General features: G+C 65.0%; 104 protein-coding genes, 1 tRNA gene, 1 other RNA gene, 1 pseudogene and 1 other annotated feature (1 of these 108 running past the window's edge). Of the genes and pseudogenes, 33 read left to right on the top strand and 74 right to left on the bottom strand.

Going from position 1 to position 89,741, the window contains the following annotated elements; translation table 11 throughout:
• A partial coding sequence (locus IE00_RS13845; protein WP_139291451.1) for an integrase core domain-containing protein occupies positions 1-289 on the top strand: 289 nt, incomplete at its 5' end.
• Positions 290-476: 187 nt separating this feature from the next.
• Here the strand turns inward: IE00_RS13845 and IE00_RS13840 are convergent.
• Both IE00_RS13840 and IE00_RS13835 read right to left on the bottom strand, forming a co-directional pair.
• Positions 477-808 (bottom strand): annotated as a pseudogene (locus tag IE00_RS13840) (transposase); the annotation flags it as partial.
• 62 nt (positions 809-870) lie between these two features.
• On the bottom strand, positions 871-1,167 hold the full coding sequence (locus tag IE00_RS13835) for a hypothetical protein (RefSeq protein WP_139291450.1): 297 nt from the start codon (positions 1,165-1,167) through the stop codon (positions 871-873).
• A gap of 144 nt (positions 1,168-1,311) precedes the next feature.
• On the opposite strand from IE00_RS13835, the gene IE00_RS19805 reads away from it, so the two are divergent.
• A complete protein-coding gene (locus tag IE00_RS19805) occupies positions 1,312-1,908 on the top strand; it encodes a hypothetical protein (RefSeq protein WP_139291449.1) in 597 nt (198 codons plus the stop codon).
• A 29-nt stretch (positions 1,909-1,937) separates the two neighbouring features.
• Here IE00_RS19805 and IE00_RS13825 read toward each other — a convergent pair whose 3' ends face one another.
• The 4 genes from IE00_RS13825 to IE00_RS13815 all read right to left on the bottom strand — a co-directional run bounded on the left by IE00_RS13825 (position 1,938) and on the right by IE00_RS13815 (position 4,583).
• Positions 1,938-2,234, bottom strand: coding sequence for a hypothetical protein (locus IE00_RS13825; protein ID WP_072297779.1), 297 nt, complete (start codon positions 2,232-2,234; stop codon positions 1,938-1,940).
• 29 nt (positions 2,235-2,263) lie between these two features.
• Positions 2,264-3,052: a DUF6212 domain-containing protein gene (locus IE00_RS13820; RefSeq protein ID WP_256374823.1), complete on the bottom strand. Its 789-nt coding sequence runs from the start codon at positions 3,050-3,052 to the stop codon at positions 2,264-2,266.
• Positions 3,053-3,074: 22 nt separating this feature from the next.
• Complete coding sequence (locus IE00_RS19800) at positions 3,075-3,503, bottom strand: hypothetical protein (RefSeq protein ID WP_139291448.1); 429 nt, start codon at positions 3,501-3,503, stop codon at positions 3,075-3,077.
• A 180-nt stretch (positions 3,504-3,683) separates the two neighbouring features.
• The gene (locus tag IE00_RS13815) at positions 3,684-4,583 is read right to left on the bottom strand and encodes a helix-turn-helix domain-containing protein (protein WP_072297777.1); all 900 of its coding nucleotides are present in this window, start codon (positions 4,581-4,583) and stop codon (positions 3,684-3,686) included.
• Between the two features lie 277 nt (positions 4,584-4,860).
• On the opposite strand from IE00_RS13815, the gene eat reads away from it, so the two are divergent.
• The 3 genes from eat to eutC are packed head-to-tail and all read left to right on the top strand — an operon-like array spanning position 4,861 to position 8,463.
• Positions 4,861-6,240: an ethanolamine permease gene (eat, locus tag IE00_RS13810; RefSeq protein WP_072297776.1), complete on the top strand. Its 1,380-nt coding sequence runs from the start codon at positions 4,861-4,863 to the stop codon at positions 6,238-6,240.
• A gap of 58 nt (positions 6,241-6,298) precedes the next feature.
• Complete coding sequence (locus IE00_RS13805; protein WP_072297775.1) at positions 6,299-7,684, top strand: ethanolamine ammonia-lyase subunit EutB; 1,386 nt, start codon at positions 6,299-6,301, stop codon at positions 7,682-7,684.
• Positions 7,681-8,463 (top strand): ethanolamine ammonia-lyase subunit EutC, encoded by a 783-nt coding sequence (eutC, locus tag IE00_RS13800; protein WP_072297774.1) that lies wholly within the window; start codon positions 7,681-7,683, stop codon positions 8,461-8,463. Before IE00_RS13805 ends, eutC begins: the two co-directional genes overlap by 4 nt.
• Before the next feature lie 733 nt (positions 8,464-9,196).
• On the opposite strand, the gene IE00_RS19795 is transcribed toward eutC, so the two are convergent.
• From IE00_RS19795 to IE00_RS13790, 3 genes are all read right to left on the bottom strand, one after another.
• The gene (locus tag IE00_RS19795) at positions 9,197-9,943 is read right to left on the bottom strand and encodes a hypothetical protein (RefSeq protein ID WP_139291447.1); all 747 of its coding nucleotides are present in this window, start codon (positions 9,941-9,943) and stop codon (positions 9,197-9,199) included.
• On the bottom strand, positions 9,927-11,024 hold the full coding sequence (locus IE00_RS13795; RefSeq protein ID WP_072297773.1) for a GSCFA domain-containing protein: 1,098 nt from the start codon (positions 11,022-11,024) through the stop codon (positions 9,927-9,929). Before IE00_RS13795 ends, IE00_RS19795 begins: the two co-directional genes overlap by 17 nt.
• A 635-nt stretch (positions 11,025-11,659) precedes the next feature.
• Complete coding sequence (locus IE00_RS13790; RefSeq protein ID WP_205949680.1) at positions 11,660-12,184, bottom strand: thermonuclease family protein; 525 nt, start codon at positions 12,182-12,184, stop codon at positions 11,660-11,662.
• 208 nt (positions 12,185-12,392) lie between these two features.
• Here IE00_RS13790 and IE00_RS13785 point away from each other — a divergent pair, with 208 nt between their 5' ends.
• On the top strand, positions 12,393-12,821 hold the full coding sequence (locus IE00_RS13785; protein WP_072297772.1) for a hypothetical protein: 429 nt from the start codon (positions 12,393-12,395) through the stop codon (positions 12,819-12,821).
• A 64-nt stretch (positions 12,822-12,885) separates the two neighbouring features.
• Here the strand turns inward: IE00_RS13785 and IE00_RS13780 are convergent.
• Together IE00_RS13780 and IE00_RS13770 are read right to left on the bottom strand one after the other, a co-directional pair.
• Positions 12,886-14,114, bottom strand: a protein-coding gene (locus IE00_RS13780) for an IS3 family transposase (protein WP_139291446.1) whose coding sequence is annotated in 2 segments (ribosomal slippage) — positions 12,886-13,826 and positions 13,826-14,114 — 1,230 coding nt in all. Because the reading frame shifts where the segments join, the coding sequence is not laid out codon by codon here.
• Positions 13,717-13,833, bottom strand: a sequence feature (AL1L pseudoknot). Its footprint overlaps the gene before it by 117 nt.
• A gap of 15 nt (positions 14,115-14,129) precedes the next feature.
• Positions 14,130-14,465, bottom strand: a complete 336-nt coding sequence (locus IE00_RS13770) for a hypothetical protein (RefSeq protein ID WP_072297770.1) — start codon at positions 14,463-14,465, stop codon at positions 14,130-14,132.
• 648 nt (positions 14,466-15,113) lie between these two features.
• On the opposite strand from IE00_RS13770, the gene IE00_RS13765 reads away from it, so the two are divergent.
• The gene (locus tag IE00_RS13765) at positions 15,114-15,344 is read left to right on the top strand and encodes a twin-arginine translocase TatA/TatE family subunit (protein WP_072297799.1); all 231 of its coding nucleotides are present in this window, start codon (positions 15,114-15,116) and stop codon (positions 15,342-15,344) included.
• A 356-nt stretch (positions 15,345-15,700) separates the two neighbouring features.
• On the opposite strand, the gene IE00_RS13760 is transcribed toward IE00_RS13765, so the two are convergent.
• The 3 genes from IE00_RS13760 to IE00_RS20180 form a co-directional block, all read right to left on the bottom strand.
• Positions 15,701-16,213 (bottom strand): hypothetical protein, encoded by a 513-nt coding sequence (locus IE00_RS13760; protein ID WP_072297769.1) that lies wholly within the window; start codon positions 16,211-16,213, stop codon positions 15,701-15,703.
• 4 nt (positions 16,214-16,217) lie between these two features.
• Positions 16,218-16,841, bottom strand: coding sequence for an N-acetylmuramoyl-L-alanine amidase (locus IE00_RS13755; protein ID WP_072297768.1), 624 nt, complete (start codon positions 16,839-16,841; stop codon positions 16,218-16,220).
• A 504-nt stretch (positions 16,842-17,345) separates the two neighbouring features.
• A complete protein-coding gene (locus IE00_RS20180; RefSeq protein ID WP_170864158.1) occupies positions 17,346-17,594 on the bottom strand; it encodes a hypothetical protein in 249 nt (82 codons plus the stop codon).
• A gap of 460 nt (positions 17,595-18,054) precedes the next feature.
• Between IE00_RS20180 and IE00_RS20175 the strand changes: the two genes are divergently transcribed.
• Complete coding sequence (locus tag IE00_RS20175) at positions 18,055-18,216, top strand: hypothetical protein (protein ID WP_170864157.1); 162 nt, start codon at positions 18,055-18,057, stop codon at positions 18,214-18,216.
• Positions 18,217-18,280: 64 nt separating this feature from the next.
• On the opposite strand, the gene IE00_RS13745 is transcribed toward IE00_RS20175, so the two are convergent.
• The 9 genes from IE00_RS13745 to IE00_RS13705 form a co-directional block, all read right to left on the bottom strand.
• Positions 18,281-18,856, bottom strand: coding sequence for a hypothetical protein (locus tag IE00_RS13745; protein ID WP_072297766.1), 576 nt, complete (start codon positions 18,854-18,856; stop codon positions 18,281-18,283).
• Complete coding sequence (locus IE00_RS13740) at positions 18,856-19,545, bottom strand: hypothetical protein (protein ID WP_072297765.1); 690 nt, start codon at positions 19,543-19,545, stop codon at positions 18,856-18,858. Before IE00_RS13740 ends, IE00_RS13745 begins: the two co-directional genes overlap by 1 nt.
• A gap of 11 nt (positions 19,546-19,556) precedes the next feature.
• Complete coding sequence (locus IE00_RS20170; protein WP_072297764.1) at positions 19,557-22,403, bottom strand: hypothetical protein; 2,847 nt, start codon at positions 22,401-22,403, stop codon at positions 19,557-19,559.
• Between the two features lie 10 nt (positions 22,404-22,413).
• The gene (locus tag IE00_RS13730) at positions 22,414-24,486 is read right to left on the bottom strand and encodes a hypothetical protein (protein ID WP_139291445.1); all 2,073 of its coding nucleotides are present in this window, start codon (positions 24,484-24,486) and stop codon (positions 22,414-22,416) included.
• The gene (locus tag IE00_RS13725; protein WP_072297762.1) at positions 24,462-24,860 is read right to left on the bottom strand and encodes a hypothetical protein; all 399 of its coding nucleotides are present in this window, start codon (positions 24,858-24,860) and stop codon (positions 24,462-24,464) included. The genes IE00_RS13730 and IE00_RS13725 overlap by 25 nt, the downstream gene beginning before the upstream one ends.
• A gap of 211 nt (positions 24,861-25,071) precedes the next feature.
• The gene (locus IE00_RS13720; RefSeq protein ID WP_240493902.1) at positions 25,072-26,157 is read right to left on the bottom strand and encodes a TerC family protein; all 1,086 of its coding nucleotides are present in this window, start codon (positions 26,155-26,157) and stop codon (positions 25,072-25,074) included.
• Positions 26,158-26,339: 182 nt separating this feature from the next.
• Positions 26,340-26,912 (bottom strand): hypothetical protein, encoded by a 573-nt coding sequence (locus IE00_RS13715; RefSeq protein WP_072297761.1) that lies wholly within the window; start codon positions 26,910-26,912, stop codon positions 26,340-26,342.
• Positions 26,909-27,583: a hypothetical protein gene (locus tag IE00_RS13710; protein WP_072297760.1), complete on the bottom strand. Its 675-nt coding sequence runs from the start codon at positions 27,581-27,583 to the stop codon at positions 26,909-26,911. Before IE00_RS13710 ends, IE00_RS13715 begins: the two co-directional genes overlap by 4 nt.
• Positions 27,583-30,099 (bottom strand): phage tail tape measure protein, encoded by a 2,517-nt coding sequence (locus tag IE00_RS13705; protein ID WP_072297759.1) that lies wholly within the window; start codon positions 30,097-30,099, stop codon positions 27,583-27,585. The genes IE00_RS13710 and IE00_RS13705 overlap by 1 nt, the downstream gene beginning before the upstream one ends.
• Positions 30,100-30,164: 65 nt before the next feature.
• On the opposite strand from IE00_RS13705, the gene IE00_RS19515 reads away from it, so the two are divergent.
• On the top strand, positions 30,165-30,698 hold the full coding sequence (locus IE00_RS19515; RefSeq protein WP_083554377.1) for an HIRAN domain-containing protein: 534 nt from the start codon (positions 30,165-30,167) through the stop codon (positions 30,696-30,698).
• A 64-nt stretch (positions 30,699-30,762) separates the two neighbouring features.
• Here IE00_RS19515 and IE00_RS20380 read toward each other — a convergent pair whose 3' ends face one another.
• From IE00_RS20380 to IE00_RS19785, 15 genes are all read right to left on the bottom strand, one after another.
• Positions 30,763-30,948 (bottom strand): hypothetical protein, encoded by a 186-nt coding sequence (locus IE00_RS20380; protein WP_205949679.1) that lies wholly within the window; start codon positions 30,946-30,948, stop codon positions 30,763-30,765.
• Between the two features lie 89 nt (positions 30,949-31,037).
• Positions 31,038-31,427 carry a hypothetical protein gene (locus IE00_RS13695; protein ID WP_072297757.1) on the bottom strand — a complete coding sequence of 130 codons (390 nt, stop codon included), beginning with the start codon at positions 31,425-31,427 and terminating at the stop codon, positions 31,038-31,040.
• Positions 31,427-31,900 (bottom strand): phage tail tube protein, encoded by a 474-nt coding sequence (locus IE00_RS13690; RefSeq protein ID WP_072297756.1) that lies wholly within the window; start codon positions 31,898-31,900, stop codon positions 31,427-31,429. Before IE00_RS13690 ends, IE00_RS13695 begins: the two co-directional genes overlap by 1 nt.
• On the bottom strand, positions 31,890-32,291 hold the full coding sequence (locus IE00_RS13685; protein WP_072297755.1) for a hypothetical protein: 402 nt from the start codon (positions 32,289-32,291) through the stop codon (positions 31,890-31,892). The genes IE00_RS13690 and IE00_RS13685 overlap by 11 nt, the downstream gene beginning before the upstream one ends.
• Before the next feature lie 3 nt (positions 32,292-32,294).
• A complete protein-coding gene (locus IE00_RS13680) occupies positions 32,295-32,891 on the bottom strand; it encodes an HK97-gp10 family putative phage morphogenesis protein (protein WP_170864156.1) in 597 nt (198 codons plus the stop codon).
• Positions 32,888-33,217 (bottom strand): head-tail adaptor protein, encoded by a 330-nt coding sequence (locus tag IE00_RS13675; protein ID WP_072297753.1) that lies wholly within the window; start codon positions 33,215-33,217, stop codon positions 32,888-32,890. The genes IE00_RS13680 and IE00_RS13675 overlap by 4 nt, the downstream gene beginning before the upstream one ends.
• Positions 33,214-33,729, bottom strand: coding sequence for a head-tail connector protein (locus IE00_RS13670; protein WP_072297752.1), 516 nt, complete (start codon positions 33,727-33,729; stop codon positions 33,214-33,216). Before IE00_RS13670 ends, IE00_RS13675 begins: the two co-directional genes overlap by 4 nt.
• Before the next feature lie 4 nt (positions 33,730-33,733).
• Positions 33,734-33,931 carry a hypothetical protein gene (locus IE00_RS13665; protein WP_072297751.1) on the bottom strand — a complete coding sequence of 66 codons (198 nt, stop codon included), beginning with the start codon at positions 33,929-33,931 and terminating at the stop codon, positions 33,734-33,736.
• Positions 33,932-33,990: 59 nt separating this feature from the next.
• Positions 33,991-35,202 carry a phage major capsid protein gene (locus IE00_RS13660; protein ID WP_072297750.1) on the bottom strand — a complete coding sequence of 404 codons (1,212 nt, stop codon included), beginning with the start codon at positions 35,200-35,202 and terminating at the stop codon, positions 33,991-33,993.
• A gap of 36 nt (positions 35,203-35,238) precedes the next feature.
• Positions 35,239-35,910 carry an HK97 family phage prohead protease gene (locus tag IE00_RS13655; RefSeq protein ID WP_072297749.1) on the bottom strand — a complete coding sequence of 224 codons (672 nt, stop codon included), beginning with the start codon at positions 35,908-35,910 and terminating at the stop codon, positions 35,239-35,241.
• Positions 35,911-35,912: 2 nt separating this feature from the next.
• A complete protein-coding gene (locus tag IE00_RS13650; RefSeq protein ID WP_072297748.1) occupies positions 35,913-37,151 on the bottom strand; it encodes a phage portal protein in 1,239 nt (412 codons plus the stop codon).
• Positions 37,148-38,899, bottom strand: coding sequence for a terminase large subunit (locus IE00_RS13645; protein ID WP_240493900.1), 1,752 nt, complete (start codon positions 38,897-38,899; stop codon positions 37,148-37,150). Before IE00_RS13645 ends, IE00_RS13650 begins: the two co-directional genes overlap by 4 nt.
• A 52-nt stretch (positions 38,900-38,951) precedes the next feature.
• Positions 38,952-39,422: a P27 family phage terminase small subunit gene (locus IE00_RS13640; protein ID WP_072297747.1), complete on the bottom strand. Its 471-nt coding sequence runs from the start codon at positions 39,420-39,422 to the stop codon at positions 38,952-38,954.
• Positions 39,423-39,549: 127 nt separating this feature from the next.
• Positions 39,550-39,897: an HNH endonuclease signature motif containing protein gene (locus IE00_RS20590; protein ID WP_072297746.1), complete on the bottom strand. Its 348-nt coding sequence runs from the start codon at positions 39,895-39,897 to the stop codon at positions 39,550-39,552.
• 745 nt (positions 39,898-40,642) lie between these two features.
• A complete protein-coding gene (locus IE00_RS19785) occupies positions 40,643-40,831 on the bottom strand; it encodes a hypothetical protein (protein WP_139291442.1) in 189 nt (62 codons plus the stop codon).
• Between the two features lie 137 nt (positions 40,832-40,968).
• Here IE00_RS19785 and IE00_RS13625 point away from each other — a divergent pair, with 137 nt between their 5' ends.
• A complete protein-coding gene (locus IE00_RS13625) occupies positions 40,969-41,178 on the top strand; it encodes a hypothetical protein (RefSeq protein WP_072297744.1) in 210 nt (69 codons plus the stop codon).
• A 529-nt stretch (positions 41,179-41,707) separates the two neighbouring features.
• On the opposite strand, the gene IE00_RS13615 is transcribed toward IE00_RS13625, so the two are convergent.
• The 6 genes from IE00_RS13615 to IE00_RS13590 all read right to left on the bottom strand — a co-directional run bounded on the left by IE00_RS13615 (position 41,708) and on the right by IE00_RS13590 (position 45,258).
• Positions 41,708-42,403, bottom strand: a complete 696-nt coding sequence (locus IE00_RS13615) for a hypothetical protein (protein WP_072297742.1) — start codon at positions 42,401-42,403, stop codon at positions 41,708-41,710.
• Positions 42,400-42,966 carry a hypothetical protein gene (locus IE00_RS13610; RefSeq protein ID WP_139291441.1) on the bottom strand — a complete coding sequence of 189 codons (567 nt, stop codon included), beginning with the start codon at positions 42,964-42,966 and terminating at the stop codon, positions 42,400-42,402. Before IE00_RS13610 ends, IE00_RS13615 begins: the two co-directional genes overlap by 4 nt.
• Before the next feature lie 188 nt (positions 42,967-43,154).
• A complete protein-coding gene (locus IE00_RS13605; protein ID WP_139291440.1) occupies positions 43,155-43,778 on the bottom strand; it encodes a hypothetical protein in 624 nt (207 codons plus the stop codon).
• Positions 43,775-44,305, bottom strand: a complete 531-nt coding sequence (locus IE00_RS13600) for a hypothetical protein (protein WP_072297740.1) — start codon at positions 44,303-44,305, stop codon at positions 43,775-43,777. Before IE00_RS13600 ends, IE00_RS13605 begins: the two co-directional genes overlap by 4 nt.
• A 388-nt stretch (positions 44,306-44,693) precedes the next feature.
• Entirely contained in the window at positions 44,694-44,972 is a 279-nt protein-coding gene (locus tag IE00_RS13595) for a hypothetical protein (protein WP_072297739.1), read from the bottom strand.
• 16 nt (positions 44,973-44,988) lie between these two features.
• Positions 44,989-45,258, bottom strand: coding sequence for a helix-turn-helix transcriptional regulator (locus IE00_RS13590; protein ID WP_072297738.1), 270 nt, complete (start codon positions 45,256-45,258; stop codon positions 44,989-44,991).
• A 95-nt stretch (positions 45,259-45,353) separates the two neighbouring features.
• Here IE00_RS13590 and IE00_RS13585 point away from each other — a divergent pair, with 95 nt between their 5' ends.
• From IE00_RS13585 to IE00_RS13545, 10 genes are all read left to right on the top strand, one after another.
• Positions 45,354-45,683, top strand: coding sequence for a helix-turn-helix domain-containing protein (locus tag IE00_RS13585; RefSeq protein ID WP_072297737.1), 330 nt, complete (start codon positions 45,354-45,356; stop codon positions 45,681-45,683).
• A gap of 216 nt (positions 45,684-45,899) precedes the next feature.
• Positions 45,900-46,109, top strand: a complete 210-nt coding sequence (locus IE00_RS13580; protein WP_072297736.1) for a hypothetical protein — start codon at positions 45,900-45,902, stop codon at positions 46,107-46,109.
• Positions 46,109-46,300 (top strand): hypothetical protein, encoded by a 192-nt coding sequence (locus IE00_RS13575; protein ID WP_072297735.1) that lies wholly within the window; start codon positions 46,109-46,111, stop codon positions 46,298-46,300. The genes IE00_RS13580 and IE00_RS13575 overlap by 1 nt, the downstream gene beginning before the upstream one ends.
• Positions 46,297-46,569, top strand: coding sequence for a hypothetical protein (locus tag IE00_RS13570; RefSeq protein ID WP_139291438.1), 273 nt, complete (start codon positions 46,297-46,299; stop codon positions 46,567-46,569). Before IE00_RS13575 ends, IE00_RS13570 begins: the two co-directional genes overlap by 4 nt.
• A complete protein-coding gene (locus IE00_RS20165) occupies positions 46,566-46,736 on the top strand; it encodes a hypothetical protein (RefSeq protein WP_170864155.1) in 171 nt (56 codons plus the stop codon). Before IE00_RS13570 ends, IE00_RS20165 begins: the two co-directional genes overlap by 4 nt.
• On the top strand, positions 46,733-46,939 hold the full coding sequence (locus IE00_RS13565) for a hypothetical protein (RefSeq protein ID WP_072297733.1): 207 nt from the start codon (positions 46,733-46,735) through the stop codon (positions 46,937-46,939). Before IE00_RS20165 ends, IE00_RS13565 begins: the two co-directional genes overlap by 4 nt.
• On the top strand, positions 46,936-47,196 hold the full coding sequence (locus tag IE00_RS13560) for a hypothetical protein (RefSeq protein WP_072297732.1): 261 nt from the start codon (positions 46,936-46,938) through the stop codon (positions 47,194-47,196). Before IE00_RS13565 ends, IE00_RS13560 begins: the two co-directional genes overlap by 4 nt.
• Positions 47,193-47,837 (top strand): HNH endonuclease, encoded by a 645-nt coding sequence (locus tag IE00_RS13555; protein WP_072297731.1) that lies wholly within the window; start codon positions 47,193-47,195, stop codon positions 47,835-47,837. Before IE00_RS13560 ends, IE00_RS13555 begins: the two co-directional genes overlap by 4 nt.
• Entirely contained in the window at positions 47,837-48,079 is a 243-nt protein-coding gene (locus IE00_RS13550) for a DNA-binding protein (protein ID WP_240493898.1), read from the top strand. Before IE00_RS13555 ends, IE00_RS13550 begins: the two co-directional genes overlap by 1 nt.
• Entirely contained in the window at positions 48,076-49,128 is a 1,053-nt protein-coding gene (locus IE00_RS13545) for a tyrosine-type recombinase/integrase (RefSeq protein ID WP_240493904.1), read from the top strand. Before IE00_RS13550 ends, IE00_RS13545 begins: the two co-directional genes overlap by 4 nt.
• 59 nt (positions 49,129-49,187) lie before the next feature.
• Here the strand turns inward: IE00_RS13545 and IE00_RS13540 are convergent, their stop codons facing one another.
• The 3 genes from IE00_RS13540 to IE00_RS13530 all read right to left on the bottom strand — a co-directional run bounded on the left by IE00_RS13540 (position 49,188) and on the right by IE00_RS13530 (position 50,723).
• Positions 49,188-49,712, bottom strand: coding sequence for a hypothetical protein (locus tag IE00_RS13540; protein ID WP_240493897.1), 525 nt, complete (start codon positions 49,710-49,712; stop codon positions 49,188-49,190).
• 178 nt (positions 49,713-49,890) lie between these two features.
• Positions 49,891-50,406, bottom strand: a complete 516-nt coding sequence (locus IE00_RS13535; RefSeq protein ID WP_072297728.1) for a DUF488 family protein — start codon at positions 50,404-50,406, stop codon at positions 49,891-49,893.
• 242 nt (positions 50,407-50,648) lie between these two features.
• Positions 50,649-50,723: transfer RNA gene (locus tag IE00_RS13530), tRNA-Glu, on the bottom strand.
• Between the two features lie 302 nt (positions 50,724-51,025).
• Between IE00_RS13530 and gatC the strand changes: the two genes are divergently transcribed.
• The 5 genes from gatC to rnpB all read left to right on the top strand — a co-directional run bounded on the left by gatC (position 51,026) and on the right by rnpB (position 54,249).
• Positions 51,026-51,313: an Asp-tRNA(Asn)/Glu-tRNA(Gln) amidotransferase subunit GatC gene (gene gatC / locus IE00_RS13525; protein ID WP_072297727.1), complete on the top strand. Its 288-nt coding sequence runs from the start codon at positions 51,026-51,028 to the stop codon at positions 51,311-51,313.
• Complete coding sequence (gene gatA, locus IE00_RS13520; RefSeq protein WP_072297726.1) at positions 51,310-52,794, top strand: Asp-tRNA(Asn)/Glu-tRNA(Gln) amidotransferase subunit GatA; 1,485 nt, start codon at positions 51,310-51,312, stop codon at positions 52,792-52,794. Before gatC ends, gatA begins: the two co-directional genes overlap by 4 nt.
• Before the next feature lie 31 nt (positions 52,795-52,825).
• Positions 52,826-53,155, top strand: coding sequence for a hypothetical protein (locus tag IE00_RS13515; RefSeq protein ID WP_139291437.1), 330 nt, complete (start codon positions 52,826-52,828; stop codon positions 53,153-53,155).
• 17 nt (positions 53,156-53,172) lie between these two features.
• A complete protein-coding gene (locus tag IE00_RS13510) occupies positions 53,173-53,808 on the top strand; it encodes an N-acetylmuramoyl-L-alanine amidase (protein WP_072297724.1) in 636 nt (211 codons plus the stop codon).
• 66 nt (positions 53,809-53,874) lie between these two features.
• Positions 53,875-54,249, top strand: an RNA gene (rnpB, locus tag IE00_RS13505) — RNase P RNA component class A.
• Between the two features lie 2 nt (positions 54,250-54,251).
• Here rnpB and IE00_RS13500 read toward each other — a convergent pair.
• The 5 genes from IE00_RS13500 to nth form a co-directional block, all read right to left on the bottom strand.
• Complete coding sequence (locus IE00_RS13500) at positions 54,252-54,692, bottom strand: hypothetical protein (protein ID WP_072297723.1); 441 nt, start codon at positions 54,690-54,692, stop codon at positions 54,252-54,254.
• Between the two features lie 91 nt (positions 54,693-54,783).
• Positions 54,784-55,965, bottom strand: a complete 1,182-nt coding sequence (mltG, locus tag IE00_RS13495) for an endolytic transglycosylase MltG (RefSeq protein ID WP_170864160.1) — start codon at positions 55,963-55,965, stop codon at positions 54,784-54,786.
• A complete protein-coding gene (fabF, locus tag IE00_RS13490) occupies positions 55,965-57,227 on the bottom strand; it encodes a beta-ketoacyl-ACP synthase II (RefSeq protein WP_072297721.1) in 1,263 nt (420 codons plus the stop codon). Before fabF ends, mltG begins: the two co-directional genes overlap by 1 nt.
• A gap of 168 nt (positions 57,228-57,395) precedes the next feature.
• Positions 57,396-58,403: an adenosine kinase gene (locus tag IE00_RS13485; protein WP_072297720.1), complete on the bottom strand. Its 1,008-nt coding sequence runs from the start codon at positions 58,401-58,403 to the stop codon at positions 57,396-57,398.
• Entirely contained in the window at positions 58,400-59,062 is a 663-nt protein-coding gene (gene nth, locus IE00_RS13480; protein WP_072297719.1) for an endonuclease III, read from the bottom strand. The genes IE00_RS13485 and nth overlap by 4 nt, the downstream gene beginning before the upstream one ends.
• A gap of 236 nt (positions 59,063-59,298) precedes the next feature.
• Between nth and IE00_RS13475 the strand changes: the two genes are divergently transcribed.
• Complete coding sequence (locus tag IE00_RS13475; protein WP_072297718.1) at positions 59,299-59,967, top strand: OmpA family protein; 669 nt, start codon at positions 59,299-59,301, stop codon at positions 59,965-59,967.
• 133 nt (positions 59,968-60,100) lie between these two features.
• Here IE00_RS13475 and IE00_RS13470 read toward each other — a convergent pair whose 3' ends face one another.
• The 5 genes from IE00_RS13470 to IE00_RS13450 form a co-directional block, all read right to left on the bottom strand.
• On the bottom strand, positions 60,101-60,664 hold the full coding sequence (locus IE00_RS13470; protein ID WP_072297717.1) for a F0F1 ATP synthase subunit B: 564 nt from the start codon (positions 60,662-60,664) through the stop codon (positions 60,101-60,103).
• Positions 60,661-61,293: a F0F1 ATP synthase subunit B' gene (locus tag IE00_RS13465; protein ID WP_083554373.1), complete on the bottom strand. Its 633-nt coding sequence runs from the start codon at positions 61,291-61,293 to the stop codon at positions 60,661-60,663. Before IE00_RS13465 ends, IE00_RS13470 begins: the two co-directional genes overlap by 4 nt.
• A gap of 73 nt (positions 61,294-61,366) precedes the next feature.
• Positions 61,367-61,603: a F0F1 ATP synthase subunit C gene (locus IE00_RS13460; protein ID WP_042244507.1), complete on the bottom strand. Its 237-nt coding sequence runs from the start codon at positions 61,601-61,603 to the stop codon at positions 61,367-61,369.
• A gap of 88 nt (positions 61,604-61,691) precedes the next feature.
• Positions 61,692-62,399 (bottom strand): F0F1 ATP synthase subunit A, encoded by a 708-nt coding sequence (locus IE00_RS13455; protein WP_170864154.1) that lies wholly within the window; start codon positions 62,397-62,399, stop codon positions 61,692-61,694.
• A gap of 44 nt (positions 62,400-62,443) precedes the next feature.
• Positions 62,444-62,791 carry an AtpZ/AtpI family protein gene (locus IE00_RS13450; protein ID WP_072297715.1) on the bottom strand — a complete coding sequence of 116 codons (348 nt, stop codon included), beginning with the start codon at positions 62,789-62,791 and terminating at the stop codon, positions 62,444-62,446.
• A gap of 230 nt (positions 62,792-63,021) precedes the next feature.
• Between IE00_RS13450 and IE00_RS13445 the strand changes: the two genes are divergently transcribed.
• Genes IE00_RS13445 through IE00_RS13435 form a run of 3 tightly spaced genes read left to right on the top strand, consistent with a single transcriptional unit; the run spans position 63,022 to position 65,166 of the window.
• A complete protein-coding gene (locus IE00_RS13445; protein WP_072297714.1) occupies positions 63,022-63,381 on the top strand; it encodes a helix-turn-helix transcriptional regulator in 360 nt (119 codons plus the stop codon).
• Positions 63,362-64,246 carry a PfkB family carbohydrate kinase gene (locus IE00_RS13440; RefSeq protein WP_139291436.1) on the top strand — a complete coding sequence of 295 codons (885 nt, stop codon included), beginning with the start codon at positions 63,362-63,364 and terminating at the stop codon, positions 64,244-64,246. Before IE00_RS13445 ends, IE00_RS13440 begins: the two co-directional genes overlap by 20 nt.
• Positions 64,247-64,251: 5 nt before the next feature.
• A complete protein-coding gene (locus IE00_RS13435) occupies positions 64,252-65,166 on the top strand; it encodes a pseudouridine-5'-phosphate glycosidase (protein ID WP_072297793.1) in 915 nt (304 codons plus the stop codon).
• On the opposite strand, the gene IE00_RS13430 is transcribed toward IE00_RS13435, so the two are convergent.
• The 6 genes from IE00_RS13430 to IE00_RS13405 form a co-directional block, all read right to left on the bottom strand.
• A complete protein-coding gene (locus tag IE00_RS13430) occupies positions 65,163-66,227 on the bottom strand; it encodes a patatin-like phospholipase family protein (RefSeq protein WP_072297712.1) in 1,065 nt (354 codons plus the stop codon). The genes IE00_RS13435 and IE00_RS13430 overlap by 4 nt on opposite strands.
• A gap of 15 nt (positions 66,228-66,242) precedes the next feature.
• Entirely contained in the window at positions 66,243-67,229 is a 987-nt protein-coding gene (locus tag IE00_RS13425; protein ID WP_072297792.1) for an aldo/keto reductase, read from the bottom strand.
• A gap of 48 nt (positions 67,230-67,277) precedes the next feature.
• Positions 67,278-68,405, bottom strand: a complete 1,128-nt coding sequence (gene prfB / locus IE00_RS13420; protein WP_072297711.1) for a peptide chain release factor 2 — start codon at positions 68,403-68,405, stop codon at positions 67,278-67,280.
• Between the two features lie 82 nt (positions 68,406-68,487).
• On the bottom strand, positions 68,488-71,031 hold the full coding sequence (locus tag IE00_RS13415; protein ID WP_072297710.1) for a penicillin-binding protein 1A: 2,544 nt from the start codon (positions 71,029-71,031) through the stop codon (positions 68,488-68,490).
• A 77-nt stretch (positions 71,032-71,108) separates the two neighbouring features.
• On the bottom strand, positions 71,109-72,329 hold the full coding sequence (locus IE00_RS13410; protein ID WP_072297709.1) for an N-acetylmuramoyl-L-alanine amidase: 1,221 nt from the start codon (positions 72,327-72,329) through the stop codon (positions 71,109-71,111).
• Positions 72,326-73,462, bottom strand: coding sequence for a pyridoxal phosphate-dependent aminotransferase (locus IE00_RS13405; protein WP_072297708.1), 1,137 nt, complete (start codon positions 73,460-73,462; stop codon positions 72,326-72,328). The genes IE00_RS13410 and IE00_RS13405 overlap by 4 nt, the downstream gene beginning before the upstream one ends.
• 169 nt (positions 73,463-73,631) lie before the next feature.
• Here IE00_RS13405 and IE00_RS13400 point away from each other — a divergent pair, with 169 nt between their 5' ends.
• Positions 73,632-74,384: a DsbA family protein gene (locus tag IE00_RS13400; RefSeq protein WP_072297707.1), complete on the top strand. Its 753-nt coding sequence runs from the start codon at positions 73,632-73,634 to the stop codon at positions 74,382-74,384.
• 35 nt (positions 74,385-74,419) lie between these two features.
• On the opposite strand, the gene IE00_RS13395 is transcribed toward IE00_RS13400, so the two are convergent.
• The 6 genes from IE00_RS13395 to IE00_RS13370 form a co-directional block, all read right to left on the bottom strand.
• On the bottom strand, positions 74,420-75,853 hold the full coding sequence (locus IE00_RS13395; RefSeq protein ID WP_072297706.1) for a mannose-1-phosphate guanylyltransferase/mannose-6-phosphate isomerase: 1,434 nt from the start codon (positions 75,851-75,853) through the stop codon (positions 74,420-74,422).
• A gap of 179 nt (positions 75,854-76,032) precedes the next feature.
• Entirely contained in the window at positions 76,033-79,521 is a 3,489-nt protein-coding gene (locus IE00_RS13390; RefSeq protein WP_072297705.1) for a ribonucleotide-diphosphate reductase subunit alpha, read from the bottom strand.
• 445 nt (positions 79,522-79,966) lie between these two features.
• Positions 79,967-80,479 carry a 5-formyltetrahydrofolate cyclo-ligase gene (locus IE00_RS13385; protein ID WP_072297791.1) on the bottom strand — a complete coding sequence of 171 codons (513 nt, stop codon included), beginning with the start codon at positions 80,477-80,479 and terminating at the stop codon, positions 79,967-79,969.
• Between the two features lie 23 nt (positions 80,480-80,502).
• Entirely contained in the window at positions 80,503-81,906 is a 1,404-nt protein-coding gene (gene mgtE / locus IE00_RS13380; protein WP_072297704.1) for a magnesium transporter, read from the bottom strand.
• 42 nt (positions 81,907-81,948) lie between these two features.
• Entirely contained in the window at positions 81,949-82,734 is a 786-nt protein-coding gene (locus IE00_RS13375) for an inositol monophosphatase family protein (protein WP_072297703.1), read from the bottom strand.
• Between the two features lie 116 nt (positions 82,735-82,850).
• A complete protein-coding gene (locus IE00_RS13370; RefSeq protein ID WP_072297702.1) occupies positions 82,851-83,210 on the bottom strand; it encodes a helix-turn-helix domain-containing protein in 360 nt (119 codons plus the stop codon).
• Between the two features lie 187 nt (positions 83,211-83,397).
• Between IE00_RS13370 and IE00_RS13365 the strand changes: the two genes are divergently transcribed.
• Entirely contained in the window at positions 83,398-84,357 is a 960-nt protein-coding gene (locus tag IE00_RS13365; RefSeq protein ID WP_072297701.1) for an NADPH:quinone oxidoreductase family protein, read from the top strand.
• 104 nt (positions 84,358-84,461) lie between these two features.
• Positions 84,462-85,211, top strand: coding sequence for a Bax inhibitor-1/YccA family protein (locus tag IE00_RS13360; protein WP_072297700.1), 750 nt, complete (start codon positions 84,462-84,464; stop codon positions 85,209-85,211).
• A 155-nt stretch (positions 85,212-85,366) separates the two neighbouring features.
• On the opposite strand, the gene IE00_RS13355 is transcribed toward IE00_RS13360, so the two are convergent.
• The 5 genes from IE00_RS13355 to rplU form a co-directional block, all read right to left on the bottom strand.
• Positions 85,367-85,600 carry a hypothetical protein gene (locus IE00_RS13355; RefSeq protein ID WP_139291435.1) on the bottom strand — a complete coding sequence of 78 codons (234 nt, stop codon included), beginning with the start codon at positions 85,598-85,600 and terminating at the stop codon, positions 85,367-85,369.
• Positions 85,601-86,144: 544 nt separating this feature from the next.
• Positions 86,145-87,155: an LLM class flavin-dependent oxidoreductase gene (locus IE00_RS13350; RefSeq protein ID WP_371328446.1), complete on the bottom strand. Its 1,011-nt coding sequence runs from the start codon at positions 87,153-87,155 to the stop codon at positions 86,145-86,147.
• Positions 87,156-87,270: 115 nt separating this feature from the next.
• On the bottom strand, positions 87,271-87,855 hold the full coding sequence (locus tag IE00_RS13345; RefSeq protein ID WP_371328445.1) for a GNAT family N-acetyltransferase: 585 nt from the start codon (positions 87,853-87,855) through the stop codon (positions 87,271-87,273).
• A gap of 110 nt (positions 87,856-87,965) precedes the next feature.
• Positions 87,966-88,238, bottom strand: coding sequence for a 50S ribosomal protein L27 (rpmA, locus tag IE00_RS13340; RefSeq protein WP_072297698.1), 273 nt, complete (start codon positions 88,236-88,238; stop codon positions 87,966-87,968).
• Between the two features lie 12 nt (positions 88,239-88,250).
• A complete protein-coding gene (gene rplU / locus IE00_RS13335) occupies positions 88,251-88,625 on the bottom strand; it encodes a 50S ribosomal protein L21 (RefSeq protein WP_072297697.1) in 375 nt (124 codons plus the stop codon).
• A gap of 267 nt (positions 88,626-88,892) precedes the next feature.
• Here rplU and IE00_RS13330 point away from each other — a divergent pair, with 267 nt between their 5' ends.
• On the top strand, positions 88,893-89,741 hold the 5' portion of the coding sequence (locus IE00_RS13330; RefSeq protein ID WP_072297696.1) for a putative zinc-binding metallopeptidase. It continues 123 nt past the right edge of the window; the window shows 849 of its 972 coding nt (coding positions 1-849); it begins with the start codon at positions 88,893-88,895; the stop codon falls past the right edge of the window.

Below are 89,741 nucleotides of genomic sequence, written 5' to 3'. Positions count from 1 at the left end.
CGGCGCACAGACCGCCTACATCGAGCCGGGGTCCCCCTGGGAGAACGGTTACTGTGAGAGCTTCAACTCCAAGCTCCGCGACGAACTGCTGAACGGGGAGATATTCTACAGCCTCCCTGAGGCGAAGATTATCATCGAGAGCTGGCGCCGCCACTACAACACCAAGCGCCCGCACTCATCACTGGGGTATCGCCCGCCAGCTCCCGAGGCCATCCAGTGGCCGGCTTCGCCATCCGGAGCCGCTTCGCCGGCCACCCCAGCTGTAGCGACAAGACACGTAATGCACTAAGATTGAAACCGGACCACCCGATAGGGGCAGGCCACTTGATACACTGAATTTCAGAGCCATAGCAGCACGGTTGCAGCCAAGGCGATAGCGGAGAGGTATGTCCCCGGGCACCTGTAGTAACGCGTGGCCAACCGCCTTCAGACTCTCAGACAACCGAACAATAACTCGATGCGATGGTGCGCTGCTCCCCAATCTCGGACCGCCGGGTGCAAGCCGTGCAAGGCGCTTTCAGATAAGTCGCGTCGAACATGATCGTCTTGGGGTTCATTCCTTCGGCGGCCAAGCCCACCATGATCCGGGCGAAGACCCCGATGTCGCTCCAACGTTTCCAGCGATTCTAAAGAGTCTTGGCCGGTCCGTATCCAACGGTGCATCGCACCATCTCAGGCCACTGCGATCGATGAGAATAAAGCCGCTCAGGAGACGTAGAACATCGACACTTTCTCGACCACGGCTCTTGGGGAAGAAAGGGCGAAGGCGCGACATCTGTGCCTCGCCCAGCCATAATAAGTTGCTCATTCATCAGGTCGCCTTGCAAAGCCTGATTCATGCCAACCCACTGAAATCAATGGATCCGAAACCTAGATATAGGCGTCGCTTCTTATGGCCAAGTCTATGATTTTATACCCGGCACCCTGGGCGGCATAGTTGAGAACTGGAATAGCATTTTCGTCGTATTGGTTCAAATGATCTGCATCCATCCGTGGCTTTATCGACCAGAAGCAGGATTGGCATTCCATCACCGTGATGTACTTGGTTTCCACTTTTTTCAGAATGCTCTGGGTATCGTCCCCCCTGACCGCTATTTCCTTGGAACGCTTGGAGGGAACGGCAAGCATCCTTTTCGTGGCGTTCGGCAGTTGGGTGGCTTCAGCCAACGACAGTTAATACCAGGTGCTTGCCAGTCCCAGTTCAGATCAAGCGCACCGCGCTTGGGCGATGCGCGGAACTGCGCACACAGCGCAACGAAATCATGCGCCGCTGCCTGACAGGGTATCTGCCCTTCGGGGAGGAACTGATGGTTGAGCCTGTATCCGATGGACAGCGTCGGCGTCGCGCAGGGGCGCGCGGCCACCCCGCCCCCCCCAGGTGATCGAACTGTCGCGCATGATCTCGGTCATGATCTTGGGCCTGATCATCAGCATTGCCGCATTCAGTTCGCGAAGACCGTGAACGTCCTCCTCGATCCCGGACAGACGCTCGACTTCCTGGGGTTGCTGCTCCAGCGCGACGAAGGGCTTGTGCGCCAGCCTGCGTTCCATCGTCCAGAGCAGTCCATGCAGCAGCTTGGCCGCCTGCAGCTGGGCCAGAACGGCGGAATGCGTGACCATCAGGACGGGTGGACAGTGATGCTGCGAGTTGTTCGTCTGGGTGCGCCACCACATCGCCTCAAACTTGGCCAGCGGGATGCGTCGCCGATCACCCAGATCGGGATCGGTGATCAGCAGAACCTCGTCGCGGTCGGCAAGGCAGATCGCATAGCGGGGCGCCTAGCCTGTTCCAGCGCGGCCAGCCCGCGCGGGCTGAAGATCGCCTTGTGCTTCTTGCGCATCTCGCTGCGGATGGCTTCGGCATCACGTTCGGAATCGGCCTGCATTGTCTCGGCGCGCTTGCGATAGAGAAACCCGAAATTCTCGATGTTCTTGCCTCAAAAGCCCGCTTCGGCCGCGGTCAGGAAGAAATCCCAGTCCTCGAAGCCGGATTTGAACGTGGTGTCGAAGAAGACCCCCGCCTCGAAGACCTTGCGGCGGATCAGGCTGCCCGCCTCGCAGCCGTTCATGGCGGTGTGCATCAGCAGCGAATAGCCCCCGCCGTAATCGCCCGCCCATTGCAGGCCGAACATGTCGATATTGGGATAGATCCAATCCGCGGCAGGATCGTCGCGCAGGGCCTGCAGGGCATTGCCAAGCGCATCGGGGCGCGGCCGGTTGTCGGCATCCAGCATGTAGAGGGCCTCGACCGAGGGCCAGGTCTTCAGGGCATGTCCAGCGAATTGGGCAGCACAAGATCCACCTGACCATCCTCCAAGGGTGCCATGCGCCCCCATTCGGACACCAGATGGGGTTCGAAACTCGGCAGATCGCCCGGCTGACGGGGCCGATCCGAAGGCGGCGCCAGGGCGATGCGGTATTCGATGTGGTTAGCACTGCCGTGGAAGGTCCGGATATCGGCATAGATGTGCCGCGCTCCGGGTAGGGCGTCCCCGGAGAGGATGCCGCCCGCCGCCAAGGGGGCGCTGGCACCCGCGATCCAGCGCCAGATCTGCAGGGCCGGCACGTTCGGGCCGCGCCGGTCATCCAGCAGCGGCTGGAACCGTTCTCCGGGATGCTGGAACGAGCTGGCGATGCGGACCGAACCGGTCCCCTGATAGGCGACGCGCAGCAGCACCGTCACCGCATCCGACCGCAACCACCCCTGCGACAGCTTTCTGGCCGGAACTTCCCAGATGGCCAGCGTCTGGCCGCTGTCCGGGCTTGACAGGCTGACATGCAGAACCCCGTCGACAGATGCCGTTTCATTGGCGACACAAATCGGGACGTCGCTGAGACCGATGCTGGTCGCGGGCAGCCGCTGGACCAGCTGCATGCCGCCGTTCAGCACGATCGGAGGCTGAGCGGCCACGGGCGACAGCGTGACATCCAAAAGCCGCTTCTGCGACACGTTGCGATAAAGGAAGGCCTCGAGGTCGCGGAAACCCGCCTGGGTTTCTTCGTGCTGACGACAAAGGATACCCAGTTCGCGCATGAAACGTGCCGAACACACGGCAAGGGGCCGCGTTCGGCGGTCATCCCGGTAACCAGCCGCTCAAGGATCGAAACCCGCAGCGTGGCGCCATCCGCTGATACGGGCGCCGGCAATTCGGGGGCCGGGGCGCCAGGCGACCGATGGCCCGGATGACCACGGTTTCAAAGCTGAGCATCCCTCCCTGTTCGACCTGAAACACGACCTCTTCGGCCAAGAACCTGCTTGAGATCAACGCGACCGGCAGGTTCGGTGCCCGCACCTCGGCCAACTCGGACGACGAAACCACAAGACTTGCGGCTGCGGCGGCATCCCCTGCCAGCCTGAGTGACCTGGACACGGGGCTTTCGGATGGCACGAGTTGGTCGGTGATAGTTGTACCATCAATTGTGCAATGCTCGGCGCGCAGACGCGATACTTGTGCAAGGGAGGCAATGCCTTTACCCATGATGCGACCGATATCTGCCGACACGCGCAAACTTAGCCATCTCTGCAGATTTCGTGTACATCACTTTTGCACGATGGGCATGAACTTTGCAGCCTGTGGCAACCAACCATGCCGAATGGCGCGCACCGATATGCCGATGATCCTCGCAGCAACAAGGCCGGTCCCGCCCGCGATGCTTATTCCGCATGGCGCCCGGGAAACGGGCTAGCGCGCGTTCTGCAAGGTGGCCGAGGGCAATTCCCCGAAAAGCGCGCGGTAATCCTGCGAAAAGCGACCGAAATGCCAAAAACCAGCCTTGGTGGCCGCCTGCGTGACCGTCGCGCCCTCCAGGATGCTGGTGCGGGCGGTGTTCAGGCGCAAGGCACGGATATAGTCGGCGGGGCTCATGCCGATCTGCCTGCGCAGAGTGTATTGCAGGGTGCGGCGGCTGACGCCCAGCAATTCACAGGCTTCGTAGATGGTGGGGGGCTGGTCGCGGGTGGGATCGGCGGCGATGCGGCGCAGGTCGTCGATCAGTTCGGTCCCCCGCGGCGCCTGCGTCGACGGGGCGGCATGGAACAGCGCCTCGGCCAAAAGGGGCGTGATGTCGTCCAGCTCGGCCAGACCCGACATCAGGTCGCGCATCACCCGGCCCAGACGGTGAAACAGCGGCGGCGGCAGTTCCAGCAAATGGGCGCGCTTCAGGCGGTCGGCCAGAAGGTTGCCTTCGGCGGCGTCCAGATGGGCCGGCAGCTGAGTCCGCGGGATCACGATGCCCATGATGTCCAGATCCGAGGGCGTGTGGAACTGAAACCCCTCGCGGCCCGAAAAGACGTGCAGCTGGTGGCCGCCGCAGGGCGATCCGCAGAACCGCGCCGGACCCCTGATAGCCACGGGAATGCCCACCGCCAGGACGTCATGGCCCACCATGCCCGATTGCAGCAGACTGCGGCTGGTCACTTCGCGGAACAGATAGGCGCCAGGCAGATGCGCCTCGGACAGCATGCCCGAAAAGCCGCCGCGCGACAGCTGGGCATAGCGCTGGTTCCAGCCGGCCAGCAGAGTGGATTGTTCCTCGACCGTGGTCGCATGGCGCAGACGCGCAGAGGGATGGTCCAGATGCATCGCGTGATCCTGCCATAACCGTTGCGGACAGCTGCGCCCTGCCCCCCGCGCACCGCAAGGACGGGGCGGGCCCGGTCGCAACAGCCACCGACCAGCTGCCCGCAAAACGGGCAGACCGCCCGATCCTGCCCGCCCCGATTGCGGCTGCAAACCCATCCGAACGTCGCTGTTGCCGAAATCGGATAGCGGCGGGGGGGCGATTCGCGTCAGCCCTTGGGGACGACATCGCAGAACATGACGCCAAAGGCGCAGTTCCTGACAGGAAGGGAAAACGGCAATGACGCAGATACAGGGGTCAGGCCAGCCGCAGCTGGCCAAGACGCTTTCGACCGTGCAGCTTTGGGGGATCGCCGTCGGGCTGGTGATCTCGGGGGAATATTTCGGGTGGAGCTATGGCTGGGGGTCGGCCGGCACGCTTGGCTTCATCATCACCGCGCTGTTCGTGGCGATGATGTACACCACCTTCATCTTCAGCTTCACCGAACTGACCAGCGCCATCCCCCATGCGGGTGGGCCCTTCGCCTATGCCCGCGCGGGCCTGGGCGAGACCGGCGCCTATTTTGCCGGCATGGCGACGCTGATCGAATTCGTCTTTGCGCCCCCCGCCATCGCGCTGGCGATCGGCGCCTATCTGAACATCCAGTTTCCAGGGCTTGACCCCAAGGTCGCCGCCGTGGGCGCCTATGTCGTCTTCATGGCGCTGAACATCGTCGGCGTCGCCTTTGCGGCCACGTTCGAGCTGGTCGTCACCCTGATCGCCATCTTTGAACTGCTGGTCTTCATGGGCGTCGTGGCGCCGGGATTCCGGATGGCGAACCTGACGGCGGGCGGCTGGTCCGGTCAGGACGCCTTCACCTGGGGCGCGATCCCCGGCATGTTCGCGGCCATCCCCTTCGCCATCTGGTTCTTTCTTGCCATCGAAGGCGTCGCCATGGCCGCAGAAGAGGCCAAGGACCCCAGACGGTCCATCCCGCGCGCCTATATCGCGGGTATCCTGACGCTGGTCGCACTGGTCATGGGCGTGATGGTCTTTGCGGGCGGCGCGGGCGACTGGACGCAGCTGGCCAACATCAACGACCCGCTGCCGCAGGCCATGCGCTATATCGTGGGCGACAGCAGCGGCTGGCTGCACATGCTGGTCTGGCTGGGGCTGTTCGGGCTGGTGGCGTCGTTCCACGGCATCATCCTGGGCTATTCGCGCCAGATCTTCGCCCTTGCGCGGGCCGGATACCTGCCACCCGCGCTGGCCGCCATCCATCCGCGCTTCAAGACGCCCCACCGGGCGATCCTGGCGGGCGGCGTCGTGGGCATCATCGCCATCTTCAGCGACAGCTTCGTCACCATCGGCGGTCAGCCCCTGACGGCGAACATCGTCACCATGGCGGTCTTCGGGGCGATCGTGATGTATATCCTCAGCATGGCCAGCCTGTTCCGGCTGCGCCGCACCCGGCCCGACATGCCACGCAGCTATGTCACGCCCTTCTATCCGGTCTTTCCGGCCTTCGCGATGGGCGCGGCCATCATCTGCCTGATCGCCATGACCTATTACAACTTCACGGTTGCGGTCATCTTCGTGGCGATCATGCTGCTGGGATACCTGTATTTCCGCATGACGCGCGGCCAGCGCGACGCCGCCGCCATGCCGCAGGTCAGCTGACTTGACGGGTCGGGGCGGTCATCGCCCCGAACCATCCGCAGGACCAAAGGGGGACAGGATGCCAACCTATGCACATTCCATCGGCGGCCAGACCTGGCGCTTTGACACATTGGCCCAGCTGATGGCCAAGGCCACGCCCGAGCGGTCGGGCGATCATCTGGCGGGCATCGCCGCCATCGACGCCGAGGAACGCGCCGCAGCCCAGTTGGCGCTGGCCGACCTGCCCCTGGCGGCGTTTCTGCACGACGCCGTCATCCCCTATGAGCAGGACGAGGTCACCCGCCTGATCATCGATACCCATGATGCGCGCGCCTTTGCGCCCGTGGCCCACCTGACCGTCGGCGGGTTTCGCGACTGGCTGTTGTCGGATGCCACCGACGGCGCGGCGCTGGCGGCATTGGCCCCCGGCCTGACACCGGAAATGGTCGCCGCCACCAGCAAGATCTGCCGCAACCAGGACCTGATCCTGATTGCACGCAAGGTCCGCGTGACGACGCGCTTCCGCAACACGCTTGGGCTGCCGGGGCGGCTGTCGACGCGGTTGCAACCCAACCATCCGACGGATGATCCGGCGGGGATCGCGGCGTCGATCCTGGACGGGCTGATGTTCGGCAATGGCGATGCGGTCATCGGCATCAACCCGGCCTCCGATTCCCTGCCCGCCGCCACCCGCCTGCTGCACATGCTGGACGAGGTGATCGCAAGGTACGACATCCCCACGCAATCCTGCGTCCTGACCCATGTGACGAACGCGATCGAGATGATCCGCCGCGACGTCCCCGTCGACATCGTCTTCCAGTCGGTCGCAGGCACGCAGGCCGCCAACAGCAGTTTCGGCATCGACCTGGCCCTGCTGGCCGAGGGTCGATCAGCCGCGCTGTCCCAAGGGCGCGGCACCCTGGGCGACAACGTGATGTATCTGGAGACCGGCCAGGGATCGGCCCTGTCGGCCAATGCCCATCACGGCGTCGATCAGCAGACGCTGGAGGCCCGCGCCTATGCCGTGGCCCGCACCTGCAAGCCCTTGCTGGTCAACAGCGTCGTGGGCTTCATCGGGCCGGAATACCTCTATGACGGGCGCCAGATCATCCGCGCGGGGCTGGAGGACCATTTCTGCGGCAAGCTGCTGGGCCTGCCGATGGGCTGCGACATCTGCTATACCAACCACGCCGAGGCAGATCAGGACGACATGGACAATCTGCTGACGCTGCTGGGGGTCGCGGGGATCACCTTCATCATGGGCATTCCGGGGTCCGACGACGTGATGTTGAATTATCAGACGACCTCGTTTCACGACGCGCTTTACGCCCGCAAGGTGCTGGACCTGCGCCCCGCCCCCGAATTCGAGGCGTGGCTGCAGCAGCATGGCATCTTCGACGCGCGGGGCCGCATGGCCGACCAACTGCCGCCCATGTTCCGCCAAGCGATCACGGGTGCCGCATGACCCGGTCGGACGTGACACCGACGCCCTGGACGGCACTGCGCGGGCTGACGCCCGCCCGGATCGCGCTTGGCCGCGCCGGCAGCAGCCTGCCCACCGCGCCGCATCTGGAATTTCAACTGGCCCATGCGCGCGCCCGCAAGGCGGTGCATCTGGGGCTGGACCTGCCCGCGCTGCAGGGCGAACTGGCGGATCTGGACCTGCCTGTGCAGGTTGTGGCCAGCGCCGCGACGGACCGCGCCATGTATCTGCAACGCCCCGATCTGGGGCGGCAGCTGGACCCGACCTCGCGCGCGGCGATCGCGGGCGCCGACGGGGGGTGCGATCTGGCCATCGTCGTGGCCGACGGCCTGTCGGCGCTGGCGATCCAGTCGAATGCCGCGCCCTTCCTGTCGCTGGTCGTGCCGATGCTGCGTCGGATGGAACTGTCGCTTGGTCCGCTGGTCATCGCCACGCAGGCGCGGGTCGCCATCGGGGATGAAATCGGCGCGGCGCTTGGGGCGCGGATGGTGCTGGTGCTGATCGGGGAACGGCCGGGGCTCAGTTCGCCCGACAGCATGGGGTTGTACCTGACCCACGACCCGAAACCGGGCCGCACCGACGAGGCGCGCAACTGCGTCTCGAATGTCAGGGCGGCGGGGCTGTCCTATCCCGAAGCGGCGCAGAAGCTGATCTTCCTGATCACCCGCGCCCGCCAGCTGGGCCTGACCGGCATCCAGTTGAAGGACGAAGCCGAACCGCTGGCCACCACCGCGCCCCGCCGCAATTTCCTGATCGAATGACGGGACCGGGGCAACGGCGCAGCCGCACCGCAAGTCGCGACCGGGATACAACGACACCGCTTACAACACGAACCGGTCGCGACATCGCGAGTCTGACATGAAGATATGACAGTTTTCTCGATGCGCGCCCGTGGATGACGAAAAATCCCGCCCGGAGACGCCTGCCGCCGGACTAGATCCATTGCTCTGAACACGAAAAACCGCGCAAGCCGATCGGCTGCCCGCTATGGTCGTCCTGTTTCTTCAAGCAGGGATAAAGTGGCAGCCCGTAGGGGTCTGTTCTATCCGTATGCTTTCAATGCACTAGAGTGAAAACCGCCCTGCCCTGCCCCCTAGCGATTTCAATGGGTTGTAGTGCTTCGTGTAAACCAACTGCACCCTAATCAGAGCGCCTAAAGGACGATGCGTGACCTAGTTTTGAAAGCAAATCAGGCAGTACGCCTTATTTCAATGGTGATGGTGAACTGCATGGATTGGTGCTGCGCCCGGAAGATCACTTGCAGCGTCGATGTGCGTCCGCCGGCTAGGACGCCATGTACTCAGTCATCGTCTGTCTAGGCCGCAGGCCGGAAACCTGCCATTTACGTAAACTTGCCGATCCGCTTAAGGTTGCTCACAGCAGCAGCTCGACTTCCACCGAGCGGGCTGTTCCCACACAGCAAGCGAAAGAGGAAATCTGAGCCCAAGTCCAGAGAACACTTTTGACTGTTATGTGGTCTTTATGGGAGCACAATTAATAAGCCATACTCTTTTGAGGTGAATCAGAAGAAGCGAGCTGGCAGTGCTCTGCAATTTTTCGAACCGTCATTAGCCCCCAATGATCGTTACCATGAACACCATCATCCGGCTGCCCATAGAATTCTTCTCGCAATAGAAGGTCTTCATTTCCAAAATCGCCTCGCAGATCTAAAATATCAATGTTCCGTTCGCGCAACATTCTAGCAGCCGTATCGTCATATGAAATCCAAATGGCCCTACTGATATGTTCAAAACGTGTGGGACCGAACACTGCTGTAACTCTTGGAGAACTTGCCTTCATCGTCTCATATTGAGATACAAACTGTTGAAAATACTCTTCCGCTGCAAGTCTCATAATTTTTTTGGAAAGCAACGAAGGATCTTCGCCGTTGGCTTTAGCTGCGGTTACGATACCCAAGACAAAGTTGCGTGCCGTCATTCCAATGTTTGAGTATATCGGAAGACCCGTCTCAAAGGCTGCACTAAGCTTCTGCCTTATCGAATTTGCCTTTTGCAAACGATGTGATATTGTCTCTGGCTTTACTCGATCCGGATCTAGTCTTGATGCGGCAATCTCAAATACGACCCCCCCATTTTCACTTTTCCTCATTGTTGCGCCACCAAAGGTGGCGCTAGCGGCCGTTACAGGATATTTGAATTTAATTCCATGAGCTGCTGCTGCTGATTGCATGATCATCCCGTGGGAATCGCCAACAAAAATGGCATCAATCTCTGTTGTCATTGAAGCGCTCCAGTTCGATTTCTTCACAGACGATCTCATCTGCTTTCTGTGTTTCTTCGACGCTGGTCGCGATCGCGTCAACTCCGTCCGATCCTCTGGACGTTGGCGATCTATGAACTAACCCCAAACCAGCCAGAAAATGTTCCATTACGAAATCTACGCCATCTGGACGAACACTTCGGCGATCATCTTCGAACATTTGCCTATCCAGCCCAGGATGAGTCACAATTTCGAATGATGGAAAATAATCTACATCCTGATAGTTGCTGCTGAAATCGCCGGCGGCGCTTCTGAGCGTAGATTTGGAATGTGTCGTTGCGGTGAGAACATGTTTGCCCTCCTCTGCCGTCGCCACCAATGGAACCGGAGAAACGGTCAGTAGAAGTTTAATCTCGGGATTGATCGCACGAAGGCTCTTTCGGATTTCCTCCAAATCTTCCAACACTTCAGGGTATTTAGAATTCCGAAAGCGATGCAAAGCTGGATCGAACTCTCCTGCGACTGTGCCGGGACACGAAGCATAAACCAATCCTGTTTCAATATTCTCCCAGTACTCAGTGAGCCCCAAAGTGAAAATAAAGACTGATGCCTCTTCAATCGCGCGATGAAAAGCAGCAATTGTGGATTTTCGAGCGGCGGCCATGTCTTCTGCATCTTCGAAGCCGCCTGGTTCGATTTGCGGTCGTACCGGATCGAACACTGCATCTTGGCTCTCCCAAAACTCTGTATCCTGAGTTTCGGGGTCTCGGACCCAAGACAGCCACTGGCGGAGCATTTTTGTTGTGTAGATGTTCCCCGTCCGAACCGAGAAGATGCTGTAGCCAAAGTCGCGGGCAGCCTGTTCGCTCAGTCCAAAGGTCGGTCTTTCCGCCTGCACCCATTTGAAGCCAGCTTGCACCAATGCACTACTGATATGCTGTGCAAAGCAGGAGCCGACCGTCGCGACCGGATGATCCTTGGTCAGCTGAAAGCTTGGCTGCCAAAGGTCGTCCACCATGCCTTTCATTTTCGCTGATTTGGCAACAGAAGTGCTCCAAAATGCTCGACGCGGAAGCTTTCTGTAAGGATTGGTCGCTTTCATTGGATTATCCTGCACCTATTGCCGTTGATCGATCACCCTCTTATTAAGTCTGACATCAAGGCAGTGCACAACGCAAGCGTGAGTACAGTCGGAGATCTCCCCCCAGAGTTGATGCTCTTGAAGTTGTCCGGCACCTGCATGATCTAAGGCTTTGAACAGAATTTCGATCCCCCGTGAACCGCAAGGATCGACCTTCATTGGGGCCATCAGTCTTTTCGGGAGGACTTTGCTCCGTGTTTTAGCTCGCGCATAAATTCGTCTGCATCTCGCTTCCCAACGCACGCTGGACAAATCCAATGATCGTTTTGAGCGTCACCGACGAACCGGCTCAGGTCCAGTTCGCGATCAGACAGAAGCGCGTTACAAACATCGCACCGGGCGTCGGACATGAGCAAAACCTTCATCCTTTTCAGTGAAGCATCTTCGCGTTCTAGTGGAACTGCAAGTGAAGGATGACCCTTCCATATGGATCGATTGTCTGGGCTCGTGAGCATTCACTCTTCGCATTAACGAGCGGTCTCGATCCAATCCTTCAATGACATCGACGTTGGGGCATTCGGACGTAGCGGATAGCTTTGATGGTGTTGTCCTTGGCATCCAGTGCAAATCGTGTCGGCATCAGGTCTCTATCTTAGTTAGCTTCCGCTGGCACGCTTGCGCCAGTCCCACGGCATGTCGAACCTGCTGCTCCAGACACCCCGCCTTGCGTCTTTCGCGGCCTGCTCCTCGGCGTCGTAGATGGCCCCGCCATACTGCCGGTAGGCCACGGCCCAGCCCTCCGCTACCATCCAGGCATTCAGGTTCCGGTTTCCATTCCAGCACTCTGCAACCACCCGGCCATAGCGGTCGGTGTCGCGTTGCTCGCAGCGAACCTCCCGCCGATCGACCACTTTCACCAGCGCATCGGTCGATGCCTCCCCGCAAGCCCAGTCCGACCGATCTCGTCGACAGGTTTGCCGCCCCTCGGGGGCATCGATACCGAACATCCGGATCCGCGTGCCATTGATGTCCAACGTATCGCCGTCGATGACATGGGCCACACCCCCTACCCGGTCGCGAGCTTGCTGAGTCTGAAGGATTTCCCGAAGCTGATCCTCCAAGGCGTCGCGGATCTGGGGACTTCTATCCCCGATCACCAGGATCGCGGCTATAATGGCCAAAGCTTTCAGGAGCTTTAGCAAGCCACTCCGGCGACGTGTCTTATGTCTTGAACTCATGGCCGGCGGTGTGCCGCTAAACGTAAGCACCCGCAAGGCGTTACCGGCCCTGAGCGGACCTTCGTGCAAAGCTCTGCGGATGGCCGGTGTCAGAACACACTGACCAATGCTATAGTTTGGCCACGACGGGCCTACTCTTGAGGGAAAGAAATTGAATGAAGACGCCAGATGGGCATTCATCAACGCACTTGATAACGAACTTCTGAAGGATAGCGCTACCATGTCGGAATGGTGTGCCTTCATCGTCCGCGATTGCGATTACGCCTTCGTCGGTGGTGCAAACCTCGCAACCGTAGTAACCGCTACCGCCGCAATCGAAACGTATCTTCGCGCCGAGTATGCTACAGGGAATCGTATTCGCCTTGTTGATCTGATTGATCTCGCGCCTATCCAACAAGAACTTCGAGACGACATCCATAAGTTGCGAAAATATCGCAATACGTGGGTCCATGTGGCCACGCCAGAAGACGATGAAGAAATTCTAATGAATCTAAAGGCCTATGAAGAGCAACTAGAGGAGTGGGCCAAGTTGGCGCAACGCACACTTCGCCGGACCATCTATGAAAATCAGTGGGTCTAAAGCGGCTGTCTGCGCAAGCCTCTGATGAACCGCGCCGGGTTTTCCGGAGGCTGATTTTCGTTAGTTACGCGGCCAAGGTCTCACTTTCCAGAGCCTCGTAGAAGTTGGCCTCGGCTTCTGCGGGCGGGATGTTCCCGATGGGCTCGAGCAAGCGGCGGTTGTTGAACCAGTCCACCCATTCGAGGGTCGCGTATTCCACGGCCTCAAAGCTGCGCCATGGTCCGCGGCGGTGGATGACCTCGGCCTTGAACAGCCCGTTGATCGTCTCGGCCAGCGCGTTGTCGTAGCTGTCTCCGACGCTGCCCACCGAGGGTTCGATGCCGGCCTCGGCCAGCCGCTCGCTGTAGCGGATGGACAGGTATTGCGAACCCCTGTCGCTGTGGTGGACCAGCCCCGTGCCCTTTCCGGGACGGCGATCATGCACCGCCTGCTCCAGGGCATCGAGCACGAAGCCCGCATGCGCTGAGGTGCTGACGCGCCAGCCGACGATCTTGCGGGCATAGGCGTCGATGACAAAGGCGACATAGACGAACCCCTTCCAGGTGGCGACATAGGTGAAATCTGACACCCACAGCATGTTTGGCGCGGGCATGCGGAATTGCCTGTTCACCTTGTCCAAGGGGCATGGCGCCTTCTTGTCCGGGATCGTCGTTCTGTGCGGCTTGCCGCGGATAATGCCCTGAATACCCATACTCTTCATCAGCCGCGCGACCGTGCAGCGGGCCACATCGAAACCCTCACGGCGAAGCTGCCGCCAGACCTTCCGGACGCCGTAGACCCGCCAGTTCTGCTCGAACACACGCCTTATCTCGGGGCGTAGCGCCTCATCCCTCCGCGCACGGTCCGACCGCCGGGCGGGATCAGCCCGCCTGGCCAGGTGATCGTAATAGGTGGAGGGGGCAATCGGCAGAACGCTGCAGATCGGCTCGACCCCGTGCGCATTCCGATGCGCATCAATAAAGCCCACCATCACTTCGACCGGCGGTCGAGCTCCGCCATCGCAAAATACGCTGACGCCTTGCGAAGGATCTCGTTCGCCTGGCGCAGCTCGCGATTCTCGCGTTCCAGTGCCTTCACGCGGTCGGCCATCTCGGTCGGAATACCCGCCCGCTTGCCGCTATCAACCTCGGCCTTCTTGACCCAATCGTTCAGGGTCTGCGGCGCGCAGCCGATCTTCGCCGAAATCGACATGACCGCCTGCCACCGCGATCCATGCTGCCCCTCATTGTCGAGGACCAGCCGCACAGCGCGCTTGCGCACTTCGGGGGAAAACTTGTTCGTGGTCTTGCTCATGATGCTCCATCCTACTCAGGAGTTGGAGCCTCCGGAAAACCCGGCGCGGTTCACAGTATAGGTGGACGAAAGCGTTCCATCCGCCAGTTCCAAGCTGGGAAAGGCGGACAAAAGAGCAGCGCCGAACTTCGGATGTTTCAGGTAGATCGCGATGCGATAGATGATGCCGTTCTGCCCTGGTGCGCGTCCGGCGCTGTGGATGGCATACTGGTCTCGCCCCACTTCCTGGTTCAGCCAACGATAGATGGCATCGATATCTCTGCCCACGCCACTCCCCGGAGAAACGATGAACAGCCGCACCGGAAAGGCAGCATCATTGATTTTGGATTGGGGAACATTGCGTCTGGTCATGGAGAGAACATATGAAGAACACGCCATGCCCAGTCAAGCGTTGGGTGATTGTCAGATTTGCCCCGCTTCCTCGGCGCTGTTCGGGTTGATCTGATGCCGCGCTATCTTACATCCTCGAGCGCAGCTCAGCATGACGCTATTCAAAGCAGTGCGTCTCGCTGTATCTTTCCCGAATGAGTCGCGCTTCAGCCATCTCAAGCATCATTTTTGCGCAGCTTCGCGTACTGATGGTGCTTGTCTCGGTCATGCTGATCTCAGGTTCGGCGGGGGCATCGAGTGTCCAGCACGACACCCGCAGCGTCCTTTCGAGCCATACCGATCAGGCGGTTCTTTCCACGACAGAGTGGCGCCTCGTTCGGCTACCCGATCTGCGCCTGGCGCCGGAAGGTGCAGGTGGTGGTTGTCTTATCCCTCAGGCTTCATGGCCTGAACCGCCCTGCGACGCCAAGCGCGTAGGCTTCGGCCCGACGGGCAGCGATATCCCGGTGTCGGCGCCGGATCGGCACTGGTCCGCCCGCGCTCCTCCCACGATTGCCTGACGTCATCGGATCTCGCCCTTCCTAAGACGACACCTGTCCTGATGCGGACGAGGTCCATGTATGGCGTGCCCAACCGGCGCGCCTTCTTTAGGCAATCATGGAAATCATCATGCTGAACAATATCGGCCTCCCGGGGCTGCTCCTCATCGTCGTCGTCGCGCTCGTCCTCTTTGGCAAGGGCAAGATAAGCTCCGTCATGGGCGAGGTCGGCTCTGGATTGACCGCCTTCAAGAAAGGTTTGCGCGAGGCGGACCTGCCAGAATCCACCCACGGTTCTGTGGCACCCAACCTCGACGCGCCGTCCCGCACTGACAAGCATTCGGTGGAGACGCGGACATGACAGAGCAGGACAAAACTAGCGCAGGGATCGTGCAAGATGATCGAACCGCAGACATCTTGACCAGCACAACATCAGATCACCCCTCGCAGGTGCGTCAGGTCCTGACCCACTGGATCCTCTTCATCGGTGGTCTCGCAGCTGTTCTTGGGCTCGCGGCTTATCTGACAAACTAACTGCGAAAGAAGGCAGCGGGTAATTTCCACCCCCCGTTGTCGACGGTGTGAAAGCGTCGGCTGCACGGATCGGACCGCAAGGTCCGGTCCCCTGCCGCGACGCGGAGGGGCAATCAAAGGGCCGGCACGGCGGGCGATCCGCTTCGCCATCCCGGTCTGGTTCTTCTGGGTCTGTGGGCTGCCTTAGCGCGCGGCGTTGGCCGTTGCCTGCGCCAGCGCTTCGCTCAGTTTGTCAGGCGCCACGCTACCTAGCTGCTTGATCAGTTCGGCGCGGGCCATGTCCTGCAGGTGCTGGCGGGCGTCCTGCGACCGATCGAGCCCGAAGCGCTTCAGCGCATCGCCGGCGCCTTCATCGACATAGGGCAGCATTGCGCGGGCGGCGGCACTCAGCCGCTGGCCGATCGGCAGGTCGGCCGCCTGGTCAAGCAGCCATTCCAGCCCGAGCCGCGCGGCGCGCTCCATGGCGGTCTGGATGGTGTCGCGGGCCTTGGCGTCCAGCGCCGCGCCGGTCACCCTGGTCACCGCGGCGGCGATGACCCCGGCTACGGCCGAGGCGAAGAGCGTAGCCAGCCAGGCGATGCCTTGGTCGACCAGCTGCGGGATGCTCTCGGTCGCCAAAGCTGCGACGGGGGCGGTCATCAGGGCGGCGGCCAGCGCCGCCAGCGTGGGGGTGATGCGTGTCATCAGGATCTCCATGGGGTCAGAAGGTTTGCAATTCACGGGACACCAGGTCGCGCAGGCGATCGCCCACCGCAGTGGGATCGGCGGGGCCCGGCATGCCCGGCAGCCAGGTGATGTCCCATTTCTGGCGCTGCGCGATGCCGAGGGCGGGCTGGATCTCGGCATGCGACAAGGTCGACCAGCGCGAGACGGGGATGTCGTAATCCCGGCAGAGCCGCGCAGTGATGCGGGCCAGCTGGCAGACCTGCCAGGGCGTGATCGGGGCGCGGCCGGGATCGAAGGGGCGCTCCCGCGCGCCGGCCATGGCGCAGAGCGAGATCCCGATGGCACCGCCATTGGCGTGCAGCGTGTGCGACCGGCCGGCGGTCGGTTCAACCGGCCAGCGTGCGGCGCCCTCGCCGGGGATCAGGCAGTGATAGGCGCGAAGGTCGGTGGCGTTCGGCTGATGATTGCCAGCCGTCCAGTGCCAGTGAATGCGGGTGATGCCGGTCGGATGGGCGAAGGGCCGGCCCCTGGCGGCCTGCGCGGCGCAGGCGGCGGCATGGGCGCCTCGGGTGCGCGGGCCGTCGATGCCATCGATGGGACCGGGCCAGAAGCCCAAGGCGGCGCAGCGCGCCTGGCGCGCGCGGATCTGGTAACTCATGAGGATCTCCGGACATGAAAAAGCCCCGCACGAGGGCGGGGCGAAAAATTGTGGGGTAGTTAACCGGCTGTTAGGTTGGACCTGAGACAAAGCGCATGGTTTTGACCCAATAAACTCATCAACTTACTTAAGCTGAACCTGCTCCCGATCCTCTCATGTCTCCTTCTCATCGCACTTTCAGCATATCGCTGGAGGGCGATGACAGGGCGCCGGCACGACGGCCCTAAAGCCAAACCGGAAGCCCAAGCTTTGCGGTGAGGTTCGCCTGTTCTTTTACGTAAAAGTGCCCCGCATGACGGAGGGTCAAGGGTTGAAGAAGGGGAGCAAGACAGCTTGGGGTGCGCCTTACGCTGGCAGGCGCCACATGATGGGCATGCCAGCGAGGCGACCCTGTGCGGTGAGGGTGTCAGGGTCGCCGCTCACTCCGGGCTGTTCAGCAGCATCTACGCGACGAAGTGTAGCGGCACACGTCCGAAAGGATGAATTGGTTTGGTCGAACTGACGTCAAAAAGAGTCTATGGCTCTGCTATCAGTTGCGTTTTCAGAAAAATTGGCGATTTCGAGAGCCTGTCCATTTGGACAGGGGGCCTTTTCCGAATTTATCGGTATACATAAAAAAGTAATTAGTTCTGGATTTTTACAGTGACTTTTTAAATCACGGTTTCCTGCGTGAGCTTCGTCAGCAACCGCAAGATTGATCGTGATGGTCGACTGTTGCAATGCGTTGCGGCGTGTTTGGTCGGCGAGGACCAAGTCATGCGGAACTTCGAACTGTAGCTCCCAAAGAGCAGTTCGAAGTTCCACATGACCAACTGCATCCCCAATCCGTGACCTGATCACCCCAGCTGCCTGAGCAGCATAAAGGCCACGGCGCGGCCAAGGCAGTCGAACTCAACACTCAGAGAGACGGTGACCCACCTCGGAGCGATCTGGGGCGGGACATCCATGCGCAGGCGCAGAGTCGTCTCATTGCCGCTGACTTGGCGGGCGATGCACCTTATGGAACAGGTTGCGCAAGGAGCCATAGTCTACAGCTGCCCAGTCTCTCGACTATGGATGGGAGTTCTAAAGGCAATGCAACCGAGGGATGATGCATCCAAGTGACAGGTGTGGAATCATTTTCTATCGAATGATTGTCATCGAGAAATTTCCCTCCTTTTCTATGGGTCAAAATATGAGCTCCAAGAATGGGGCCTTGGAGGGACAGGAAAACATGACCATCATCGACGAAAAGATTTTAGAGCTTTTGTTCAAGGACAAAGAAGGCGGTGACGGGAAAGATCAGGCAGTCAATCCGATCACCAAATGGATACTGGCGGCCTTTCCGGCACAGCCCTCTCAGGCCGGCGCCTTTGCGGCAAAAGGTTCGTCCTGATAACCTACCGATACTCTAGTGGTTGTGCTTCGGATCGACAGGCAGGCAATGATCTTAGGCCTGATCACCCCGGCTTTCTCAACAGCATGAACGCCACCGGCCTCGTGGCGTCATAGACGGCGCGGCCGGCGCAATCGAACTCGAGGCTCAGGTATACGGTGACCCGCCCCGGGGCGACCTGGGGCGGGACGTCCATGCGCAGGCGCAGGGGTGTTTCGTTGCTGCCGACCTGGCGGGCGGGCTTCTGCGCGGGCCCGGCGCTGGCGATGTTGGCCTCGTCGGTGAAGATCGCGGTGCGGCTGATCAGCGTGCAGGCGGCGCCGGTGCGGGTGCGGCGCACCACCAGGCTCAGGGTGATCGGATCGCCCTGGTAGACGGGCTCGCGGACATAGCTGAGCCCCGCCACCTCCTGGATGACCCGGTCCTCGCCCGTGGCCCGCATCACGTCCTGCGAGAGCTGATCGAGCTTATCCGAGATCTCGGCCAGCCGGTCCGGCCCGTGCCAGATCAGCGTCAGCCGGTCGCGCAAGGGCGAGAGCAGGTAGACCAGCGACATCGCCACGCCCGCGAAGATGACCCGGGTGATCCATTTCTGCGCCTCCTCCAGAATGAAGCGCGGCAGCGGCGGCTTCTCGGCCATCACGCACCCACCCAGGCCTTGGCGTTCGCCAGGTGCTGGCCCGCCAGCGCCGCGCGCCAGACGCCGAACTTGCCATAGCGCAGGAAGCTGTCCGGCGCGGCGCTGGTGGTCTGCGCGCCGATCACCAGCGAGACCAGGGCATAGCTTGCCGCGGTGCCGGTCCAGGTCACCGATTGCCCGCCCGTGTGCAGGGTGATGGTGGTGCCATCGACCACGTAGACGACGCCCAGGGGCACGGGCGGCGAGACGATGTCGCGCAGCGCCGAGGCGTCCCCGAACCGGGTGCGCAGCGTCGAGGGCTGCCAGAAGGCCCGGGCATAGACCCCGTTGCCGCTGCCCGCGAAGATGGTCTGCATGGCCGCGTCGCTGCGGCTGGCAAAGCGCGTGGCGATGGTGAAGGCGGGCACGGTGCCGAGGCCCGGCAGCTCCATGCGGGAACTTCCCCCCATGGACACCCGGCCATCGCTGTCGATGGTCGGCCGGGCCCCGGCATCGGCCTGGACCCACGCGCTGGTCAGCCCCCCGCGCGAGGCCCATTCCGCCACCCCGCCGCCCGAGATGGTCAGGCTGGCGGGCGTGGTGTCGAAGATCCCGAAGACCCCGGGCGCGGCCATCAGCGCCGGCAGGGCATCGACGAAGGCCCCCAGGGTGGCGGCGGCGGGCAATGTCGCATTCAGCGTGATCGGCATGGTGGCATTCCTCAGATGGCGGCGTCAAAGCCGATGGCAAAACGGTGGACCCCCTCGCCGGGGAAGAAGAGCGAGGGCGCGCTGAAGGTGTCGCGCAGAGCGCCGTTGCCGAAGGGGCGCCCGGCCAGAAGCGCGGGATCGGTGGATTGCGGCGCCCGCCAGGCATAGCGCAGCCGCATGTCGCTGCCCGAAGGCGCCTCCGACAGGGTGACGGTGATCCGGCGCGGACCTGTCTGGGCGACGCTCTCGATCACCGCGCCATTGGCTATCCCCCAGAGGCTGAAGCCCCGGACGCTCTCATGGGTGGGAAAGGCGAAGTCGTCGAAGGCCAGCGGCAGGGCCGAGGTCCAGTCGAGGACGATCACCCGGCCGGACCGCGACACGCCCGAGAGGCGCGGCGCCTGCCAGCCCTGGCCCAGCTCGGTCGCGGCGATGGCCTCGCCCAGCAGCGCGCCGAAGCGCAGCTGCCCCTCGCCATGCATGTGGACCCCGTCGAGCAGCGCATAGGGATAGCGCGGCCCGACATGGACCACCTCGCCCGGGCGGGCATCGGCGACCGATCCCAGGGCGTTGCGGACCGGAAAGGCATTGCCGAGATCCGACCAGCCGGCCAGCTCGTCCAGCATCCAGGTGATCGCCATGGCGGGATGGACAGCGCGGATGCGGGCGGCGAAGGCGTCGATCAGCGCGTTCAGATGCGCGGCATAGGTGGCGGCCGGGGTGTCCTTGTCGTTCTCCTGGTGGGTGAAGGGGACATAGATCCGGTCGACCGGTGCGCCGTCATCCGCGGCCACCGCCAGGATCTTCAGCGCCGTGGCCACGAGGTTCAGGAAGTTCTGCGAGAGCGTCGTGCCATCCGCCTCGTAGAGGATGCCGTTCGCGGCGACCATCGCCCGCGAGGGACGCCCTTCGGCCCGCACGATCATCCGGACCGGCTCGGACAGGCGGGCGGCGACCACCATCGCCGCGGGGACCGCGATCGAGGCCTTGCCGCTGGCCAAAAGATCGGTGGGGCGAAAGCCGGTCAGCCCGGTCAGATTGACGGGCTGCTCGTTGTTGTTGTTCGGCCCGTATTGCCACCGGCCGTCATTGGGGACCACGACATGGGCGGGCCAGCGGTCGGCCACGCCCGGGGGCTGACCGACGGTCCCGGCATTCGACTGGCCGTAATGCAGCACCAGGATCGATCGGGTCGCGGCCACCTCGGGGGCGCCGGCATTGCCCACCCGGTAGAGCCCGGCCCGGGGACCGAGCGCCCCGTGGGCAAAGACCGCCCGGCCCGTGGCATCGGTCCCCGCCAGCATCGCGCCCGGGGCGACCCCGGCAAAGCGGCCGGCCTCCATCAGCCGGGCGACCATGCGCCCCGACGGCGTCATGTCCAGCCCGTCGGGCCGGATGCCGATGACCAGCTGGTCGGCGGCATCGAGGACCAGGGCATCGCCCTCGAAGCCCTGCGCCACGTCGAAGGCCGGGGGCGGACCGCCGGTCCCGCCCATCTTCTCCTTCAGCTTGCGCGAGGGCACGAAGTCCAGCCCGTCCTCCTCGGCGACCAGCACCTTCATGCCGCCCGCCTCGATGATCACGCGCCCGCCGCCGATATCCTCGGGGGCCGATCGCAGCTCCGCGAGGGCGCCCGCGACGAAGGCGCGATCGACCTCCGAGGTGACGATCCGCCAGCGCCCGGCCACCTTGACGGCCCGGTAGAGCGGCCCCGGCACCAGTGCGCCGGCAGGCAGCGCGCCGTCGCGATGGTCGCGGATCGGCACCGGGCCCTGGCCGTCGATGTTCAGCGTTGGCGCGCCGGTGGTGTTGGCGGCGGGCACGGTGAAGATCACCTCGCGGATATTGGCGGCGGCGATGCCGATGGCCGAGAGCGTGCCGGGCATGGCGGCGGTGATCGCATCGCCCGTGCCGGCGATGCCCTCCAGCATCACCGAGCCCATCTGCGCATCCCCGGTGATGCGGGCCAGCCGCGCGGCGGCGAGATCGGGCTGGGCGACGTCGCCGATCACCCGCAGCTGGTTGCCCCGCCGGCGCAGGGTATAGGGGCGCCCCGGGGCGAAGCCCCGCGCCGGCCAGGTCCCGCCATCGGCATTGCGGATGGCGTAGCCGACCCCGCCGATGGTGCCGGTGGGATTGTCGGCCATGTTGGGCAGCGCCGGGATGTATTCGACCATCCCGTCGGCGCCAAGCGCGGTGATGCCCATGGCGGTGAAGGCCGGACCCAGCTCGGCCGTCCAGGCATCGCCCGTGCCGCCGATCCCCGCCAGGGGCATCAGGGCGCCCGAGGCGACCGCACCCCGCGTGTCGCTGCTCTGCCAGGCGCGCTCCCACCACTGGCCCGCCTTGTCCTCTTGATGGATGGGTTCCGCAGGGTTCGGTGCCCCGCCGTCCAGGCGCAGCCAGATCGCCACCTGCGCCGGGCCGCGATGGATCACCGTGGTGGTGCCGGTCGGAAAGGTGGTGCCCGCGAAGCTGCCATTGGCGGTGCTGGCGATGCGGCGGGTGGCCAGATCGGCGGCCAGCGCATCGAGGAGCGAGCGCGCCGGGTAGCGGTCGACCACGCCCCACCGCGGCTGCGTGGCAAAGAGCGGGTCGTCGCCGGTCTGACCCTGGCCGCGCAGGACCAGGTCGTCGCCCTCGACGGTGAAGATCCGCCCGATAGCCGGGACCAGCTTCTCCTGCCCGGCCGAGACCGCCGAGGCGCGGTCGAAGAACAGCTTGCCGCTGTCCTGGATCTCCGCCTTGCCCTCGATCGCCGAGACGAGGTCGTTCAGCAGGTCGCGCATCGGTCCCTTGCCGACGGGCGCATTGTCGCTCACCACGGTCCCGACGGGCCGCGTCAAATTCATTGCCATGGGGGGATCCTCAGTAGGTGCCGATATCGACGGGGGCGGAGCTGACGCCCGAGCCGTTGCCCGAGCGCAGCCAGTATCGTTGCGGGGTGTCGCCAAGCGCGACGGAGGCCTCGACGCTCGAGGCGAGATCGTAGCACCAGCGGATGAAGCTGGCCCCGGCAAAGCTGCCGGTGCCGCGCCAGATCCCGGTCTGCTTGTAGTTGGCGCCCAGATCGGGCCGGAAGGTGATCTCCAGGCGGTTGCCGCTCACGGTGGCTGCGACCAGCTCGGGCGGGTCCGGGGGCGTCTCATCGGCGATGACCCCGATGCCGGTGACCTCGGTCCAGGGACTGAACCGGGTGACATCGCGGCCCTGCTGCCAGTTCAGCGCCGAGAGCCCCGACAGGAACCGACGGGCGCGAAGGTCATAGGCGCGTCCATCGGCGAGATCGGGCGTGCGGAAATAGGCGTTGTCCTGGTTGACTTCGGCATTGGACCAGGGCCCGTCCGGCGAGAGGCGGAACTGCATGCCGACCAGCTGCCCCTCGACGGGCGCGATGACCCCCGAGAGATAGAGCGTGTCGCCGGCCGCGTTCAGCGTGATCTCCTCGATCACCGGCGCCGGGATCGGCTGGCGGCCATTGACCGAGCGTTCCGGCGCGGCCGGCATCGCGCCTTCCTCGAAGGCCGCCCAGCCATAGGTCGCGGCCTCGTCGCTCTCCAGCTCGATCTTCACCACCCCGTCCGAGGCCGCAAGGTCCAGCGACAGGCCGGTGATCCGGCCCGCCACCACCTCCAGCCCCCGGTCGGGGCGGTGCAGAAGCACCCGCTCCTCGCCCAAGAGCCGCAGGCCCCAGAAGCGCAGCGCCATGCTGGCGGTGATGCGGGGGTTCTCGCGCGCGGCGGCGATCTTGGCCAAGGCCCGCGCCTGCCCGTGATGCTGGACCCAGGGCAGCGACAGCTCGCGCGGGCGCGGCTCGCCGAAGCGGGCGATGGCGCGGGCATCCTCCCATGGATCGGCGGTGGTGGCGGTGTAGTCGAGCGAGGGCTCGATGTAATCGGGCACCAGCGTGGTGATCCGGTCGAGCTTCGCCCGACCCGGGCCGCAATCGAGGCTGACGATCTTGCTCTCGTCGATGATGGCGGTGGGGGCGCGCCACTTGGCGACCCGCACCCCGATCCGCCCGTCCTGCGCCAGGTACAGCTCGCCGCCGACGCTTTCCAGGATCCGCAGGGCGACATCCTTGACCGGCTCGTTCAGCGCGTAGCTGCCGCCACCCTCGTAGCGCGGGCGCGGTCCGGCCATGCCGGGCAGCGCGTCGTTGCAATCCGCGATGGCCGCGAACCAGGATGGCAGGTCGAACTCGGCGATGGGGATCGCCCCGGTGCCGGCATCCGAGAGGTAATGCAGCAGGTGGCGGATCGGGTTGGTGGTGAAGCTGGCATTGCCGGTGGCGGGCTCATGGCAGGGCGTGCCGCGGATCACCGCGCTGATCTCGGGCGGGCGGCCGCCCGGATAGGTGTCGTTGATCTCCTCGGGCTTCACGGCATCGAACGTGCCGAGGATGGTGGCCACCCCCTCCAGCCGGTGGCGCTCGGCCGTCCAGCGGGTCGGGAAGGCCGCGTGCAGCTCGGGCCAGTCGCCCCCCGCCGCCTCGGGCGGCAGGCCGCGGCGCAGCTGCAGCCGGACCTTGCCGCCATCCCAGGGGGCCGTCGTCACGAAGCCATCACCATCGACCGCGACGGGCTTGCCGTCCAGGTACCAGCGCTCCACCCCCGAGATGCCACCGGTGGCGATGGCCAGCAGCACATAGGCGCGGCGCTTGCCGCGCGGGATGGTCAGCCCGAGGATCTCGATGGGATCCTCGAAGACCTTGTAGTCGGAGAAGACCAGCGTGCCGCTGGTCCGGACCCGCCCGAAATGCTGCATCCGGTCCGCGGAGCCCGAGCGGATCTGGGTCTGCAGGTCGCGGGGCTTGGGACCTTTCGGGCGGTTCAGCCGCGCCTGCAGCGCGCCGATGCCGACATTGATGGCGGTGCTGATCAGGATCTTGCCGACCGCCGTCCTGGCGATGGCGATCACGACCGGAATGGCTTGCGGCATGGTTCTCCCCAGGAGATGACGGGTGGCGCGGGGGCTTCGCCCAAGCCCCGCAGGGTGCGGAACGCCCATCGGGGCCCCGTGCGGATGGCGGCCACCTGGCGCCCGCCGATCTCGATGATGCCGACATCGCCGGGGCGCGGGTCGCGGGTTTCCCGCAGCGGCGTCATGCAGGGCGCGATGGTGCGGGCCAGCCCCGCGGCGATCAGCCGCTCGGCGCCGGCCCGGTCGTCATAGCGCCCGCGAAACCCCGCCGCCGGGTCGAAGCCGAAGCGCAGCAGGCACCAGTCCGCCACCCAGATCGTGCAGTCGCTTCGCCCCCAGACCCAGGGCAGCGTCGTCGCGCAGGTCAGGTAGGCGGAGAGATCTGCGGACATGGCGGGGGCCTCGGAACGGCAAAAGCCCGGACCAAACGGGCCGGGCTGATGAAAGCTTCACGTGAGTACGAACAGCGATCTTGGATCAGGAGCGGTGACACACTTTGCAAATCGCCAAATCAAGCATCTCGACGTTCTGCCAAATCCTGATCTTTACAGCCTTCCGTTAAGAAGCACGCCGCCTGATGTCAGGCGGCGTGTTGACGTCTGTTCAGTGCCGCGCCGCATCAAAATCGAGCGGCTCCGGCTTCTTCCCACGGGTTTTGATCACCGATATGACCACGCCGATGGTCAAAATCGTGAAGGTGATGCCCAAGGACCATGCGGGCGGGAACTTCTCCCATCCCATCAGGTCGGCGATGAAGATCTTCGATCCGATGAAAACCAGCAGGATCGACAGCGCATACTTCAAATATGCAAAGCGATGCAGGATGGCGGCCAAGGCAAAGTACAAAGCCCTGAGGCCCAGAATTGCAAAGATGTTCGACGTGTAGACGATGTAGGGATCGGTCGTGATGGTGAAGACGGCCGGCACGGAGTCGACGGCAAAGACCAGATCCGCCACTTCGATCACGATCAGTGCCAACAGAAGGGGCGTGGCGAAACGAACCACCTTGCCCGTTTCTGGGTCTGGCTTCCTGACAACGAAGTCATGCCCGTGCAGTTCATCGGTCACGCGCATGCGTCTGCGTAGGAAAGCCAAAAGTTTGTTGTCAGCCATGTCGTGGGGCTGATCTCCGGCAAACAGCATCTTGATGCCGGTAAAGATCAGGAAGGCAGCAAAGATGTACAGCACCCAGTGATAGTGCTCGACGATGGTTGCTCCCAAGCCGATCATGATGCCCCGCAGCAGGATCACCCCCAGAATGCCCCAGAACAACACGCGGTGCTGATACTGGCGAGGAATTGCGAAGAAACTGAAGATCAGCGCGATGACGAAGATATTGTCCATCGCCAAAGTCTTCTCGACAATGAATGCGGTGAGATACTGCGCAGTCGCTTCACCACCCATCTGCCAGTAGATGAAGCCTGAAAAAGCCAGGCCCAAGGTGATGTACATCGCCGAAAGCTTCAGGCTTTCCGCGATCCCGATCTCATGATCGGTTTTGTTGAGCACGCCGAGGTCGAAAACCAGCAGCATGATCACCAGGCCCATGAAGAGAAGCCACATCCAAAGCGGCTTGCCCAAGAAAGCGATAAGAAGAAATTCCACGATGCCCTCGCGTATGTTGCCATCGTGCTGAGCGAGGGGATTGAGGCCGCCGTCGCACCGAGCACGCTCGATGCGGTCCGACATCGCGCCAGATCAGTTTGATCATGACGCCAGAGGGGCCCGGTCCCGCAGTAGAACGACATAGTCCGGGGCAGAGAGAAAGCAAGAAATATCCGCTCTGAGAGGTCATGTTTTCGGGGCCAGTTGCAAAGATGGCGGCAACAGATCCCCGCCGTGCCCCCTGAGGCTCTAAGCAGCTATTTCCCTTATTGCTGCAACCACCCGGTGAACTCTGCGCCGCTGGTCTCGTAGAGGGCGACGTATTCGCAGCCGCGATCGCCGGGGGTGCGCATCTGCTGGTCGCGATCGGTGTATTTGCCGAGGAAGGTGGCGTTGCGGTCGCGGAAGGGTCCCTCGGCGGTGATGGCGAAGTAATCGTCGGTCTCGGTCTCGGGGCGGCGGATGTCCGAGATCCGGCCGCGGTGGATATGGATGGCCGGCCCCACGGCCGCGCCCTCGACGAAGAGCAAGAGCCGCTGGTGGATCACCGCGTCGCGCCATTCCGCCTCGTCGTTCATATGCGCCAGCGACAGCTCGCGGCTGACCGCGCCGAAGCGGTACTTGGCGGGATGGGCGTCCATCACCCCCGAGGCGCGGATCCCCGAGGCCTCGATGACCCCGTGGGCGGCCAGCCAGGTGTGGGTGCCGTCATGCCAGGGCGTGCTGCCCTCGATCAGCCGCAGCGTGCCGGAGGCAAAGCCGATCTCGAAGCTGCGCCGCGCCTCGATGGCGTCGCGGTTGGCCTCGAGGAAGGCGATCTGCGCGGGCGTGAAGCTCACCGGTCGAACTCCTCGATGAAGGTCAGCGTCACCGGCTCGCCCCAGGACAGGAGGTCGCGGGCCCGCTCGCCCTCGCCATCGGTGGCGAACTTCGCATAGGCCACCGGCGGATCGGTCTCCAAGGTCGTGCCGGCCGGGATGGCGGCGCGCAGCGGCGGCTCGACCTTGACCCAGCCCCCGGCATTGCGTCGCACCACCCGGTAGACGAAGCCCTCGAAGCTGAAGAGATCGCCGACCCGGAAGGAGGGGCGCGCCGGATCGCTCAGCGCCACGCTCAGCTCGGATGCGCCCGCGGCCGCGTCGGATATGGTGATCATCGGCTCGACGCTGCGGCCATCGGTGAAGCCCGTGGTATCGGCGAACCAGGTCTGGTCCTGCCAGCGCTCCTGCGCGGGGCTCAGTGCCGCGTCATAGGCGAAGCGGTCGTGGAGCGGGATCACGGCGGTGTTGAGCCGGCCGCGCATCTCCGAGACCAGCGCCTCGAAGCGCTTCAGCCGGTCGCTGTCGGGTTCGATGATCAGGCCGAAGCGGAACCGCCAGGCCCCGGTGCCGCTGGAGATCACCTGTTCATGCCCCGAGAGCCCGCGCCCGGCGCTGCGGCTGGTCCAGTCGATGTGATAGCTGGTCATCGACATGCGGAACTGCTCGGCGGGCCAGTCGATCAGCGCCATCACATCCGCTCCTCTTCATATTGGCGGATCTCCGAGACCCGCCCCGGCAGCTCGGCGCTGGCGAAGCGCTCGACCCGGACATTCGCCGCCCGGTCCGCGCCGCGCATGATCCGCGCATCGAGATCGTCGGAGAGCTGCAGCCGGACAAGGAGTTCACCGTTCCCGGCGCCGTCCGCCATGCGCCTGGAGATGTCATGGGGATAGACCCGGGATCCGCGCGGCAGATCGACGATCTCGCCGCCCAGCTCGTTGATGCGGGCCAGCCCGCCCGGGGCGAAGTTCGTGCCGGTGGCGAAGGCGGGGATGGCATTCAGGCCAGCGCCCTGCAGCGCCCCGGCCAGGGGATCGACCGCGCCGAAGAGACCGCCGATGATGCCCTGCAGCCCGCTCGACATCAGGCGGGATGCCATGTCGTCCAGAAGGCGCAGGAAAGACGTCCGAACGTTCTCGAAGACATCCGAGAGGCTCCGGGCGTTGTCGGTGATGCCTGCGAAGTGGCTCCTGAAGCGTTCGGCCATGCTGCCGCCGAGCCGGTCGCTGGCCGTCTCGACCAGTGCCTGGCCGTTACCGATGCCGATCCCCAGGCCCTGGCTCATGTACTGGCCGATCTCGATCATGGCGCGAGCGGGCGAGTTGATGCCCTGGCGCTTGCGGAACCCGGTGTCGTAATCCTCGGCGTCACGGTAGCCCTGGTCCTCCATCCCCGAGGTGCCGACCGCCAGCCCGTCCGCCATGTGGCCGCCGGCGGTGGGCAGGATCAGCCCGGCATCGCCCGGATCGCCCGAGGGGTCGTAGCCGCTGCTGATCGCCCCGTCGCGGCTGGCATTCAGGCGGGCCCAGGCCGAGGTCAGCTTGGTGACGACCGGCTCGATCTTCTCCCAGGCCGCGGTGAAGGCCCCGGCAATGCCGTCCAGCACGGTGTCGAACATGGCCTTGACCCGCTCCCAGCCCTTCACGATCTCATCGGTCATGCCCAGCTTGTCGGTGACGGGGCGGATCACCTCTTCCCAGGCATAGGTGATCGCGGCGGTGATCCCGTTCCAGAGCCCCGACCAGAAGGCGGTGATGCCCTCCCAGGCATTCCGGAAGCCCTGGACCACCAGCGCCATGTCCCCGGTGACGATCCCCTGCAGGACCTGGACCAGACCGGTAAAGTGCTGGCCGATGGCCATGGCGAGGTCCTTGAACCACGGCCCGACGCTCTCCCAGTTCTGATAGAGCGCCAGCCCGGCCGCAGCGATGGCGGCGGCGGCCAGCGCGAAGGGCGCCGACATCGCCCCCACCAGCCCGATCAGCGGGCCGAGCCCGGTCAGCAGCAGCCCGATCCCCACGAGGAGCGGCCCGAGCGCGATGGCCAGCGCCCCGAAGACCGTGCCCATCTTCAGCATCTCGGGATTGGTGTCCTTCAGGCGCAGCACCAGCTCGGTCAGCTGGCGCGCCAGATCGGTGGCAAACTCGAGGATGCCGCTTTTGGCCACTGCGATCATCAGCGCCTCGAGGGCGGAGGCGAGCTTCGCCATCTCGCCGTTCAGGCCCTTCATCCGCGCCTCGGCCTGTTCCTCGGCCGATGCTTCGGCGATGGTGGCCTTCAGCCGCTCGATCCCCGCCGCGCCCTGGTCGGCAAGGCCGATGGCGGTGCGCAACGCGTCGGTGCCGAAGATGGTGCTCAGCGCATCGTTGCGCGCCTCGTCGGAAAGGCCCGCCAGCCCGTCCTGCAGTTCCTGGGCGACCTCGGCCATGGACTTCATCGAGCCGTCGGCCTCGAAGAACTCGAGGCCCAGATCACGCATGGCGGCGGCAGCCGGGGCCGAGGCCGGGACCAGCCGCTGCAGGAAGGTCTTGTAGGCCGTGCCGGCATCCGAGCCGCTGGCGAAGAGCTGCGAGGCCCCGGCGATGGCGGCATTGAAGTCCTCGAAGCCCACGCCGAGCCCGCCGGCCACGCCGCCTGCCTGGGCGATGGCCAGCCGGTACTCCTCGAAGCCGAACTTGGAGCTGAGCATCGCCCCGGTCATGGTATCGACGAGACCGGTCAGATCGCCGGCCTCCTTGCCGAACTGCAGCATCACGTCGGTGGCCAGATCCCCGGAGCTGGCGAGACCCGCGCCCGACGAGGCCGCCAGCAACATCGAGCCTTGCAGAGCGCCGCCCATGATCTGCGAGGCATCGAGCCCGTTCCTGGCCAGCACCTCGATCGCCTCGGCGGCCTGCGAGGCCTTGAAGCGCGTGGTCTCGCCCATCTCCAAGGCCGCCGCCTCCAGTGCCGCCATCTCGGCGGTGCCGGCCCCGGTCGCCGCCTGGACCCGGTTCATCGAGGCCTCGAAGTCGCCGGCCACCTTGAGGGAGAGGCCACCGATCCCCGCCAGCGGCACGGAGACCGCCGCCGACATCTGCCGGCCGACCTGCTGCATGCTGCGCCCGACGCCGCGCAGCGTCGAGGCGGCGTTGCTCATGCCCTGCTGGAAGGCGGTTGCATCGAGGCCGAGGACGGCATGCAGGTGACCGATGACGGTGGACATCAGACGAATCCTTGAACTTGATCGACAAAGCTCCATCCTGATCTCCTTTAGGCGGAGATTTGCGGATGGGACTGCTTGATCTGTTATTTGGAAAGAAGGGCGCAAAGCATTTCCGGCAAGCCAGCAAGGCGACGAAGGCAATGACGGCCAAGTCAGAGCGCAAACCGCTCAACAGGGTAGATGATCCAAAGGACAAGACTTGGAGCTCTTACCCAAATGTGGTTTCGCGACCTGAGGGCATGGTCCGTCTCGGCGCCACTTGCGAAGTGGCAGGGACATTTCTCAGGACTGACGCAGTGAATGCTGCAATCTCGGCAATGCGCAGAGGCGAAGCAGTAGAGGCCGAGCTATTCAGAGAGCCGGACAATCCTCACGACAAGAATGCCATACAGGTTTACATCTCAACCAAGTTTCTGGATGGCGAACTGATCGGCTATCTACCCCGAGACCAAGCCCTTGCGCTGTCGAAATATCCCGAAGAAATGCCCATTTCCTGTGAGATCACTTCCATAAAATCGAACGGCGACGTGCACTATGTAAAGCTGGTGGTTCTTATCCCCGGCAAGCGTGAACGAACTCAGCGGGGCTGGGAGATATGACAAGCCAGAGGCACACGCCGCCACTGCAATTTTGCGGCGGCTATCGCGTCTACTTTAGTTAACCCTATCGCCGGGCCAGCGCCCGGTCGATCTTGTCCCAGGCCGCGTTGACCCGCTCGGCGCGGGCTGCCGGATCGCCCGGGCTGCCGGTGAAGGCGTCGAGCGAGGGGATCTCGTGGAGATGGGGCAGCATGGCGCCCCACCAGGTCATCTCTCGCTCACGGCGGAGGCGCATGGCCGCGCCGCGCATCTCGATCTCGAGAAGCCGCGGGGTGATCTCCCAGAAGCGGGCGGCATCAAGCCCCGCGCCGATCGCGGCCGTGCAAAGCGCCCCGAGGTCTAGCGCTTGCGCCGCCCCGTCCCCGGGGCGCGCGGGTTTCCCGCCTTGGCCGCACCCGGGAAGGCCGCCTGCATGACCGCGCCGCAAAGGCCGCGATCCCCGGTCAGCAGGTCATCGGCCAGCTCGGCCGCTTCAGCGGGATCCATCCGCTCACCCTTCTCCAGCGAGACGGCCACGACATCGAGCATGATGGCGAAGGGCGGGATCGGGCGCGACGTGTCGCTGTCCTCCGCCTCACCATCCTCCGGCAGGTCGAACTTGCCGGAGAGCAGCCCGCCGAGATCGAGGCCATGGCGACCCTGCAGCTTGGCGAGGCCGCCCATGGTCAGGCGCAGGGCATAGGTCCGGCCGTCATGGTCGTGATGCAGCGTTCCGGTCACGTCGGCCATCAGTCAGCCTCCGGGACGCGAGGATTATCCGTCCGGCGCTCGAAGAGCTTGGCGCTCATCGCCGCCATGCGTTTGTCGCCGACCGTGCCCGAGGGGGTATAGGCGGTGACATGGCCGCGATAGGTGCGCCGGATGCCGCCCACCACCATCTCCAGAAGCATGTCCTCGGGCGTGCCGACCTCGGTCAGATCGGCCAGCTCGTCCACGATCATCTGCCCGGGATCGGTCGGCCAGAACTGCATGTCCTGGGAGAACTCGGCCACCGGCAGCAGGCCCGGGATGGTCTCGCGCGACCGGCCCGGCGATTGCTGGTGGGTGACATCGACATCCTCGGGCACCCGCGCGGGCATGGCGACGGTCTCGATCCCGAGGATCTGGGTGAAGACGGGGTTGCCGCCCCCGGACGCGAGGCGCCCGATCCAGAGTTCGTCCTGGTAGCTGATCGTGGCTTTCGATGCGGTCTCAACCGACATGGCTGGTCCTCCAGTGGATGATGAAGTCGAGGCTGGCGCGGCAGAGCCCGTCGCCGGGGTTGCTGCCGCCCTCGCGGGTCAGGCGGGCGGTGTCGAAGAAGATCGCCTCGAAGCCGCCGCCGCAGTGGAAATCGAGGTGATTGATGATGCCGGTGCCGAGATCCCGCGCGGTGATGAAGTCCGGGGCATAGGCGTCGATCTGCACCCGCGATGTGTCGATCCCGTCGGCCCCCTGCTGGGTCCGCCCCCGGTTCAGCCCCACCAGGTGCAGCACGATGTAGCTCGCGGGGGCGTTGGCGGGCATGTCCTGGGGATGGCTGCCCCAGTTCACCCGCTCGGCGGTCATGTCCGAAAGCCCCGCCAGCAGCAGGGCGCGCAGCGCTTCTTCCATGGGTCATCTCCTGCGCTTGGGCACACGGGCCGCGTTGCGTTGGATCCCGTCCCAGATCAGCGGCGCCAGCCGGTCGATGGTCGGGCGCGCCTCGCTGTCGAAGGCGGGGCGCAGGAAGGGTTCGGGCGCGGTGCCGGGATGGCGGCTGCCCGCGAACTTGCCGCCATTGAGATGCGGGCCAGTGCCGAACTCGACGAAATGGCCATGCCAGCCGGCGGTGGTGGGGCCGAGATAGAGGATGGCCGGCGGGTTGGCGGCCTTGAAGGCGCGCCGCGCATCGCGCAGGGCCTGGGCGGCATGGGCCTTCTCGACCACCCGGTCCCATTGCGCCTGCCGGCCCGCGGCCTTGGCCGCGTCCCAGCTTTCGGCCATGTGGCGCGCATAGGCCGCCCGCCCGACCTCGCCCTTGATCCGCGTGCCGATCCGGATGCTGGCCTCGAGATCGCCCTCGTCGATCGGTGCGTATTGCCGGGCCTTCTCCAGCATGGGGTGCGCCGCCTTGCGCAGGGCGCGCCGGGTGATGGCCAGCTGCGTCGAGCGGGATGCCACCGCCTCCAGCGCCCGCTCCAGCTCCGCCATCCCCTCTATGCGGAAGCTCAAGGCGTGATCCAGCCGGCGGTGATCTCGAAGCCCTCGCGGCGGCCGATCTCCTTGATGCCGAGTATGGCATAGAGCGTCCCCTCGCAGTCCAGGCGGTCGGCACCCGTGAGGCGGGCGGTGAGTTCGGACCATTCGACGACGAAGCGGTCGGTCAGGTCGCGCATGACCGTGTCGGCGTCATAGCGTTCGCGGTCACGGACCGGGATCTTCCCGGCCAGGACCACCCCACCGAAGGGCAGGAACGGTCCCGGACGGCTCTGCAGCCCGTCATCGATCCGCGCGGCCCGCAGGAACTGGACCGGGCGATCCCTTCTCCCCGCTCTCATCCGAGCCACCGGACCTTCAGAGGCGAGAGGAGCCGCGTCACGCCGAAGGGAATGGCCGAGAGCCCATCGTCCGTTGCCGCTTCGCGGGTGGCGTACCAATGCGCGACAAGGAGCTTCAGGGCCGCCGCGATGGCGGGATGGGCATCCTCGGGCGTCGCGGCGGTGAAGCGGATCGTCCCGACATCGCCCGTGACCCGCAGATGGGTCCAGACCGGCCCATGCGTGATCTCAAGGTCCCCGGTGCCCTCTTGGACCACCACCTCGCTCACGCCCGGCAGTGGCAGGCGGTAGGGCATCGGCAGGTTGCCGACGTCACCCAGCTGCCACGCCTGCGGCAGGACCGAGCGGCCGAGGATGCCGCGCGGGCCGTCGAGATGGGCAAAGGCCGCCTCGATCAACCCGGTGATCAGGGCGTCGTGATGGCGATGATCGACCCCGAGGTTCAGATGCGCCTTCATCTCTTCAAGCCCGACGAGATCCTGCGCCCGGCTCGCGCCGACCCGCGACAGCATGGTCTCAGCGCCCCGCCTTGTTGGCGGGCTTTGGTTCGGCCTTGTTCTCGGGCTTCGGTTCCGCCTTCCGCCCGCCCTTTGCCGCCTCGACCAGCACCCCGGATCTGACCAGGTGGGCGACCATCGAAGGATCGGCGCTGCGGGTCTCGCCCTGCCGGTAGAAGCGGTCGCCCTGGTGTTCGCGTCTCACGTCGTAGTTCATCTCGCATCTCCCGTTCGCGGTGCCGGGCCCGGTCGTCCGGGCCCGGGCGGTGGTCATGATCAGCCGGCGGCGGCGGGTGCCAGATCGCCGTAGATGAAGGCTTCGGGACGATAGACCGCCAGCGCGATGCGTTCCTCGGCCAGGATGGTGACGAGGTTGCGCGTGAAGTCGTCATTCTCGAAGCCGACCTCGATGCGCGAGTCCCAGAGATCGAAGACCTCGGCGCCCATCTGGAAGGCCCCGGTCAGGAACTTGCCCTGGGCGATGGCCTGGGTCTCGACGACGGGCAGCCGCCAGAGGCTGGCGGGCGCGTTGCCTTGCGGCTGGCCGATGATGTGCCGGCCGATCTCGTCCTTGGTCAGCTCGATGGCCGCCCAATCGATCGGGTTCAGCACATGGCCAGTGGCGGGATATTCGGCCAGCACCGCCTGGAGGGCCGCGATGCGCAGCGTGTCGATGACCGAAAGCCCCGCGGCGGGCAGTCCGGCCGGCACGGCGTAGCCGCTCGCCTGGGGCACGATCCCGTGCAGGTTCTGCCCGGTCCCGTCGCCATGCAGGATCTGGCGTTCCTCGACCAGGGCCAGGCCGTAAAGCAGGCGGTTGTCGATATGGGACCTCAGCTGCGAGACGTCCGACAGCGCCTGTTTCGACACCTTCATCCAATGCGCGATCACCCGGGCCGAGGTCGAGACGAGATCCATCTTCACGTCCGATCCGGGCTTCTTCGCCCCTTCGGCGACCGGGGCGGCGTTGTTGGTGAAGCCGGTCTCGCGGATGTATTCGAGCGCCGCGTTGTCGATGCGCCCCTGGGTGATCAGGTCGCGCACCACCAGGCGCTGGCGGGGCAGTTCCTGGATGCCGGGCAGCCTGGTCCGCTCGGTCGCCGCGCCGACGGAACCGGCGGCATCGGTGGTGGCCGTGGTGATCGTGGCCTTGACCGCCATGTCGGACTTGCCCTGGCGCGGGCGTCCGTCCGCCCAGGATTTGAAGCCGTCATCCTCGACGAAGCGCTGGCCGAGCGACCTGGCCTGGTCCGGATCACCGCCGGGCGCGCGCGCCAGCTTCTGGGCCAGTTCGCCGACCTGGCCCTTCAGCTCGTTCAGATCGGACATCGCGCTGTCGGCATCGGCCTTCATCTGCGCGCTGAGCTGCTCGCCCTTCTCGACCCGGCCGAGCGCGTCCTCGGCGATCGCCTTGGCGGCATCGACCGAGCGGTTCATCTTCTCGCTGAATTCCTCGGCCAGCTGCTGTGCCGTCTTCTCACCCGACATGGGGAAACCTCTCTCGTTTGGAATGCTCTTCGGGCGTCAGCCCGCCAGGGCGCGCAGGAATGCGAGCCCGTCTGCCGCGTCGCCAGGTTCCCCCTGACCCTTCAGGAGGACGCGCACGGCACGCTCCGCCTGTGCGTTCGAGAAGCCCAAGCTCCCCTTGAGCAGATCCTCGAACTCCCGCTCCGTGGGCCGGTCCCCGGCCCGGAGCTTGTCTGCGATCTCTTGCACGCGCCGCTCGGATTTGACGGCGGCGATCGTGGCATGGTCGTTGGCGCCGATGCTGACGATCGAGACCTCGCGCAGGTCGATCCTGGTCAGCGTCCAGATCTCACCCTTCTCGTCGACCTCGTAGCCCTCGACGCGGTAGCCGATCGAGAGGCCATCGATGTCGCCGGCCTTCAGAAGCTCGTAGGCCTCGCGCCCGCGCTGGACGCCCATGTTCAGCTGGCCCTTGACCAAAAGACCGGTGCCGTCCTCGGCCGCCTCCAGCCATCTCCCGATCGGCTCGCGCGGATCGTGCTGCCAGTACATCTTCGGCATCGTGCCCCGGGCGCTGTGGCGGGCCAGGCTCTCGGCATAGGCACCGGGCGCGATGATGTCGCCATAGCTGTCGGGTTCGCCGCCGAAGGTGCTGGCATAGCCCTCGATCCGGCCCTTCTCGCCGAGCGCCTTGATGTCGAACATGGCCGCGCCGTGCTTCATCTGCATCTTCAGTTCTCCTCTCCCGCGGAGCCGCCGCCGATCAGCGCCTCGAGATCCGCGATCGGCACGTTCTGTTTCTGGATGCGCGGCACGTCGCCGCCATCGACCGGCGGCAGGTTCTCCTTGCCGCGCACCTCGTTGATGGTCATCCACCCGTCGCCCAGGGCCGACTTGTAGAAGGCCGCGCGCCCGGCGCTGTCGCCGCGCAGAAGGCCCTCGAGGTTGAACTCGATGCGAACGCCCGCGGCGCGTTCCGCCGGGGTCAGCAGCTGCTTCTCCATCGCCTGCTCGAAGCGCTTGAGACGGCGGCGCAGGGTGAACTTCTGGAAGATCAGCACTTGCTGCTCGACGCCGGTAGGCCAGCTGCTGGTCTTCGAGTAGTGCTGGATCAACACCGGCGGCACCGCGAAGAAACGACAGATCTCCTCGATCGAGAAGCCACGTGTCTCCAGCAGTTGCGCGTCCTCGGGCGGTACCACGAGGCTCTGCCATTCGACGCCGCCCTCGGCGATGAAGGGGCGCCCGGTATTGGCCGCGCCGGTGAACTCCTCGAGCATGTATTTGCGGGCGATCTCGCGGTTCTCCTCCGAGAGCCAGTCCTGGAACTTCAGGACCCCCGAGGGGCGCATGCCATTGTTGAAGAAGCCCGCCGCCGAGGCTTCCGCCGACATGGCCATCGAGAAGGACCGCCGGGCGAAGGTCAGGGTCGACATGCCGCCCATCGGATCGCCCCCGGGTCCCCGCACATGCAGCATCTCGCCCTCGGGCAGATCGTAGCGCCGCCCAGCCTCGCTCCAGCGGTAGCGCAGGGCGCCCGAAGGATCCCGGCGCACCTGCACGAGGTTCGGCCAGACCGGCATCAGCGCGATGACCTTGCCGCCCAACCGTTCGATCCGGGCATAGCTGTTGCCCCAGAGCTCCATCGACATGGTCATGAAGTCCCAGAAATCGAGCGAGGTCTGATCGAGGTTCGGCGCGTCGTGAAGGACGCGGTAGAGCGACAGATCGCGCCGCTGGCGCCGGATGCCCGCCGCATCGTCCTGAAAGACCTGCAGTGGCAGCGAGCTGATCGCGCCCGCGATGAGATTGACGCAGCCCCAGACGGCGGCCAGCGCCATGCTGTTGTCGGGCGTCACGGTGGGCGCGCCGGGCGGCGGCGGCGGTGCCCCGGACCCGCCCGGGGATGCCCGCAGGTCGAGGACGCGCGCTTCCTCCCGCGCACCGAAGATCTTGCGCAAGAGGTTCATGCGGTCACCATGCTCCGGAAATACGAGTTCTGTCTTTGCAACCGCTCCTCGCCCGGGGAACGGCAGAGGGCGACGCCGGTGGCCATGGCCAGCGACACCATCCCGTCGATGCGGCCATAGGCGTTCGGCTTGTCGAACATCCGGTGCCCGGTGCGGTTCTCGGCATAGACGACGCTGGCCGCCATGCTGTCGAGAAGCGGGTTCTCGGCGATCCCGATCCGCTCCTCGTAGATCGCCGCCTCCAGCTTGTTGATGCTGTCGGGCATCCAGAGATAGATCTCCTGCTGGCCCGCCGGGGCTTGCGGGTCCTTCTCCAGCACCTTCTTCTGGAAACCCTGCGGATGCGTCTCTGCCGGGATCGTCACGCCGAGATCGGTCAGGTGTTCCTGCAGCCGTTCGAGCCCGTACTGGTCGCAGCCGATCACCTCGGGGGCAAAGCGCGCGTTGACCCGTGCGATCGCATCGGCCAGCCAGGCATATTTGAGCCGCTCGCCGGGCACCGCCTCGATATGGCCGTCCCGCGCCCAGTCCAGGTAGGGCGCCTGATCGCCCGCGGCGCGATCGGCGAGAGTGTCCTTCGGTGTCCAGAACCAGGTATGGGAGAGGAACCGTTCGGCATCCCGCGTCCGGTCCGTGAGCCAGACCAGCGTCAGCGCGCTGAAGTCGCGGGTCTGCGACAGATCGAGCCCCCCGAAGCAGGGATAACCCCTGGCGATCATCTCCTCGAGATCGACCGCTGCCCGGCAGGCAAGCCAGGCCTCGCGCCGGATCGCGGCGGTCTGGGCCTGCGTCCATTCGCAGAAATGCAGCCGCGCGATGCCGTTGCGCTTGCCCGGCATCTTCCTGGCCTGGTCGACCTGCGCGGCAAGCCATGGCGTGGTGATGGTCACGTCGAGAAGCGGGTTCGCCTTGACCCAGCATGTGGGATCGTTCTCCCAATCGTCGCCCTCGTCCAGCGAGCAGACGAAGGCGAAGGTCGTGTCATCCTCGAGGACCCCGGCCGCCACGCGGACGGCATGCTGGTGCTCCTCCCAGCAGATCGAGGTGCGGTCCGTGCCGCTGTTCGTGGCCATGCAGAGAAGCGGCTGCATGCGGAACTTGAAGCCGCGCTCCAGCATGTCGATCGTGTCGCGGCTCGGGTGCTCGTGGACCTCGTCGCAGAGCGCGCCATGCGGCCGGGGCCCCGACTGCCCGCCCGACTTGGCCTCGTTGGCGATCGGCTTGAAGAAGCGGCGGCCGCCATCCTTGCCGACATAGCTCAGCTGCCAGACCGGGTTCTGCCCCTGCTGCTCGATCTTGGCCGAGAGGCGGGGCGACTGGTCGACCATGGCCACCGCGTCCTGAAAGAGGATGCGCGCCTGGTCCTTCTTGGCGGCCGCCGAATAGATCTCCGCACGCGCCTCGCCATCCGCGACCATGAGATAGAGGCCGATGCCGCCGAGCATCGGCGACTTGCCGTTGCCCTTGCCTTCCTCGTCGTAGAAGCGCCGGAAGCGGCGCAAACCGGTGGCGGCATGCTTCCAGCCGAAGATCGACCCGACCCGGAACGCCTGGCTCGGGTGCAGGACGAAGGGCACGCCCTCAAACTGGCCGCCGTTTAGCCGCAGGTTCCGGGCGAACCAGCCGATCACCTTGCGGGCCGCCGCGACATCCCAGAAGAGGCCGCGCGCCGGACCCTCGGCCAGGTCGCGGATATGGCGCGCGGCGGCGTCGCGCACATGGGGACCGGCCACGATGGCACCGGCCACCACATCCTCGGCCCATGCCGTGACCGGATCGGCCTCGTAGGCCGCCGTCCGGTCAGGTGAAGTCATCGTCGCCCTCGGGGAAACTGAAGCCCAGCTGGCCCTGGTTGCCCATGGCCCGCTCGGCCGCCGGCGTCATCCCGAAATCGCCGGCCAGCGCGCGCACCTGCCGCCAGGTCTCGTTCAGCTGGGCGACCTCGGGGCGGGACTTGATCTGCAGGCCGTTGCGGGTCTTCGCCTCGTAGGTCTCGCCCAGCTCCTCGATCAGGGTCGTGTATTCCTCGTAGCGCACCACCGACCGGCAGAGCTGGACGAACATGAAGACGTTCACCTCGTTCAGCCGGTTCTTCGTGGGATGGCAGAGCGGCGGCGCCAGGCGGTCATAGACCCATCGCACCTTGTCGAGGAGGCCCTCGGGGCGCAGCTCGGCGGCGCGCGCAAGGGCCCGCGCCTCGAGGTTCTGGCCGCCGGTGCCATCCTCGCGCATCGGGACGACGGAGCTGTCCTTCGGCCTGCGTCCCTTCACCCCTCGAGCCTCCTCATGCTGTGGCTTTTTCCATTCAATTCCCGGTTTGCGCACAGAAACTGTCCGCACCGGTCCGCAGCCCTTGGCCTTGGGGAGTTTGCGATACCCCCCTTGGCCGGGTTGGCGGTCAGCGATTGGCCGGGTGGGCCGGATCGATCGGCCAGCCGTCGCGCCCGCGGGCGTTCGAGAAGCCACGGACCTCTTCGCGTTGCTTGACCACGTCGTGATGATCGGGACAGAGCGTCTGCCAGTTGGCCACGTCCCAGAAGAGCGCGTGATCGCCACGATGCGGAACGACGTGATCGACCACCAGGAACCGCCGCCGCCGGTCCGCCTGCGACAGGCCTCCCATGGTCAGGCCACCGTCATTGACGCGACCCGCCTGGCGGCAGAGCCGGCAGAGCGGCTCCCGCGACAGATGGCCGAGACGAGCGCGTCGCCAGCGTGCCGTCTTGTAGAACGGATGACGTGACATGGCGCCTCAGGATGTGACGGATGATGGGATCGGCGCCGGGCCGCTGATCCAATGTCCAGTCCAAAAAGATAGCTGGAACGAGGTATGGCCGCGAGGAATAAGGGTTCGGGACCTTTCGGTGCAGGCACGCTGCATCCGGTCCAGGACTGCCACCAGCATCAGATGCAGGTGCGATACATGTTTTTTGGCCAAGGCCAACGCCTTGCACTTTTTTTGGTTAGAACTGCAACTTTGGAGACGGCACTCCCGTGATTAGGATCCGAATTTTGACAGTTTCATCGATTTTGGGAGGATCGAATGTCAAATAGATTACTGCACGAACAACTGGCCGAGGCTAGCCAATGTGGTTGCCATTGGCTTGGCAGGCTGGCCCACCTCAACAGGCAGGGTGTCACGGCGGGTCCGGATCAGGAGGAGGCCATACGCCAGACGCAGTATTGGCTGCACCGATACGGGTCTCTCGCCGACCAAGTCAGCTCTCGCAATTGACGAATGCACGCCGGAGCAACGGCTTTCGGGCGCGTTTTTGCACGATGATCGAGGGCATCAGCCATCGAACCTGTAGCTCGGCGGTGGCGGTTGACATGGTGTGGTGGCCAGACATCCCACCAAAGCTGCAACAGATCATCTCCGGTCGTGGAAACCATACTGGGGCAAAGTCGCGTTCGATGCGTAGGATTAATTTTAGTTAACTTTTTTCCGAGGGTGGCAAGTTATGCCCCGAATGATCCTGACCGACTTTCATTCACTTCAGCCGCTTGTTGTGGAATTCGAACCCAGTCCCAAAATAGCCGTCTCTGAGTGCTTCGACTACTCGACTTGCGTCATCATCTACAGCAATGGAGCCGAACAGATCTTCTTCGTCGTCGAGTCCAAGTTTCACGTCGAGGAACTCTGGCGCATAGCGCAGTAACCTTGGCTGTTTGGTGTCCATTCTCTTCAGCGTCCAGTTTCAACCGGTGGTATCGATGAACACTACGATCCGTGTCGGTCGCAGGATTGTGTGAAACTCTTGGTTTCGCTACCCTTTGGCCTCGGAAAACGCGCAACAGAGACGAGGACGATGACGTCATGCTGACCATGAGATTGATCTCCATGCCGGCTGGTGAACCAGTTGACGTGACATTCAGCGACGAAACGAAATTCGATATCCACCCCGGCGCTGAAGGGGCGACGGTGCTGGTATTGCGCCACCGTGGCGTGCAGCGAATTCTTCACGTCAGGGATACGCCAGACCAAATCTCTGCCGCTAGGAGCACGGCGCTCGGGAGCGCACGCTGACATGCGGATAGGTGAGGCTGGCCAGGTTCATTTTCTCCAGCAGCCTTTGCCTATTATGAGGCCTCCCTCTGGGCGAAAATCATAAGAAACAGGCAGCGGATCAACCCTTGAGAGGTGATCGGGAAAGTCGGCGCAACCCTAGGTAAAGAAGACGCACGCAGGTGTTCACGATTTCAGTTCGCGCAGGAACCCATTCAGCCGCGTTGTCATTTGTATCGACTAAATGACAGCATTGGAGACTGCGAATGGTCGGTGATTTCACCCACGAGGAACTACGGCTTATTCACCACGCGCTGAATGCATTTCAGCACAATACCGGCTATCGTGCTCTGATCCAGAAGATCGACGGCTTGGTCGATCAATCGAACTTAGGATACGGTCCCCAGCTTCCCAAACGGCATGCGGGCCACGGGACAACATACCACTCTTGAAGACAAACGCCCGCAGAGAGAGTTCCCGGCGGACGCACCTGTGGATGATGACAAAGGTTATGCCTTGCGGTGATCTAAGCGGTCAATCCAAACTTTTATCACCGAGCCATGCTTTCGAGGCACGCTCCCAATGCGACTTTAAGGCAGGAGACGTGCTTCCCCGACTTTGCCCAGCCATGCGCGCGTAAAACGTCGTCGAAGCGCTTCCCCTGCAGGCAGATCGCGTCGACCAGCGCGCGGTTTGTAATGATCGACGCCCTTGCGCCGCCGCGACTGGACGGGCGCACGCGGCGCACCACCATGGCGGTCCCGGTACCGATCCGGCGCTGCAGCCTGCGGATCTCCTCGCCCTCGGCCAGATAGGCGTCGATGAAAGCGCCTCCCGATGATGGCCCCGACCCACGTCGGGCCTCGAGGCTGGCGCAGCGCATGCCGCCCGCATCGTGTCGCTCGACCAGGTCGCGATAGCGTCGGGCGACGGTGACCTGCGCCTTGGTGAAGGGCGCCTCGCGTCCCTTGGCCGCGGCGATGCGGGCCAGATCGTCGAAGATGTCGGCGGCGCGCACGGCCTTGAAGCCCCGCCAGCCCATCTCCTCGACCTTGTAGCCGGAGCTGGACTTGCCGTCGGGCATCACCACCCGCGGCATCTCGGCCACCTGCGGTCCGCGCGCCGGGGCTGTCGGAATGGCGGGGCCGCAGCCCGCCACCGGCGTCGCGCGATCGATCATCGCCCGCAGCCGTTCGGCCTCGCCCTCCAGCCGCGCCCGTGCCGCCTGCCTGTCGATCATGCTCATGCCGCTGTCCCTTCCTCGTTTGCCGCGTTCTGGATGGCCTCGATCTCGGCCAGATCCGCGTGCCAGGCAGCCAGCCAGTCCTTCTCGGCCAGCGTCGCGCGCCCGACCTCGATGTTCTCGCGGATGACCCGGCGCTTGTGGCGGTTGGCATCCGCGTCCTGGCGCAACCGCGTGATGATGTACTTGCCCGGCGGCGGGCCCAGCTTCCGGGCGATCTGGAACAGCTCCACCGCCCAGCCCTCGGCCATGGCCTGCCGTCCCATGGCCGACCGGATCAGGCTCTGGGCATAGGCGCTGTCGCGCGGCGGCGGGCATTGCAGCGTCATCGCCCAGGACCGGATCAGCCCTTCCTCGGGCCAGATGCCCTTGACCGCATGCCGCGCGATCAGATCGACCATGGCCCGCAGGTTGTCGTCGGACATGTAGGTCAGCCAATCGCGCAGCCGCGCCATGGCCTTGTCATGCGCCTCGGCACTCACGCCGCGCTTGCGCGCCAGCCCCGCCAGGGGCTGCATCAGCAACCCATCCACCCGCGCCCTCATTTCCGCATTCGGAGCCGACATGGCATCTTCCCCTTCTCTCAGCCCTTCAACCTATCCACAGGCGCCATCGCCGGAGTGTCGCGCGACGGGCGCTGTCTCTTTCCCTGTCTTTTTCTTTGTCCCTGTCTCTATGGAGCGAGACAGTCTCGAAGTGTCTTTGGACTGTCTCGGACTGTCTTGCGGACAATGTCGGGACAGTTCGGACAGTCTCAGGCGCGCGTTCGTTTCTGCGCCATCGTCAGGTCCAGCATGTGATCGGACCAGCGCGCGATCCCGCGCTCGATCCAGCTCGAGGACCGGTACTCACAGCCCTCCGCGACCAGCCATTCGTCGATCCAGCGCAGGGCCGCGTCGTTGGCGGCGATTTCCTTGCTGTATCCGGCCAGCGCGGTCCGCAACCGCAACAGCCGCTTGCTGACGCTGGCGGCCTCGCTCCGCGCCCGGTGATCTTCCTTGCGGGCGATCGCGTCTGTCAGCGTGCGCAGGATCATCGGATGCATCAGCCGGATCTCGCCCCCACAGCGGACGTGGCGCCACTTATGCAACGGCCCGAATTCCAGCCGGCACAGCTGCTCGAAATGGTCGCGATCCTCGAAAACCATCTTCGCCAGGACGCCCAGATCGGTGGGCAGGGTCCCGATCGGCGATTGGTCATAGGCGATGTTGATCAGGTCGAAATAGAGCGCCCGGCATTCCTTGGTGGCCTTCAGCCGCATGTCGCAGTTCAGCCAGCGCCGCCGCTCCCAAGCCATGAAGTAATGGCTGTCCAGCCGATCCTCGCGCGTCAGCGGGTATTCGTCGATCTCGCCCACCGGCGCCAGGGACAGGCTCATCGCTCCGCTCCCATGCCTGCGCGCATCATCCGGCCCAGCAGGTAGTCGCGATAGCGTGGCGTCATGCCCGCCTTCAGCTGGCGATGCAGATGCGCGTAACCCACTCCCAGGGCCCGCGCCGCCTCGGCGATCGAGGCAAAGCGCCGGCCGTGGATGACGCAGGGCCTGGCATTCGGCCGGGGCACATTGCGCCGGGGCGCATGGGATCCCAGGCCCGCCGCGTCGGCATGGCCCTTGCGGTCCAACTGCCCCGAGATCGATCCCGGCGTGATCCGCAGCGCCGCCGCAGCGGCCGAGATCAAGGGATAGACCGTGCCCCGCACCCGGACCGGCACGCAGCGCGGGTGATCGGGACAGTGGCGCACCTTGCCCTCGCGCAGCCGCCGGCGCCATGCTCGCTGCCGCGCGATCTCCGCCTCGCGGCAGGCATCGCAGCGGCACTTGTGGCTGACATAGCCCGAGGATGTCCCGTGCGGGATGGGCCGCGGTCCGGCCGCCATCGGCGCGCCTTCGGATGACGTGATCATTGGCGCCTCGCTCGTTCCGGTACCGCCGCGCGGCACCACGCCCCCATGGGGTGAAAAGCCCGGGCCGCCAGGGAGGAGGAGAGCGGCCCGGGCACCCGCAGGCCCGCGACCGGCGCGGGGGCGGATGAGAATGAAAAGGACGCGGCAGCCCTGCAGCCGCCGCGCCAGGTGCCGGTGCAGGACAGGCGATGCCCGGACCGGAAAACATGCCCCGCTGCCAAAAGGCAGCTCTCGGCCGGGCCAGCCGCAGGGTCCGCAATCCCGGGTCTTCCGTGCTTCACCCGAAGGCGGCCGGAATTGCGGCTTGGGTGGGGGGTGATACCCCTGGACGGGCCATGCTTCCTGCCCATCTCATCCACCTTCGGGTGTCCTGATGACCCGAAACCCATCATTCGCCCTGCATGATCTCGGCATAACGCGCCAAGCTCCGCGTCGCGTGATCGACATGGTGGCCGTAAGGCGCGTTCAGCCCGTCGAACCAGTTGCAGGCCGTCTGAAAGGTGACGCCGAAATGCACGGCGCAAACCTCGCGGCTGGCAAAGCTGGCAATCATCAGCAGCGACCAGCGGCGCAGGAAGGCGTCGCGGTCGGTGCTATGACCACCATGGGCACGGCGCGCGGCATCGCGGCCGCGGCCCCGCCCGTCAAACAGGTTGGCATGGGACATTGGACGGCATGCGCCGTCATGCTGCGTCGGGCGCAGTGTTTGCAGGGGAAGTGTCATGAGAGGGCTCTTGGTTATGGGTGGAAGTGGGTTTGGTGGCAGATGTCACCCATGCTTCGAAGTCCACCTTGCCGTCGGTTGCAGCCTTAATGGCTGCCGCCATGGGAATGTTAGGCAGAGCGACGCCTCGAACCAGCCGAGAGACCGTAGCCTGCGTAACGCCGATGGTAGCAGCAAAATCTTCCTGCTTCGTCCGGCTGGATTTGAGATATTCTGCAAGGGTCATCATGGCCAGAATAAATACGCAACAGGTATATACTGGTCAAGCATAAAAATTCGCACCCCGTATTCGACAGTTTGCTGGCTTGCGATCAAAATGGCGCCATGAACAACATCACGCGAATACGTAAGGCAAAGGGTCTCCGGCAGAACGATCTGGCGGATATGGTCGGGGTTAGTCAGCCTCACATCTCTCGTATCGAGAAGGGCGACGAAGGGCCTCCTCTTTCTTTGTTTCGCACTATCGCAGATGCACTGAGCGTACCGCTATCGGCCCTGTTTACTGACCCAAGAACCGATGCAGAACAGGCGCTTATAGAGGCTTTTCGCGATCTTCCTGAGAGCCGTAGGCAAGGTTGGCTCGAAATGGCTCGTTTGGTTCAGGCCGAAGCTCGAGCAGCAGATCGAGCAAGTGATCAAAGTCAGACTCGCTAAGCTCGTTTACAATTTGCGAAAATTCTTCAACCTGACCAGGCATAACATTCCTCAAGCAATATGAGAACATTAAGCGAACAAATGCAGTTCGCGCAACCCCCGATGGTACTTGGCTGCATGCGAGCGATGAAGACCTGCGGTGGATTAATGCCTGACAAGCATAATTATCCTTGACCAGTATATGCGTTATACGCATATTTGCTCCATCGCAACCCGATGGAGATCACGGCCATGCAGATCATCGCCGACACCCTTCGCCAGCCCACCATCCCGGCCCAGGCCCGCGCCATCATCGCTGACCCGGAGCTGGCCGCGCGCGCCGGCGAGACCGCCCGCCGCTTTGCCTGGTACATCACGGTCAGTGCCCGCGGCGGCAAGGTCCGCCAACGCCACCGGCCCGCAAACCTGATCGAGGGGCCGCGCTGATGGACCCGCACAACAGCATCAGCGCCCGGCGCGATGATACGCCTTCGACCCTGCCGATCGACCTGCCCGCCATCGACAGCTTTTCCGATCCGCTGCGCCCCATCCTGACCAGGGGCGACATGATCGCCTTCGTGATCGGCATTCTCGGCACGCTCTGCGGCGGCGCCCTTGTCTGGTGGATCTTCGCATGAGCCCGCGCAGCATGGCCTTGGCCGCCTTCATCAAGCACGACTGCTCACTGCATGGCTGGTCGCGCAGCGCGCTGCAGATCGCCGAGGATCTGGCCGACCGCTATCCTGCCGCGGCCAGCTGGAACCTGTCGGCCCGCCACGTGGCGCGCGTGCTGCGCGAATGCGGCTGGACGACGCGCACGCGCAGCAGTCGCGTCGAACGTGGCGCGGATATCGACCAGACGCTGCACGGCATGGCCGATCCAGGTGAACTGCAGTTCAGCGCATGACCGACATCGTCACCCATCGCGGCATCCAGATCTGCCGATACGACGTGCCCTACACGCCCTTCTTCTGGACCCATGACGAAACGGACGGCTACGGCGTCGCCTGCACCGTGGCCGTCGCAAAGGATCAGATCGACAAGCACCTTGCGAAAAAGGACCAGGACAGATGACTGACATCACCCTTCCGCCCCGCGCGACTGCCTGCACGGCAGAAGAGCGCGACGAGATCACCGCCGCCATGGTTGGCGTCATCGACCGCTATTGCGGCATGGACCCCATCGACATGCCGCTGGCGCGCGAACTCGGCGCCGAATGCTGCCGCATCATCGAGGCGCGCGAGCGGTCCGCCGCCCGCCCGGAGGGCCGGACATGAAGAACAAGCTGGGCGACCTGAACAACCACCTCTTTGCCGCCCTGGAACGGCTCGGCGACGAGGGCATGACGGCAGACCAGATCGAGCAGGAAGCCAAGCGCGCCGACGCCATCGTCGCGGTCGCCGACAAGATCATCGGCACCGCCGACACGCAGCTGAAGGCGGCAAAGCTCTGGGCCGAACATGGCAGTGCCATCATGCCCATGCTGCCCAAGGTCGGCGGCAGTGCTACCGAGATCGAGGGGAAGGCCGAATGAAGGGCCGCGCCATCACCTATCACCCCGAGGAGCTGGCTTGGATCGAGGCGCGCAAGGATCTGCCGCGGGCGGAGCTGCACAGGCTGTTCCGCGCCTTCTGGCAGCGTGACGACGTCTCGCAGGCAAACCTAACCGCGCTCTGCAAGCGGCGCGGCTGGATGACCGGGCGCACGGGGCATTTCCACAAGGGTCAGGTCTCCCACAACAAGGGCAAGCCAATGCCGCCGGAGGTCAGGGCCAAGGTCATGGCGACGGCCTTCAAGCCGGGGCACCGGCCTGCGAACCATCGCGGACCGGGCCATGAACGCATCGACAGCAAGGACGGCTACGTCGTGATGATCGTCGACGAGCGGAACCCGTGGAACGGGCATGCCACGCGCCCGGTCCACAAGCACCGCTATCTGTGGGAACGGCAGCATGGTCCGGTCCCGGAGGGTCATGTCCTGAAATGCCTGGACGGCGACAAGACCAATTGCGACCCGGCCAACTGGCAGGCGATCCCCCAGGGCATGCTGCCCCGGCTGAACGGTCGCTGGTCGGGCCTGAAATACGACGACGCGCCCGCCGAGCTGAAGCCCGCGGTGATGGCCGTGGCCAAGCTGGATCACGCGGCGCGCGTGGCACGCAAGCGGAGGGCATGATGGCACGCGCCGACCTGACATTTACACCCAGATTACTTCCTGCCTCGAAGGCCGCAGCCTATCTGGGCATCAGCGAAAGCACGCTGCGGACGCTGAACCTGCCCCGCCGTATCCTTGGCAGCAAGCGCCTCTATGACGTCCTGGCCCTTGACCACTACGCAGACTCACTGACTGTGGAAGGAGAAGAAATAGCATCAGAGGCAAACACATGCCGCGGCAAATTCGGGCGGCGGGCGTCGTGACGCTCAAGCACTTGCAGACCATCTACAAGGGCGGGAAGGTCTATCATTACCTGCGCGCCCCCGGAGCCAGGCGCCAGCGCTTGCCCGATCTGCCGATCGATAGCGCCCCCTTCCTAGCCGCCTATGCGGCGGCCCTGACGGTGGCCGAGGTCAAAACCAAGGCGAAGCCCGGCACCATCGCGCTGATGATCGAGGGATACCTCTCCAGCCGCGATCATCTGGACCGGTCCGATTCCTACCGGCGCACCATCAGACGCCATGCCGAAGCGATAAAGGAACAGGCCGAGGATGCGCTGGCCGCACACCTGACCACCGAGGACATCGCCGACGATCTTGAACCGCTCGCGCCCAACGCCGCTGCCGACCGGCTGAAGACGTGGCGCGCGATTTGTGCCTATGGCAAGACGAAGCGCCTGCTTACTGTCGATCCATCTCTGGCAGCGCGCCGGAAGGCCATTCCGAAGACCATCGGTCATCCGGCATGGACCGATGCGGAGATCGAGCGCTATCGGGCGAAATGGCCCGTAGGCACTGTGCAGCGGCTGACATTCGAACTGATTTTCTGGACTGGCGCCCGGATCAGCGACGCGGTCCTGATCGGTCCAGGAATGGTCGGTCGCGACGGAGTTCTTCAGTTCAGCCAGCAGAAGACCGGAGAGCCCGCTTTCGTCCCTTGGACCTGCCAACCACCAGCCTATGCGCTGCGCATGCTTAAAGACCGCCAACAGCTGCATTTAGCGTTGGAGGCTCGGTCGGAAAAGCACATGACGTTCTTGGCCACAGCCCACGGCAGGACTCGATCTTCGAAGGCTCTGGGGCACTTGGTTTCGGAGGCGGCCGACGCTGCAAAGATCGACAAGTCAGCGCATGGGCTGCGGAAGGCACGCGCGAAGGCATTAGCCGAGGCGGGCGCCACGGTTCACCAGATCGCTGCTTGGACAGGCCACATTACACTTGAGGAAGTGGAGCATTACACGCGGGAGGCAGATAGACGGGCGGCGGTGCAAGGCCTCGTGCGGCCCTCGGTAACTCTGGAAATAAGAGAATAGCGAGGCTCGCCGTCAAATATGGCACGCAAAATCAACTGCATTTTTGAACCGAAGGCGCTTCAAAAAAGATCGTACTGCGTTGTGGCATCCACCCGTAGAACGCCAAGTAATTGCCAAGTTTGCCGTCTCTTGGCCATGTTTCCAATGCAGAAGAGCATACCTTTGCTCGGATAGTCTTCGTTGAAAACGGAGTTCATCCATTGCAGGGTCGCCTGCTCGGAACCCTCTCTCCGGCGACCATTAAAGAACATTGCGTGTGCCTCCCAATCGCCATTTGCATAATCATGACGGCCAGCAGCGTCTTCAAATTTGAACCGAAATTCGTAAGGACTAGGTTCAAGTGCCTTTAGCTGCTCGTCGAAAAATGACCCCTGACGAGCTGCTTCTGCGTAAGTCGCACGCTCTTGCTCTAACTGATCTGGATGCTTCTTTTTGCTATAAAACAGAGTGTTCTTTGGGCGGATCAGTGCCAACGATCTTCCTTCGCCAGAGGCGGCCTCGGCGGAGGAAGACACGAATCGATTTAGAAATGGCGCGCGCTCCTTTTCAGGCATCGCGCCGCTGATAGCTAGACTATCTTCCATAACGTGACAGCTTTCGAGACGCCTATCTCGCGTAGGTAGTCGGTACTTAAAGTCGACCCAATCCCACCTCTTGAATGCGGATGTATCTTTCAAATGCCGAAACCGGATTGGAAACAGCCGCTTGAATTCACCACTTGCTGTAACTCCGGCACAACAGACTGTTTCGCCGTGACTGACGCTACGCTGCGGTAAGGCCTTTACCAGAATTGAAACGCGGCAACTTTGAAGCATGGTGGACATAACGATCCGGATTATCTGAATACAAATTAAAAATTTCGAATTCAGTATCTTCGATCACGCTGTGCGCGACAATAGTTCTATGGCATGCCGTTGGATCGCGCTCGAAGCACAGGAGACAAGTCGCGGCTGAGCGGGTGAATTCCGTCAGTTCCTGCAAAGAGGCCTGTGCAGATGGGGTTTGAATGTGTTCACCATAAATGGAGCGAAACAAGTCAAATTTCCCTGCGCGAGCTGCCTCCCGGCCTGGCTTCGGATCACCCAGTGCAACGAAGTGACGGTATAGGATACCCTCTTCAGCCAGACGTGCCGCCAGCTTTTTCTTAGAGAAGCCTGCTTTGCGTGATACCGCTACAGCACGGACGTCAGCCAAGCGCTCAACGCCAGCTGCTTTCAACGTTCTGACGAACCGATCAATGTCGGTGCCTTCATACCCCACAGTAAATAGGACGCTCATATCAACCTCTTTTTAGAGACTGTAGCACGCCGAGCCAGAGACTTGAATCCCTGCGCCTGAGGTCAGTCCAAATTCTGCCAAAAGCTGAAAATGACTCTGAATTGGCAATACATAGACATGGCGTGCAGCGTCTAACGACAACGCTTCACTGTGAAGAACAAACCGGGAAACAAGTAAACTCTCAAGCAGTTACTGTAAACTGCAAGGTAAACGTCTTGTTTTCTTTTAATTTAATGAATGAGTGGCAGCCCGTAGGGGAATCGAACCCCTCTTTCCAGGTTGAAAACCTGGCGTCCTAACCGATAGACGAACGGGCCACTCTGTGTCGCTGCCAGTCTTGCTTGGCTGCGTTGAAGCGGTGTTTAGGCAAAGCGTCCGAGAGGCGCAAGCACAAAAATCGCCTTTCGATGAAAAAACTTCAAAATTCCAAAAAAGCCTAATAAATGCTGCGATATTAAGGCGTAACGTCGGGCGGCCTTTCCCGATACCATGGGGTCGCGGCGAATCTTTGACAGAATCGCGACACGGGCCCCGACCCGAATGCACCCCTTATCACCAAGCGGCAGCTTGCGGCCTTTCGCGCGGGGTTGTAGACCCGCGCCCAACGAAAGGAGACGTCATGTCGATCACCGAGGACGAGGCCCGCAAGGTCGCCCATCTGGCGCGCATCGCGGTCGATGACGCCCAACTGCCGGCGCTGGCGCGCGAGCTGAGCGGCATCCTGCACTTCATGGAACAGCTGACCGAGGTCGATGTCGACGGCATCGAACCGATGACGGGCGTCACGCCCATGCGCCTGAAGCGGCGCGAGGATGTCGTGACCACGGGCGGCATGCCCGACCGTATCCTGTCGAATGCGCCCGATGCGCGCGAAGGCTTCTTTGCCGTCCCGAAGGTGGTGGAATGACCGATCTGAACACGCTTACCATCGCCGATGCCCGCGACGCGCTGGCCAAGGGCGACGTCACCTCGGTCGAACTGACCGAAGCCTGCCTGACCGCCATCGAAGGCTCGGGCGCGCTGAACGCCTTTGTCCACAAGACGCCCGACATGGCCCGCGACATGGCGCGCGCTGCCGATGCGCGGCTGAAGGCGGGCGACGCCACGGCGCTGACGGGCATTCCCCTGGGCATCAAGGACGTCTTCTGCGTCAAGGGCGTGCCGGGCCAGGCCGCCAGCAACATCCTGAAGGGCTTTGTTCCCGAATACGAATCCACCGTGACGCAGAACCTTTGGAACGCGGGCGCGGTCATGCTGGGCAAGCTGAACCAGGACGAATTCGCGATGGGTTCGACCAACGAATCCAGCAGCTATGGGCCGGCGGTGAACCCGTGGCGTCTGCCCGACGGCACGCAGCTGACGCCGGGCGGGTCCTCGGGCGGGTCGGCGGCGGCGGTGGCGGCCGATCTGTGCCTGGGCGCGACCGGCACCGATACCGGCGGATCGATCCGCCAGCCCGCGGCCTTCACCGGCACGGTGGGTCTGAAGCCGACCTATGGCCGTGTCAGCCGGTGGGGCGTGATCGCCTATGCCTCCAGCCTGGACCAGGCGGGGCCGATGACCAAGACGGTCCGCGACGCCGCGATCATGCTGGGTGCCATGGCATCCGCCGATCCGCAGGATTCGACCAGCGCCGACATTCCGGTGCCGGATTTCGAGGCCGCCCTGACCGGCGACATCCGCGGCAAGCGCATCGGCATCCCCCGCGAATACCGGATGGAGGGCATGCCGCCCGAAATCGACGCGCTGTGGACCCAAGGCGCCGAGATGCTGCGCGACGCGGGCGCCGAGATCGTCGACATCAGCCTGCCGCACACGAAATACGCCCTGCCCGCCTATTACGTCATCGCCCCGGCCGAGGCGTCGTCCAATCTGGCGCGCTATGACGGTGTGCGCTATGGCCACCGCGCGAAACTGGGCGCGGGCGACGGGATCGACGATCTTTACGCCAAGACCCGGGCCGAAGGCTTCGGCCCCGAGGTTCAGCGCCGCATCATGATCGGCACCTATGTGCTGTCGGCGGGCTTCTATGACGCCTATTACAACCGCGCCCGCAAGGTCCGCGCACTGATCAAGCGTGACTTCGACAACGCCTTCGCCGATGGCATCGACGCGATCCTGGCGCCCACGACGCCGTCATCGGCCTTCCCGCTTGGGTCGGTGGACAAGGGCGACCCGGTGCAGATGTATCTGAACGACGTCTTCACCGTGACGCTGAACCTGGCCGGTCTGCCGGGCATCGCCGTGCCGGTCGGGCGCGACAGCAAGGGCCTGCCCCTGGGTCTACAGATGTTCGGTCGCCCCTTCGGCGAGGCCGATCTGCTGAACCAGGCCCTGGTGCTGGAGCGGGCCGCAGGATTTGTGGCCAAGCCGGATCGCTGGTGGTAACGTCCGGCGATAACCTGATGTCGGAGGCAAGATGCGCGGCTGGTTGATCTTATCTGTGCTGGCCGTGGCCGGCTGCGGCGAACACCGGGGCTGGAACCCGAACTATCAGTTCGGCGACAACCCCTATGGCGCCTATCGCACCGCGCGCGAAGCGGCGCTGGTGGCGGGGACGTCGCCTGCCATGACCATCCCGGTGGCGCGGCCCTTCTACAGCCCCTCGCCCGCCAAGATCGCGGGTCGCAGCCCGGTGCCGGTGCCTGCCACGATGGGCCTGCCTTCGACTCAGCCCGGGACGCAACCGGTGGCGCGTCGCGATCCGGATGCACCGATCCCGATCGTGTCGCCAGCGATGATGCCCTGACCCCCAAGGACGACACGATGGACGGCCCCAGCCCGAACCACGGCGATCGCCGCGGCCAACGCCCCCGGCTGATCGTCTTGCATTACACCGGCATGGCGGATGCGGCCTCGGCGCGCGCGCGCCTGTCGGACCCGGTGGCCGAGGTCAGCGCCCATTGGCTGATCCACGAAGACGGCTATGCCGACATGCTGGTCTCCGAAGATCGCCGCGCCTGGCATGCGGGCGATGGCAGCTGGCAGGGCCAGGCCGACGTGAATTCCCGCAGCATCGGCATCGAAATCGCCAATCCCGGCAACCGCCCCTTTGCCGCCCGCCAGATGGATACGCTGGAAAACCTGCTGGGCCGCATCATGAGCCGCTGGCAGATCGGCCCCGAAGGCGTCATCGCCCATTCCGACATGTCGCCGGGGCGCAAGGTCGATCCCGGCCCGCGCTTCGATTGGGAACGGCTGTCCCGGCAAGGGCTGGCCATCTGGCCATCGGACCGTCGTGGGCCCGCCCTGCCCCTGGCGGAATGCCTGACCCGCATCGGCTATCCCGATGTCGAACCCGCCAAGCGTCTGGCGGCCTTCCGCCTGCGGTTCCGCCCCTGGGCGCATGGCCCCGAGACCGAGGAAGACCGGCGCATCGCGGCCAGCCTGCTGCCCGCCTGATCGCGCCCGATCCACCCCCGGATCGACCATTGACGCGCCGCCCGATCCCCGCCATACCGACCGCGCGCGGAGGGCTGGATGACCGCGGCGGGGCAACCTGTCGAGGAAAGTCCGGACTCCATGAGGTAATGGTGCCGGGTAACGCCCGGCGGGGGCAACCCCAGGGAAAGCGCCACAGAGAACAGACCGCCTGTCTTCGGACCGGCAAGGGTGAAACGGTGGGGTAAGAGCCCACCGGGGGGCTGGCAACAGCGCCCGCATGGCAAGCCCCACCAGGAGCAATGCCGAATAGGGATCGCGCGCGGCGCAAGCCGCAGGGCCACCTTGCCCCAGCAGATCCGGGTAGGCAGCTAGATCCGTCCGGTAACGGACGGACCAGAGGAATGGTCATCCAGCCGCGCAAGCGGTGGACAAAATCCGGCTTACAGGCCCTCCGCGCGTCTTCAGGTCTTCTTCTTGCCGGTCGTGGCGCGGGCTTCGGTCGCGCGGGCGATGGCATTCGTCGCCTCATCCTGCATCTTCTGGGCAAAGCCGACCATCTGGGCGGCATAGGCCTCGGACCAGGCCGCGAAATCGCCGCCCTTCATCTTGCTGGCGGATGCGCGCATCTCCTCGCCGCGCGCCTTCATGGCGGCGAACTGATCCTCCCACGACTTCTGCATCGTCTCCCACTGATTGCGGGCCTGATCGCCGGCCTGGTCGAAATATTCCTTCATCTGGCGCTGCATCTGGTCCTGGCGTTCGGCGGCGCTGTCCTGCCATTTCTTGATGCCGGCCATCATCTCGTCGTTGCGGGCGGTCATTTCGGACTGCCAGCTGGCCGAGCGCTCCTCGAACATGCGGGCGTTCTCGGCCAGACTGGAAAACATGTCGGACAGTTTCATGCGCGTTCCTCCTTCGGCGATGGGCCAATGAAGAAGGCCCCCGACCGCAAGCCTGCGTCCGGGGGCCTTTTTTGTCAAATGCCGATGCGGCCTATTCGTCCGTCTGGACCGGGCTGTCGGTGGGCAGACCACGCGCCCGTTCGATCTCGCGCCAGCGGGCGACGGCGGCGTTGTGTTCATCCAGCGTGCGGGAAAACTGGTGCCCGCCCGACCCGTCGGCGACGAAATAGATGTAATCCGTCTGGTCGGGATTCAGCGCCGCATTGATGGCCGCGCGACCGGGATTGGCGATGGGCGTGGGCGGCAGCCCGTCGATGCGATAGGTGTTGTAGGGCGTTTCGGCATTCAGCTCCGAGCGGCGCAAGCCGCGGTCCAGGATGCCCTGCCCGTTCGTCACGCCATAGATGACGGTCGGGTCCGTCTGCAGGCGCATCCCCTGGCGCAGACGGTTCACGAAAACACTGGCCACCTGCGGGCGTTCCCCCGCGATGCCGGTTTCCTTTTCCACGATCGACGCCATGATCAGCGCCTCCTGGGGGTTGTCATAGGGCAGGCCAAAGGGACGGGCCTCCCATTCGGCGGCCAGGATGTCGGCCTGGCGCTTGGCCATGTCGGCCAGGATCGCGCTGCGGTCGGCACCCTTCCTCAGCAGATAGGTGTCGGGGGCCAGGCTGCCTTCGGCGGGCGTTTCACCGATGTCGCCGGTCAGGAAACTGGCCGCTTTCAGCGCCTCGACGACCTGCCAGCTGGTCACGCCCTCGGCCATGACCAGCGACAGGCGCACATCGGCCTGTTCCTCGGCATCGGCGATGGTCTGCGGACGATCCTCGACACCGGGCACATAGCGGGCCATTTCCTCATAGGCGCCGGTTTCGGGGTTCATGTCGCGCAGAAGGACGGTGTTCTCGCGCACGCCGACGCGGATCAGCACTTCGGTCCCGCAGGTAGACGGGCCACCCGCCGTCACGGTGTCGACGATCTGTTCCATGCTGGCATTGGGCTGCATCAGAAAACTGCCGAATTTCAGGTCGCGCGACTTGCCAAGGTAATCGGCGCCCGCGCGAAAGATATAGGCGTTGGAAATCGCCCCCTGTTCGGCCAGCCGGTTGCTGACCGCGTTCAGGCTGGCCCCCGGCGCGATCTGGACGCATTGTGCGACCTCGCTGGGGCCGGGGCCGCTGAACTCCGACTTGCCCCAGGCGATCAGACCCGCCAAGGCCACCAGCAGAACGATCGCCAGCGTCAGGAAGTTCGAGGCGATGTTGCGCCAGATCATTCGGCGACCTTCCCCAGCACCAGGCTGGCATTGGTCCCGCCAAAGCCGAAGCTGTTGGACAGCACGACATCGACCTTGCGGCGCACGGCGGCATTGGCGGCCAGGTCCAGCTTGGGCGTCACGGCGGGGTTGTCCAGGTTGATCGTCGGCGGGCAGATCTGGTCGCGGATCGCCAGGACGCAGAAGATCGCCTCGACCGCGCCCGCAGCGCCCAGCAGGTGACCGATGCTGGATTTGGTCGATGACATCACCGCATTGCCCGCATGATCGCCCAGCAGGCGTTCGACCGCGCCCAGTTCGATCGTGTCGGCCATGGTGCTGGTGCCGTGGGCGTTGATGTAATCGATCTGCGACGGCTCGACTTTGGCCGAACGCAGCGCCGCCTGCATGGCGCGGAATCCGCCATCGCCATCTTCCGACGGGGCGGTGATGTGATAGGCATCGCCCGACAGGCCATAGCCCAGAACCTCGGCATAGATCTTGGCGCCGCGCGCCTTGGCGTGTTCGTATTCCTCCAGCACGACGACGCCCGCGCCCTCACCCATGACGAAACCGTCACGGTCGGCGTCATAGGGGCGGCTGGCCTTGGTGGGATCGTCCTGATGCTGGGTGGACAGGGCCTTGCAGGCGTTGAAGCCCGCGATGCCGATCTCGCTGATGGGGCTTTCGGCGCCGCCCGCGACCATCACGTCCGCATCGCCCAGCATGATCATGCGGGCCGCGTCGCCGATGGCATGCGCGCCCGTCGAACAGGCCGTCACCACCGCATGGTTCGGCCCCTTGAAGCCATAGCGGATGGACACCTGACCCGAGATCAGGTTGATCAGCGCGCCGGGGATGAAGAAGGGGCTGACCCGCTTGGGCCCGCGTTCCTTGATCAGCACGGCCGTTTCCGCGATCGAGGTCAGCCCGCCGATGCCCGAACCCAGCATCACGCCGGTCCGCAGGCGGTCTTCCTCGTCCTCGGGCATCCAGCCGGCATCCGTCACGGCCTGATGCGCCGCGGCCACGCCGTAGAGGATGAAATCGTCCACCTTGCGGCGATCCTTGGGGGCCATCCAGTCATCGGGATTGAAGGTGCCGTCAGTGCCGTCGCCGAAGGGGATCTCGCAGGCGTATTTGGTGACCACGTCCTTGGCGTCAAAGCGCGTTATCGGTCCCGCACCCGATTTTCCGGCCAGAAGCCGTTCCCAGGTCGCCTCCACGCCCGAGGCCAGCGGCGTGACCATTCCCAATCCGGTGACAACAACCCTGCGCATCGGCATTTCCTTCAGCTTTTCGCAATTTTCAAACCTGATACACGCGCCGCGCCAGCCGCGCAACGTCACGAAGCCGAGATCACCCGCCACAAGGCGAAGCATCGCCATGGCGGGAACCGGCCCGGGGGGTGTGGGGGGCTGGCCCCCCGCCCGTCGCGGGACGCAGGATCAGATCAGCCCTTCGGCCCTGAATTCGGCCATCACGTCGCGCTCGGGGCGTGCGCCGACATGGGCGATGACCTCGGCGGCGGCAATGCACCCCATCCGTCCGGCGACGGCCAGCGGACGCCCCGTCGCCAAGCCATAGATCAACCCTGCGGCGAACTGATCGCCCGCGCCCGTCGCATCGACAGGCACGATCCGGTGGACCGGGGCCGTCACGCGCTCACCATCGCGGATCAGGATGGCATCGTCGCCCGACCGGGTGCAGATGACTGTCCCGCAATCGGCGGCGGCCAGACGCAGCGCCTCCTCCAGGTCCTCGACCTGATAAAGCGCGGTCCATTCATGCACGTTGCCGATCACGTAATCCATCGGGCCCGCCACCAGCTTGCGGAAATCCTCGCGGTGGCGATCGACGCAGAACGGGTCCGACAGGGCGATCCCCGCCTGCCCGCCCGCATCGTGGCAGGCCCGGGCCGCCTTCAGGAAGGCATCCTTGCCCTTGGGCTTGTCGAACAGATAGCCCTCCAGGAACAGCCAGCCCGCGCCCTGGAAGACCGACGGGTTCACGTCATCGGGCCCCAGTTCGGCGGAAATCCCCAGATAGGTGTTCATCGACCGCTCGCCATCCGGCGTCACCATGATCATGCTGCGCGAGGTCGGCAGCTGATCGCCCCCCACCGGCGGGTTCACGAAGACGGTGCCCGCCGCCTCGGTCTGCTCGGCATAGGACAGGCCAAGCGCGTCATCGGCGACCCGCCCGATGAAGGCGGTCTTCAGGCCCAGCTTGCCGATCCCCGCCAGGCTGTTGGCGACCGATCCGCCGGGGATCAGCCGCGCCCGCTGCCCGCTGCCCAACTGCCCCTCGGCGGCCATCAGCTCGTTCGAGCGGTCCAGATCGACCAGCTGCATGATGCCCTTCTGGACGCCCAGGGCCGCCAGGCGATCCTCGGCGACGGGGGCGATCACGTCCATCACGGCATTGCCGATCCCGATCACATAGGGGGTGGTCATTGGGTCTTCTCCTCATAGGGACACAGGTCGGCGATCGGGCAGATCGCGCAACGGGGCCGTCTGGCCTGACAGATATAGCGGCCATGCAGGATCAGCCAATGATGCGCATGGACCTGAAAACGGGCGGGGACATGGTCCTCGATGGCGCGTTCGACCTCGTCGACATCGCGGCCGGGGGCGATGCGGGTGCGGTTGCCGACGCGAAAGATATGGGTATCGACGGCCTGCGCGGGATGGTCAAAGGCACAGGACAGCACCACATTGGCGGTCTTGCGGCCCACGCCCGGCAGGCTCATCAGGGCGGCGCGGCTGTCGGGGACCTGGCTGTCATACCGATCGACCAGGATCTGCGACAGTGCCATGACGTTCCGGGCCTTCTGCCGGAACAGCCCGATGGTCTTGATATGCTCGGTCACGCCCTCCAGCCCCAGGGCCAGCATCTTTTCGGGCGTGTCGGCCACCGCGAACAGCCCGCGCGTGGCCTTGTTCACGCCCACATCCGTCGTCTGCGCCGAAAGCGCGACGGCCACGACCAGCGTGAAGGGGTTCACATAGTCCAGCTCGGTTTCCGGCGCGGGATCGGCGGTCTGGAACCGCTGAAAGATCGCGACCTGATCGGCAAAGGGCAATGCAGCGGGGGGTTTCTTGGATGGGGCCATGGGACATGCTTTTGACCGGGTGGCGGGGCTAATGCAAGCATGCCGACATCACGCGGCCGCTGTCCCGATTGTGACGCGAATTCAGCCGCCTCAACGAAACAGTGACTTTCTTTCGGAACGGAACTGCGACAGCTTGCCACGCGTTAGCCGCGTATCCCGGAATCGGGAACGCCATCAGAACTTCGCGCGCAGCCGGGCATGACCCAAGGCCGCGCAGTCAGAGGAAAGGGAGCCCGATGAAACTCCGCACCACGTCCGTCCTTGCAGCCTCCAGCCTGTTGGTCCTCGGCGCCTGCGCCGATACCGGCATGATGGGCACCACCGGCGGTGACACCAGCCGCACCCAGCAGGGCGCCCTTGCCGGCGCCGCCGTCGGCGCGCTTTACGGCGCCACGCGCGACAGCGACAGCAACAACCAGGGCCGCGACGCCGCACGCGGTGCGATCGTCGGTGCCGCCGCCGGCGCGCTGGCGGGCAACATCCTGGACCGCCAAGCGGCTGCGCTGAAATCCTCGATCTCGAACCCCAACGTCCAGATCGTCAACCATGGGTCCTACCTGCAGGTCGTTCTGCCCGAGGGCATCCTGTTCGCCACCGACAGCGCCGCCGTTTCGGGCCCCGCGCAAAGCGACCTCTATGCCGTCGCGCGCAACCTGAACCAATATCCGAACAGCCGCGTCGAGGTCATCGGCCATACCGACAACACCGGCAGCGCCTCCTATAACCAGGACCTGTCGCAGCGCCGCGCGCAGTCGGTCGCGGGCATCCTGGCCGCAGCAGGCGTCTCGCAAGGCCGCCTTGCCGCCACGGGCCGCGGCCTGACCCAGCCGGTCGCATCGAACGATACCGCCGCCGGTCGCGCGCAGAACCGTCGCGTGGAAATCATCATCCGCCCCACCCAGTAAGGGCGCCGGAGGCAATAACTGAAAGGCCGGGCATCGCTGCCCGGCCTTTTTTCATGGGCCCGTGTCCCTGCCATGAAAAAAAACCCCCGGTGAAAAGCACCGGGGGTCTGGATCGCTGTCCCTGAAGAAAGGCTCAGTTCAGGCGGCGCGCCACGTCTTCGATGGCGTCGTCGATCCCGGCCGAACGCTGACCGGCATGGACCTGCCGGATCAGGATTTCCGAAGCCGCAGCCACGGCGGTCTGAACGGCCCGGTCGCGAACGGCACGCACCGCGTCATTCTCGGCGCTGGTGATCTGATCGCGCGCGCCCTGCAGGCGACGTTCGATCGAGGTCGCCAGATCATCCTTGGCCTTGGCGGCCTGCGCTTCGGCTTCGCGCTTGGCGTTGGCGACGATCTGATCGGCCTGGGTCTTGACCTCGCGCTGGCGACGCTCATAGCTGGCATAGATCTCCTGCGCTTCTTCACGCAGGCGACGCGCCTCGTCCAGATCCTTGCGGATGCCATCGGCCCGCTTGTCCAGAAGACCGCCGATCAGTGCCGGAACCTTGAAATAGACCAGCACCGCGATGAAGGCGATGAAGGCCAGCAACACGATGAAATCCGTGTTGCGCAGCGAGAAGAACGGGCCGGTCGCTGCGGCGGCAGGACCTGCCGTCACGGCCGCGGCAGCGGCGATTGCAAACAAGCGGGTCATTGCACGGCCCCTTTCATGCGAGCATCGACGGCGGACGCGACAGCGGCATCATCGGCATTGCCACCAAAGCTGGAGACCAGCTGGGCGGTGACGTCGCGGGCAACCTCACGCGCGCTTTCGTCGGCCGATGCGCGGATCTCGCGGATGCGGGCCTCGGATTCGGCGGCGCGGGCCGAGATTTCGGCATCCGCCTTGGCGATGGCGGCGTCCAGCTCCGTCTGGATCTCGGTGCGGTTCTGCGCGACGATGGCCTGGGCTTCGCTGCGCGCGTCGGCCAGGGCCTTGTCGTAAGCTGCCTCGGCCTCTTTGGCCTTCTGCTTGAATTCTTCTGCGGCCATCAGATCGCCGGTCACGGCACCCTGACGGTCGGACAGCACCGCGGCGATGCGCGGCAAAGCGACCCGCGACAGCACCAGATACAGAACCACCAGCGTGACGACCAGCCAGAAGATCTGGTTGCCGAAGGTGGCGATATCCAGCTGCGGAAGGCCCGCGGCTTCGGTGGCATGGCCCGCTGCATCGACCCCGTGGGTCGCGGCATCGGCGCCGTGGGCTGCTTCGTCGGTGACGACGACGCCCTCAGTGGTTTCGACCGCGGTGGTGGCGGCCTCTTGCAACAGGCTGAACATATCCTACCCCATGGCCTTGAATATCACGATGGGGTGGGGGTTGCCCCCACCCCGCCGCAAGGATGGCGATGGATCAGACCGCGAACATCAGCAGAAGCGCGACGAGGAACGAGAAGATCCCCAGTGCTTCGGCGAATGCCATGCCGATGAACAGCGTGGCGGTCTGGCCTGCAGCGGCCGAAGGGTTGCGCAGGGCGCCGGCCAGGAAGTTGCCGGCAACGTTGCCCACACCCAGAGCAGCCATGCCCATGCCGAATGCGGTCAGGCCGACGCCGATGTACTGGCCCAGTTCTCCGATATTGCCTTCCATGGTATTTCTCCTTGCGGTTGGAAGTTTGGCTTTAAACGTGTTGTGGCGATATCAGGACGACATCGCCCGGGGGCCGCAGCCCGTCACCTCAGTGCGACGGGTGCAGCGCATCCTTGAGGTACACGCAGGTCAGGATGGTGAAGACATAGGCCTGCACGAAGGCGACAAGCACCTCGAAAGCATACATCCCGACGACCGCGATGATTGCGACGGGGGCAACAGCTGCGATGGCTGCAAAACCCGCGAAAACCTTGATGACCGCGTGACCGGCGATCATGTTGCCGGCCAAACGAATGGACAGCGAGAGAGGGCGCACGAAGTAGCTGATGACTTCGATGACGGCCAGGATCGGACGCACGGCCAGCGGAGCCGAGCGGACCCAGAACAGATCCAGGAAATGCGAACCGTTCTTGATGAAGCCGATCGCCGTGACGCCCAGGAACACCGCCATCGCCAGCACGCCGGTGACGGCGATATGCGAGGTGACCGTGAAGGCCATCGGCAGCAGGCCCAGCAGGTTGGCGAAGACGACGAACATGAACAGCGTCAGGACATAAGGGAAGTAACGCAGACCGTCCTTGCCCGAGATATCCTCGATCATCTTGTAGACCAGGCCATAGGCCATTTCCGCCATCGACTGCGCACGGTTCGGCACGATGGCACGGCCACGGGTGCCCAGAACCAGCAGCGCGATCGCGGCAAGCGCAGTCAGCGCCAGCCACAGCGTCACGTTGGTCGGGGTGTACCAGTGAACCTCGCCAGCACCGAACAGCGGCTTGACGATGAACTGGTCCATAGGGTGGAATTCAAGGCCGCCGCCAGTCGGTTCCGTCGCCACGATCAATCCCTCTCGTCACTGCCCGGCTGGTCGCCGGATTTTCGGTCAAGCTCGGCCGCGGTCCGCATCATGGATTTGACGCCGGCCGCAAGACCGAAGAATATGAAGAGGACCATCAGGAAGGGCTTGGTGCCCAAGAGATAGTCCAGCCCGTAACCGACCGCGAAACCCAGCCCCAGGCCGGTCACGAATTCGATCACCATGCGCCAGGCCAGATTGGCCTGTTCGTATTTCCCCATCGGGTTCGGACCCGACGGCTTGGGCGCCTTGGCGGCCAGCTTGGCTTCCAGGGCGGCCAGACGTTCGGCATCCGCCGCCCTGTCCTTGTCGCCTTGGGACCCGCTGGCCATGTTTCACGCCCTCGTGTTCGTTGGGGGCTGTCTAGGGGCAAGGGCCGCCCAAGTCAAGCGCGCGTTGCCCGATGTCAAGCCGTTGAAAATGCGCCACTTTGCCCTTTTCGCGATTCCGTCCCAAGGGTTGCAATCCCCTGCGCGCGCGGACATTATTCAACCGCCCGGTTGAGCGTCAGCCCCCGCGGGCGGCCCCCTGCCCCCTTGGCGACAGACCGACAGGCATCCCGATGACCCCGATCCCACCCCCCGACAGGCTGGACCTGATCTTTGCGGCCCTTGCCGACCCGACCCGCAGGCGGGTCCTGTCGATGCTGCTGGAGGATGACATGGCGGTCAGCGACGTGGCCGCGCCCTTCGACACCAGCCTCGCCTCGATCTCGAAACATCTGGCGGTGCTTGCAGCCGCCGGCCTGATCCGGCAAGAGCGGCGCGGCAGGATCACATGGTGCAAGCTGGACCCCGACGGGATGCGCAGCGCCTCGGTCTGGATGCAGGGCTTCGGGCAGTTCGACCCGATCGACCTGGACGATTTCGAACGGTTCCTGGAAACCGAGCTGAGGGATGACGATGACCGACAAGCACCCTGACATCCTGTGCATCGGCGCGATGCTGTGGGACGTGATCGGACGCGCGCCGCGCCGCATGGCCCAGGGCGCCGACGTGCCGGGCCGCATCCGCCACATCCCCGGCGGCGTCGCGCTGAACGTGGCCGTGGCGCTGGCGCGGTGGGGGCTGACGCCCGCCGTCCTGTCCGCCGTCGGCCGCGACCCCGAGGGCGAGGCCCTGACCGCGCAGGCCGGCCGCCTTGGCGTGCGCACCGATTGGCTGACGCGCGACAGCGGCCTGCCGACCGACTGCTACATGGGCATCGAGGACAGCGAGGGGCTGATCGCCGCCATCGCCGATGCCCACAGCCTGGAGGCCGCGGGCGACACCATCCTTGCGCCACTGTCCGGTGCGCTGGCCGACTGGACCGGCCCGGTGGTGCTGGACGGCAACCTCACCGAGGATCTGCTGGCGACCATGTCGCGCGACCGCCGGCTGGCCGGGGCCGATCTGCGCGTGGTGCCCGCCAGCCCCGGCAAGGCCGAACGGCTGGAACCGCTGATCGCCGCCCGGCGCGGCTGTTTCTATCTGAACCGGCTGGAGGCCGAGATCCTGGCCGGGGGCGCCTGCCCGGATGCCGCCACCGCAGCCGAGGCCGTGGTGGCGCGCGGCGCCGCCCGCGTGCTGGTCACCGACGGACCCCACAGCGCGGCGGATGCGATGGCGAACGGACCCACGCTGGTCGTCACCCCGCCCCGCGTCACCGTGGCCCGCGTCACCGGCGCGGGCGATTGTTTCCTGGCCGCCCATCTGGCCGCCGAATTGAAGAACCAGCCGCGCGATGCGGCGCTGCGCCAGGCGGTCGAGGCCGCCGCCGCCCATGTCTCTGGAAAGGACGTTCCGTGACCCACATGACCGATGCCCCCATGACCTTCGCCCCCGAGGTCGCCGAGGCCCTGAAAGCCGGGCGCCCCGTCGTGGCGCTGGAATCGACCATCATCACCCATGGGATGCCCTGGCCGCAGAACCTGGAAATGGCCCAGAAGGTCGAGGACACCATCCGCCAGAACGGCGCCGTGCCCGCCACCATCGCCGTCATGGGCGGCCAGATCCATGTCGGCCTGACGATCGAGGCGCTGACCGCGCTGGCGCAGACGCCATCGGACCAGGCGATGAAGCTCAGCCGGGCCGATCTGGCCGTCTGCCTGGCCAATGGCCGCACGGGCGCCACGACGGTGGCCGCGACGATGATCTGCGCCGAACTGGCGGGCATCAAGGTCTTTGCGACCGGCGGGATCGGCGGCGTGCATCGCGGCGCGGAAATCAGCTTCGACATTTCCGCCGACCTGCAGGAACTGGGCCGGACCGCGGTGACGGTGGTGGCCGCCGGTGCCAAGGCCATCTTGGACCTGCCCAAGACCTGGGAAGTGCTCGAAACGCTTGGCGTGCCGGTCATCGCCTATGGCCAGGACGAATTGCCGGCCTTCTGGTCGCGCGCCTCGGGGATCAAGGCGCCGCTGCGCATGGACAGCCCCGAAGACATCGCCGCCGCCGCCGCCATGCGGGCGCGTCTTGGCGTGACAGGCGGACAGCTGGTCGCGAACCCCATTCCCGCCGAACACGAGATCACCCGCGACGTCATCATGCCGGTGATCGAGCAGGCCCTGGCCGAGGCCGAGGACCAGAAGATCGCAGCCAAGCAGGTCACGCCCTTCCTGTTGCAGCGCATCTTCGAACTGACCGAAGGCCGCTCGCTGGCCTCGAATATCGAACTGGTGCTGAACAATGCGCGCCTGGCCGCGGCCATCGCGCGGGCCATGGCCTAATCGAAGGGGGTCGGCGGGAAGAACTGCGACAGATCGAAACTGTCGGCCACGTTCAGCTTGTCGGCGTGGTCGGTCAGGAACCGGTCCGCCGCCGCCTGCCCCGCCGATTTCATCGATGCCAGCATCCCCGGTCCGGGCATCAGCTTGGTCCGGGCCGTCAGGTCGGTCATCAGCGCGTCATCGTCGATCAGATGGACCAGCACGTTCTTCATCGTCGCGTCATCGACACGGCCCTGTTCGAACAGCCGCTTGACGAAATTCACGGCCCGCAGCTGACCCATCAGGGATGAATTGAAGCTGATCTCGTTCACGCGGTCGGCGATCTCGACCGGGGTACGGGGCAGGACGTCGCGCATCAGCGGGTTCAGCGCCACGATCATCACGTCGCGCGGAAAGCGGGCCCCGTAAAGCGGGAACAGCGCCGGGTTCGAGGAATAGCCGCCATCCCAATAGGCCTCGGTCAGGCCGGTCAGGGGGTCGGTCAGTTCGACCGCCTGGAACAGCGTGGGCAGGCAGGCCGATGCCATCACCGCGTCGGGCGTCGCGTGACTGCCGGTAAAGACCCGGACGCGCCCCGTGCGGACATTGGTCGCCGCCACGAACAGCACCGGGCCTCCGTCGCGGGCGAAATCGGGATAGGGCAACCCGCGCAGCAGCTTTCCCAACGGGTTCACATAGAACGGGCCATAATCATAGGGGCTGAAGATCCGCGTCAGGTTGTCCAGCCAGGCGGCGGGCGACACCATCTGCGTCCAGCGCTGCATCCCGCGCGGCATGGGCATCAGCGATTGCATCCAGCGGATGACGCGGTTGTCGCTCATCTCGCCGACCCCGGACCAGAGCGCGTCCAGATTGCGGCGGGCGGCCTCGCGGCCCGCGCGGCCGGAATGCGCCGACAGCCCCGCCTTCAGCGCCGCCCCGTTCAGTGCCCCAGCCGAGGCCCCGCTGACCGCCGCGACCTGCAGCCACGGTTCATCCAGCAGCCGGTCCAACACGCCCCAGGTAAAGGCCCCGTGCGCGCCCCCGCCCTGCAGGGCCAGATTGATCCGCTTGTCTTCCATGGAGTGACCCTTTCCTCAGCAATAGCTTTCGGGACCGATGGCCATGGCACCGCCATAGCGCGCACCATGCGCCCAACCGGCCGGCAGCACGGCCTCGATCCGGGCCAGCTGTTCGGCATCCAGCGACAGGTCCGCCCCTTGCGCCAGTTGCCGCCAATGGGCGATGTCGCGCGACCCCGGCAGGGCGATGACATGGGGCGCGCGCGACAGCACCCAGGCGATGGCCAGGCTGGCGGGGCTTTGGCCCATATCGCGCGCCAGATCGCCAAAGGCCTTCAGGCGCGGCAGGTTCCGCGCCCAGTTGTCGGGCTGGAACCGCGGCATCGTGGCGCGCAGATCGCCCGGCCCAAAACCCGTCGGATCGGGGGGCGTGTCGGCGAAGACGCCGCGCCCGACCGGGGAAAAGGCCACCATCGCGGCCCCGTGCCGCGCACAGGCCCCTGTCAGGCCCAGTTCGGGCTGGCGCGTCCACAGCGAATATTCCGACTGGACCGCCGCGACAGGCCCCACCGCGGCAGCGCGTTCCAGCGTCGCGGGCGCAATTTCCGACAGGCCGATCGCCCCGATCTTGCCCTGATCGCGCAGGCGCAGCAGGGTCTGCATGGTGTCTTCGATGGGGTGGTCGGCCTGGCGGCGGTGCAGGTAATACAGATCGACCCGTTCGACCCCCAACCGCTTCAGGGACGCTTCCAGCGCACGGGTCAGATAGGCGTCGCTGTTGTCGAAGGGATGGTCGGGCTGGCGGGTGATCCCGCCCTTGGTCGCCAGCGTGACGCGGTCGCCATGGGTTTTCAGGAAACCGGCCAGCAATTCCTCGGCCCCGCCCGCGCCATAGACATCCGAGGTGTCGACATGGTCGATCCCCATCTCGACGCATTCGGCCATGCAGCGCAGGCTGGCACCGGAATCGGCCGCGCCATAGGTGCCCAGGAAGTTCATCGTGCCCAACGCGACCGCGCCCACCATCGGGCCGCCCTGCCCCAGTTGCCGCTTGTGGATCATGCCCATACCCCGAAATGAAAAGGGCACCCGAAAGGGTGCCCGCCTGTCTCAATCGTCGCCCTGCGCCTCGGCCCGGCTTTTGCCGGCCACGTCAAGGGCCAGCGTCGCCGCCATGAAGCGGTCCAGATCGCCGTCCAGCGTGCCTTGGGTATCGCTGGTCTCCTCGCCCGTGCGCAGATCCTTGACCATCTGATAGGGGTGCAGGACATAGGACCGGATCTGGTTGCCCCAGCCCGCATCGCCCTTGGCGGCGTGCTGGGCGTTGATCTCGGCGTTCCGCTTGTCCAGCTCCATCTGGTACAGACGCGCCTTCAGTGCCGCCATGGCGTTGGCGCGGTTCTGGTGCTGGGACTTTTCCGAACTGGTCACCACGATGTTCGTGGGAAGGTGCGTGATCCGCACGGCCGAGTCGGTGGTGTTGACGTGCTGACCGCCCGCGCCCGACGACCGATAGGTGTCGATGCGGATGTCGCGGTCGGGAATGTCGATCTCGATATTGTCGTCCACCACCGGATAGACCCAGACGCTGCTGAAGCTGGTATGGCGGCGCGCGGCGCTGTCATAGGGGCTGATGCGGACCAGGCGATGCACGCCCGATTCCGATTTCAGCCAGCCATAGGCATTGTGGCCCGTGATCTTGTAGGCGGCGCTGCGGATGCCGGCCTCGTCGCCCGAGGTTTCCGACAGCAGTTCGACCTCATAGCCCTTCTTCTCGGCCCAGCGCACATACATCCGGGCCAGCATGGACGCCCAGTCGCAGCTTTCCGTGCCGCCCGCGCCCGCGTTCACCTCCAGGAAGGTGTCGTTGGCGTCGGCCTCGCCGTTCAGCAGGGCCTCCAGTTCCTTCTGGGCGGCCATCGTGGCCAGTGCCTTCAGGTTCGCTTCGGATTCCGCGACCAGATCCGCGTCGCCCTCGGCCTCGGCCAGTTCGACCATCTCGGCATTGGCGGCCAGATCGCCCTCGATCCGGCGATAGGTGTCGATGGCATCCGACAGCGACTGCCGGTCGCGCATCAGCTTTTGCGCGCGGGCGGGGTCCGACCACAGATCGCCATCCTCAATCATGGCGTTCATCTCTTCCAGGCGATGGGGCGCGGTCTGCCAGTCGAGGCGCTGTCCCAGCAGGGTCAGCGAACGACGGATGGCCTCGATTGTGGACTGCGTTTCGGCGCGCATCTGCGGGCTCCCTTCGGTCTGGCGTCAGGTCCGGGGTGATAACGCGGCGGGCCGGCTTCGGCAAGACCACCCGCCGCCGCGATCAGTAAAGACCGCCCGAGGACATGGACCCGAAATCGGCCCGCTTGGGGATGACGCGCGTCTTGCCCGTCGACGTGGTGATCGATGTCGCGGCCGCGGCGCCGGCCTCCCACGGCAGGATCACGTTGTTGTCGCCAAAGCCCGACACGACATAGGGCGTCATCCAGTCCGGGTCCGTCCCGTCGCGGAAATATTCCGAGATGACGTTCGGCCCGCTGGCATCATCGGCCAGACGCTGACCGGTCACGCGGTCGATCTTGACCCAATAGCCGCCCGGCGGGACCTTGAATTCGGTGCCGCCGAATTTCGCCACCGCATCGCGCATGAAGGCGTTGAAGACCGGCACGCAGAGGGTGCCGCCATAGGCGCGGTCGCCAAGGCTGCGCGGCTGGTCGAACCCGATATAGCAGCCCGCGACGATGTTGCTGGAATAGCCGATGAACCAGACATCCTTGGCATCGTTGGTGGTGCCGGTCTTGCCCGCGATCGGCACAGGCAGGTTCACGCCCTTGCCCGACCCGCGCTGGACCACCCCCTCCATCATCGAGGTCAGCTGATAGGCGGTCACGGCATCCATGACCCGTTCGCGGTTGCTGTCGATGACCGGCCCCTGACCCACGGGCAAGGGCTGCATGCCGCAGGTTTCGCAGACACGCTGGTCGTGGCGATAGACGGTGCGCCCGCGGCGGTCCTGCACGCGGTCGACCAGCGTGGGTTCGACCCGCTCGCCGCCATTGGCGAACATGGCATAGGCGGCGACCATCTTGAACAGCGTCGTTTCCTGCGCCCCAAGCGCGTTGGCCAGGAATGGCTTCAGGTCGTCATAGACGGCGAAATCCTCGGCATAGCGGGCGACTTGGTCCATGCCGATATCGTCGGCGATGCGGATGGTCATCAGGTTGCGGGACTGTTCGATGCCGGTGCGCAGCGGCGTCGGCCCGTAATGCTGCCCCGAACTGTTCTTGGGTTCCCACAGGCCCTGGGGCGTGTTCACGCGGATCGGCTCATCGACCACGATGGTGGCGGGGGTATAGTTGTTGTCCAGCGCCGCGGCATAGACGAAGGGCTTGAAGGACGATCCCGGCTGGCGCTGCGCCTGTGTGGCCCGGTTGAAGACCGAGCTTTGATAGGAAAACCCGCCCTGCATCGCCAGCACGCGCCCGGTGTTCACGTCCATCGCCATAAAGCCGCCCTGTACCTGCGGCACCTGCCGCAGCGTCCAGCGGATGAAGCTGCCGTCGCCGTCATTGGTCATGGCACGCACCAGCACCACGTCGCCCACGTCCAGCAGGTCGTCTGCCACCTGCGCGCGGGGGCCCAGGCTGCCATCGCCATTGCGCCTGCGGGCCCATTGGACGTCGGCGGCGGTGATCCAGTGGCCGTCGGCATCCTCCTCAATGCCCTCGATGCCGATGCGGGCGTCGGTGGCGCCCATCTCCAGCACGACGGCGGGATGCCAACCCGGAATGTCGCGCGGCAGGCGCAGGTCCCACAACGCGCCGCGCCATGCGACCTGGTCGGTCAGCGCCTCGGGGGGCAGCACCTCGCCGGTGCCGCGCCAGATGCCAAGGCCGCGGTCATATTCCTCCAGCGCGTTCTGCAGGGCGGTCTCGGCCTCGGTCTGCAGGTCGGGATCGACGGTGGCGCGGATGGTCATGCCGCCGCCGAAGAATTCCTCCTGGCCGAATTCGCGGCTCAGCTGGCGGCGGATCTCGTCGGTGAAATAGTCGCGGTCGGGCAGCTGGTTCTGAAAGGACTTGAAGTCGCCGTTCTGGACCGAACGCAGCGGCAGCTTGGCTTCGGCCTCATAGGCGGCCTCGTCGATATAGCCGTTCTGCCACATCTCGCGCAGGACATAGTTGCGCCGTTCGGTCACCCGCTCCTTGGCGCGCACGGGGTGATAGCGGCCGGGCGCCTGCGGCATGGATGCCAGCATCGCGGCCTCGTGCGGGGCCAGTTCGGTCAGCGACTTGTTGAAATAGGTCTGGGCGGCGGCGGCGACGCCAAAGCTGTTCTGGCCCAGGAAGATCTCGTTCAGGTACAGTTCCAGGATCTGGTCCTTGGACAGGGTCTGTTCCAGCCGCGATGCCAAGATCAGTTCCTTGACCTTGCGTTCCACGCTGCGGTCGCTGGACAGCAGGAAGTTCTTCATCACCTGCTGGGTGATGGTGGACGCGCCGCGCACCTGCGACCCGCCGCTGGCCGCCGCCTGATAGGCGGCCCCCAGAATGCCGCGCAGGTCATAGCCCGGATGGGAATAGAAATTCTTGTCCTCGGCGCTGACGAAGGCCTGCTTGACCAGGTCGGGGATCTCGTCGATGGGCACGAAAATGCGGCGTTCCTCGGCGAATTCGTCGATCAGCTGGCCTTCGGCGGAATAGATGCGGCTGATGGTCTTGGGCGAATACTGGGCCAGCGTCTCGTGGCTGGGCAGATCACGGGAATAGACCCAGAAGATCCCGCCCAAGGTCAGGGCGATGAAAAAGCTGGCGGTGACGAACCAGGAAAAGATCGCTCCGATGAATGAAAGTATGGCTCGCAGCACGTGATGTCGCCTTTTGGAAATCCCAGGGTCAGTCTATAGACGCACAGCCCCTTCCGGTCAAAGCAACACTGGCGGAATTACCGGCGCAGCAGGTCCCCCCGTGCGGCTTCGTCCTTCCACCAGCCAAGCGTGGCTTCGGTCACGGCCTGCACCATCCGGCCACGCCACAGCGGGTCCGACATCTTGGCCCGGTCGTAACCATCCGTGATGAAGCCCAATTCCAGCAGCACCGAGGTGATGTCGGGCGATTTCAGCACCGAAAACGCCGCCCCCTGCACCGGACGGCCGTGCAGCCCGATCCCCATCAGCGCCATGCGCGATGTCAGCTGACGGGCATAGCCCTCGGACCGGGGCTGGGTGTCGGTGCGGGCGAAATCCATCAGCGCATGGGCCAGCGCGTCGTCCTGGCCGGTCAGGTCCATGCCCAGCAACAGGTCCTTGCGTTCGTGGCGCGCGGCCAGCTGGCGGGCGGCGCGGTCATCGGCCGAATTGCTCCAGACATAGACGGTGGCGCCGGCGGCCTGGCCCTTGGGCAGCGCGTCGGCATGAAGCGAGATCAGCAGATGCGATCCGGCTGCACGGGCCGATGTCATCCGCTGTTCCAGGGCCACGAAATCATCCTTGTCGCGCGTCATGTTGACGGTGATGCCCTTGGCCTGCATCGCCTCGCGCAGTTCCAGCGCGAAGGTCAGGACCAGTTCGGCCTCGGTGATGTCATCGGACTGCGCACCGGGGTCAAAGCCGCCATGACCGGGGTCCAGCGTGACGACCAGCCCCTCGCCCCGGATGGGCGTGTCGGACAGCACCGCCGGATCGGGCAGGTTGCGCAGCGCCGCCGCAGCCGAGGGGCGCGGCGTGAACTGATCGGGCGCGACGGGCCACAGCGCGATGTCCAGACGCGCCAGCGCCCCGCGGGTGTCCATCCCGGCGCTGGCCACGCGATAGGGCCCCGGCAGTTCCAGCACGATGCGCGACCAGCCGCGCTGAAAGCTGCCGCTGCGCACCGCATGCAGCAGGTCGTGACCGAAGATCTGCGGCAGGTCCTGCGCGGTCAGGTTGGCCCCTTTCAGGTCGATCACCAGGCGGGCGGGGTCGCCGACCAGAAAAACGCGATAGGGCACGGCCTGGTCCAGCGCCAGCGACAGGTCCATCGCGCGCGGCCCAAAGACCGCCTGCCACCACCCCACGTCCTGCCACGTGACGGAAGACGCCCCCACGTCGATGCGCGCCGGCCCCTGCGCATGCGCCATGAACGGCAGCAGCAGGGCAAGGACCAGAAGGGCGGCTTTGCGGATCATCGGGTCGCCATGTATCCGGTCAGGCGGCGCAGGCCCTCGGCGATGTCGGCGGTGGCGCGGGCATAGGAAAAGCGCAGCGTCCGCGCACCCCGCACGGGATCGAAATCCAGCCCCGGCGTGACGGCGACGCCCGCATGTTCCAGGATCTCGGCCGCCAGGGCGACGGAATCCTCGGTCAGATGCGACACATCGGCATAGACATAGAACGCACCCTCGGGCGGGGCGATGCGGTCGAAGCCCGCCTCGGGCAATTCCTGCAGCATCAGGCGGCGGTTTTCGGCATAGACGGCCAGGTTCGCCTCGGCCTCATCGATGCAGTCCAGGGCGGCAAGGGCCGCGATCTGGCTGGCATGGGGCGGGCAGATGAACATGTTCTGCGCCAGACGCTCCACCGTGCGGACATGGCTTGGCGGCACCACCATCCAGCCGATGCGCCATCCGGTCATGGAAAAGTATTTACTGAAAGAGTTTACGACGAAAACCTCATCCGTCACTTCAAGCGCTGAGTGGCAGCGGTCGCCATAGGACAGCCCGTGATAGATCTCGTCCGAGATGACGGCCACGCCCCTGGCCCGTGCCGCATCGGTCAGGGCACGCAGTTCCGGCACGTTCAGCACCGTCCCCGACGGATTGCCCGGCGATGCCAGGATCAGCCCCTGCACGCCATCGGGAATGTCGGTCGGGCGCGGCTGGTAGCGATCCTGGGGCCGGGTCTGGATGCCCACCGGTTCCAGCGACATCGCCTTGAGGATCTGGCGATAGCTGGGATAGCCGGGAAACCCCATCGCCACCTTGTCACCCGCGTCGAACAGCGCCGAAAAGGCCAGCAGGAAGGCCCCGCTGCTGCCCGATGTGACGACAACCCGCGCCGGGTCCAGATCGACCCCGTACCAGCGCCGGTAAAGATCCGCGATCCCCTGCCGCAGCGCCGGCAGCCCAAGCGCCGAGGTATAGCCAAGCGGCTGGTCCAGCGCCCCGGCCAATGCCTGCCGGGCACCCTGCGGGGCGGGCGTGCCGGGCTGGCCGACCTCCATATGGATGATGTGACGACCGGCGGCCTCGGCTTTCTGGGCGGCCTCCATCACGTCCATGACGATGAAGGGGTCGACCTGACCGCGGGTGGAATGTCGCATGGCGTTGCCCTTATGTCCTGTCCTGCGGGCCGGTGATAACGCGCGCGGGCCGGACCATCCAGCCTTTTGCGCCATGCCCGCCCGTCACGCAGCCTTGTTCCCCGGCATTCTTGCCATCCCAGCCCCCCCGGTCCAAGCTGGCGCAAAGACACTCCGAAGGGTTCCCATCATGAAACGCCTGATCGCCGCGCTGCTGCTTGGCGCGACACCCGTCCTGACCGCCCCAGCCATGGCCTTCGACATCGGCGCGATGACCGATGCCGAAAAGACCGAATTCGGGGCTGCGGTCCGCGAATACCTGATGGCCAATCCGCAGGTGCTGATCGAATCGATCAACGAGCTGGAAAGCCGCCAGGCCGAACAGGCCGCCAAGGATGACGTGGATCTGGTGGCCGAAAACCACGACGCGATCTTTGATGACGGCCACAGCTGGGTCGGCGGCAATCCCGACGGCGACCTGACCATGGTCGAATTCATGGATTACCGCTGCGGCGTCTGTCGCCAATACAATCAGGAAGTGGTCGATGCCGTCGAGGATGACGGCAATATCCGCCTGATCATCAAGGAATTTCCAATCCTTGGCCAGGACAGCGAGGCTTCCAGCCGCTTTGCCATCGCTGTCAAGCAGATCGCGGGCGACGAGGCTTACAAGGCCGCCCATGACGCGCTGATCACCCTGCGCAGCCCCGCGACCGAGGATGCCCTGCGCAAGCTGGCCGAACAGATCGACGTGGATGCCGACAAGGTCATCGCGCAGATGGCCTCGGATGAGGTGACGCAGGTGCTGGTCAAGAACCGCGAGTTGGGCGAAACGATGGCCATCCAGGGCACCCCGACCTTCATCATTGGCCAGCAGATGCTGCGCGGCGTTCCCCGTGCAGGCGTTGCCAGCGCCATCGACCAGGTGCGCGACGCAATGTGACAAGGCGGCCCCGCCCATGCGGCGGGGCTGCCACCTCAGTCGGCGCTGCTGCGGGCATAGACGTCCTCGTATCGGATGATGTCGTCCTCGCCCAGATAGCTGCCGGTCTGGACCTCGATCAGGACCATCGGCACCTTGCCGGGGTTTTCCATCCGGTGGACGGCGCCCAGGGGCACATAGATCGACTGGTTTTCGGTCACCAGCGTCACGCTGTCATCCACCGTGACCCGGGCCGTGCCCGACACGACGATCCAGTGTTCGGACCGATGGACATGGCTTTGCAGCGACAGTGCCGCGCCGGGTTTCACCACGATGCGCTTGACCTGAAACCGGTCGGCCAGGGCCAGCGTCTCGAACCAGCCCCAGGGGCGGTGATCGCGGGGGAAGGCCTCGGCCTGCTTGGCGCTTTTCTTCTTCAGCGCGACGACGGCCTGTCGCACGTCCTGGGCGCGCGACCTGTCGGCCACCAGAACCGCATCCGATGTCGCCACGACCATCACGTCCGACAACCCGATGCCCACGACCTCGAGGTCGTCGCTGTCGGACCGCAGCAGCACGTCGCGGCAATCGATCGCCGTCGAATGCCCGTCGGTGACCACGCCGTCATCCGAAGGCGCGCGGCCCAATGCCTCGCGCCAGACGGCGTCCCAGCCCCCAAGATCCGACCAGCGTTCCGAAAAGCGCACCACGGTCAGGTTGTCGGCCTTTTCCATCACCGCATAGTCGATGGATTCGTCGCGCAGCCCCTGCCAGGGGGCCTTGGCCAGCCGCAGAAAGCCCAGGTCCATATGCGCGTCGTCCAGCGCCGCCTGAACGGGGTCAAGGTAATCGGGGGCATGGTCGCGGAAGGCCTGGATCATGGCGCGGGCGCTGAACAGGAAGATGCCCGCGTTCCACAGGTAATTCCCTTCGGACACCATCGCGGCCGCACGTTCGGCATCGGGCTTTTCCACGAAGCGCGCCAAGGGCTGCGGTCCCGTGCCGGTCGAGGCCAGCTCCAGATAGCCATAGCCCGTCTCAGCGCGGTCGGGGGTGATGCCGAAGGTGACGATGCGGCCCTGCTGCGCCGCCGTCGCGCCCTGGCGCACCGCCTCCAGGAAGGCATCGACATTCGGAATGACATGATCCGAAGGCGCGACCAGCACCATCGCCTCGGGGTCCTTGGCCGCGATCATGATGGCGGCTGCAAGGATGGCAGGCGCGGTGTTGCGGCCTACGGGTTCGATCATGATCTGACCGGGATTGATGCCCGCCTGTTCCAGCTGCTCGGCCACGATGAAGCGGAAATCGCTGTTGGTCATCACCACCGGATCGTTGAAATCCGGCCCCGACAGGCGATGCGCGCTGGCCTGGAACAGGGTTTCGTCCCCGATCAGCTGGGCAAACTGTTTTGGAAAGCTTTTCCGCGAAACCGGCCACAGCCGCGTCCCGGACCCCCCAGCCATCAAAACCGGTGTAATCTTGACCATCACAAACCCCTTGGCGCAAGGCGCCCCATGTCATTGTGCCGGGCCCCCGGGACCGACCATGCAGCCGCAGTGAAGTACGGCGGCCGCGCCCGCGTCAAGCGATCCTTCCGGATAGACCCGGCGGCGGGCCAAGCTGTTGCAGACAAAAGACGATCCGCCACCGGCACATCCGCCGGCCGTCAGGCGCTGCCGCCCGACCAGCCGCAGCAGCTGCACCGGCAGAATGCGCCATCGCGCAGAATGACGCCCTCTTGGCAGGCGGCGCAAGGCTCGGCATCGACGCGCAGCGCGGTCTGGCCCTGCGATCGCCCTGCCCCGCCTTGCAGCACCATCAATTCCTGCGGCAGGCGCTTGCGCAGATAGCCGGCGCTGCTGACCTGACGCAGCATCGTCAGGGGTTGCAGGGCGGGATCGGCCCGGGGCGCCTCGCCCTCGCGTTCGCCCTCGCCCAGGTCGTCAAAGCTGGCACCGGTGGGTTTCACATGCGCCAGGTCGGTCCGGTCCAGATAGCTGACCGCCAGTTCGCGGAAGACGTAATCCAGGATCGAGGTCGCGTTCTTGATGCTGTCATTGCCCTGCACGGCACCTGCCGGTTCGAACCGGGTGAAGGTGAAGGCGTCGACGAATTCCTCCAGCGGCACGCCGTATTGCAGGCCCACCGACACGGCGATGGCGAAATTGTTCATCATGGCGCGAAAGCCCGCGCCTTCCTTGTGCATGTCGATGAAGATCTCGCCCAGGTTGCCGTCGTCATATTCGCCGGTGCGCAGATAGACCTTGTGCCCGCCGACGCTGGCCTTCTGGGTATAGCCCTTGCGCCGCAGCGGCAGCTTTTCGCGCTGAGAACGGATTTCCCGGACAATGATCCGCTCGACGATCTTTTCGGCCATGATGCCGGCGCGCTGGCGGGGCGGGGCCGCGATGATGGCCTGCGCGTCCTCCTCCTCGCCGATCAGGGACCGGATGACGGGCTGGGACAGGCGCGAACCGTCGCGGTGGATCGCGCTGCCCTTCAGGCCCTGCGACCATGCCAGGTCGTGCAGGGCCAGCGTGTCGGCGATGGTCGCCGCGTTCGGCAGGTCGATGGTCCGTGCGATGCCGCCCGAAACGAAGCCCTGCACGGCCGCCATCATGCGGACATGGCTGTCCACCGACAGCTGGCGCGTCCCGCAGGGGCTGGCACAGTCGAAGACCGCCAGATCCTGCGCGCGCAGATGCGGGGCGCCCTCGATGGTCATGGTGCCGCAGACATGGTCGTTCGCCGCATCGATCTGCGCCTGCGAAAAGCCCAGATGCGCCAGCAGGTCGAAGCCCGGATCGGCCAGCAGGTCGTCGGCGATGCCCAGCGTCCCGCGGCAGAAATCGCGCCCCAGGGTCCATTGGTTGAAGACGAAGCGGATGTCGAAGGCACCCTGCAACGCGGCCTCGACCCGGTCCAGCTGCCGCGGGCCAAAGCCCTTGGCGGTCAGCGCATCGTGGTCGATCGCAGGGCTGCCGATCAGCGTGCCGTGGCCCACCGCATGGGCCGCGATATCGGCGATCTGGTCGTCGTCATAGCCCAGGGCTGCCATCCCCTGCAGGATCGCCGGGTTCAGGGCCTTGGCTTCCCCCTGCCCCCCAAGGGCCGCGAACCGGACCTGGGCATGATCGGGGTCCAACCCTTGCGTGTCGCAATCCAGGATCAGCCCGATCTGCCCCGCGCGGGCGATCAGGCTGGCCTGGGCGTTGCGGAACCCGTGGGTGCGGCCCAGGCTCAGCGCCCTGTCCCAGGCATCGCGGGCCAAGGCGACCAGCGACGGGTCGGGACAGGCATCGCCGTCCAGACATAGGGGCACGACGTTCAGCCCGTCGTGACCGCCGACATCATGGGCCGCCGCATGGTGGTTGGCGATGACGCGCAGCATGGCGTCGCTGTTCCGGGCATGGCCGGCAAAGGCACCAAGCTGCGCAGCCATCTGAGCGCTGAACGCATAGGCGGTGCCGGTCAGCAGCGCGGTGATCGCCGCGCCCATCGCGCGGCCCGCATCGCTGTCATATCCCAGTCCCATCCGCATCAGCAGCCCGCCAAGCCCCGCATATCCCAGCCCCAGCGGACGGAAATCAACGCTGCGCTGTGCGATGCCGGCCGTGGGGAACTGCGCCATGGCGACCGTGATGTCGGCGGTCAGGGTCCACAGGCCGACGGCATGGGCGAAACCCTCGCCGTCGAAGGCCCCGTCGCGCAGAAAGGCCGGCAGGTTCAGCACCGCGATGCTGCAGGCCGTGTCGTCCAGGAACAGGAAGGCGCCATCGGCACTGCTGCCCCGGACCCAGCCGTCCTGCGGGCAGGTGTGCCAGGCGTTGATCGTGTCGTGGAACTGAACCGAAGGCTCGGCGCTGGCCCAGGCGGCATGGCCGATACGGTCCCACAGGGCGCGGGCCGGGATGCTGCGTTCGACGCCGCCATCGCTGCGGCGCAACAGGGCCCATGGGCGATCATCGCGCACCGCCTGCAGAAACGCGTCGCTGATGCGCAAAGCCGTGTCGCCGTTCTGGCCCGAAACGCTGGCATAGCCTGTCCCGTCCCAATCGGTGTCGAAGCTGGGGAACCGGATGCTGGTGAACCCCTGCTGCGCGTAATGCAGGACCCGGTGCAGGAAGCTTTCGGGGATCATCGCGCGCCGCGCCTCGCGCAGGGCCTGCGTCAGCGTGGCGTTCCGGGCGGGGTCGCTGCCGCCCTGCGCGACGGCGGCAAAGATCGCGTTCAGGTGCTGCTGATGCAGATGGGCGCCCGCGATCAGGCTGGAAAGCTTGTTCTCCTCCTCCAGCTTCCAGTCGATGAAATCCTCGACCTCGGGGTGGTCGATGTCGCAGATGGCGATGCGGGTGCTGCGGCGGTTCTGGCCGTGCGGACGCACCGTGCCTGCCACCCGGTCGCCCAGGCGCAGGGCATCCATCAACCCGCCCTGCGACGGGGTTTCGTCGGCGGCCTGCAGGTCGCTGACATTCGTGCCGCTGCCCTTGGCCTGCCGGATCAGCCGCGCCTCGCGCTGCCACAGGTCCAAGGCGCCCTCATCGGGCAGGCCGTCGCCGATGGACTGGATGAAATGGCCATGGGGGCGGGGATGGGACGCGTCGGCGCGCGCCACCCGCCCGGTCGCGGGATCGACGCGAAAGCCCGGTTCCCCCGTGGCGATGCCATAGGCCCAATGCAGGCCGGTCCCCTGCCATTGTTCGGGCGACGGCGACGCCATCTGGCTGGCCAGCATGGCGCGCATCTCGTCCAGATAGGCGCGGGCATCCTCGGGGCCGTCGAAATAGCCGCCCTTCCAGCCCCAATAGGTCCATGCCCCCGCCATGCGGTCGAAAACCTGGCGTGCGTCGGTTTCGGGTCCGAAACGCTGATCGGCGGGCAGGTCCTGCAGCGCCGACAGGTCGGCCTCGTGCCGCCACAGAAATTCGGGAACGCCGTCCTCGGGCACGGGCTTCAGGATGGCGGGGACGCCATCGGCGTGGCAAAAGGACCGCGCCATGACCTCGGCTGCGACCTGGCTGAAATGGGCGGGGACGATGACCGGATCGCCCTCGCCATCCTCGGCCTCGGGGCCTTGCGCGATCAGGCGCGTGACAAAGGCGATATCGCCATATGCCCCGGCATCCAAGGAAGAGAAACGACGTTCGATCTGCATGTCAGCGCGTCCTGTACTAGCCTGCCTTGAGGCCGCGCGACGCGTGACGGGCCGTCAGCCCATGGGGCATCCGCAGGATGGCCCGACCATCCGGCATACCGGTCGTCCGCTGCCCTTGGGATGCGCGCGTCCGGCATGACCCGTGACGCGCGCAACCTGTGCCGCTGCGGCAATTTGCGACAGGGTGCCGTCGCAAGACCGGCTGTTCAACGGATTTATTTCTGCAAAACCATGGGTTTGCCCGTTGACAGGGCTGCCGCGCATGGCCCCGCCGGATTCGTGCACAGGACGCGCCGGATTTTCGGGTCCGCCTTGGGTGAATGCGGTGAATATCGTTTACCGCCAATGGGTTGATCGAAACCATCCCAAGCATATCCACAGGTTTTCGCGCCAGTCATCCCCCGATTGCCAACAGGCGATGCGCCAAAGCCACAAAGCACGATTTTCAGCGCGCCGGGGTCAGGATGTCACGGTCGGTGACGATCAGATCCAGCGGCTGGTCGAAATCTTCGGCGGGAATCTCGGGCAATTCCTGGCAGGCAAAGGCCAGCCCGATGGCCGTGACCGGACCCGATTCGCGCAGAACCTCCAGCGTGCGGTCATAAAAGCCGCCGCCATAGCCGATGCGGTTGCCACGACGGTCAAAGCCCGCCAGCGGCACGATCAGCACCTGCGGGGTCAGCTGGGGCGCGTCCTCTCCCGGATGGGACGTGCCGAAGGCGCCGGGCTGCAGCGGTTGCCCCTGCCAGTGGCGAAAGACCAGCGGGCGGGCGGGGCCGGTGACCACGGGCAGGCACAGGGGCCCGGAATGGGCGGCCATGGCGGCGCGGGGGTCGGCCTCGTCCCGCATGGGCCAGTATCCGGCCAGTACGGCGCTGGCATGGGGAGCAAGGGCCGCGATCAGGTGGCGGTCCAGCGCGGCCTGATCGCCCCCCTGCCCGCGCGCCGTCAGCGCCATGCGCCGCAAGGCCGCCTTGTCGGTCACAGCAGCACCGTCGAGGCAAGCCCCAGAAAGGCCATGAAGCCGATCACGTCGGTCATCATCGTCACGAAGGTCCCCGATGCCAAGGCCGGGTCGGCCCCCAGCTTGTTCAGGGCCAAAGGCACCATGATCCCCGCCAGCGCCGCCACCATCAGGTTGATGACCATCGCCATGCCGATCACCGCCGCCAGCCAGGGGTCCTGGAACCACAGGAAGGTGATGACCGCCATGATGGCACCAAAGACCAGCCCGTTGATCAGTCCCACCACCATTTCCCGCCGCACCACGCGCAGCGCGTTCGACGATGACAGGTCGCGCGTCGCCAGACCCCGCACGGCGACGGTCAGCGTCTGCGTGCCCGCATTCCCGCCCATCGAAGCGACGATCGGCATCAGCACGGCCAGCGCCACCAGCTGGGATATCGCGCCCTCGAAAAAGGCGATGACGGCGGCGGCGGCCAGAGCGGTCGGGATGTTGGTGGCCAGCCACGGCACCCGCTGGCGCACCGTCTGCAACACGCTGTCCGAGATGCTGGATTCATCGCCCACACCGGCCAGGCGCAGGATGTCCTCCTCGTGCTCCTCGTCCAGAACGGCCATGGCATCGTCAATGGTGATGACGCCGACCAGCCGGTCGTCGCCATCCACCACGGGGGCGGAGATCAGGTGATACTGGTTGAAGATATAGGCGACATCGGCTTCCTCGGCATAGGCGCTGATGGTGCGGAAGCTGTCTTCAGCCATGTCGCGCAAGGGTGCGTCGCGGCGCGATGCCAGCAGGCGGCCCAGCGTGACATAGCCGATGGGATGCCGGCGCGGATCGACCAGGATGACGTGATAGAACTGCTCGGGCAGCCATTCCTCGCGGCGCATATGGTCGATGGCGTCACCCACGGTCCAATGCTCGGGGGCGGTCACGACCTCGGATTGCATCAGGCGGCCGGCGGAATATTCGGGATAGGCCAGCGATTGTCGGACGGCGGCCTGGTCGCTGTCGTCCAACGCCGACAGGATGGCGTCGCGGTCGCTGTCGTCCAGATCCTCGACCAGGTCGACGACATCGTCGCTGTCCATCTCGCGCACGGCATCGGCCAGGACGTCGCGGGGCAGCAGCTCCAGCACCTCCTCGCGGATGGATTCGTCGATTTCGGACAGGATCTCGCCGTCGATCTCGGCGCCGTAAAGCTCAAGGAACAGACGGCGCCGCCCCGGGGCCAGCTGTTCGATGATGTCGGCGATATCGGCGCCGTGCAGCTTTTCCAGCAGGGCGTTCAGCGCCTGCTGGTCACCCTGATCCATGATATCGTCCAGCCGCCCCAGGAATTCGGGGCTGGAGACGTAATCCTCGTCACCCTGATCGGGGTTCGGGGTCTGATCGATCTGCAGGCGGTCGTGGTCGGTCATGCTGCCCCTTCTGTCTTCGGATGTCAGGCGTGGATGGTGGCGTCAGCCGGCCAGCAGGGCCAGCGCGGCCGCGTGCAGTTCGGGGCTGGCGGCGGCGACGACCTGACCGCCCTGTGCGGCCGGTCCCCCCTGCCAGTCGGTCACGATGCCGCCCGCCGCCTGAACGACCGCCAGCGGCCCCGCGATGTCATAGGATTGCAGCCCCGCCTCGATCACCAGATCGATCTGCCCCAGCGCCAGCAGCGCATAGGCATAGCAGTCCAGCCCGTAACGCGTCAGCCGCACCTGATCGGCGACGCGGCGGAACGCCTGCGCCTCGGACGCGGTGCCCACTTCGGGAAAGGTCGTCATCAGGGTCGCACGGTCCAGCGCGACGTCGCGGCGGGTCTTCAGGCTGCGGGTGCCATGCGGACCGGTCATCTGCGCGATGCCGAACCCACCCTCGAACCGTTCGCCGATATAGGGCTGGTCGATCAGGCCATAGACGACGTCCCGCCCGTCGGACAGGCCGATCAGCACGCCCCAGCTGGCCGCGCCACTGATGAAGGCGCGCGTGCCGTCGATGGGGTCCAGGATCCAGGTCAGGCCGCTGGTGCCGGGGCTGTGGCCGTATTCCTCGCCCAGGATGGCATCGTCGGGGCGGTTGCGTGCCAGGACCTGGCGCATCGCCTGTTCGGCGGCGCGGTCGGCTTCGGTGACGGGGTCGAAATCGGCGGGACGCTTGTTGTCGGCAACCAGGTCGTCGCTGCGAAACAGGGGCAGGATCGCCTTGCGGGCGGCATCTGCCATGTCATGCGCGGTCCGGATGATCTGCGCTGCGTCCTGCATGATGGCCCCCTGTCGCTGGTCGCTGCAGGTGTAACCCGAATGAACCGCAGGGGCCAGACGCGAAGGGAAGATGTCGCCCCGCGTTCATGAACGCGGAACGACCGGTTTTCAGTCAATCAGGCGGCGTCCGACAGGACGCGGGCCAGTTCGAAGATCTGGCGGCGCTGCGCTTCCGGCATGGCATAATATGCACGCACCAGTTGCAGGGCCTCCTTGTCGGCGAACATGTCGCCCTCGACGATCTGCGACATGGCCCCTTCGTGCAGCCCTTCGAAGAAGAAGCTGACCGGAACATCCACCGCATGGGCAATATCCCACAGACGCGAAGCCGAGACCCGGTTCATCCCGGTTTCGTACTTCTGGATCTGCTGGAACTTGATACCGACCTTGTCGGCCAGTTGTTGCTGAGTCATTCCGATCATCCAGCGACGATGGCGGATACGCTTACCAACATGAACATCAACACTATGCTTCATCGCTAACCTCGCTCAATCTACAGAGGTGGTACGACGAGAAGGCACAATTCTACAGTGTCTTCTTGGTTAACGGGCCCGATCTTGACCAAAAAGACAGGTCCGGAACAGGCTTCCGGGCGGTCCGGACATCAAGTCCGGGCTAACCTGGCCATCGACGCGCCCTGCGCCCGCCATCACAGGAGGAAACATGATTCGCCAAGCCCAGATTCCCGCCCTCGGTCAGGGGCCCGCCATCACCGACCAGCCGCCCCCCGTGGCGGGTCCGGGACAGGTGCTGGTCCGCATGGCAGCCTCTGCCTTGAATTTCGCGGATTTGCTGAAGGCGCAGGGCACCTATCAGGAACCCCAGGACCCGCCCTTCGTCCCGGGCCTGGAAGGCGCCGGCACCGTGATCGAGGCACCGCAGGGTTCGGATTTGACCGCCGGCACCCGCGTCGCCGTGTCCTGTCCAGGCACGATGGCCCAGATCATCGCCGTCGATCCCGCCGCCCTGCAGGCCATTCCCGACAGCATGAGCTTTGAACAGGCCGCCGGATTTCAGGTGGCTTATGGGACAAGTCATCTGGCCCTGACAGGTCCAGGTTCCCTGCGCCCGGACGACACCCTGGTCGTCCTCGGGGCGGCGGGCGGCGTCGGCCTGACCGCCGTCGAAATCGGCGCGGCGCTTGGGGCCAGGGTCATCGGCATCGCCCGCGGCGCGGCACGGCTCGAGACGGTCCGGACCGCCGGCGCCCGGCATGTGATCGACAGCGACACCTGCCCCGATCTGCGTCAGGCCCTGCGCGACCTGGGCGGCGCGGATGTCGTCTATGACCCGGTGGGCGACGAACCCGGCGCGGCGGCCTTTCGCGCCCTGCGTCCCGGAGGCCGCCACCTGATCATCGGTTTCGCCGGCGGCAAGCCCCCCGCCCTGCCCCTGAACCACGCGCTGGTGAAGAACATCTCGATCCACGGATTCTACTGGGGCGGGTATCGCAAGCAGGACCCGGCCGCCTTGCGGGCCAGCATGCAGGCCCTGTTCGGGCTGTTCGACCAAGGCCTGCTGAGCCCCGTCATGGGCCATGTCCTGCCGCTGGATCGCATCCAGGAGGGGTACGACCTGCTGCGTGACAGGCGCAGTGTCGGAAAGGTCATCATAACCCTGTAATTGCGGCTATCTGCCGCATCACCGGCATTGAAAAAACAGCACAACAACCGATATTCTAGGTCACGAGGGGGCATGATCCCCATTGCCTCACAGAGGAGAGTTCGATGGCAGACTTTAACACTTATCGCACCGCGCAGGGTGTCGGCACCCGCAGCCACGCGGCGGTCGACGAAGGCCTGCGGGCCTACATGAGCAAAGTCTATGGGCTGATGGCGGTCGGTATGGGTGTTACCGCCGTTGCCGCATTCGGCATTTCGACGGCTGCCGTCACGGCTGATGGCCAGCTGACGGGTCTGGGCGCGGCGATCTACACCTCGCCGCTGAAATGGGTGATCATGTTCGCCCCGCTGCTGATGGTCTTTGCCTTCGGCGCGGCCCTGAACCGCCTGTCGGTCGGCGCGGCCACCGGCCTGTTCTATGCCTTCGCGGCCCTGATGGGCCTGTCGATCAGCTCGATCTTCCTGGTCTATACCTCGGTCTCGATCGTGCAGACCTTCCTGGTGACGGCCATCGCCTTCGCGGGACTGTCGCTCTGGGGCTATACCACCAAGAAGGACATCTCGGGCTGGGGCAGCTTCCTGATCATGGGCGTGATCGGCCTGATCGTCGCCTCGATCGTGAACATCTTCCTGCAATCCTCGGCGATGCAGTTCGCGATCTCGGGCCTGGGCGTGCTGATCTTCGCGGGCCTGACGGCTTATGACACCCAGAACATCAAGAACACCTATCTGCAGATGGCGGGTTCGGATGCGGATTTCATCGGCAAGTCGGCCATCATGGGCGCGCTGCAGCTGTATCTGGACTTCCTGAACCTGTTCATGTTCCTGCTGTCGTTCATGGGCAACCGCGAGTGATCGCGACCTGACCCAGAACTTCGAAGGCCCCGCCGTTCATCGGCGGGGCCTTTTTCATTCCGGGCAGGTTCGCAGCGTCGCACCCAGTAGTCGCCCGATATGCCAGAAGATCAGGTGCAAATCTTGCCGGGACAAAGGCTGGGACTTCACCCAAGTTAGCCACGCATGTCATCCATCCCTGCAGGTGCTTGGCTTCCTTTCGACGCTGGTGACACTCTTTCAGATGAAGACAGGATCGGCGTTTCCAGGCGCGGTCGCAGAGGCGCGGACGGGTTGCCTGTCCGCACAATCAGATCCGAAAGCCGATAGGACGTCCGCGCCATGACGAAAGGCAGTTTGCCGCCTTCCAGATCCAGCGGATCGCCATCGACGATTTCGGCCTGGTTCACCAGGTAATTGCCGCCGCCCTGACAGGTCCAGCCCGACACTGGCTGCGGCATATAGGTGAAACAGATCTACGCGCCAAGGCCGCGCTTTTCGACGCTCCACCAACCGGGCAGGATTCTCGGGTTTCCCGCATACCACAGACAGGCCTTGCCATCGGGTGACAGATATTCGACCTGGATGCTGCCGGACCGGGTCGTCGCGCCGCTGACCAGCGCAGCCAGTTGTTGCGGGTCGCTGCCCTAGTCCATCTTGCCATGATAGGACCGCGCCCCGCATCCTGCGACGAACAGGGCTGCCAGCAGCGCAAGGCATCGTCATTGCGTCTTCAAAACTCGGGTCCCCCTTGGATGTACTGGTCTGCGCCATCCCGCGCACCGAACAACGGCGGTCAAGGCACTGACCGACCCAAAGTGGCCGCAAGCGGGTTGCGCATGGGATTGCCGACAGGGCCGGCTCATGAAAAGGGGCCGCAGTTGCCTGCAGCCCCCTCTCCTGTGCCGGCATGCGTTTCATGCCGCCCCGCTGCGCCCTTGGGACGCGTGGGCGTCAGGCGGCGTTGGCCAAGGGCAGATCCTGCATCACCTCGGCGGCGATCTGGAAGCTGCGTAGGCGTGCGGCGTGGTCGTGGATCTGACCGGTCAGGATCACCTCATCTGGACGGTGCGCGGCAATCAGGGCGGCCATCTGGTCGCGCACCTGGTCGCGATCCCCCACGGCGCTGATGCGCAGCGCACGATCCACGCCCTGCCGGACCGAGGCACCGATCTCGGCGTCGATATCGCGCACCGGGCGCGGCAGCTTGCCGGGCTGGCCGGTCCGCAGGCGCGCGAAGGCCAGCTGCATGGTCGTGCGCAGATAGGCAGCCTCGGCTGCGTCATCGGCGGCAAAGACGTTCGCCGCCATCACGACATAGGGCTTCTGCCCCCAAGGCGACGGGCGGAACCGTTCGCGATAGATCGCTAAGGCGCGTTCCATGTCGTCGGGCGCAAAATGGCTGGCAAAGGCATAGGGCAGCCCCAGATGCGCCGCCAGCTGCGCGCCAAAGGTGCTGCTGCCCAGGATCCAGACCGGCACATGCGTGCCTTCGCCGGGGATCGCGCGGACGGCGGCATCGGGGCGTTCCTCGCCGAAGTAATCCAGCAATTCGACCACGTCCTGCGGAAAGCTGTCGGCCATCGGATCGCGGCGCAGGGCGCGGATGACCGCCCCGTCGCCACCAGGCGCGCGCCCCAGCCCCAGATCGATCCGGCCGGGGAAAGCGGTGGCCAGGGTCCCGAATGCCTCGGCGACGGTCAGGGGGGCGTGATTTGGCAGCATGATACCGCCCGCGCCCACCCGGATGCGGCTGGTCGCCTGCGCCACCAGCCCGATCAGGACGGCGGTCGCGGCGCTGGCGATGCCCGGCATGTTGTGATGTTCCGCCAGCCAGAACCGGCGATAGCCCCATTCCTCGGCGTGTTGCGCAAGGTCGATGGTGTTGCGAATGGCATCCTGCGCGGTGCTGCCCTCGGGGACAGGCGACAGGTCCAGAAGCGAATATGGGATGTGCTGTGTCATGCGCAGGATCTAAGTCTGCGCCGGCGTTTTGCAATGCCCTGCATGCACGATATGCAATGCCGCGATGGAAGGCCGGCGCGTGCGATCAGGGGGCGCGGACGCCCCCTGACCGGGCTCAGCCCATCTTACGCAGATAGGTCCAGGTCGGCACGCGCGCATTGCGCGCCACGGACCAGCTTTCCGCATCGCCCAGATAGACGAAGCCGCAATTGGTCAGGACCCGGGCCGAACCGGCATTGTCCTGAAACGCCTCGGCGAACAGGGTGCGCGCGCCATGCGGATTGGCGGCGACCAGCGCCGAAACCGCCTCGGTGGCGAAACCTGTGTTCCAGAAACCCGCACCGATCCAGAAGCCCAGTTCGGACTGATCGCCCTCCATGCGGGTCAGCGACACGACGCCCAGCAATTCCGACAGCTTGCTTTGCGACCCGTCGATCGCCCAGACGTCCTCGCTGCGGTCGGCGGACAGGGCACGCGCGACGAAGCTTTCGGAGGCGCCATGCGGCAGCGGATGCGGAATGGCGCGGGTGCCTTGGGCCACGCGTCGATCGGCGGTGTAATGCGCGATCATGCCCGCATCCGACGGACGCAGGGGGCGCAGGGTAAAACGTGCGGTCGGAATGATCGGCTGGCTCAATTGCGCAGGATCATTCGCCTTGAGGTCATCCAGACGGGTGCCCTCTCTCATCGGTGCAGACATGACCATGTTCCCTCCCCCGGAAACTGGCTGGAAATCGAAAAATGATGAAACAGCTGAGGGGACCGGCTTGCGCCGATCCCCCCTTTTAACATCGAAATGTTACGCTTGGGTTACTCGGCAGCCTCGACCGTCGCGGGGACGATCGAAATGAAGGTGCGCCCTTTCAGGCCCTTCTTGAAGCTGACGTGACCATCGGTCAGCGCGAACAGGGTGTGATCCTTGCCCATGCCGACGTTCACGCCCGGCCACCAGGTGGTGCCACGCTGACGTGCGATGATGTTGCCCGCGATGGCCGCCTGGCCACCAAACAGTTTCACGCCAAGACGGCGACCGGCCGAATCGCGACCGTTGCGCGATGAACCGCCTGCTTTTTTATGTGCCATGGGTTGTTCTCCTTAGGCTTCAGCTGCGTCGGCAACCTTGGTGCGTGCACCAATTGCTGCTTTGACACCGGTTTTGTCCGCGCCTTTTTCAAGCACATCGGTCACGCGCAGCAGCGTCAGCTGCTGGCGATGGCCACGGGTCCGCTGCGAGCTGTGCTTGCGGCGACGCTTGACGAAGGTGATGACCTTGTCGGCCTTGATCTGGTCGATCACTTCGGCCTGGACGCAGGCGCCTTCGATCATGGGCGCACCCAGGGTCGAACCGACCATCAGAATGTCATTGAACTGGACCTTGTCGCCAGCTGCGGCATTCAGCTTTTCAACGCGCAGGACGTCACCCGCCTGCACCTTGTACTGCTTGCCGCCAGTTTTCAGAACCGCGAACATCGCTTCTTATCCCTTGTCAACCGCATCCTGTGGTCCCGACCCTTGGGCCGATGTTCATGGGTTTCCCCACCGTCGGACAGCGCACCCGTCAAAGGGTGATATTAAAAACAATCAACCGGCCAAGGGCAGATGCCCGGCCGGTGCCTGCCAATTGCCGTATCCGCCCGGCAAAGTCAACCCTTGCGAAATGGCTCCGATCCGGCGATGGGCAGGAACCTTGGGGCCTTGGCCGTGCTTGTGCCCTGCCACGAACGAACCGGATCTCCGATGCAACGCTTTACCTGTCCCAGCTGCGGGACCCGCGCTTATTTCCACAACATGACCTGCACATGCGGGGAGCAGCTGCATTACGACCCGATGGCCCGTTCCATGATCGTCGAGGCGATGTCCTGCGCCAATCGTCAGGATATCGGCTGCAACTGGGCCACGCCGACCGAAGGGACGCGCTGCCTGTCCTGCGCGATGTCGCATGTGGTGCCGGTCCTGCATGTGGGCGACAATCTCAGCCTGCTGGCCGCGACCGAACGTGCCAAGCGGTGGGTCCTGGCGAACCTGGCGCAATGGGACTGGTTCAACGACAACGATGCCGGCCGCCGCCCGCATTTCCAGATGCTGTCCGAAAACACCGGCGGTCGCGCCCAGCAGATCATCATGGGCCATGCGGCAGGCGAGATCACCATCAACGTCACCGAGGCCGATGAGCTGATCCGCCTGAAGCGCCAGCTGGACCTGGGGGAACAGTATCGGTCGATGGTGGGGCATTTCCGGCACGAGATCGCGCATTTCCTGTTCGACCGGCTGGCCCGCTGCCCCGATTTCCAACCGGCCTTCCGCGACCTGTTCGGCGACGAACGGCAGGATTACGGGCAGGCGCTGAAGCGGCATTATGCCCAACCCCGCGATCCCGGTCGCGATTTCATCACCGGCTATGCGACGGCCCACCCCCACGAGGACTGGGCCGAAACCGTCGCCCACCTGCTGCACATGGTGGATTTCGCCGACAGTTTCGTCAGCGCCGGTCTGTCGATGTCCAGCGTCCCCGAAGGCTTCAGCCCCTATCAGGAAACCGACACGCAGCGGCTGCTCTTGGTGGCGACCGAAATCGCCATCGCGGTC

This window comes from Paracoccus sp. SM22M-07 (assembly GCF_001887735.1).
Classification (GTDB): Bacteria; Pseudomonadota; Alphaproteobacteria; order Rhodobacterales; family Rhodobacteraceae; genus Paracoccus.
The sequence above is the reverse complement of the archived record's forward strand: the minus strand, read 5'-3'. Positions and strand labels throughout refer to the sequence as shown.

Excerpts from the sequence above, each read along its gene's own strand:
- IE00_RS13825 (WP_072297779.1), bottom strand. The coding sequence starts at position 2,234 with ATGCTGGATGCCGACAACCGGCCGCGCCCCGATGCGCTTGGCAATGCC.
- IE00_RS13815 (WP_072297777.1), bottom strand. The coding sequence starts at position 4,583 with ATGCATCTGGACCATCCCTCTGCGCGTCTGCGCCATGCGACCACGGTC.
- eat (WP_072297776.1), top strand. The coding sequence starts at position 4,861 with ATGACGCAGATACAGGGGTCAGGCCAGCCGCAGCTGGCCAAGACGCTT.
- IE00_RS13805 (WP_072297775.1), top strand. The coding sequence starts at position 6,299 with ATGCCAACCTATGCACATTCCATCGGCGGCCAGACCTGGCGCTTTGAC.
- eutC (WP_072297774.1), top strand. The coding sequence starts at position 7,681 with ATGACCCGGTCGGACGTGACACCGACGCCCTGGACGGCACTGCGCGGG.
- IE00_RS19795 (WP_139291447.1), bottom strand. The coding sequence starts at position 9,943 with ATGACAACAGAGATTGATGCCATTTTTGTTGGCGATTCCCACGGGATG.
- IE00_RS13795 (WP_072297773.1), bottom strand. The coding sequence starts at position 11,024 with ATGAAAGCGACCAATCCTTACAGAAAGCTTCCGCGTCGAGCATTTTGG.
- IE00_RS13770 (WP_072297770.1), bottom strand. The coding sequence starts at position 14,465 with ATGACCAGACGCAATGTTCCCCAATCCAAAATCAATGATGCTGCCTTT.
- IE00_RS13765 (WP_072297799.1), top strand. The coding sequence starts at position 15,114 with ATGCTGAACAATATCGGCCTCCCGGGGCTGCTCCTCATCGTCGTCGTC.
- IE00_RS13760 (WP_072297769.1), bottom strand. The coding sequence starts at position 16,213 with ATGGAGATCCTGATGACACGCATCACCCCCACGCTGGCGGCGCTGGCC.
- IE00_RS13755 (WP_072297768.1), bottom strand. The coding sequence starts at position 16,841 with ATGAGTTACCAGATCCGCGCGCGCCAGGCGCGCTGCGCCGCCTTGGGC.
- IE00_RS20175 (WP_170864157.1), top strand. The coding sequence starts at position 18,055 with ATGACCATCATCGACGAAAAGATTTTAGAGCTTTTGTTCAAGGACAAA.
- IE00_RS13745 (WP_072297766.1), bottom strand. The coding sequence starts at position 18,856 with ATGGCCGAGAAGCCGCCGCTGCCGCGCTTCATTCTGGAGGAGGCGCAG.
- IE00_RS13740 (WP_072297765.1), bottom strand. The coding sequence starts at position 19,545 with ATGCCGATCACGCTGAATGCGACATTGCCCGCCGCCGCCACCCTGGGG.
- IE00_RS20170 (WP_072297764.1), bottom strand. The coding sequence starts at position 22,403 with ATGGCAATGAATTTGACGCGGCCCGTCGGGACCGTGGTGAGCGACAAT.
- IE00_RS13730 (WP_139291445.1), bottom strand. The coding sequence starts at position 24,486 with ATGCCGCAAGCCATTCCGGTCGTGATCGCCATCGCCAGGACGGCGGTC.
- IE00_RS13725 (WP_072297762.1), bottom strand. The coding sequence starts at position 24,860 with ATGTCCGCAGATCTCTCCGCCTACCTGACCTGCGCGACGACGCTGCCC.
- IE00_RS13720 (WP_240493902.1), bottom strand. The coding sequence starts at position 26,157 with ATGTCGGACCGCATCGAGCGTGCTCGGTGCGACGGCGGCCTCAATCCC.
- IE00_RS13710 (WP_072297760.1), bottom strand. The coding sequence starts at position 27,583 with ATGGCGCTGATCGACTGGCCCGCCGAGCAGTTCCGCATGTCGATGACC.
- IE00_RS13705 (WP_072297759.1), bottom strand. The coding sequence starts at position 30,099 with ATGTCCACCGTCATCGGTCACCTGCATGCCGTCCTCGGCCTCGATGCA.
- IE00_RS19515 (WP_083554377.1), top strand. The coding sequence starts at position 30,165 with ATGGGACTGCTTGATCTGTTATTTGGAAAGAAGGGCGCAAAGCATTTC.
- IE00_RS20380 (WP_205949679.1), bottom strand. The coding sequence starts at position 30,948 with ATGCGCGGCGCGGCCATGCGCCTCCGCCGTGAGCGAGAGATGACCTGG.
- IE00_RS13695 (WP_072297757.1), bottom strand. The coding sequence starts at position 31,427 with ATGGCCGACGTGACCGGAACGCTGCATCACGACCATGACGGCCGGACC.
- IE00_RS13690 (WP_072297756.1), bottom strand. The coding sequence starts at position 31,900 with ATGTCGGTTGAGACCGCATCGAAAGCCACGATCAGCTACCAGGACGAA.
- IE00_RS13685 (WP_072297755.1), bottom strand. The coding sequence starts at position 32,291 with ATGGAAGAAGCGCTGCGCGCCCTGCTGCTGGCGGGGCTTTCGGACATG.
- IE00_RS13675 (WP_072297753.1), bottom strand. The coding sequence starts at position 33,217 with ATGAGAGCGGGGAGAAGGGATCGCCCGGTCCAGTTCCTGCGGGCCGCG.
- IE00_RS13670 (WP_072297752.1), bottom strand. The coding sequence starts at position 33,729 with ATGCTGTCGCGGGTCGGCGCGAGCCGGGCGCAGGATCTCGTCGGGCTT.
- IE00_RS13665 (WP_072297751.1), bottom strand. The coding sequence starts at position 33,931 with ATGAACTACGACGTGAGACGCGAACACCAGGGCGACCGCTTCTACCGG.
- IE00_RS13660 (WP_072297750.1), bottom strand. The coding sequence starts at position 35,202 with ATGTCGGGTGAGAAGACGGCACAGCAGCTGGCCGAGGAATTCAGCGAG.
- IE00_RS13655 (WP_072297749.1), bottom strand. The coding sequence starts at position 35,910 with ATGCAGATGAAGCACGGCGCGGCCATGTTCGACATCAAGGCGCTCGGC.
- IE00_RS13650 (WP_072297748.1), bottom strand. The coding sequence starts at position 37,151 with ATGAACCTCTTGCGCAAGATCTTCGGTGCGCGGGAGGAAGCGCGCGTC.
- IE00_RS20590 (WP_072297746.1), bottom strand. The coding sequence starts at position 39,897 with ATGTCACGTCATCCGTTCTACAAGACGGCACGCTGGCGACGCGCTCGT.
- IE00_RS19785 (WP_139291442.1), bottom strand. The coding sequence starts at position 40,831 with ATGGACACCAAACAGCCAAGGTTACTGCGCTATGCGCCAGAGTTCCTC.
- IE00_RS13625 (WP_072297744.1), top strand. The coding sequence starts at position 40,969 with ATGCTGACCATGAGATTGATCTCCATGCCGGCTGGTGAACCAGTTGAC.
- IE00_RS13615 (WP_072297742.1), bottom strand. The coding sequence starts at position 42,403 with ATGAGCATGATCGACAGGCAGGCGGCACGGGCGCGGCTGGAGGGCGAG.
- IE00_RS13610 (WP_139291441.1), bottom strand. The coding sequence starts at position 42,966 with ATGTCGGCTCCGAATGCGGAAATGAGGGCGCGGGTGGATGGGTTGCTG.
- IE00_RS13605 (WP_139291440.1), bottom strand. The coding sequence starts at position 43,778 with ATGAGCCTGTCCCTGGCGCCGGTGGGCGAGATCGACGAATACCCGCTG.
- IE00_RS13600 (WP_072297740.1), bottom strand. The coding sequence starts at position 44,305 with ATGATCACGTCATCCGAAGGCGCGCCGATGGCGGCCGGACCGCGGCCC.
- IE00_RS13595 (WP_072297739.1), bottom strand. The coding sequence starts at position 44,972 with ATGTCCCATGCCAACCTGTTTGACGGGCGGGGCCGCGGCCGCGATGCC.
- IE00_RS13590 (WP_072297738.1), bottom strand. The coding sequence starts at position 45,258 with ATGATGACCCTTGCAGAATATCTCAAATCCAGCCGGACGAAGCAGGAA.
- IE00_RS13585 (WP_072297737.1), top strand. The coding sequence starts at position 45,354 with ATGAACAACATCACGCGAATACGTAAGGCAAAGGGTCTCCGGCAGAAC.
- IE00_RS13580 (WP_072297736.1), top strand. The coding sequence starts at position 45,900 with ATGGAGATCACGGCCATGCAGATCATCGCCGACACCCTTCGCCAGCCC.
- IE00_RS13575 (WP_072297735.1), top strand. The coding sequence starts at position 46,109 with ATGGACCCGCACAACAGCATCAGCGCCCGGCGCGATGATACGCCTTCG.
- IE00_RS13570 (WP_139291438.1), top strand. The coding sequence starts at position 46,297 with ATGAGCCCGCGCAGCATGGCCTTGGCCGCCTTCATCAAGCACGACTGC.
- IE00_RS20165 (WP_170864155.1), top strand. The coding sequence starts at position 46,566 with ATGACCGACATCGTCACCCATCGCGGCATCCAGATCTGCCGATACGAC.
- IE00_RS13565 (WP_072297733.1), top strand. The coding sequence starts at position 46,733 with ATGACTGACATCACCCTTCCGCCCCGCGCGACTGCCTGCACGGCAGAA.
- IE00_RS13560 (WP_072297732.1), top strand. The coding sequence starts at position 46,936 with ATGAAGAACAAGCTGGGCGACCTGAACAACCACCTCTTTGCCGCCCTG.
- IE00_RS13555 (WP_072297731.1), top strand. The coding sequence starts at position 47,193 with ATGAAGGGCCGCGCCATCACCTATCACCCCGAGGAGCTGGCTTGGATC.
- IE00_RS13550 (WP_240493898.1), top strand. The coding sequence starts at position 47,837 with ATGGCACGCGCCGACCTGACATTTACACCCAGATTACTTCCTGCCTCG.
- IE00_RS13540 (WP_240493897.1), bottom strand. The coding sequence starts at position 49,712 with ATGGAAGATAGTCTAGCTATCAGCGGCGCGATGCCTGAAAAGGAGCGC.
- IE00_RS13535 (WP_072297728.1), bottom strand. The coding sequence starts at position 50,406 with ATGAGCGTCCTATTTACTGTGGGGTATGAAGGCACCGACATTGATCGG.
- gatC (WP_072297727.1), top strand. The coding sequence starts at position 51,026 with ATGTCGATCACCGAGGACGAGGCCCGCAAGGTCGCCCATCTGGCGCGC.
- gatA (WP_072297726.1), top strand. The coding sequence starts at position 51,310 with ATGACCGATCTGAACACGCTTACCATCGCCGATGCCCGCGACGCGCTG.
- IE00_RS13515 (WP_139291437.1), top strand. The coding sequence starts at position 52,826 with ATGCGCGGCTGGTTGATCTTATCTGTGCTGGCCGTGGCCGGCTGCGGC.
- IE00_RS13510 (WP_072297724.1), top strand. The coding sequence starts at position 53,173 with ATGGACGGCCCCAGCCCGAACCACGGCGATCGCCGCGGCCAACGCCCC.
- IE00_RS13500 (WP_072297723.1), bottom strand. The coding sequence starts at position 54,692 with ATGAAACTGTCCGACATGTTTTCCAGTCTGGCCGAGAACGCCCGCATG.
- fabF (WP_072297721.1), bottom strand. The coding sequence starts at position 57,227 with ATGCGCAGGGTTGTTGTCACCGGATTGGGAATGGTCACGCCGCTGGCC.
- IE00_RS13485 (WP_072297720.1), bottom strand. The coding sequence starts at position 58,403 with ATGACCACCCCCTATGTGATCGGGATCGGCAATGCCGTGATGGACGTG.
- nth (WP_072297719.1), bottom strand. The coding sequence starts at position 59,062 with ATGGCCCCATCCAAGAAACCCCCCGCTGCATTGCCCTTTGCCGATCAG.
- IE00_RS13475 (WP_072297718.1), top strand. The coding sequence starts at position 59,299 with ATGAAACTCCGCACCACGTCCGTCCTTGCAGCCTCCAGCCTGTTGGTC.
- IE00_RS13470 (WP_072297717.1), bottom strand. The coding sequence starts at position 60,664 with ATGACCCGCTTGTTTGCAATCGCCGCTGCCGCGGCCGTGACGGCAGGT.
- IE00_RS13465 (WP_083554373.1), bottom strand. The coding sequence starts at position 61,293 with ATGTTCAGCCTGTTGCAAGAGGCCGCCACCACCGCGGTCGAAACCACT.
- IE00_RS13460 (WP_042244507.1), bottom strand. The coding sequence starts at position 61,603 with ATGGAAGGCAATATCGGAGAACTGGGCCAGTACATCGGCGTCGGCCTG.
- IE00_RS13455 (WP_170864154.1), bottom strand. The coding sequence starts at position 62,399 with ATGGACCAGTTCATCGTCAAGCCGCTGTTCGGTGCTGGCGAGGTTCAC.
- IE00_RS13450 (WP_072297715.1), bottom strand. The coding sequence starts at position 62,791 with ATGGCCAGCGGGTCCCAAGGCGACAAGGACAGGGCGGCGGATGCCGAA.
- IE00_RS13445 (WP_072297714.1), top strand. The coding sequence starts at position 63,022 with ATGACCCCGATCCCACCCCCCGACAGGCTGGACCTGATCTTTGCGGCC.
- IE00_RS13440 (WP_139291436.1), top strand. The coding sequence starts at position 63,362 with ATGACCGACAAGCACCCTGACATCCTGTGCATCGGCGCGATGCTGTGG.
- IE00_RS13435 (WP_072297793.1), top strand. The coding sequence starts at position 64,252 with ATGACCGATGCCCCCATGACCTTCGCCCCCGAGGTCGCCGAGGCCCTG.
- IE00_RS13430 (WP_072297712.1), bottom strand. The coding sequence starts at position 66,227 with ATGGAAGACAAGCGGATCAATCTGGCCCTGCAGGGCGGGGGCGCGCAC.
- IE00_RS13425 (WP_072297792.1), bottom strand. The coding sequence starts at position 67,229 with ATGATCCACAAGCGGCAACTGGGGCAGGGCGGCCCGATGGTGGGCGCG.
- prfB (WP_072297711.1), bottom strand. The coding sequence starts at position 68,405 with ATGCGCGCCGAAACGCAGTCCACAATCGAGGCCATCCGTCGTTCGCTG.
- IE00_RS13410 (WP_072297709.1), bottom strand. The coding sequence starts at position 72,329 with ATGATCCGCAAAGCCGCCCTTCTGGTCCTTGCCCTGCTGCTGCCGTTC.
- IE00_RS13405 (WP_072297708.1), bottom strand. The coding sequence starts at position 73,462 with ATGCGACATTCCACCCGCGGTCAGGTCGACCCCTTCATCGTCATGGAC.
- IE00_RS13400 (WP_072297707.1), top strand. The coding sequence starts at position 73,632 with ATGAAACGCCTGATCGCCGCGCTGCTGCTTGGCGCGACACCCGTCCTG.
- IE00_RS13395 (WP_072297706.1), bottom strand. The coding sequence starts at position 75,853 with ATGGTCAAGATTACACCGGTTTTGATGGCTGGGGGGTCCGGGACGCGG.
- IE00_RS13390 (WP_072297705.1), bottom strand. The coding sequence starts at position 79,521 with ATGCAGATCGAACGTCGTTTCTCTTCCTTGGATGCCGGGGCATATGGC.
- IE00_RS13385 (WP_072297791.1), bottom strand. The coding sequence starts at position 80,479 with ATGGCGCTGACGGCGCGCGGGCAGGGGGGCGATCAGGCCGCGCTGGAC.
- mgtE (WP_072297704.1), bottom strand. The coding sequence starts at position 81,906 with ATGACCGACCACGACCGCCTGCAGATCGATCAGACCCCGAACCCCGAT.
- IE00_RS13375 (WP_072297703.1), bottom strand. The coding sequence starts at position 82,734 with ATGCAGGACGCAGCGCAGATCATCCGGACCGCGCATGACATGGCAGAT.
- IE00_RS13370 (WP_072297702.1), bottom strand. The coding sequence starts at position 83,210 with ATGAAGCATAGTGTTGATGTTCATGTTGGTAAGCGTATCCGCCATCGT.
- IE00_RS13365 (WP_072297701.1), top strand. The coding sequence starts at position 83,398 with ATGATTCGCCAAGCCCAGATTCCCGCCCTCGGTCAGGGGCCCGCCATC.
- IE00_RS13360 (WP_072297700.1), top strand. The coding sequence starts at position 84,462 with ATGGCAGACTTTAACACTTATCGCACCGCGCAGGGTGTCGGCACCCGC.
- IE00_RS13350 (WP_371328446.1), bottom strand. The coding sequence starts at position 87,155 with ATGACACAGCACATCCCATATTCGCTTCTGGACCTGTCGCCTGTCCCC.
- IE00_RS13345 (WP_371328445.1), bottom strand. The coding sequence starts at position 87,855 with ATGTCTGCACCGATGAGAGAGGGCACCCGTCTGGATGACCTCAAGGCG.
- rpmA (WP_072297698.1), bottom strand. The coding sequence starts at position 88,238 with ATGGCACATAAAAAAGCAGGCGGTTCATCGCGCAACGGTCGCGATTCG.
- rplU (WP_072297697.1), bottom strand. The coding sequence starts at position 88,625 with ATGTTCGCGGTTCTGAAAACTGGCGGCAAGCAGTACAAGGTGCAGGCG.